This is a genomic window from Shewanella sp. MMG014 (genome assembly GCF_018100775.1).
Lineage (GTDB): Bacteria > Pseudomonadota > Gammaproteobacteria > Enterobacterales > Shewanellaceae > Shewanella > Shewanella japonica.
Genome location: NZ_JAGJDZ010000004.1, coordinates 173,015 through 288,357 on the forward strand (window position 1 = coordinate 173,015; position 115,343 = coordinate 288,357).

The 115,343-nt window shown below is 40.9% G+C and carries 93 protein-coding genes and 2 tRNA genes (2 of these 95 running past the window's edge); 71 read left to right on the forward strand and 24 right to left on the reverse strand.

What is annotated here, in order from left to right; translation table 11 throughout:
* The 8 genes from J8L86_RS08300 to dinB all read left to right on the forward strand — a co-directional run.
* Positions 1-594: the 3' portion of an NADH:ubiquinone reductase (Na(+)-transporting) subunit D gene (locus tag J8L86_RS08300; protein WP_055023682.1), read on the forward strand. It extends 39 nt beyond the left edge of the window; the window shows 594 of its 633 coding nt (coding positions 40-633); the start codon falls outside the window, past its left edge; it ends in the stop codon at positions 592-594.
* Positions 595-599: 5 nt separating this feature from the next.
* Positions 600-1,208 (forward strand): NADH:ubiquinone reductase (Na(+)-transporting) subunit E, encoded by a 609-nt coding sequence (gene nqrE, locus J8L86_RS08305; protein WP_055023683.1) that lies wholly within the window; start codon positions 600-602, stop codon positions 1,206-1,208.
* Positions 1,209-1,253: 45 nt separating this feature from the next.
* Positions 1,254-2,501: an NADH:ubiquinone reductase (Na(+)-transporting) subunit F gene (gene nqrF, locus J8L86_RS08310; protein WP_055023684.1), complete on the forward strand. Its 1,248-nt coding sequence runs from the start codon at positions 1,254-1,256 to the stop codon at positions 2,499-2,501.
* 136 nt (positions 2,502-2,637) lie between these two features.
* Positions 2,638-3,651, forward strand: a complete 1,014-nt coding sequence (locus J8L86_RS08315) for an FAD:protein FMN transferase (protein WP_211029847.1) — start codon at positions 2,638-2,640, stop codon at positions 3,649-3,651.
* A 58-nt stretch (positions 3,652-3,709) separates the two neighbouring features.
* Entirely contained in the window at positions 3,710-3,931 is a 222-nt protein-coding gene (nqrM, locus tag J8L86_RS08320; protein WP_055023787.1) for a (Na+)-NQR maturation NqrM, read from the forward strand.
* Positions 3,932-4,319: 388 nt separating this feature from the next.
* Complete coding sequence (gene bfr, locus J8L86_RS08325; RefSeq protein WP_055023686.1) at positions 4,320-4,790, forward strand: bacterioferritin; 471 nt, start codon at positions 4,320-4,322, stop codon at positions 4,788-4,790.
* 12 nt (positions 4,791-4,802) lie between these two features.
* Complete coding sequence (gene bfr, locus J8L86_RS08330; RefSeq protein WP_055023687.1) at positions 4,803-5,270, forward strand: bacterioferritin; 468 nt, start codon at positions 4,803-4,805, stop codon at positions 5,268-5,270.
* 312 nt (positions 5,271-5,582) lie between these two features.
* On the forward strand, positions 5,583-6,662 hold the full coding sequence (gene dinB / locus J8L86_RS08335) for a DNA polymerase IV (RefSeq protein ID WP_211029855.1): 1,080 nt from the start codon (positions 5,583-5,585) through the stop codon (positions 6,660-6,662).
* 92 nt (positions 6,663-6,754) lie between these two features.
* Here dinB and J8L86_RS08340 read toward each other — a convergent pair whose 3' ends face one another.
* Positions 6,755-8,215, reverse strand: a complete 1,461-nt coding sequence (locus J8L86_RS08340) for an aminoacyl-histidine dipeptidase (RefSeq protein WP_211029857.1) — start codon at positions 8,213-8,215, stop codon at positions 6,755-6,757.
* 240 nt (positions 8,216-8,455) lie between these two features.
* Between J8L86_RS08340 and J8L86_RS08345 the strand changes: the two genes are divergently transcribed.
* The 4 genes from J8L86_RS08345 (at position 8,456) to J8L86_RS08360 (ending at position 14,763) form a co-directional block, all read left to right on the forward strand.
* Positions 8,456-10,015, forward strand: a complete 1,560-nt coding sequence (locus tag J8L86_RS08345; protein WP_211029859.1) for a leucyl aminopeptidase family protein — start codon at positions 8,456-8,458, stop codon at positions 10,013-10,015.
* A gap of 849 nt (positions 10,016-10,864) precedes the next feature.
* Entirely contained in the window at positions 10,865-12,154 is a 1,290-nt protein-coding gene (locus J8L86_RS08350) for an NCS2 family permease (protein WP_065108664.1), read from the forward strand.
* 214 nt (positions 12,155-12,368) lie between these two features.
* Positions 12,369-13,478 carry a glutamate 5-kinase gene (gene proB / locus J8L86_RS08355; RefSeq protein WP_055023692.1) on the forward strand — a complete coding sequence of 370 codons (1,110 nt, stop codon included), beginning with the start codon at positions 12,369-12,371 and terminating at the stop codon, positions 13,476-13,478.
* A gap of 16 nt (positions 13,479-13,494) precedes the next feature.
* Entirely contained in the window at positions 13,495-14,763 is a 1,269-nt protein-coding gene (locus tag J8L86_RS08360; protein WP_065108773.1) for a glutamate-5-semialdehyde dehydrogenase, read from the forward strand.
* Between the two features lie 104 nt (positions 14,764-14,867).
* On the opposite strand, the gene J8L86_RS08365 is transcribed toward J8L86_RS08360, so the two are convergent.
* Together J8L86_RS08365 and J8L86_RS08370 are read right to left on the reverse strand one after the other, a co-directional pair.
* A complete protein-coding gene (locus J8L86_RS08365) occupies positions 14,868-15,197 on the reverse strand; it encodes a hypothetical protein (protein ID WP_225442089.1) in 330 nt (109 codons plus the stop codon).
* Between the two features lie 133 nt (positions 15,198-15,330).
* Positions 15,331-16,230, reverse strand: a complete 900-nt coding sequence (locus J8L86_RS08370) for a DMT family transporter (protein WP_211029861.1) — start codon at positions 16,228-16,230, stop codon at positions 15,331-15,333.
* Between the two features lie 272 nt (positions 16,231-16,502).
* Here J8L86_RS08370 and dnaK point away from each other — a divergent pair, with 272 nt between their 5' ends.
* The 8 genes from dnaK to greA all read left to right on the forward strand — a co-directional run bounded on the left by dnaK (position 16,503) and on the right by greA (position 27,567).
* Positions 16,503-18,422 carry a molecular chaperone DnaK gene (dnaK, locus tag J8L86_RS08375; protein ID WP_055023695.1) on the forward strand — a complete coding sequence of 640 codons (1,920 nt, stop codon included), beginning with the start codon at positions 16,503-16,505 and terminating at the stop codon, positions 18,420-18,422.
* Positions 18,423-18,509: 87 nt separating this feature from the next.
* A complete protein-coding gene (gene dnaJ / locus J8L86_RS08380; protein ID WP_055023696.1) occupies positions 18,510-19,640 on the forward strand; it encodes a molecular chaperone DnaJ in 1,131 nt (376 codons plus the stop codon).
* 214 nt (positions 19,641-19,854) lie between these two features.
* A complete protein-coding gene (locus tag J8L86_RS08385) occupies positions 19,855-20,646 on the forward strand; it encodes a M48 family metallopeptidase (protein WP_065108662.1) in 792 nt (263 codons plus the stop codon).
* A gap of 107 nt (positions 20,647-20,753) precedes the next feature.
* Positions 20,754-21,368, forward strand: coding sequence for an FKBP-type peptidyl-prolyl cis-trans isomerase (locus tag J8L86_RS08390; RefSeq protein ID WP_055023698.1), 615 nt, complete (start codon positions 20,754-20,756; stop codon positions 21,366-21,368).
* A gap of 52 nt (positions 21,369-21,420) precedes the next feature.
* Positions 21,421-22,233, forward strand: coding sequence for a 4-hydroxy-tetrahydrodipicolinate reductase (dapB, locus tag J8L86_RS08395; RefSeq protein ID WP_211029863.1), 813 nt, complete (start codon positions 21,421-21,423; stop codon positions 22,231-22,233).
* 181 nt (positions 22,234-22,414) lie between these two features.
* Positions 22,415-23,572 (forward strand): glutamine-hydrolyzing carbamoyl-phosphate synthase small subunit, encoded by a 1,158-nt coding sequence (carA, locus tag J8L86_RS08400; protein WP_119968453.1) that lies wholly within the window; start codon positions 22,415-22,417, stop codon positions 23,570-23,572.
* Positions 23,573-23,599: 27 nt separating this feature from the next.
* On the forward strand, positions 23,600-26,824 hold the full coding sequence (gene carB, locus J8L86_RS08405; RefSeq protein WP_211029872.1) for a carbamoyl-phosphate synthase large subunit: 3,225 nt from the start codon (positions 23,600-23,602) through the stop codon (positions 26,822-26,824).
* A gap of 266 nt (positions 26,825-27,090) precedes the next feature.
* On the forward strand, positions 27,091-27,567 hold the full coding sequence (greA, locus tag J8L86_RS08410; protein WP_055023702.1) for a transcription elongation factor GreA: 477 nt from the start codon (positions 27,091-27,093) through the stop codon (positions 27,565-27,567).
* A 152-nt stretch (positions 27,568-27,719) separates the two neighbouring features.
* Here the strand turns inward: greA and yhbY are convergent, their stop codons facing one another.
* On the reverse strand, positions 27,720-28,019 hold the full coding sequence (gene yhbY, locus J8L86_RS08415) for a ribosome assembly RNA-binding protein YhbY (protein ID WP_055023703.1): 300 nt from the start codon (positions 28,017-28,019) through the stop codon (positions 27,720-27,722).
* 90 nt (positions 28,020-28,109) lie between these two features.
* Between yhbY and rlmE the strand changes: the two genes are divergently transcribed.
* The 14 genes from rlmE to rpsO all read left to right on the forward strand — a co-directional run bounded on the left by rlmE (position 28,110) and on the right by rpsO (position 41,373).
* Positions 28,110-28,739: a 23S rRNA (uridine(2552)-2'-O)-methyltransferase RlmE gene (gene rlmE, locus J8L86_RS08420; RefSeq protein WP_055023704.1), complete on the forward strand. Its 630-nt coding sequence runs from the start codon at positions 28,110-28,112 to the stop codon at positions 28,737-28,739.
* A 45-nt stretch (positions 28,740-28,784) separates the two neighbouring features.
* Positions 28,785-30,737: an ATP-dependent zinc metalloprotease FtsH gene (gene ftsH / locus J8L86_RS08425; RefSeq protein WP_082972234.1), complete on the forward strand. Its 1,953-nt coding sequence runs from the start codon at positions 28,785-28,787 to the stop codon at positions 30,735-30,737.
* A 114-nt stretch (positions 30,738-30,851) separates the two neighbouring features.
* The gene (folP, locus tag J8L86_RS08430) at positions 30,852-31,691 is read left to right on the forward strand and encodes a dihydropteroate synthase (protein WP_065108659.1); all 840 of its coding nucleotides are present in this window, start codon (positions 30,852-30,854) and stop codon (positions 31,689-31,691) included.
* A 64-nt stretch (positions 31,692-31,755) separates the two neighbouring features.
* Complete coding sequence (gene glmM, locus J8L86_RS08435; RefSeq protein WP_211029874.1) at positions 31,756-33,096, forward strand: phosphoglucosamine mutase; 1,341 nt, start codon at positions 31,756-31,758, stop codon at positions 33,094-33,096.
* A 175-nt stretch (positions 33,097-33,271) separates the two neighbouring features.
* Positions 33,272-34,054 (forward strand): triose-phosphate isomerase, encoded by a 783-nt coding sequence (gene tpiA / locus J8L86_RS08440; RefSeq protein ID WP_055023708.1) that lies wholly within the window; start codon positions 33,272-33,274, stop codon positions 34,052-34,054.
* 4 nt (positions 34,055-34,058) lie between these two features.
* Entirely contained in the window at positions 34,059-34,391 is a 333-nt protein-coding gene (gene secG, locus J8L86_RS08445; protein WP_055023709.1) for a preprotein translocase subunit SecG, read from the forward strand.
* Between the two features lie 68 nt (positions 34,392-34,459).
* A tRNA-Leu gene (locus tag J8L86_RS08450) sits at positions 34,460-34,545 on the forward strand.
* 81 nt (positions 34,546-34,626) lie between these two features.
* Positions 34,627-34,703, forward strand: a tRNA-Met gene (locus J8L86_RS08455).
* Positions 34,704-34,865: 162 nt separating this feature from the next.
* Complete coding sequence (gene rimP, locus J8L86_RS08460) at positions 34,866-35,321, forward strand: ribosome maturation factor RimP (RefSeq protein WP_055023710.1); 456 nt, start codon at positions 34,866-34,868, stop codon at positions 35,319-35,321.
* A 29-nt stretch (positions 35,322-35,350) separates the two neighbouring features.
* A complete protein-coding gene (gene nusA, locus J8L86_RS08465) occupies positions 35,351-36,850 on the forward strand; it encodes a transcription termination factor NusA (protein ID WP_055023711.1) in 1,500 nt (499 codons plus the stop codon).
* 25 nt (positions 36,851-36,875) lie between these two features.
* On the forward strand, positions 36,876-39,524 hold the full coding sequence (infB, locus tag J8L86_RS08470; RefSeq protein WP_055023712.1) for a translation initiation factor IF-2: 2,649 nt from the start codon (positions 36,876-36,878) through the stop codon (positions 39,522-39,524).
* A gap of 61 nt (positions 39,525-39,585) precedes the next feature.
* Positions 39,586-40,026, forward strand: a complete 441-nt coding sequence (gene rbfA / locus J8L86_RS08475; RefSeq protein WP_065108657.1) for a 30S ribosome-binding factor RbfA — start codon at positions 39,586-39,588, stop codon at positions 40,024-40,026.
* A complete protein-coding gene (gene truB / locus J8L86_RS08480; RefSeq protein WP_065108656.1) occupies positions 40,026-40,970 on the forward strand; it encodes a tRNA pseudouridine(55) synthase TruB in 945 nt (314 codons plus the stop codon). Before rbfA ends, truB begins: the two co-directional genes overlap by 1 nt.
* 133 nt (positions 40,971-41,103) lie before the next feature.
* Positions 41,104-41,373 carry a 30S ribosomal protein S15 gene (rpsO, locus tag J8L86_RS08485; protein WP_055023715.1) on the forward strand — a complete coding sequence of 90 codons (270 nt, stop codon included), beginning with the start codon at positions 41,104-41,106 and terminating at the stop codon, positions 41,371-41,373.
* Between the two features lie 143 nt (positions 41,374-41,516).
* On the opposite strand, the gene J8L86_RS08490 is transcribed toward rpsO, so the two are convergent.
* A complete protein-coding gene (locus tag J8L86_RS08490; RefSeq protein ID WP_055023716.1) occupies positions 41,517-43,553 on the reverse strand; it encodes an EAL domain-containing protein in 2,037 nt (678 codons plus the stop codon).
* Between the two features lie 377 nt (positions 43,554-43,930).
* On the opposite strand from J8L86_RS08490, the gene pnp reads away from it, so the two are divergent.
* The 10 genes from pnp (at position 43,931) to deoD (ending at position 57,463) form a co-directional block, all read left to right on the forward strand.
* Positions 43,931-46,033 carry a polyribonucleotide nucleotidyltransferase gene (gene pnp, locus J8L86_RS08495; protein WP_055023717.1) on the forward strand — a complete coding sequence of 701 codons (2,103 nt, stop codon included), beginning with the start codon at positions 43,931-43,933 and terminating at the stop codon, positions 46,031-46,033.
* A gap of 276 nt (positions 46,034-46,309) precedes the next feature.
* Entirely contained in the window at positions 46,310-47,221 is a 912-nt protein-coding gene (gene nlpI / locus J8L86_RS08500; protein ID WP_065108655.1) for a lipoprotein NlpI, read from the forward strand.
* Between the two features lie 249 nt (positions 47,222-47,470).
* Complete coding sequence (gene prfC / locus J8L86_RS08505) at positions 47,471-49,054, forward strand: peptide chain release factor 3 (RefSeq protein ID WP_055023719.1); 1,584 nt, start codon at positions 47,471-47,473, stop codon at positions 49,052-49,054.
* Between the two features lie 278 nt (positions 49,055-49,332).
* Positions 49,333-50,097: a TatD family hydrolase gene (locus J8L86_RS08510; RefSeq protein ID WP_211029876.1), complete on the forward strand. Its 765-nt coding sequence runs from the start codon at positions 49,333-49,335 to the stop codon at positions 50,095-50,097.
* A 178-nt stretch (positions 50,098-50,275) separates the two neighbouring features.
* Positions 50,276-51,538 carry a NupC/NupG family nucleoside CNT transporter gene (locus tag J8L86_RS08515; protein WP_065108653.1) on the forward strand — a complete coding sequence of 421 codons (1,263 nt, stop codon included), beginning with the start codon at positions 50,276-50,278 and terminating at the stop codon, positions 51,536-51,538.
* A gap of 364 nt (positions 51,539-51,902) precedes the next feature.
* Positions 51,903-52,733, forward strand: a complete 831-nt coding sequence (locus J8L86_RS08520; protein WP_055023722.1) for an outer membrane protein OmpK — start codon at positions 51,903-51,905, stop codon at positions 52,731-52,733.
* 418 nt (positions 52,734-53,151) lie between these two features.
* Complete coding sequence (gene deoC, locus J8L86_RS08525) at positions 53,152-53,925, forward strand: deoxyribose-phosphate aldolase (protein ID WP_055023723.1); 774 nt, start codon at positions 53,152-53,154, stop codon at positions 53,923-53,925.
* Between the two features lie 144 nt (positions 53,926-54,069).
* Positions 54,070-55,401 carry a thymidine phosphorylase gene (deoA, locus tag J8L86_RS08530; protein WP_211029878.1) on the forward strand — a complete coding sequence of 444 codons (1,332 nt, stop codon included), beginning with the start codon at positions 54,070-54,072 and terminating at the stop codon, positions 55,399-55,401.
* A gap of 11 nt (positions 55,402-55,412) precedes the next feature.
* Positions 55,413-56,627, forward strand: a complete 1,215-nt coding sequence (locus tag J8L86_RS08535) for a phosphopentomutase (RefSeq protein WP_065108651.1) — start codon at positions 55,413-55,415, stop codon at positions 56,625-56,627.
* 125 nt (positions 56,628-56,752) lie between these two features.
* A complete protein-coding gene (deoD, locus tag J8L86_RS08540) occupies positions 56,753-57,463 on the forward strand; it encodes a purine-nucleoside phosphorylase (RefSeq protein WP_055023726.1) in 711 nt (236 codons plus the stop codon).
* An 85-nt stretch (positions 57,464-57,548) separates the two neighbouring features.
* On the opposite strand, the gene J8L86_RS08545 is transcribed toward deoD, so the two are convergent.
* A complete protein-coding gene (locus J8L86_RS08545; protein ID WP_082972232.1) occupies positions 57,549-58,490 on the reverse strand; it encodes an AhpA/YtjB family protein in 942 nt (313 codons plus the stop codon).
* Between the two features lie 87 nt (positions 58,491-58,577).
* Between J8L86_RS08545 and serB the strand changes: the two genes are divergently transcribed.
* Positions 58,578-59,564, forward strand: coding sequence for a phosphoserine phosphatase SerB (gene serB, locus J8L86_RS08550; RefSeq protein ID WP_065108650.1), 987 nt, complete (start codon positions 58,578-58,580; stop codon positions 59,562-59,564).
* A gap of 226 nt (positions 59,565-59,790) precedes the next feature.
* Positions 59,791-60,684 carry an alpha/beta hydrolase gene (locus tag J8L86_RS08555; protein WP_211029880.1) on the forward strand — a complete coding sequence of 298 codons (894 nt, stop codon included), beginning with the start codon at positions 59,791-59,793 and terminating at the stop codon, positions 60,682-60,684.
* 66 nt (positions 60,685-60,750) lie between these two features.
* Here J8L86_RS08555 and J8L86_RS08560 read toward each other — a convergent pair whose 3' ends face one another.
* On the reverse strand, positions 60,751-63,150 hold the full coding sequence (locus tag J8L86_RS08560) for a PilZ domain-containing protein (RefSeq protein WP_211029899.1): 2,400 nt from the start codon (positions 63,148-63,150) through the stop codon (positions 60,751-60,753).
* A 206-nt stretch (positions 63,151-63,356) separates the two neighbouring features.
* On the opposite strand from J8L86_RS08560, the gene radA reads away from it, so the two are divergent.
* Positions 63,357-64,730: a DNA repair protein RadA gene (gene radA / locus J8L86_RS08565; RefSeq protein ID WP_065108647.1), complete on the forward strand. Its 1,374-nt coding sequence runs from the start codon at positions 63,357-63,359 to the stop codon at positions 64,728-64,730.
* Between the two features lie 166 nt (positions 64,731-64,896).
* Positions 64,897-65,748, forward strand: a complete 852-nt coding sequence (locus tag J8L86_RS08570; protein WP_211029901.1) for a transporter substrate-binding domain-containing protein — start codon at positions 64,897-64,899, stop codon at positions 65,746-65,748.
* Positions 65,749-65,836: 88 nt separating this feature from the next.
* On the opposite strand, the gene J8L86_RS08575 is transcribed toward J8L86_RS08570, so the two are convergent.
* Both J8L86_RS08575 and J8L86_RS08580 read right to left on the reverse strand, forming a co-directional pair.
* The gene (locus tag J8L86_RS08575) at positions 65,837-66,199 is read right to left on the reverse strand and encodes a PilZ domain-containing protein (protein WP_055023732.1); all 363 of its coding nucleotides are present in this window, start codon (positions 66,197-66,199) and stop codon (positions 65,837-65,839) included.
* Positions 66,200-66,424: 225 nt separating this feature from the next.
* Positions 66,425-67,783, reverse strand: a complete 1,359-nt coding sequence (locus J8L86_RS08580) for a YjiH family protein (protein WP_065108645.1) — start codon at positions 67,781-67,783, stop codon at positions 66,425-66,427.
* A gap of 419 nt (positions 67,784-68,202) precedes the next feature.
* Here J8L86_RS08580 and J8L86_RS08585 point away from each other — a divergent pair, with 419 nt between their 5' ends.
* The gene (locus J8L86_RS08585; RefSeq protein WP_065108644.1) at positions 68,203-68,913 is read left to right on the forward strand and encodes a hypothetical protein; all 711 of its coding nucleotides are present in this window, start codon (positions 68,203-68,205) and stop codon (positions 68,911-68,913) included.
* 6 nt (positions 68,914-68,919) lie between these two features.
* Here the strand turns inward: J8L86_RS08585 and J8L86_RS08590 are convergent, their stop codons facing one another.
* Together J8L86_RS08590 and J8L86_RS08595 are read right to left on the reverse strand one after the other, a co-directional pair.
* The gene (locus tag J8L86_RS08590) at positions 68,920-69,810 is read right to left on the reverse strand and encodes a U32 family peptidase (protein WP_211029903.1); all 891 of its coding nucleotides are present in this window, start codon (positions 69,808-69,810) and stop codon (positions 68,920-68,922) included.
* A gap of 10 nt (positions 69,811-69,820) precedes the next feature.
* Complete coding sequence (locus J8L86_RS08595; RefSeq protein ID WP_065108642.1) at positions 69,821-70,822, reverse strand: peptidase U32 family protein; 1,002 nt, start codon at positions 70,820-70,822, stop codon at positions 69,821-69,823.
* Between the two features lie 136 nt (positions 70,823-70,958).
* Between J8L86_RS08595 and J8L86_RS08600 the strand changes: the two genes are divergently transcribed.
* Positions 70,959-71,480 carry an SCP2 sterol-binding domain-containing protein gene (locus J8L86_RS08600; RefSeq protein WP_080916381.1) on the forward strand — a complete coding sequence of 174 codons (522 nt, stop codon included), beginning with the start codon at positions 70,959-70,961 and terminating at the stop codon, positions 71,478-71,480.
* Between the two features lie 136 nt (positions 71,481-71,616).
* Here the strand turns inward: J8L86_RS08600 and J8L86_RS08605 are convergent, their stop codons facing one another.
* A complete protein-coding gene (locus J8L86_RS08605) occupies positions 71,617-71,868 on the reverse strand; it encodes a YfhL family 4Fe-4S dicluster ferredoxin (protein ID WP_065108640.1) in 252 nt (83 codons plus the stop codon).
* A gap of 6 nt (positions 71,869-71,874) precedes the next feature.
* Positions 71,875-73,272 carry a tRNA 5-hydroxyuridine modification protein YegQ gene (gene yegQ / locus J8L86_RS08610; protein ID WP_065108639.1) on the reverse strand — a complete coding sequence of 466 codons (1,398 nt, stop codon included), beginning with the start codon at positions 73,270-73,272 and terminating at the stop codon, positions 71,875-71,877.
* A gap of 230 nt (positions 73,273-73,502) precedes the next feature.
* On the opposite strand from yegQ, the gene J8L86_RS08615 reads away from it, so the two are divergent.
* Positions 73,503-74,345, forward strand: a complete 843-nt coding sequence (locus J8L86_RS08615) for an HDOD domain-containing protein (protein ID WP_055023744.1) — start codon at positions 73,503-73,505, stop codon at positions 74,343-74,345.
* A gap of 81 nt (positions 74,346-74,426) precedes the next feature.
* Positions 74,427-75,947 carry a bifunctional diguanylate cyclase/phosphodiesterase gene (locus tag J8L86_RS08620; RefSeq protein WP_211029905.1) on the forward strand — a complete coding sequence of 507 codons (1,521 nt, stop codon included), beginning with the start codon at positions 74,427-74,429 and terminating at the stop codon, positions 75,945-75,947.
* A 14-nt stretch (positions 75,948-75,961) separates the two neighbouring features.
* On the opposite strand, the gene J8L86_RS08625 is transcribed toward J8L86_RS08620, so the two are convergent.
* From J8L86_RS08625 to ettA, 7 genes are all read right to left on the reverse strand, one after another.
* Complete coding sequence (locus J8L86_RS08625) at positions 75,962-76,396, reverse strand: thioesterase family protein (protein ID WP_119968470.1); 435 nt, start codon at positions 76,394-76,396, stop codon at positions 75,962-75,964.
* A 170-nt stretch (positions 76,397-76,566) separates the two neighbouring features.
* On the reverse strand, positions 76,567-80,349 hold the full coding sequence (locus J8L86_RS08630; protein WP_211029907.1) for an EAL domain-containing protein: 3,783 nt from the start codon (positions 80,347-80,349) through the stop codon (positions 76,567-76,569).
* A 252-nt stretch (positions 80,350-80,601) separates the two neighbouring features.
* A complete protein-coding gene (locus J8L86_RS08635) occupies positions 80,602-81,075 on the reverse strand; it encodes an NYN domain-containing protein (RefSeq protein WP_144430148.1) in 474 nt (157 codons plus the stop codon).
* Between the two features lie 80 nt (positions 81,076-81,155).
* Positions 81,156-84,266: a multidrug efflux RND transporter permease subunit gene (locus J8L86_RS08640; RefSeq protein ID WP_211029909.1), complete on the reverse strand. Its 3,111-nt coding sequence runs from the start codon at positions 84,264-84,266 to the stop codon at positions 81,156-81,158.
* Positions 84,266-85,387, reverse strand: coding sequence for an efflux RND transporter periplasmic adaptor subunit (locus J8L86_RS08645; RefSeq protein ID WP_055023750.1), 1,122 nt, complete (start codon positions 85,385-85,387; stop codon positions 84,266-84,268). Before J8L86_RS08645 ends, J8L86_RS08640 begins: the two co-directional genes overlap by 1 nt.
* A 293-nt stretch (positions 85,388-85,680) precedes the next feature.
* A complete protein-coding gene (locus tag J8L86_RS08650; RefSeq protein WP_065108634.1) occupies positions 85,681-86,853 on the reverse strand; it encodes a hypothetical protein in 1,173 nt (390 codons plus the stop codon).
* 579 nt (positions 86,854-87,432) lie between these two features.
* Positions 87,433-89,100, reverse strand: coding sequence for an energy-dependent translational throttle protein EttA (gene ettA / locus J8L86_RS08655; protein ID WP_065108633.1), 1,668 nt, complete (start codon positions 89,098-89,100; stop codon positions 87,433-87,435).
* A 188-nt stretch (positions 89,101-89,288) separates the two neighbouring features.
* Between ettA and glyA the strand changes: the two genes are divergently transcribed.
* The 9 genes from glyA to J8L86_RS08700 all read left to right on the forward strand — a co-directional run bounded on the left by glyA (position 89,289) and on the right by J8L86_RS08700 (position 96,853).
* The gene (glyA, locus tag J8L86_RS08660) at positions 89,289-90,545 is read left to right on the forward strand and encodes a serine hydroxymethyltransferase (protein WP_055023752.1); all 1,257 of its coding nucleotides are present in this window, start codon (positions 89,289-89,291) and stop codon (positions 90,543-90,545) included.
* A 176-nt stretch (positions 90,546-90,721) separates the two neighbouring features.
* Positions 90,722-91,171 carry a transcriptional regulator NrdR gene (nrdR, locus tag J8L86_RS08665; RefSeq protein ID WP_055023753.1) on the forward strand — a complete coding sequence of 150 codons (450 nt, stop codon included), beginning with the start codon at positions 90,722-90,724 and terminating at the stop codon, positions 91,169-91,171.
* A gap of 70 nt (positions 91,172-91,241) precedes the next feature.
* Entirely contained in the window at positions 91,242-92,381 is a 1,140-nt protein-coding gene (gene ribD, locus J8L86_RS08670; protein ID WP_065108632.1) for a bifunctional diaminohydroxyphosphoribosylaminopyrimidine deaminase/5-amino-6-(5-phosphoribosylamino)uracil reductase RibD, read from the forward strand.
* Positions 92,382-92,466: 85 nt separating this feature from the next.
* Positions 92,467-93,123, forward strand: coding sequence for a riboflavin synthase (locus tag J8L86_RS08675; RefSeq protein WP_065108631.1), 657 nt, complete (start codon positions 92,467-92,469; stop codon positions 93,121-93,123).
* 69 nt (positions 93,124-93,192) lie between these two features.
* A complete protein-coding gene (gene ribBA, locus J8L86_RS08680) occupies positions 93,193-94,296 on the forward strand; it encodes a bifunctional 3,4-dihydroxy-2-butanone-4-phosphate synthase/GTP cyclohydrolase II (protein ID WP_211029910.1) in 1,104 nt (367 codons plus the stop codon).
* A gap of 121 nt (positions 94,297-94,417) precedes the next feature.
* Positions 94,418-94,897 (forward strand): 6,7-dimethyl-8-ribityllumazine synthase, encoded by a 480-nt coding sequence (gene ribE, locus J8L86_RS08685; protein ID WP_055023789.1) that lies wholly within the window; start codon positions 94,418-94,420, stop codon positions 94,895-94,897.
* A gap of 14 nt (positions 94,898-94,911) precedes the next feature.
* A complete protein-coding gene (gene nusB / locus J8L86_RS08690; RefSeq protein ID WP_055023757.1) occupies positions 94,912-95,316 on the forward strand; it encodes a transcription antitermination factor NusB in 405 nt (134 codons plus the stop codon).
* Between the two features lie 89 nt (positions 95,317-95,405).
* The gene (gene thiL, locus J8L86_RS08695) at positions 95,406-96,362 is read left to right on the forward strand and encodes a thiamine-phosphate kinase (RefSeq protein ID WP_211029912.1); all 957 of its coding nucleotides are present in this window, start codon (positions 95,406-95,408) and stop codon (positions 96,360-96,362) included.
* A complete protein-coding gene (locus J8L86_RS08700) occupies positions 96,362-96,853 on the forward strand; it encodes a phosphatidylglycerophosphatase A (protein ID WP_065108629.1) in 492 nt (163 codons plus the stop codon). Before thiL ends, J8L86_RS08700 begins: the two co-directional genes overlap by 1 nt.
* A gap of 77 nt (positions 96,854-96,930) precedes the next feature.
* Here the strand turns inward: J8L86_RS08700 and recN are convergent, their stop codons facing one another.
* From recN to barA, 4 genes are all read right to left on the reverse strand, one after another.
* The gene (gene recN / locus J8L86_RS08705; protein ID WP_065108628.1) at positions 96,931-98,589 is read right to left on the reverse strand and encodes a DNA repair protein RecN; all 1,659 of its coding nucleotides are present in this window, start codon (positions 98,587-98,589) and stop codon (positions 96,931-96,933) included.
* Positions 98,590-98,729: 140 nt separating this feature from the next.
* Positions 98,730-99,695, reverse strand: coding sequence for an AEC family transporter (locus J8L86_RS08710; RefSeq protein ID WP_065108627.1), 966 nt, complete (start codon positions 99,693-99,695; stop codon positions 98,730-98,732).
* A gap of 183 nt (positions 99,696-99,878) precedes the next feature.
* Positions 99,879-100,490 carry a YjaG family protein gene (locus tag J8L86_RS08715; protein ID WP_065108626.1) on the reverse strand — a complete coding sequence of 204 codons (612 nt, stop codon included), beginning with the start codon at positions 100,488-100,490 and terminating at the stop codon, positions 99,879-99,881.
* Positions 100,480-103,311 carry a two-component sensor histidine kinase BarA gene (barA, locus tag J8L86_RS08720; protein ID WP_065108625.1) on the reverse strand — a complete coding sequence of 944 codons (2,832 nt, stop codon included), beginning with the start codon at positions 103,309-103,311 and terminating at the stop codon, positions 100,480-100,482. Before barA ends, J8L86_RS08715 begins: the two co-directional genes overlap by 11 nt.
* Before the next feature lie 101 nt (positions 103,312-103,412).
* Here barA and rlmD point away from each other — a divergent pair, with 101 nt between their 5' ends.
* The 10 genes from rlmD to surE all read left to right on the forward strand — a co-directional run.
* Positions 103,413-104,786, forward strand: coding sequence for a 23S rRNA (uracil(1939)-C(5))-methyltransferase RlmD (gene rlmD, locus J8L86_RS08725; protein ID WP_211029914.1), 1,374 nt, complete (start codon positions 103,413-103,415; stop codon positions 104,784-104,786).
* 335 nt (positions 104,787-105,121) lie between these two features.
* The gene (gene relA / locus J8L86_RS08730; RefSeq protein WP_055023765.1) at positions 105,122-107,329 is read left to right on the forward strand and encodes a GTP diphosphokinase; all 2,208 of its coding nucleotides are present in this window, start codon (positions 105,122-105,124) and stop codon (positions 107,327-107,329) included.
* A gap of 127 nt (positions 107,330-107,456) precedes the next feature.
* A complete protein-coding gene (mazG, locus tag J8L86_RS08735; protein WP_211029916.1) occupies positions 107,457-108,365 on the forward strand; it encodes a nucleoside triphosphate pyrophosphohydrolase in 909 nt (302 codons plus the stop codon).
* 568 nt (positions 108,366-108,933) lie between these two features.
* On the forward strand, positions 108,934-110,571 hold the full coding sequence (locus tag J8L86_RS08740) for a CTP synthase (RefSeq protein ID WP_055023767.1): 1,638 nt from the start codon (positions 108,934-108,936) through the stop codon (positions 110,569-110,571).
* A 232-nt stretch (positions 110,572-110,803) separates the two neighbouring features.
* Positions 110,804-112,105, forward strand: coding sequence for a phosphopyruvate hydratase (gene eno / locus J8L86_RS08745; protein WP_055023768.1), 1,302 nt, complete (start codon positions 110,804-110,806; stop codon positions 112,103-112,105).
* A gap of 102 nt (positions 112,106-112,207) precedes the next feature.
* Positions 112,208-112,510, forward strand: coding sequence for a cell division protein FtsB (gene ftsB, locus J8L86_RS08750; RefSeq protein ID WP_055023769.1), 303 nt, complete (start codon positions 112,208-112,210; stop codon positions 112,508-112,510).
* A 4-nt stretch (positions 112,511-112,514) separates the two neighbouring features.
* Complete coding sequence (ispD, locus tag J8L86_RS08755; RefSeq protein ID WP_065108772.1) at positions 112,515-113,237, forward strand: 2-C-methyl-D-erythritol 4-phosphate cytidylyltransferase; 723 nt, start codon at positions 112,515-112,517, stop codon at positions 113,235-113,237.
* A 45-nt stretch (positions 113,238-113,282) separates the two neighbouring features.
* Positions 113,283-113,762, forward strand: coding sequence for a 2-C-methyl-D-erythritol 2,4-cyclodiphosphate synthase (gene ispF, locus J8L86_RS08760; protein WP_055023771.1), 480 nt, complete (start codon positions 113,283-113,285; stop codon positions 113,760-113,762).
* A 61-nt stretch (positions 113,763-113,823) separates the two neighbouring features.
* Complete coding sequence (locus tag J8L86_RS08765) at positions 113,824-114,984, forward strand: tRNA pseudouridine(13) synthase TruD (RefSeq protein ID WP_211029918.1); 1,161 nt, start codon at positions 113,824-113,826, stop codon at positions 114,982-114,984.
* Positions 114,981-115,343, forward strand: partial view of a 5'/3'-nucleotidase SurE gene (gene surE, locus J8L86_RS08770; RefSeq protein ID WP_055023773.1) — the beginning only. Its footprint extends 387 nt past the window's final position; only the first 363 of its 750 coding nucleotides appear in the window; its start codon is at positions 114,981-114,983; its stop codon lies off the right edge, out of view. Before J8L86_RS08765 ends, surE begins: the two co-directional genes overlap by 4 nt.

Below are 115,343 nucleotides of genomic sequence, written 5' to 3' on the forward strand. Positions count from 1 at the left end.
CCTATCATTAATAACAACCCAATTGCTCTGCAAATTCTGGGTGTATGTAGTGCGCTAGCTGTTACCGCGAAAATGGAAACCGCTATTGTAATGACATTAGCGTTAACTGCAGTGACCGCATTTTCGAATTTATTTATTTCGATTTTACGTAATCACATTCCAAGCAGTGTTCGTATTATTGTGCAAATGACGATTATTGCTTCGTTAGTAATCGTGGTTGACCAAGTATTGCAAGCTTACGCCTATGACGTAGCTAAGCAGTTATCAGTATTCGTTGGTTTGATTATCACTAACTGTATTGTAATGGGTCGTGCAGAAGCTTATGCGATGAAAACGCCACCTTTAATGAGCTTTATGGACGGTATCGGTAACGGCTTAGGCTACGGTGCAATCCTATTATCAGTTGGCTTCTTCCGTGAGCTATTTGGTAACGGTTCTTTATTTGGTGTTGAAATCCTAAGCAAGGTCTCTGACGGTGGCTGGTACCAACCAAATGGTTTGTTACTTCTTCCTCCTAGTGCGTTCTTCTTGATCGGTATGTTGATCTGGATTATCCGTACTTACAAGCCAGAGCAAGTAGAAGCGAAAGGGTAAGCGCAATGGAACATTATATTAGTCTGTTAATTCGTTCAATATTCATTGAGAACATGGCATTAGCCTTCTTCTTGGGTATGTGTACCTTCTTGGCTGTGTCTAAGAAAGTCACAACTGCGATGGGACTTGGTGTAGCAGTAATTGTGGTTCTTGCCATTGCTGTACCAGTTAACCAAATCATCTATCAAGGTTTATTAGCACCCGGCGCACTCGCTTGGGCAGGTGTACCTGATGCAGATTTGAGCTTCTTGAAGTTCATTACTTTCATCGGTGTTATCGCTGCACTCGTACAAATTCTGGAAATGGCGTTAGATAAGTACTTTCCTCCTTTGTATAACGCGTTAGGTATTTTCTTACCATTGATTACCGTTAACTGTGCGATTTTTGGTGCAGTATCATTCATGGTTGAGCGTGACTACAACCTAGGTGAGAGCTTGGTATTCGGTATCGGCTCAGGTATTGGTTGGGCATTAGCAATCGTATTGTTAGCCGGTCTTCGTGAGAAAATGAAGTATTCTGATGTGCCAAATGGCCTACGTGGTTTAGGGATTACCTTCATCACTTCTGGTTTAATGGCGCTAGGTTTCATGTCGTTCTCAGGTGTCTCTCTTTAAGAGAGACCTTACGACGTATTACTTTGAACCTTAAAGGATAAGTTAATGGATATTCTTAACGCTACTCCAATAGATGTATATCTAGGTGTGAGTATGTTTACTGCAATCGTTTTGATCTTAGTATTAGTGATCCTATTCGCTAAATCTAAGCTGGTTGCAAGCGGTGATATCACTATCTCAATCAATGATGATAGCGACAAAGCAATTAAAACAGGTGCGGGAAGCAAGTTACTTGGCGCATTAGCTGATAACGGTATTTTCGTATCAAGTGCCTGTGGTGGCGGTGGCTCTTGTGGTCAGTGTCGTGTGAATGTGAAATCAGGTGGTGGTGATATTTTACCGACCGAGCTTGATCACATCAGTAAAGGTGAAGCTCGTCAGGGTTGTCGTTTAGCCTGTCAGGTTAACGTTAAAACTGACATGGATATCGAACTTGATGAAGAAATCTTCGGCATCAAGAAGTGGGAATGTGAAGTTATCTCTAACGATAACAAAGCAACCTTCATTAAAGAGCTTAAGCTACAGATTCCTGATGGCGAATCAGTGCCTTTCCGCGCTGGTGGTTACATCCAAATTGAAGCGCCAGCTCACCATGTTAAATATGCAGATTTTGATGTACCTGCAGAATATCGTGGCGACTGGGAGCACTTTGGCTTCTTCAACCTTGAATCTAAAGTTGATGAAGAAACTATTCGTGCATACTCAATGGCTAACTACCCAGAAGAGTTTGGAATCATTATGTTGAACGTGCGTATTGCTACGCCGCCTCCACGTAACCTAACTCTACCTTGTGGTAAAATGTCTTCGTACATTTGGAGCCTGAAAGAAGGTGATAAAGTCACTATTTCTGGTCCATTTGGTGAGTTCTTCGCAAAAGAAACTGATGCTGAAATGGTGTTTGTTGGTGGTGGTGCTGGTATGGCGCCAATGCGCTCACACATCTTCGATCAACTTAAGCGTCTTAACTCTAAGCGTAAGATGAGCTTCTGGTACGGTGCACGTTCTAAGCGTGAAATGTTCTACGTAGAAGACTTTGATGGCCTAGCTGCAGCAAATGAAAACTTCGAATGGCATGTTGCGTTATCTGATCCGCAAGAAGAAGATAACTGGGACGGATACACGGGTTTCATTCACAACGTATTGTATGAAAACTACCTACGTGACCATGATGCGCCAGAAGATTGTGAGTTCTACATGTGTGGACCTCCAATGATGAATGCTGCTGTTATCGGTATGCTTAAAGACTTAGGTGTTGAAGATGAAAACATCTTACTCGATGACTTTGGTGGCTAATGTGCTAATCGCAAATGATTAGATATAATCCTAAAAGACATTGAACGTCATAAATTGCAGCTTGCTGACACGGAGGTCATCTTCGTTAAGTAAGCTGCATTTTTTTATGTTAGATAACCCTAATTTGAAGTTTGAGATGATTAATATTTCTTTTAAAGCACTGCTTGTATCTTTGGTTGTATTACTTCTAACTGCTTGTGGAAGTGAAGACGATATTGTGTCGTTATCGGGCAATACTATGGGAACGACTTACCACATCAAAGTGGTGAGAAATGATCGCTTACCGACCACCCAACTATTGCAAGCGGAAATCGACATTGCGCTTGAGTTAGTGAATGACCAGATGTCAACTTATCGACCTAAGTCAGAATTGTCTCGTTTCAATAAGCTGTCAGTAAACCAAAGCATCACTGTTTCGGAAGATACCATAAAGGTATTTAAAGAAGGGGTACGATTATACAATGTGACAGGTGGTGCGTTAGATATCACATTAGGCCCACTGGTTAATCTTTGGGGGTTTGGGCCAGACAAGCGCCCTACTGAAATACCAAGCCAAGAAACCATTGATATCGTTAAAGCAAAGGCTGATATTCATGGGTTTACCATTAATGGACTAAAGATCACTAAAACTAACCCCGACTTGTATGTGGATTTGTCTTCACTTGCTAAGGGTTATGGCGTAGATAAAATAGCTAACTTACTTAATAAGTATCAGGTAGCGGGTTACTTAGTTGAAATTGGTGGTGAGATCAGTGTTAAAGGTGTGAAGGATGATGGTTCGCCTTGGCGTATTGCAGTTGAAAAGCCAACGACTGAGGGTGGCGTCATCCAGCAGGTCGTAGAACCTGGCAATATGGCTTTAGCTACATCAGGTGATTACCGTATTTATTATGAAGAAGAGGGTGAGCGATTCTCGCACCTCATCGACCCTAGAACGGGTTACCCAATTAAACACAAGTTAGCTTCAGTCACAGTATTACATCCTAGTAGTATGACTGCTGATGCGTATGCTACGGCAATGATGGTACTGGGTACCGAAGCGTCGTTGGCACTTGCTCATGAGCAGAACTTACCAGTTATGTTGATTGAGAAAGATGACGACTATTACGAAGTCTTTTATAGTGAAGCTTACGGGCCTTATATTCAGTAAGTGGCGATTAAGCTTTATTGGCAATACAATGATAAAGAAGTATAAGTGAGAAATTATGATGAGTACCTTTATAGCGGCCTTTGTCGTGTTGTTATTATTTTTCCTATTAATGTCTGTTGGCTACATTATTAAGCGTAAAGCTGTAGAAGGCAGTTGCGGTGGTCTTGGTGTTCTTGGCATCGAAAAAGCTTGTGACTGCGATGATCCGTGTGATAAAAGAAAACGTCGAATGGCGGAATCTGAGCGTGAAGCTAAGCTAAATCAGAACCGTATTATTTAATCTTTATCTCATCGCGATACTCAAAGCGACTTAGCGGATCTAGGTTAATTAAATAGCCCAATGAGGTTTATCTCATTGGGCTTTTTTATGTCTGAAATAGTTTGTCATCTCATTCGATACAAAATTTACAAAAATCTTTTTAGGTAACATTTTACGATTATTCTGTTATCAAGCGCATGTAGCGTTTTTGTATTTTAACCTATAACCGTGATTCCATTGAAGTTAACGGTATTTAAACTGAAGTGAAACTAGTTAATAACCTAAGTTGTAATGATAATGATTATCACTAATCAAGTGTATGATTTTAAAGGGTATTTGTAATTAATGAACGTATGTACTATCCTGTTGGAAATTGATCCAGATCAATCTTGAATTAAAGGACAGAATTATGAAAGGCCACCCTAAAGTAATTAGTCAGCTGAATAAAGTGCTGACGTGTGAGTTAACTGCCATTAACCAGTATTTCCTACATGCACGCATGTTCAAACATTGGGGTTTAGAAAACCTGAATGAAAAAGAATACAAGAAATCGATTCAAGATATGAAGCATGCCGACAAGCTAATTGAGCGTGTGTTATTTCTGGAAGGATTACCCAATTTACAGCAACTCGATAAGTTACGTATTGGTGAGCATTGTGAAGAGATGCTTGATTGTGACGAGCAAGCGTTAACCGAGCAGCTTGTCGTACTGAAAGAAACCATCAAGTTGTGTGAAGCAGAGCGTGACTATGTGAGTCGTGATCTACTTGAAGATTTACTCGAAGATGAAGAAGAACATCTTGATTGGATTGAGTCTCAAAAAGAACTCATCAATCAAACAGGTATTCAAAATTACCTTCAATCACAAATTAAAGATTAATAGGAATTTAACATGAAAGGTCATCCAGAAGTTATTGCAGCGCTAAACGCACTATTAACCGGTGAATTGTCGGCGATGGATCAATATTTTGTTCATGCTCATATGTATGAAGATTGGGGATTTGATGAGTTATACACTCGTATTCTTCATGAATCAGACGATGAAAAAGCGCATGCTGCCAAGTTAGTACAACGTATTTTATTCTTAGAAGGTACTCCAGACGTTGCGAGCCGTGAAGCACTCAACATCGGTAAAGATGTTGAAGAGATGCTGAAAAATGATTTGAACTACGAGTATGCCGTTGCTGATCATTTACGTGAAGTCATTGCACTTTGTGAAGAAAAAGAAGATTTCCAAACTCGTGAAATCTTAGAAGTATTATTAGATGATACTGAATCAGATCATATGTACTGGTTAGAAAAACAAATTCGATTGATTGATCGTGTTGGATTACAGAACTATTTACAGACGAAAATGTAAAAAGTCACTGGTATTAACAAGCCCAACAATGTTGGGCTTTTTTGTTTTTGTACTAAGTTACTTGGTGAAAAAGTCACTATAAAAGGGCTTAGATAAATAATGTGTAACAGACACCTCCGTAACTAAATCACCATGTTAACTCGCAAACGCTTGTTGAAATAGCTAAATTCGCTTCATTGATAAGCAGATTTGATTCAAATATCAGCGTTACTAGTGTTATTCCTTGGTACTGTTTATTTATACAGTGATTTTATCCATCTGCTATGATAAATTAATTAATCAGTTAATGAGCTAGAAAGAGCTTGCTTGAAAATGGTCCGTAAAATTATTCATATCGACATGGATTGTTATTTTGCAGCGGTGGAGATGAGAGATTTTCCAGAATTGCGTGACAAACCCTTAGCTGTGGGGGGCAGAAGCGATCGCAGGGGCGTGATCAGCACATGTAATTATGAAGCTCGCCAGTTTGGTGTGCGCTCTGCTATGTCGAGTTATCAGGCGTTAAAATTATGCCCTGATCTCACTTTAGTGCCAGGTCGAATGGATGTCTATAAATCAATTTCCGTACAAATTAGAGCTATCTTTCATCGCTATACCGATTTAGTTGAGCCTTTATCTTTAGACGAAGCCTATCTAGATGTCACGGACTGTCATGCTCACAAGGGCAGTGCCACTTTAATTGCTAAGGCGATTCGTCAAGAAATACTCGATGAAACCGGGTTAACAGCATCAGCAGGTGTTGCGCCCATTAAGTTTCTTGCCAAAATTGCTTCAGATTTAAATAAGCCCAATGGGCAGTATGTTATCCCTCCTGAAGATATAAACGCCTTCGTAAAGCCATTAACGCTGAACAAAATTCCTGGCGTGGGTAAAGTGACCTCGGCAAAGCTAGCCGCCCTTGGTCTAACAACCTGTGAAGACGTGCAACATTACCCAAGTGATAAACTGATTGCAGCATTTGGTAAATTTGGTCGAGTTCTGATTGAACGTGCGCAAGGTATCGATAATCGGACAATCAGCCCCAATCGAGTCAGGAAATCGGTCGGAGTTGAAACCACACTAGCACAAGATATCTTTACGCTTGAGCAGTGCAATAATGTCATGCCGCAATTAATTCAAGAGCTCATTGCTCGAGTTCACCGCAGTGCAAAGGATAGGCAAATTCATAAGCAAGTGGTTAAGCTTAAGTTTAATGATTTTAAACAGACTACGATTGAACACCGTAGTGATGAAATATCATTGAACCTGTTTCATGAATTATTAAGCCAAGCTTTAGCGCGAGCAAATGGCAGGGGGATTCGTCTAGTCGGCGTGTCGGTCGGATTAGCTGATATTGAAATTGACACCAAGGATAAACAGTCAAACACTGAACAACTTGATTTAAACTTTTAAGCTGATGCGTATTTTACTGACTACTCGCTTCGCTTAAATGAAAAAGGCTGCCTTTCTCAAGAGAATGGCAGCCTTTTTGACGTTTTTACGAGTTAGTCTTTTGCTGGAATACGTTCAAGTACTGCAAGCAGTAACTCCCAGTATTGTCCAACGGTTGTGATATTAACCATCTCATCAGGACTATGTGGGAAGCGAATTGTAGGACCAATAGATACCATATCCATAGTCGGGTAGGGTTCTTTAAACAGACCACATTCAAGACCTGCGTGGATCACCATGATCGTAGGGTCTTTTTTATAAATGTCGTTATAAGTGTCACGAACTATCGCCATTACAGGTGAGTTATTATCAGGTTTCCAGCCAGGGTATGCGCCTGAAAGCTCGATACTTGCGCCTGATAAGTTAGCTAATGCTGTTAACTGAGTTTCGATTTCTTCACGACCGGAGTTTATTAATGACCGGATAAGGCATAGGACTTCTACAGACTCATTTTCAGTGTTGATAACACCGACATTCAGTGATGTTTCTGTTACGCCTTCAACTTCATCACTCATGCGCATAACGCCATTCGGGCAAGCATGAAGTAAGTCAATTAAGGTATTCTGCGCTTCTTCACCGATGACCTTTTCTGGTGTCTCGATTGATTCAAGTGTCAGTAACATGTCAGGATCGGCAATCGATAGCTCTGTACGTACTAAGGCTTCAAACTCAGTAATCGCTTGTTCAAGTTTTACTTGGTTTTCACTAGGTAACATAAAGCTGATATTCGCTTCACGAGGAATCGCATTACGTAATGAACCACCAGTAAAGTTGACTAATTCAAGTGCTAAATCGTCCGCATAAATGAATAGGAATCGTGCTAATAATTTATTCGCATTACCACGACCTAAATGAATGTTCACACCAGAGTGACCACCTTTAAGTCCCGACAAGGTTAATTTGAAGCTGGCATTGGTTTGCTCAGGGGCTTGCCACGACATCGGCACGCTTATTTGTGCATCAACACCGCCAGCGCAACCCATATAAATTTCGCCTTCCTGTTCAGAATCGGTATTAATTAAAATATCAGCATCAAGCATGCCTGCTTCGAGTCCAAAAGCGCCGGTCATGCCAGCTTCTTCATCAATAGTTAACAAGACTTCTAATGGGCCGTGTTTAATGTCATCAGCACCTAACACTGCAAGAGCTGATGCCATACCGATACCATTATCAGAGCCCAATGTGGTGCCGTTAGCTTTTACCCATTCACCATCGACATAGGCTTCAATAGGGTCTTTTTCAAAATCATGAACTTTGTCTGCATTCTTTTGCGGCACCATATCAATATGGGCTTGAAGTACCACGACTTTTCTATTTTCCATGCCTGGGTAGGCTGGTTTTTTGATGATAAGGTTACCGACCTTATCTTCAATAACGCTAAGATTTTTTGATTTTGCCCACTGTTGAATGTGTGCACTTAAAGCATGTTCAAACTTTGATGGATGCGGGATAGAACAAATTTGTTCGAACCATTGCCATAGTGGCTGAGGGTATAATTGATTAATCGCTGTCACGGAGACTCCCTTATAGTTATGAGGTGGGAATAGATGAACCACAGTTTACCATAATGATTTGTACAGACAGTGATCTGGATGATTTGATTGTTCGAAACCTGACTAAAATCTGTAAATAAATATTAACCATTTTACAGAGTAAAAATATGTACTTTGCTCACTTATAGCCGCTATTATCAATGGATATAAAGCGCACTAAATTTCTCATACCTTACATAATAAAAATCAAAAGGAAGGCTCATGTTGCAAGCAAATGTTGTCGATGTAAAAAATGAAGATGCGATATTTGAAGGACAAGGCTGGGATGCCGTCATTGTTATCACCACTGACTTAGATGACATCAAGCAAGATGAAATTAAATTGTTAGCCAGTCACGGCAAACAAATTGATAACCGTATTGGCCAAAGTGCCACTTTATTATTTGCTCCGGGGTTAGCGGGTGGAAGGTTAATCATTTCCCCTGTAAGCGCAGCGTCTAATGAATACAGTGATGTTAGCGTGTTTGCTAAAGCGGCTAGAGAAGGACTTGCTATTGCAAAAAGTGCAGGCGCAGTTAAACCGTTATTAGTGGTTAATCAACAAAACCAAAGCCGCTACCAATATGCTCAACAAGTGTCAGCTTTAGCTTGTGGTCAAGAGTTATGGCAATCACTAGAGTTAAGAGAGGCGATTCAAGCTGAAGGGCAATCTATACAAGCATCAGTCACTGAAATTGGCTTGTTAACCAGTCAGTCTGAAGGTCATTCATTTAGTGATCTAATCAATGCTGTTGAAGCCGGTAAAATTTTAACTCGAGATCTGTGTGGTACAGAGCCTGAAAGAATGGCCGCCCCAGCTTTTGCTGATTATTGTGTTGATGCATTCACAGGATCTGGTTTATCTGTATCTGTAATAGAAGAGCAAGAAGAGCTTGAACGTGATTACCCATTACTTTGTGCGGTTGGACGGGCTTCTTTCTCGGTGCAAAGGCATCAACCACGCGTTGTCAAAGTTGAGTATGTGGGTGAAGGTACTATCGAAAAAACCTTATTCTTTGCTGGTAAAGGGGTGATCTACGATACCGGTGGTGCTGACATTAAAGTCGCAGGTGGTATGGCTGGCATGAGCCGAGATAAAGGTGGCGCTGCTGTAGTCGCAGGTTTAATGAAAACATTATCTATTCTAAAACCAAAAGGGCTGCGAGTCGTGGCCGAATTAGGGTTAGTCAGAAACAGTATTGGCAGTAATGCATTTGTCCCTGATGAAATTATTAAAAGTCATGCAGGCGTCAGAGTTCGCATTGGTAATACCGATGCAGAAGGGCGCCTAGTGTTGGCTGATTTATTGTCACATTTACGAATAAAAGCGACGACTGCAGTCAACCCTCAATTATTTTCTGTGGCAACATTAACTGGGCACGTAGTACGTTGTTACGGCGGTTATACGGCTGTTGTAGAAAATGCTGTAGCAAAAAAAGTGGGCATTAGCCAAGACTTAGAGCAAATATCAGCCTTATGGGGTGAATCATTTGAGGTTTCAAGGTTGCGAAGTGATGACTTTAATAAAGTGAATAATATTTCTGGAGAAGGCGAATTATTATCATCCAATAATGGCCCATCAGCCATTACTGCTCGAGGACATCAATACCCTGCAGCCTTCTTAATCAATGCTGCAGGCCTTGATAATCATGGGTTGAATTCGTCACAACCTATGCCGTTCGCTCATATTGATATCGCAGGTAGTGCAACAGAAGGACACCCTTTATACGGCAAACCGACAGGTGAACCTTTGGTAACTTTATTACAGAATGCAATAAAATAAGTATCTAGTTGTATTATTTTTGTTCAAGCACAATATGTAGTGGCTTTGTCACTTAGGTGACAAAGCTTAATATTTATAAAATGACTAAAAACTGTAATAAATTTCCTTTTTTAAGGTTTTTTTTAAATAAATAAAATAATACTTGTAATTAAATTACACTTTGGTATTATTGTTCTCGTTGAAGAGCAACGGTGCTTTTCAATTCTAGTTAATCCAGGATGGATAAAGTCTCCAAGGAATCGAGTGATAAGTTGTCTCAACGGATTGAGAAAAGTAAGTTCCAAGGAACCGAGCCCAGCAAGACTAGGTTTTAAACAACTTTATTTGGAGTATTTACTATGTCTTATACAGGCAATCAATATATTTATTGGCAAAACACTTGGTTAAGTTCTAATGCTTTAGCTGGTGGTTTATATGCCATGACCTTCAAGGGCTAACCCATCCTTGATTGTAAGTTTGACCCGTATCAACCCTTTTTTCTGTCGTCTTTTAGGCGAATTTAGACAAACGATAAATTAGTTCTCTATTGCTAATTTATATTGAAGTTTTATCACTTAATTGTGATGCAGTTTTCCTCTCCCCATACTGGAAAACTTTTAACTTGTCAGCCTGCTCTTTGAGCAGGCTTTTTTTTTTGCCTGCCTAACACCTCTTACTTCAAATCAAACGATTAAATTGTCTTTCTTACAAATATGAGTGTTTATAGTGTGAACATGGCTATACGCCATATAAATACCTATAATCGCGTTCATTAAAGTGTCATATTTTGATGTGCTTTCAGTCCGTTATTTGACCTTTAGCCCAATTAAATCACGCTTATTAACTCCCTTTTTTAAGGATTTACGTTTCATGTTAGAGAAACTGTTCAAGCTAAAAGAAAATCAATCTAGTTTAAAACAAGAAGTTATCGCAGGTATAACCACCTTTTTGACAATGGCTTACATTATTTTTGTCAATCCAATGATGTTAGCTGATGCAGGCATGGATCAAGGTGCTGTTTTTGTTGCGACTTGTTTAGCCGCTGCAATTGGTTGTCTTATTATGGGGTTGGTCGCTAATTATCCTATTGCTTTAGCTCCTGGAATGGGATTAAACGCCTTTTTCACTTATACCGTTGTAGGGGAAATGGGTTACAGCTGGGAAACAGCACTCGGTGCTGTGTTCATGTCTGGTATTTGTTTCTTAGTATTGTCGCTGGTAAAAATTCGAGAGTGGATTGTTAATAGTATTCCGATGAGTTTACGGCTTGGTATTGCCGCAGGTATTGGTCTTTTTTTAGCTTTTATTGGCTTAAAAGCAGCGGGAATAGTCGTGGCGAGCCCAGCGACCTTAGTTACCATGGGAGATATTACGTCGTTTCCGGCTGTGATGGCGGCACTTGGTTTTTTCCTCATTATTGCAATGGTACAGCGTGGACTTAAAGCATCGGTTATTTTGAGTATTTTCATTGTTACCATTCTTGGTTTGATTTTTGGTGATGTCACTTATGGCGGCATTGTGTCTATGCCGCCTTCAGTTGCGCCGACATTCATGAAAATGGACCTGTCTAGCGTACTGGAAATCAGTATGATTTCGGTGATTTTTGCGTTCCTATTTGTCGATTTATTTGATACATCAGGTACGCTGGTTGCCGTTGCTCAGCGTGGTGGCTTTTTAGATGAGCAAGGCCGCCTTCCAAGAGTCAAGCGTGCATTAAGTGCTGACAGTTTGGCGACAGTGGCTGGTGCGACTTTAGGTACATCAACAACAACCAGTTATATTGAAAGTACAGCTGGGGTGAGCGCTGGTGGAAGAACCGGCTTAACCGCGGTTGTCGTTGGTCTTTTGTTTATTCTTTCTTTGTTTTTTGCCCCGTTAGCAGGGATGGTTCCGGCTTATGCGACTAGTGGTGCATTATTTTATGTTGCCATTTTAATGATGTCTGGTTTAGTCAATGTGGAATGGGAAGACCTTACAGAAGCAGCACCAGTGGTGATAGTGTGCTTACTAATGCCATTGACGTTTTCTATCGCTAATGCGATAGGTTTTGGCTTTATCTCATATGCCGTCATTAAGGTATTAACGGGCCGCTTTAAAGATCTTAACTTAGGGATTTTATTCATTGCATTATTGTTTTTAGTTAAATTCATTTATGGCTAAAATGGTATGTAGCAGTCGTTATCGCGTGTAAAGCAATAATCGAAGGCTTTGTTATGTTTATATTAAGGGTTATGCAATGCATAGCCCTTTTTTGTGCGTCATCTAAAATTTAACAGTGAATATATTTATCCCTAGTAATGGATAGCTGTTATTTTCTGTATTTATTAGGTATAAAAATCTTTCATTAAACAATTTTTGTTGGGATAAGGTACAAATGGGTTACCAGCGGATCGTAATCAAGTTAGGCACCAGTGTGCTCACATCAGGTAGCAGAAGCCTTGATAAAGCGCATATGGTTGAATTGGCTAGACAAATGGCTTTGTTAATGCGCTCAGGCGTTGAAGTCGTATTATGTACTTCAGGCGCAATAGCTGCCGGACGTGAACATCTGCAATACCCCGTACTTCCCGATACGATGCCCAATAAGCAATTGTTAGCAGCCGTAGGGCAAAGCCAGCTGATTTTAGCTTGGTCTGAATTGTTCAGCATATACGGTCTGCATGTCGGACAGTTATTACTGACTCGTGCAGACTTGCGAGATAGAGAGCGGTACCTTAACGCTAGAGATACGCTCAACGCCTTGCTAGATAATAATATTATTCCAATCATTAATGAAAATGATGCGGTTGCGACTAACGAAATTAAAGTTGGCGATAACGATAATTTATCCGCTCGCGCAGCACTACTTTGTGACGCAGATTTATTAGTGTTATTAACGGATCAAAAGGGTTTATTTGATGCTGACCCTCGAACCAACCCAGATGCCAAGCTTATCTCGTCGGTAAAAAATATTGATGCTGATTTACGCTCGCTCGCTGGCGGGGCAGTTTCAGGGTTGGGCACGGGAGGAATGGCGACAAAGCTCGAAGCGGCTGACATTGCTAGACGTGCAGGCATTGAGGTCGTTATAGCTTCTGGGCATCATCTCAATGTCATCACAAAAGTGGCCAATAAAGAACCCGTAGGGACACATTTTAGTGCTATTGATAATCCACTGGAAAGTCGCAAACAATGGATTTTAGCAGGTCCTGCTTCAGAAGGGCGCTTAGTGTTAGATTCTGGCGCATCAGTTGCCGTCACACAAAACGGTAGAAGTTTATTATCAAAAGGCATTATAAAAGTAGAAGGCAAATTTGAGCGTGGTGCGCCGATAATGTTAGTCGATGAAAAAGGTAAGGTACTCGCAAAAGGGATGAGCCGATATTGTGCAAATGCTTTAGCTTTAATCGCAGGTAAACACTCAAACGAGATAGAAAGTTTACTCGGTTATAACTATGGCGTGGCCGTGGTACATCGTAATGACATGGTATTACTAGATGAATAATTTACAGGATGAAAAAATGTCGAATCAGCAATATTTGCAAACATTAGGTCAGCAAGCTAAAACTGCAAGTTTTCAACTAGCTAATCTATCAAGCCAACAAAAATCAGCACTACTATATTGCATCAGCGAGCAACTGACATTGAATACCGATGCGATATTATCTGCCAATGCTAAAGATGTCGCAGCAGCTAAGCAGAATGGGCTAACTGATGCGATGATTGATCGTTTATTACTTGATAAACCAAGATTGGCAGGCATTATCGCGGATATTGATAATGTTATTAATCTAGCAGATCCTGTTGGTAGTGAGTCGGCAAGTCAATTGTTAGATAATGGCTTACGCCTTACCCAACGCCGAGTGCCTTTAGGTGTCGTTGGGGTTATTTATGAAGCACGTCCCAATGTGACAGTAGATATTGCAGTATTAGCACTTAAAACGGGTAATGCCGTTATCTTGCGTGGCGGTAAAGAAACGCTCACCTCAAACCAAGTGTTAAGCGATGTCATTCGCCAAGCCTTGCGAATTCAAGGTTTGCCAGAAGATGCTGTGCAGCTGATTAATTCAACCGATCGTGAACTCGTTACTGGCTTACTGACATTAGATCAATATGTAGACATGATTATTCCTCGTGGAGGTCAAACTTTGCAGCGCTTATGTGCTGAAAAAGCCAGTATTCCTGTCATTTTAGGTGGGATTGGTATTTGTCATTTATACCTGGATAAAATGGCCGATCTCAGTCGCAGTGCAGAAGTGATCATTAACGCTAAAGTACAACGCCCTACAGTATGTAATGCGCTAGATACTTTGTTGATTCATGAAGCGATTGCTGCAGAATACTTACCTAGATTATTTGAAGAAATGGCCGCATTAGGGGTGAGTTTTTATACCTGTGATAAAACCAAAGCCTTAGTTGATAACCCTGCTTTTGAGCTACATTCAGCAACTGATGAGAGCTATTCTACAGAGTGGTTATCCTTGACCTTAGGTGTCAAAGTCGTCAGTAATATTGATGATGCTATTGAGCATATTAGAATGCATTCAAGCGGACACTCAGAAGCCATTTTATCTGATGATATTCATGCAACGACCCATTTTTTGAATGAAGTTGATTCTGCTGCTGTGTATGTCAATGCCAGTACTAGGTTCACCGATGGCTCTCAATTTGGCTTAGGAGCTGAAGTTGCCGTTAGTACACAAAAGTTACATGCCCGTGGACCAATGGCGTTGGATGCATTAACGACCTATAAATGGCTTGCAACTGGCGATTACACAGCAAGAAAATGATTTGGGGTTTCGACTTCGTTTTTATACAAAAAGCACTTCGGTGCTTTTTTGTTTTAGCAATGTGGAAAAGCTAATGGCTTGAATGCTGAAAGTAACTGCTAGATCTACATATTATAAATAAGGTGGCTGGGCATAGGAGGGATAGAGAGCCTTAAATAAGTCGCATAACCCCAAACGCACAAGCTGGCTAAAGTCATAAAGATGGCAACGATGCGAGTTGCTTGAACATATTCTTTTAGCAATGGAAAGTATTTGTCTTGAGTCTTATTTGTAAAATACACCGCAGGGAATACAAAAACACATAGGTACATTGCTGGAAATTGTGTCGAAATATCGCCATTTAACAGTTCGTAGAATATGATTAATGCAGTGACCACTAAACTGCTAAGCCTTATTTTTCGCTCAATCGTATCGCTTAAATTCCAACGTGGCATTCCCATTGCCCAGTTCTCCATGTAGTTGAATATTTGTACAATATATTAGTAGCAAGTAATGATGAAGCAATCAACTATCAATAAGAGGATGTACCAGTTGAACGTAAGCTTAATCGAGCTTATCGCTGTTTTATTACGGGTTATTAGCTTTTAGTAATCGAGGTAATAATTTTTGCAGCATTAAGCCCGTCAAAATAAAACACAAGCCAATGTAGGTGCTAATAGTTATGTGCTCTTTTAAGATAACAGCAATAAGGCCAACAGATAATACAGGCGTTAAAAAAACTAAGGTGGTAATGTTGGCCGTTTTCTGTGTTGTTTTAAGTGCCATTAGCCACAACACGAAAGTTAACCCCATCTCGAACAAACCAACATACATGCCAGCCCCTAGAGCTTGCCAACTGATGGATTCAATAGGTTGGTGTAACATCATTGCCACAGTGACAAATGGCAAACCAATTAAGAAACTGAGCAACAGGCTAACGATTGCATCACCATCATCTTTAGTATTAATAACCCAGTAAAGGCACCAAATCACTGTGCTACTTAATACAAAGGCTATCCCTGTAGGGCTTTCGAAATTAAATTCACGGATATTGCCGCCTGTGGCAATAACATACACTCCAGCATAAGCGATGATTGCCGCAACAGAATCTATCTTAGTGAGCTTATGACCTAATAAAGGCACAGCTAATATCGGTAATAAAATTGCCCAAGTATAGTTGAGTGACAACGCTTGTTGCGCTGGTAGAAGATCATAAGCTTCAAATAACACATAGTAATAAAGAAAAGGGTTTAACAGTCCCGAAAACAAATAAAATAACGGCCGACGTTTCAATTGCTTTGAGATTAAAGTGAGTTTTCCTTGAAAGGTGACAATAATCCCAAGAGCAAGTATTGATGTTATCACGGCAACAAATACTAGTTGCAATGGGGTGAAGTAGCCTAATGCAATTTTGAATGCTGTGGCGACGGTTGACCAAAGTAACACAGCCAGCAGGCCATATAGGTATGCGAGAGTAGTATTTGACACGGCCTTTCCTGTGAAATGATGAGGTTGCTATCGGTTAATGCGAGGATTGTATGCAATATGCAAAAGTGGTGCACGGTTTATTTATCGATCCTTAATATATTTTTAATAAAAATTTCGATCTTCCCCCTTGTAATTCAGATCGCTGTCCCAATATATGCATTAAGGCTGATATGAGAGGCTAAAAATTTAGGACTTGAAATTAATAATCCTGACCCCATATCAACAACCATAAGCAAATTAGTAACACTAAAATTTATATTTCGGAGATCCTCATGGGCAAAATTATTGGTATTGACTTAGGCACAACAAACTCTTGTGTAGCTGTCCTTGATGGCGACAAAGCTCGCGTAATTGAGAATGCTGAAGGCGAACGTACTACTTCTTCTATCATCGCATACACTGAAGATGAAACATTGGTAGGTTCACCAGCTAAACGTCAAGCGGTTACCAACCCAACTAACACTTTCTTCGCGATTAAGCGTTTAATCGGTCGTCGTTTTAAAGATGACGAAGTTCAACGTGACGTAGACATCATGCCTTTCAAAATCATTGGTACTGACAATGGTGATGCATGGGTTGAAGCACACGGTAAGAAAATGGCTCCACCACAAGTTTCTGCTGAAATCTTGAAAAAGATGAAAAAGACTGCAGAAGACTTTTTAGGTGAAGAAGTAACAGAAGCAGTTATTACTGTTCCTGCATACTTTAACGATTCACAACGTCAAGCAACTAAAGATGCTGGTCGTATTGCTGGTCTTGATGTTAAACGTATCATCAACGAACCAACTGCTGCTGCACTTGCTTACGGTATCGATAAGAAACAAGGCGACAACGTTGTTGCTGTATACGATTTAGGTGGTGGTACTTTCGATATCTCTATCATTGAAATCGATAGTAACGACGGTGACCAAACGTTCGAAGTACTTGCTACTAACGGTGACACTCACTTAGGTGGTGAAGATTTCGATAACCGTTTAATTAACTACTTAGCTGATGAGTTCAAAAAAGAACAAGGTCTAGATTTACGTAATGACCCATTAGCAATGCAACGTGTTAAAGAAGCGGCTGAAAAAGCGAAAATTGAACTTTCAAGCACAACTCAAACTGAAGTTAACCTGCCATACATCACTGCTGATGCAACAGGTCCTAAGCATTTAGTTGTTAAAGTGACTCGCGCTAAATTAGAGTCTTTAGTTGAAGATCTAATTCAACGTTCTTTAGAGCCGTTAAAAGTTGCGTTAGCCGATGCAGACTTATCAGTATCTGACATCAATGAAGTTATCTTAGTTGGTGGTCAAACACGTATGCCTAAAGTACAGGCTGCAGTAACTGATTTCTTCGGTAAAGAGCCACGTAAAGACGTTAACCCTGATGAAGCTGTTGCTGTAGGTGCGGCAATTCAAGCAGGTGTTCTTTCTGGTGATGTGAAAGATGTATTGTTACTTGACGTAACACCACTTTCATTCGGTATCGAAACTATGGGTAGTGTAATGACTCGTCTAATCGAGAAAAACACCACTATCCCAACAAAAGCATCGCAAACGTTCTCAACTGCTGATGACAACCAAGCTGCTGTGACTATTCACGTATTGCAAGGTGAGCGTAAGCAAGCGAGCTACAACAAATCTTTAGGTCAATTTAACCTTGAAGGTATTGAGCCAGCTCCACGTGGTCAGCCACAAATTGAAGTTGTATTTGATATCGATGCAGATGGTATCTTGAATGTATCTGCAACGGATAAGAAAACGGGCAAAGCGCAAAACATCACCATCAAGGCAAACTCTGGTTTATCTGATGAAGAAGTAGAGCAAATGGTTCGTGATGCTGAAGCGCATGCTGATGAAGATGCTAAATTCGAAGAGCTAGTTCAAGCACGTAACCAAGCTGATGGTATGGTTCACGCTACGAAGAAGCAAATCGAAGAAGCGGGTGACGCATTACCAAGCGAAGACAAAGAGAAAATTGAAGCTGCAATGGCTGAAGTTGATACCGCAACTAAAGGTAACGACAAAGAAGCAATTGATAAAGCGACACAAGCATTAATGGAAGCATCTGCTAAGTTAATGGAAATTGCTCAAGCAAATGCACAAGCACAACAAGGTGAAGCGCCAGCACAAGATGCTCAAGAAGCTAAGCCTGAAGATGACGTTGTTGATGCTGAGTTTGAAGAAGTAAAAGACGACAAAAAGTAAGCTAAATTTTTAGTTAACTTTCAGGCGGGCGTTGGGAGAAATCTCTAACGCCCGTTCGTACAATACCTGCTTGAGAAAACTGAGATTATGTCAAAGCGAGATTATTACGAAGTTCTTGGTATCGGTCGTGATGCCAGTGAACGAGAAATCAAAAAAGCCTATAAACGTTTGGCGATGAAGTTTCATCCAGACCGTAACCCTGGCGATCAAGAAGCTGAAGCAAGCTTTAAAGAAGTAAAAGAAGCTTACGAAATTCTCACCGATGCCAATAAAAAAGCGGCTTATGATCAATTTGGTCATGCTGGTGTAGATCCTAACCGTGGCGGCGGCCATGGTGGTGCAGGCGATTTCGGTGATATCTTCGGTGACGTGTTTGGCGATATCTTTGGCGGCGGACGTCGTGGCGGTGGTCAGCGTCAAGCTGCTCGAGGTAGTGACTTACGTTACAACCTTGAACTTTCGCTTGAAGAAGCGGTTCGTGGCCTTACAAAAGAATTACGCATTCCTACGTTAGCATCTTGTGATAGCTGTGACGGTAGCGGTGCTAATAAAGGTTCTTCAGCAACGACTTGTGGCACGTGTCATGGTCAAGGCCAAGTACAAATGCGTCAAGGTTTCTTTGCTGTTCAGCAAGCCTGTCCAACTTGTCATGGTCGCGGTAAGATCATTAAAGACCCATGTAAGAAATGTCATGGTGAAGGTCGTGTTGAAAAGAGCAAAACATTATCAGTTAAGATCCCTGCTGGTGTTGATACTGGTGACCGTATTCGTTTATCTGGTGAAGGTGAAGCGGGTGAGTTTGGTGCACCTCCTGGAGATTTATATGTTCAGGTTAGTGTACGTGACCATGCAATCTTCACTCGAGATGGTAATAATCTTTATTGTGAAGTGCCAATCTCATTCAGTAAAGCTGCATTAGGTGGCGAAATCGAAGTTCCGACCTTAGATGGCAAAGTGAACCTTAAGATCCCTACAGAAACTCAAACGGGCCGAATGTTCCGTATGCGTGGTAAAGGGGTTAAGTCTGTACGTAGTCATGCCGTTGGCGATTTGCTGTGTAAGGTGGTAATGGAAACGCCTGTTAACTTAAATGAGAAACAAAAAGAATTACTTCGCGAATTTGAATCGACCTTAACAGGCGAGTCAAAGAAGCATAGCCCAAAGGCTGAAGGATTCTTTGATGGTGTTAAGAAGTTCTTTCACGATTTAAATAGCTAATTGTGATTAACTGAACTCACTCATTGAGTATCAAAAAACTGCTTACTTCGGTAAGCAGTTTTTTTTTGATTTTCGAACAGCGCTTCCTATCTTTGTTGGCTTAGATGAAAAGAGGCAGCAATAGAACCGTGCATTTAAACCGCGCTTTGGTTTAAAATAATGCATATAAATACAGAGTTATCTCACCAATAAGAATTATTTTAAAGGATGTAAAATGAACAAGTTAGTGCCGCTGTTATTTATTTCGCTGTTGATGTCAGCGTGTGCCACCCATAAATCTCCCACTGGTCGTAGTCAAATGTTGTTATTTGATAAAAATAAAATGAGCCAGATGGGTGAACAATCTTTTGCTGCCATGAAAAAATCTGAAAAAATTAGTCAAGATAAGCAAAAAACGGCATATGTAAATTGCGTTGCCAATAGAATAACAGCGGTACTACCTGACCAAACCCAGCAATGGGAAGTGGTGCTTTTTGACTCAAAGCAGGTAAATGCTTTTGCTTTACCTGGTGGATACATTGGTGTTTATACCGGATTACTTGAGGTCGCTGCGGACCAAGATCAGTTAGCAACTGTCGTTGGCCACGAAGTTGCACATGTTCTTGCTCGACACGGTAATGAGCAAGTCTCTCGCTCACAGATGACTAACACGGGTATTCAACTTGCTGACGTTGCTTTAGGTGCTGGTGGTGTCGCGAATAAAGATTTGTATATGGCAGGACTGGGGTTAGGGGCACAAGTTGGCATTTTATTGCCGTTTGGACGAGATCAAGAAAGTGAAGCTGATGAGCTGGGCTTAGAGTTAATGGCTAAAGCGGGTTTTAATCCAGCAATGAGTGTCACTTTATGGCAAAACATGGCCAAAGCGGGTGGTGAACAAGGGCCTGAATTGTTTTCAACTCACCCGTCACACTCTACACGAATAGCTGATTTACAAGCACTTCAAGACAAAGTATCCCCGTTATATCTGGCTGCAAAAAAACAGTCATTGCCCCAATGTAAATAAGGCTTATGAAAAATAGTCAATATCACCGCAGATTAGCCTACATCAGGTGGTAAAGTGTGCTAAACTGCCCCGCAAATTTTAACTGATGAATTGAGAGTAAATAAGTTATGTCAGAGTTCAACACAATGGAACAGCAAGCAAGTTATGGTGTAGGTCGTCAAATGGGTGAGCAACTTGCAGCTAACTCTTTCGAAGGTATCGATATCCCTGCTGTACAAGCTGGTCTAGCGGATGCGTTTGAAGGTAAAGAAAGCGCTGTTGCAATGGAAGACTTACAAGTGGCTTTCACTGAAATCAGCCGTCGTTTACAAGCTGCTCAAGAAGAAGCTGCTGCAGCTGCTTCTGCAGAAGGCGAAAACTTCCTAGCTGAAAATGCTAAACGTGACGAAGTTACTGTGACTGACTCAGGTCTTCAGTACGAAGTGATCACACAAGGTGAAGGTGAGAAGCCAACACTTGATTCTACTATTCGTGCACATTACCACGGTACTTTCATCAACGGTGACGTTTTCGATAGCTCTGTTACTCGTGGTGAGCCAGCTGAATTCCCAGTGTCTGGTGTTATCGCAGGTTGGACTGAAGCATTACAACTAATGCCAGTTGGTACTAAGCTTAAATTATTCGTTCCACAACACTTAGCTTACGGCGAACGTGGTGCTGGTGCTTCAATCCCGCCATTCTCGGCGTTGGTATTCGAAGTTGAATTATTAGCAATCGTTTAATGATAAACGCCTAAGTTAATCTTAGGCGTTTTTGTATCACTGGGAGAAAGACATGACTGCAAAAGTAAGAGTCGCTGTTGTTGGTGCCAGTGGCCGTATGGGTCGCACATTGATTGAAGCTGCTAAGCAACATGAAATGATTTATTTAGGTGCCGCAGTTGAGCGTAAAGGCTCTACACTTATTGGTGTAGATGCTGGTGAACTCGCTGGCGTTGGTACTATGAATGTCGCGATTACAGATTCATTAGACATTGCATCAGAACACTTTGATGTATTAATTGATTTTACCTCGCCAGAATCGTCTCTTGTTCACCTTGAGTGGTGTTCAAAGAATAATAAAGCGATTGTGATTGGCACAACAGGCTTTAATCATGCTCAAAAAGAAATGATTAACGCCTTTGCCGAGCAAACTCCTGTTGTTTTTGCCCCTAATATGTCTGTTGGTGTGAATTTAACCCTAAAATTATTAGAGTTAACCGCTAAAGTAATGGGTGATTACACTGATATCGAGATAACCGAAGGTCATCATCGATTTAAAAAAGATGCTCCTTCAGGTACGGCATTAAAAATGGGTGAGGTAATAGCCGACACTCTAGGTCGTGATCTTGAAGAATGTGCTGTTTATGGTCGTGAAGGTATGACCGGAGAGCGTGATAGGAATACGATTGGCTTTGCTACTATTCGTGCCGGCGATATCGTTGGTGACCACACAGTGATGTTTGCTGATATTGGCGAACGAGTAGAAATAACCCATAAAGCGACCAGTCGAATGACATTTGCTAATGGTGCAATGCGTGCAGCCTATTGGTTATCCGATCAGGATTCAGGCTTGTATGACATGCAGCAAGTATTAGGTCTCAATTAATATTTAAAAAAACCACCGTTGGTGGTTTTTTTTTGGAAATTATTTTTCCCAAAATAAAATAACTAAGCATAGACGCTTTAACTTAATTCATATAAAATCGCTGGAATTTGCCAAAATTTTGTAAATTGGTGGATTTGTAAAAATTAAATACAAATAATTTCAGTGGCTTGGCTCTTATTTTTTGGAGGTCGCGTTGACACAGTCTGCCTTACTCGTACTCGAAGATGGAACCGTTTTCTCTGGCACAGCAATTGGTGCCGATGGACTCACTGTTGGTGAAGTAGTATTCAATACTTCAATGACAGGCTATCAAGAGATTCTAACGGATCCGTCATATTCTCGCCAGATCGTAACTTTAACTTACCCTCATATTGGTAATACCGGCACAAATGATGAAGATACTGAATCTGATTCAGTTCATGCTTGTGGTCTTATCATCCGAGATTTACCTCTATTAGCCAGCAACTTCCGTAACCAACAATCATTAAGTGATTACTTAAAGTCAAATAATGTTGTCGGCATCGCGGATATCGATACCCGTAAATTAACCCGTATTTTACGTGAAAAGGGTGCGCAAGCCGGTTGTATTATGGTTGGCGATATCGATGAAGCTAAAGCATTAGCTGCAGCAAAGGCATTCCCTGGTTTAAAAGGCATGGACTTAGCCAAAGAAGTGACGACTGAGTCTACTTATCAATGGCGTAAAGCTAGCTGGCGTTTAGTTGGCGGTTTACCTGATGAGACACCAGCATCAGAACTTAAATATAAAGTTGTTGCTTTCGATTACGGTATTAAGCGTAACATTTTACGTATGTTAGTTGACCGTGGTTGTGATGTGACTGTGGTACCTGCTCAAACTTCTGCTGCAGAAGTATTAGCAATGAATCCAGATGGTATTTTCCTGTCAAACGGTCCTGGTGACCCAGAACCATGCGATTATGCGATTACAGCCATTCAAGAAATTCTAAAAACTGACATTCCAGTGTTTGGTATTTGTTTAGGCCACCAGTTACTTGCATTAGCATCTGGGGCTAAAACATTAAAAATGAAGTTTGGTCATCATGGTGCCAACCATCCTGTCAGCAATATCGAAAAAGGTAATGTGATGATCACCAGCCAAAACCATGGTTTTGCTGCTGATGAAGCGACGTTACCAGCGAATATTAAAGTGACACATAAGTCATTATTTGATGGGTCATTACAAGGTATTCACCTGACTGATAAACCTGCGTTTAGTTTCCAAGGGCATCCAGAAGCGAGCCCTGGACCGACGGATGCATCACCTTTGTTTGATCATTTCATTGAATTGATTGAGCAATTTCGTCAAAACACTAAATAGTTAGGTCACTCGGAGAAGATAGAAGCAATGCCAAAACGTACTGATATTAAAAGCATTCTAATCCTAGGCGCAGGTCCAATCGTCATTGGCCAAGCGTGTGAATTTGACTATTCGGGTGCGCAAGCGTGTAAAGCGCTGCGTGAAGAAGGCTATCGAGTTATTCTAGTTAACTCAAACCCTGCAACCATCATGACCGATCCTGAGATGGCCGATGCAACATATATCGAGCCTATTCATTGGGAAGTGGTACGTAATATTATCGCTAAAGAAAAGCCTGATGCGATTTTACCTACTATGGGTGGTCAGACTGCGCTTAACTGTGCACTTCAGCTTGAAGCTGAGGGTGTGCTAAAAGAGTTTAATGTCGAGATGATTGGTGCGACAGCTGATGCAATTGATAAAGCTGAAGACCGTAGTCGTTTTGACACCGCAATGAAAGCCATTGGACTTGAATGTCCACGTGCCGGTATTGCCCATTCAATGGAAGAAGCTTACGGCGTTTTAGACCAAGTTGGCTTCCCTTGTATTATCCGTCCGTCATTCACTATGGGTGGCAGTGGCGGTGGTATCGCTTATAACAAAGAAGAGTTTGAAGACATTTGTTCGCAAGGTCTTGAGCTTTCTCCTACCAGTGAATTATTGATCGATGAATCATTAATTGGCTGGAAAGAATACGAAATGGAAGTGGTTCGTGATCGCAACGATAACTGTATTATCGTGTGTTCTATTGAAAACTTCGATGCGATGGGGGTGCATACTGGTGACTCAATTACCGTTGCTCCAGCACAAACACTGACTGATAAAGAATACCAGTTAATGCGTAATGCTTCTTTAGCAGTACTGCGTGAAATTGGTGTAGAAACAGGTGGTTCTAACGTTCAGTTTGGTATTTGTCCAAACACTGGTCGTATGGTTATCATCGAAATGAACCCACGCGTTTCTCGCTCTTCTGCATTAGCATCTAAAGCAACGGGTTTCCCAATTGCGAAAGTGGCCGCTAAATTAGCAGTAGGCTTCACTTTAGATGAGTTGATGAATGATATTACAGGTGGTCGAACTCCTGCATCATTTGAACCTGCTATCGATTATGTTGTAACTAAAGTTCCTCGCTTTAACTTTGAAAAATTTGCTGGTGCGAATGACCGTCTTACAACGCAAATGAAGTCTGTTGGTGAAGTGATGGCTATTGGCCGTACATTCCAAGAGTCTTTGCAAAAAGCACTGCGTGGTCTAGAAGTTAGTCGCACAGGCTTTGACCCAATTGTTGATATTGCGTTACCTGAAAGCATGCAGCAAATCCGTCATGAGCTTAAAGAACCAGGTGCTGACCGTATTTGGTATATTGCGGATGCATTCCGTGCAGGTTTAAGTCGTGATGAAGTGTTCAAGCTAACGAATGTTGATCACTGGTTCTTAGTTCAGATTGAAGACTTAATTGCGCAAGAAGCGAAAGTTGCTGAAGTGGGCATGTCAGGTCTTGATCAAGCATTCTTACTGAAACTAAAACGTAAAGGTTTCTCTGATGCTCGACTAGCGCAAATCTTAGGTGTTAGCGAAACAGAAGTGCGTAAGATTCGTGACCGCTTTGATATGCACCCTGTATATAAGCGTGTTGATACCTGTGCTGCAGAATTTGCAACAGACACTGCTTACATGTACTCAACATACGAAGAAGAATGTGAAGCTGCGCCATCAAATCGTGATAAAATCATGATTCTTGGTGGCGGCCCTAACCGTATTGGTCAAGGCATTGAGTTTGATTATTGTTGTGTTCACGCAGCCTTAGCCTTACGTGACGATGGTTACGAAACCATTATGGTTAACTGTAACCCAGAAACGGTTTCTACGGATTATGACACGTCAGACCGCTTATACTTTGAGCCAGTAACCTTTGAAGATGTGCTTGAAATTGTTCGCATTGAAAAGCCAAAAGGCGTTATCGTTCAATATGGTGGTCAAACACCTCTAAAATTAGCACGTGCTCTTGAAGCTGCAGGGGTACCGATTATTGGTACAAGTCCTGATGCAATCGACCGTGCTGAAGACAGAGAGCGTTTTCAGCAAGCAATTCAACGCTTAGAAATGAAGCAACCTGAAAATGACACTGTAACAACAGTTGAAGGTGCGGTTATTTCTGCTGAGCGTATCGGTTACCCATTAGTTGTTCGTCCATCTTATGTACTTGGTGGCCGCGCAATGGAAATCGTGTATGACGAGCAAGACTTACGTCGCTATTTCAATGAAGCAGTGAGCGTATCTAACTCATCTCCAGTATTGCTAGATAGATTCCTTGATAATGCAATCGAGATTGATATCGATGCGGTATGTGATGGCGAGCTTGTTGTCGTGGGCTCTATCATGGAGCACATTGAGCAAGCGGGTGTTCACTCAGGTGACTCTGGTTGTTCTTTACCTCCTTACAGTTTAAGTGAAGATGTTCAGAACCGTATGCGTGAGCAAGTTGCTAAATTAGCAATGGAGCTAGGCGTTATTGGTTTGATGAACGTGCAATTTGCTGTTAAAGACGATGAGATCTACATGATTGAGGTTAACCCTCGTGCTGCTCGTACAGTTCCATTTGTCTCTAAAGCAACGGGTGTACCATTAGCGAAAATCGCTGCACGTGTGATGGCTGGTCAATCTTTAGCTGAGCAAAACTTTACTAAAGAAGTGATTCCACCGTACTTCTCTGTAAAAGAAGTGGTATTACCGTTTAACAAGTTCCCTGGTGTAGACCCAATGCTTGGCCCTGAGATGCGCTCAACGGGTGAAGTTATGGGTGTAGGTGAAACTTTTGCTGAAGCGTATGCAAAAGCACAACTAGGTGCGACAGCTGAAGTACCAAAATCAGGTCGAGCATTATTATCTGTACGTAACAGTGATAAAGAGCGTGTTGCCGAGCTTGCTGCTAAGTTAATTGAACTTGGCTACCAAATCGATGCTACACATGGTACTGCCGTGATTCTTGGCGAAGCAGGAATTAACCCTCGCTTAGTTAACAAGGTACATGAAGGACGTCCTCATATTCTTGACCGTATTAAGAATGATGAGTACACCTACATTGTTAACACGACTGAAGGTCGTCAAGCAATTGAGGATTCTCGTCAAATTAGACGTGGTGCACTTCGCTACAAAGTGAATTACACGACAACGCTTAATGCTGCTTTTGCTACTTGTTTAGCACATTCAGCAGATGACAGAAATAATGTGAATTCGGTACAAGAATTACATGAGCGAATCGCTAAAAATTAATTTTATTTAATTTATTGATGATTTGATTAAAAAGGCTGCATTCGTGCAGTCTTTTTTATTACTATTTTTTGACAGTCAGTAGTAAGTAATCTCAAGTTTATGTAAGCTTAAGGCATCATCATTAGATGCATCCTCAACGCAAGACACCGCATCATTTAGACTTATTGTTATAAAGATCGTGCGCTATGCGAATTAATCGAGATTTAACTGTGTTGGTTTTGTACCAGCACGGGGTGCTTTTGTTTTTAAAGGAGACATAAGACATTATGAATACCGTCCCTATGACGATTATCGGAGCTGAGCAGCTGCGTAAAGAATTAGACGAATTAAAATTTGAACGCCGCCCACAGATCACTTCTGCTATTGCAGAAGCACGTGAATTGGGTGATTTAAAAGAAAATGCTGAATACCATGCTGCACGTGAAGAGCAGGGAATTTGTGAAGCGCGTATTCGTGATATTGAAGGCAAGCTGTCAAATGCCCAAATCATCGATGTGACCACGATGCAAAATACTGGTCGTGTTATTTTTGGTACAACAGTCACCATTTTAAATATTGATACTGATGCAGAGTCAACCTACCGCATCGTAGGTGATGATGAAGCGAATATTAAAGAGAATTTAATTTCAGTAAATTCGCCAATTGCCCGTGGACTGATTGGTAAGAGTGTCGATGATGAAGTGGCTATTACAACGCCAGGTGGCACAGCTGAATATGAAATTACGGCTGTTGAGTACATCTAAGCCAGAATTAATATCAATATTAATTACGACTTAAGATTGATATTTTATAGTAATAAAAAAACCACTGATTAACAGTGGTTTTTTTAGGTCAAAATGAACATTTGAATCGTATTAATGCAATATGAACATTTAAACCGAGTTGTTTGACGAAATTACTTTGCTTTTGGAATGGCAACTTTCATTTCAGCAGACTGACGGAAAATAACTAAGGTGTGTCCGATAAGCTGTATTTTGGTTGATTGAGTTTCGCGAATAATCGCGTCAACGACAGCATTTTTAAGCTCTCTATCAGAAGAGCCTACTTTCACTTTTATTAGTTCATGATGAGTGAGTGCACTATCAATTTCAGCCAGCACACCTTCGGTCAAACCATTAGCACCCAGCAGCACCACTGGCTTAAGATTATGCGCTAAGCCTTTTAAATGCTGTTTTTGTTTGGTTGTTAAGTTCATTTGTACCAACTTTTTGAATGTTACTGTTGAAAAACGGCTATTCTACCCTTATATAAGCTTTATGTAACTCCAAATCGTTACGGAATTTAAATGGCAACGAAAAAACGTTCGGCAAGTTCAAGCCGATGGATGCAAGAACATTTTGACGATCATTACGTTAAACTGTCACAAAAGCGAGGCTTACGCTCTCGAGCTGCATTCAAGTTGGAAGAAATCCAACAGAAAGATAAATTGATTAAACCAGGCATGACAGTGGTTGATTTAGGTGCAGCCCCTGGTGGCTGGTCACAGATTGCTGTTAAATTGGTTGGAGAAAAAGGCAAGCTTGTTGCCTGTGATATTTTACCAATGGATCCAATTGTGGGAGTTGACTTTTTACAAGGTGATTTCCGTGAAGAGAAAGTGCTTGATGCTTTACTTGACCGTGTTGGTGAGGATAAAGTGGATGTAGTGCTTTCTGATATGGCGCCTAATATGAGTGGTTCAGACGGTGTGGACCAACCTAGGGCGATGTATCTTGTTGAATTAGCATTAGATATGTGTCATCAAGTATTGGCATCTAATGGTAGTTTTGCAGTTAAAGTCTTTCAGGGGGAGGGCTTTGATGAATATATGAAAGCAGTTCGACAAGCTTTCACTACAGTTAAAACACGAAAACCAGATTCATCGCGACCACGTTCACGTGAAGTGTATATAGTGGCGACTGGTTACAAGTTATAGTAGTCTAACGATTAATTATCGTGGGTCTTTAAGAGGTCTAGAAATTTGAGTGACATGGCAAAAAATTTAATTCTCTGGGTTGTCATCGCCGTTGTGCTGATGTCAGTTTTTCAGGGTTACTCCCCCTCTTCTTCGTCATCGCAGAAGATGGATTATTCCGTATTCTTAGATAGTGTCCGTAATGGCAATATCAATTCGGTTGAAATTAAGAGTGATCAACGAACTATTGAAGGGATCAAGCGTTCTGGAGAGAAGTTCACCACTATTATGCCAATGTATGACCAAGATTTAATTAATGATCTTGATCGTAAAGGGATTTCAATGAAAGGGCAGGAAGCTGAAGAGTCTAGTTTCTTAACCCAAATTTTCATTTCTTGGTTCCCAATGCTGCTATTGATCGGTGTATGGATATTCTTCATGCGTCAAATGCAAGGCGGTGGTGGTAAAGGCGCAATGTCATTTGGTAAAAGTAAAGCCAAATTGATGAGCGAAGACCAAATTAAAACGACTTTTGGTGACGTTGCAGGTTGTGACGAAGCTAAAGAAGACGTGAAAGAATTGGTTGATTACTTAAAAGAACCGACACGTTTCCAAAAGTTAGGTGGGCGTATTCCGACGGGTGTGTTACTTGTGGGCCCTCCGGGTACAGGTAAAACCCTACTTGCTAAAGCCATTGCTGGTGAAGCTAAAGTACCGTTCTTTACTATTTCTGGTTCTGACTTCGTTGAAATGTTTGTGGGTGTTGGTGCATCTCGTGTACGTGACATGTTTGAGCAAGCGAAAAAGTCAGCACCTTGTATTATCTTTATCGATGAAATCGATGCCGTAGGTCGTCAACGTGGCGCTGGTGTGGGTGGTGGTCACGATGAACGTGAGCAAACATTGAACCAAATGTTGGTCGAAATGGATGGTTTTGAGGGTAACGAAGGTATCATTGTTATCGCTGCAACTAACCGTCCAGATGTTCTTGATGCTGCTTTATTGCGTCCGGGTCGTTTTGACCGTCAAGTGGTTGTAGGTTTGCCAGATGTCCGTGGTCGTGAGCAAATTCTTAAAGTTCATATGCGTAAAGTACCTCTAGCTGATGGTGTTAAAGCCAGTGTTATCGCTCGTGGTACACCAGGTTTCTCTGGTGCTGATCTCGCTAACCTTGTTAACGAAGCTGCACTTTTCGCAGCACGTGGTAATCGCCGCGTCGTTGGTATGGAAGAGTTTGAAAGCGCAAAAGACAAAATCATGATGGGTGCAGAGCGCCGCACTATGGTGATGTCGGAAGAAGAAAAAGAAATGACGGCTTATCATGAAGCTGGTCATGCGATAGTTGGGTGTTTAGTACCAGAGCATGATCCGGTTCATAAAGTCACGATTATCCCTCGTGGCCGTGCATTAGGTGTAACATTCTTCTTGCCTGAAGCGGATGCTATCAGCCAAAGTCGTCGTAAACTTGAGAGTCAAATCTCGGTAGCTTATGGCGGCCGTCTAGCTGAAGAGCTCATTTATGGTGGTGAGAAAGTATCGACAGGTGCATCTCAAGATATTAAATATGCTACATCGATTGCCCGCAACATGGTGACACAGTGGGGCTTCTCTGAGAAGTTAGGGCCTGTTCTGTATGCGGAAGATGAAGGCGAAGTGTTCTTAGGACGCAGCATGGCGAAATCTAAGAATATGTCTGATGAAACTGCTGGCATGATTGATCAGGAAGTGAAGCACCTTATTGATACTAACTATGAGCGTGCACATACATTCCTGACTGAAAATATGGATATCCTTCATTCAATGAAGGATGCATTAATGAAGTATGAAACCATTGATGCTGAACAAATTGATGATCTTATGAATCGACGTGATGTTCGCCAGCCTGCGGATTGGCAAGCGGATGATTCAATGGATGACCAAGATAAAGGCACTCCGGTTAATACCGATTCACTAGCCGAAGAGTCAACAGAAGATAAGCCTGATGTTGAACCTAAAACAGATGAATCTACAGCAAAATAACTAGCTGTATTTTGAAATAAAAAACCCCGAAAGGGGTTTTTTTATATTTATTGTACTAGTGTCATAATTAAGTCATATTGCTAGTGTGGCACTTTTTAATGTAAGTGAGGTTGTGTGTTTGAGTTGAAGTCTGGCGATAAAACATTATCGTTATCTAGCCCTGTCGTTATGGCAATTATCAATGTTACCCCTGATTCTTTTTCTGATGGTGGTCAGTTTTCTACGTTCGAAAATGCCTGTAAACAGGTTGATAAAGTCATCGAAGAAGGTGCGACCATCTTGGATATTGGTGGTGAATCAACTAGGCCCGGTGCAACTGATGTATCAGTTGAAGAAGAATTGGCTCGTGTGATCCCTGTGATTGAGTATGCGGCTAAACATCCTGATATTTGGATTTCAATCGATACGAGTAAACCAGAGGTGATGGAGAAAGCGGTCGCTGCAGGCGCGCATATTATTAACGATGTACGCGCTTTACAAGCTCCTGGCGCTGTCGCGATGGCGACTAGCTTGGATGTGCCTGTATGCTTAATGCATATGCAAGGTAAGCCTGAAACAATGCAAGATAACCCAAGTTATGACAATGTCATTCAACAAGTTGTCGATTTTTTATCATTACGCATTGATTATTGTGTTGCAGCAGGTATGCCTCGCGAAAATATTATCATTGACCCGGGTTTCGGTTTTGGTAAAACTTTAGCGCACAATTATGAGCTATTGGCAAAATTACCTGAACTTCATAGCATGCACCTACCTGTACTTATCGGCCTTTCTAGAAAGAGCATGATTGGTGATTTACTCCAGCGAAATGTAGATGAACGACTCGCTGGTAGTCTTGCAGGAGCAATGATTGCGGCGCAGCAAGGCGCGCAAATTTTACGAGTACATGATGTAAAAGAAACCGTCGATGCGTTAACGGTTATGTCAGCAACCATGGCGAGTTTACATCAATAAAGTTTATATAACCTGTTAGTTTAGCTGATTGAGTTAGTGTGAATTCACTTAATGTGAGGTACTAATGCAACAACGTAATCTATTTGGCACGGATGGAATTAGGGGAAAAGTTGGCGCAGGCTTCATGACCCCTGAATTAGCGTTAAAATTAGGTTGGGCTGCAGGCAGAGTGCTTTCACGCAGTGGGACAAAGAAAATTATTATTGGTAAGGATACCCGCATTTCCGGGTATCTTTTCGAATCAGCATTAGAAGCTGGTTTGTCTGCTGCAGGACTTAATGTTCTGCTCGTTGGCCCAATGCCTACCCCCGCAATTGCTTACCTTACTAGAACGTTTAGAGCTGAAGCGGGAATCGTTATCAGCGCTTCACATAATCCATATTATGATAATGGCATTAAATTCTTCTCTGCTGACGGCAGTAAGTTAGATGACAAAATAGAATTGGAAATTGAGCATGAGCTGACTAAGCCTATGCAATGTGTTGAGTCACACCTACTCGGTAAGGCGGCTCGAATTGATGATGCCGCCGGTCGATATATTGAATACTGCAAAGGTCACTTTCCGGCAAATCTGACTTTAAATGGACTCACTTTAGTCGTCGACTGTGCTCATGGTGCTACCTATCATATTGCACCTAATGTATTTAAAGAGTTAGGTGCCAACGTGATTACCATTGGTGATAAACCTAATGGATTAAATATTAATGATAAAGTTGGAGCAACTTCCATGGCGGCTATTTGTGAAGCCGTTATCAATCACAATGCAGATGTGGGAATAGCACTCGACGGTGATGGTGACCGTATCATGATGGTCGATCATCAAGGTAATATTATTGATGGTGACCAAATATTGTATATTCTTGCTCGAGATGCGATCAAACAAGGTGAATTTCAAGGCGGAGTTGTGGGGACCTTGATGTCAAACCTGGGATTGGAAGTCGCATTGAATGAGTTAGATGTACCGTTTGTTCGTTCAAATGTTGGTGACCGATATGTCATGGAGCTTATGCGCAAAAATAACTGGCGTATCGGCGGTGAAAATTCAGGTCATATTCTTAATTTAGATCATGGTACGACTGGTGATGGTATCGTTGCTGGGATATTAGTATTAGCAGCCATGCAATGTGCCAACAGCAAGCTTGCTGCATTAGTTGCCCCTCTAGAAATGTACCCGCAAGTATTAATTAATGTCCGCTATCACGTCGACAAAAAGCCATTAGAATCAAAACTTGTGCGATCTGTTCAGACAAAAATTGAAAAGCTATTGGGTCAAAATGGGCGAGTACTTATTAGAGAGTCAGGCACAGAACCCTTGATAAGGGTGATGGTCGAAGGTAAAAATGATGTTCAAGTCACGGCTTTTGCAAACGAAATTGCCGATGTAGTCAAAAGCGTGGGTTTGTGACAAAGTTCGGTATACAATCATTTAGCGTTTTTATTTATTATTAACTTATTTAATATCTTAGCTCAGCGAATAAAAAAACATCATTCCGTCAAGTTATGATAAATATTCCTGAGTTAGCTATTGTAAGTTGTTTGGCGGTTCGTTATCATTCACGCCGCTTTCAAAGGAGACAGTAATGGCACTCAGACGTCCTATGGTAGCTGGCAACTGGAAAATGAATGGCAGTGCAGCGTTAGCTCAAGAGTTATTCAGCAAGTTTGCTACAAAGCTCCAAAATGATTCTGCTGAAGTAGTTTTATGTCCACCTTCAATTTATCTTGAAAGTGTTAGACAACTACTTGAAGCAAATAAGCAAACCTTAGATGGTGCGCTTGTAAGAATGGGCGCACAAAACCTAAGTCAACATGACTTCGGTGCCTATACTGGTGAAATTTCCGGTAAAATGCTAAAAGATTCAGGATGTCGATATGTGATTATCGGCCATTCCGAACGTCGTAGAATGTACGGCGAAACAAGTAATATCGTTGCAGAGAAATTCGCTGCAGCACAAAAACATGGTCTAACGCCGATTCTTTGTGTTGGTGAATCAGGTCCAGCTCGTGAAGCAAGACGAACTTTTGAAGTCATTGCTGAAGAGTTAGACATTGTTATCGAAAAGAATGGCACCATGGCTTTTGATAATGCCATTATCGCTTATGAGCCTTTATGGGCTGTAGGCACTGGTAAAAGTGCAACTCCAGAGCAAGCGCAAGAAGTTCACGCGTTTATTCGTAATCGACTCTCTGAAGTGTCTCCATTTATTGGAGAGAATATTCGCATTTTATATGGCGGTAGTGTTACCCCATCGAATGCTGCTGATATATTTGCCCAACCAGACGTAGATGGTGGATTGATTGGCGGAGCTAGCTTAAACTCTAGCGAGTTTTTAAGTTTATGTTCCATAGCGATGAGCGCATAATATTATGTATGAAGTTTTAATTGTTGTTTACTTGGTTGTTGCGATTGGTCTAGTAGGACTGATTTTAATTCAACAAGGTAAAGGCGCAGATATGGGTTCTTCTTTTGGTGCTGGTGCATCAGGAACTCTATTTGGCTCAAATGGTTCAGGTAACTTCCTGACCCGTAGCACCGCTGTTTTAGCGATTGGTTTTTTCGCATTAAGCCTTATTTTAGGTAACTTAAGTGCAAACCACTCTAAAAAAGATGATGCTTGGAATGATTTAGGTTCTGCAGTAGAGCAAGTTGAACAAGCTCCTACTCAGGCTGAAACCTCAGAATCAGAAATTCCTGACTAAATTATTGCCTCCAATTGGCAAAAAACTAGTAGTGATTGCTTTAGCTAACTAGTGTAAAAAGTTTGAATGCGGATGTGGCGGAATTGGTAGACGCGCCATCTTGAGGGGGTGGTGAGCTATGCTCGTGTGGGTTCAAGTCCCACCATCCGCACCAAAATTTAATTAATCAGCCTCAAGTTAACACTGATTAATTATTGCAAGCAAAGACGTAAGTTAATATAATTGCGCAAGTTGACGCGGGGTGGAGCAGTTTGGTAGCTCGTCGGGCTCATAACCCGAAGGTCGTCGGTTCAAATCCGGCCCCCGCAACCAGCTTATTATTTATTTCTTATTTCTAAGGATAAATAATTAAAAGGTTCTATATTTAAGACCTCGTTATTACGGGGTTTTTTGTTATATGGAGCTTAGTAACTCCGTGATTTTACGGACTTTCTTGGGGCTATTTGCCCTTTTTTTCGTTTTTGGGGGTCATTTTTGGCAACATTAGAAACTAAACTGACAGAAATGCTGACAGTACCTGTTGAAGCGTTAGGTTTTCAACTTTGGGGTATTGAGTTTGTCCATGCAGGGCGTCATTCAATATTACGTGTATTTATTGATGGTGAAAACGGTATCAATATTGAAGATTGTGCTGAAGCCAGCCGCCAAGTTAGTGCTGTTCTAGATGTTGAAGACCCAATTTCGACAGAATACACACTAGAAGTTTCATCGCCAGGTGTAGATAGACCACTATTTACGGCTGAGCAATACGCTGCTTATATCGGCGAAGATGCAAAAGTACAGTTAACGATGCCTGTTGCAGGTAGTCGTAATTTAAAAGGTGCTATTACGGCAATTGAAGGGCAAATGCTGACAATTACCGTTGATGGTGAAGATTTGATTGTGGCTTTAGATAATGTGCGTAAAGGCAACATTATTGCGAAGTTTTGATAGTTTCAAGGTGAACGAGGCAAGACATAATGAATAAAGAGATTCTGCTAGTCGCAGAGGCGGTATCCAATGAAAAAGCCGTCCCACGCGAGAAAATATTCGAAGCGCTAGAAATTGCTCTAGCCACAGCAACTAAGAAAAAATACGAAGGCGAAATTGAAGTTCGCGTTGCTATTGACCGTAAAACGGGCCACTACGACACTTTCCGTCGTTGGATGGTTGTTGATGATCAAGGCGAAGCTTTAGAAAACCCTTATAGTGAAATTACACTTGAAGCTGCACGTTTTGAAAATCCTGAAATTCAACCGGGTGAGTTCATCGAAGATGAAATCGATTCAGTTGTTTTTGACCGTATTACAACGCAAACAGCGAAGCAAGTTATTGTACAAAAAGTACGTGAAGCTGAACGCGCGCAAATCGTAGAGCAGTTCATCGAAAGAGAAGGTGAAATTGTTACTGGTGTTGTCAAGAAAAGCACCCGCGAAAGTGTCGTTGTTGATTTAGGTAATAACGCAGACGGTGTGATTTATAAAGAAGACATCATCAGTCGTGAATCTTTCCGCCCTGGTGACCGTGTTCGTGCATTACTTTATGCCGTTCGCCCAGAAGCTCGTGGCGCGCAACTATTTTTAACCCGTAGTAAGCCTGAGATGATCATCGAGCTATTCAGAGTAGAAGTACCTGAAATTTTAGATGAAATGATTGAAATCATGGGCGCAGCACGTGATCCAGGCGCTCGCGCTAAGATTGCTGTGAAAACTAACGATAAGCGTATCGACCCAATCGGTGCTTGTGTTGGTATGCGTGGTGCACGTGTTCAAGCTGTATCAAATGAATTAAGCGGTGAACGTGTTGATATCGTTATGTGGGATGACAATCCAGCACAATACGTGATCAATGCAATGGCACCTGCTGATGTTGCTTCAATCATTGTTGATGAAGACAACCACTCAATGGATATTGCTGTTGAAGCAGATAGTTTGGCACAAGCAATTGGCCGTAACGGTCAAAATGTTCGTTTAGCTACTCAACTAACTGGTTGGGAACTTAACGTGATGACCGTTGAGGAGTTAAACGCCAAGCACCAAGCTGAAAGCGCTAAAGTGATTAGCTTGTTTGTTGAAACATTAGACGTTGACGAAGATTTTGCAACCGTTCTTGCTGAAGAAGGTTTCACTTCTTTAGAAGAAATTGCATACGTACCAGAAGCAGAACTGTTAGAAGTTGACGGTTTTGATGAAGATATTGTTGCTGCCTTGCGCGAACGTGCCAAAGCAGCGATTTCGACTCGAGCATTAGCAACGGAGGAAGCACTTGATGGTGCAGAACCGGCTGCTGATTTATTAGCGTTAGATGGTTTAGAAAAGCATTTAGCATATGTTCTTGCAAGTAAAGGTGTGTCGACCTTAGAAGACTTAGCAGAACAAGGTATTGACGATTTAATCGATATTGAAGAATTGACAGAAGAAAAAGCAGGTGAGCTCATCATGGCTGCCCGTAATATCTGTTGGTTTGGCGAAGAAGCATAAGTCGATCAACAGGGGGATTTAATTGATGGCAGATACAAGTATAGATAAATTGGCCACAGAAGTGGGCAAGAATGTAGACAGACTGATTGAACAGTTTGCCGAAGCGGGAATTAAGAAGACTAAAACTGACAGCGTGTCTGAAACAGAAAAGCAAACGTTGTTAGATCACTTAAAGAAGCAGCATGGTGGTGAAAATGCGCCGCAAAAAATGACTTTGCAACGCAAAACTGTGTCTACTTTAAGCGTGAATGCCGGTGGTGGCCAATCTAAAGACGTTAAAGTTGAAGTGCGTAAGAAACGTACTTTCGTTAAACGTGATGAAAGTGAATTAGCCGCAGAAGCAGAAAAACAAGCACAACAGCAAAAAGAAGCAGAAGCGGCGGCTAAAGCTGCAGCAGAAGCTAAAGCTGCTGAAGACAAAGCTAAGGCTGAAGCAAAAGCTAAAGCCGATGCAGAAGCTAAGGCAAAAAAAGAAGCCGAAGCTAAAGCAAAAGCAGAAGCAAAACCTGCTAAAGCTGATGATGCTGAAACTGCTGCAGCTAAAGCTGAAGCTGAGCGTATTAAAGCTGCTCAAGAAGAAGCGTTAACTAAAAAGCAAAAAGAAGAAGCTGCACAAGCTGCTGAAACTGCACGTAAACTTGCTGAAGAAAACTCTAAGCGTTGGGCTGAAGAAGAGCGTCAACGTATAGAAGCTGAGAAAAACAGCGACCATCACATCACAACATCTAAAGCTGCTCGTGCTGCTGAAGATAGCTCTGATGCTGCAGAAGAAAAACGTGGTCGTCGTTCTCGTAACAAGAATGCGAACAAGAAACGTGGTGGCAAAGGCGGTCGTGATAACCGTTCAAGAGGCGCTCGTAACCAAAGTACTGCTCCTGAATCAATGGCGCACGGCTTTAACAAGCCTGTCGCAGTAGTTAAAGGCGATATTCGTATTGGTGAAACCGTTTCTGTTGCTGAACTTGCGCAGCGTATGTCTGTTAAAGCAACTGAAATCATCAAGCAAATGATGAAAATGGGTTCAATGGTTACGATTAACCAAATCCTTGACCAAGAAACAGCACAAATGGTTGCTGAAGAAATGGGTCACAAAGTTGTACTACTACGTGAAAACGAATTAGAGCATCAAGTACTTGGTGATCGTGACGAAGAGAACGTTGTTTTAGAAACACGTGCTCCAGTTGTGACCATCATGGGCCACGTTGACCATGGTAAAACATCATTACTTGATTATATTCGTCGTGCAAAAGTTGCCGATGGTGAAGCCGGTGGTATTACGCAGCATATTGGTGCTTACCACGTTGAAACTGACAACGGCATGATCACTTTCTTAGATACTCCAGGTCACGCAGCGTTCACTTCTATGCGTGCTCGTGGTGCTAAAGCAACAGATATCGTTGTATTGGTCGTTGCTGCTGATGATGGCGCTATGCCTCAGACAATTGAAGCAATCCAACATGCTAAAGCCGGTAACGTGCCGTTAATTATCGCGGTTAACAAAATGGATAAGCCAGAAGCTGATCCAGAACGTGTTAAGAGTGAATTAGCGCAGCATGGTGTAATGTCTGAAGATTGGGGCGGCGAGCATATGTTCGTCAACGTTTCAGCTAAAGCAGGTACAGGTATCGATGAGCTACTTGAAGGCATTCTTTTACAAGCTGAAGTTCTAGAGCTTCAAGCTGTTCGTGAAGGTATGGCTGCAGGTGTGGTTATCGAATCTAAATTGGATAAAGGTCGTGGCCCAGTTGCTACTGTTCTTGTTCAAGAAGGTACGTTACGCCAAGGTGATATCGTTCTTTGTGGTCTTGAGTACGGTAAAATCCGTGCGATGAAAGATGAAAACGGTAAGAGCATTACTGAAGCAGGTCCATCAATCCCTGTTGAGATTTTAGGTCTTTCAGGTGTGCCATCAGCGGGTGATGAAGCGACAGTAGTTCGTGATGAACGTAAAGCTCGTGAAGTTGCACTTTACCGTCAAGGTAAATTCCGTGATGTTAAACTTGCGCGTCAGCAGAAGTCTAAACTTGAGAACATGTTTGCGAACATGACTGAAGGCGAAGTACAAGAGCTAAACATCGTACTTAAAGCAGACGTTCAAGGTTCACTTGAAGCAATTTGTGATTCATTAACTAAACTGTCTACTGACGAAGTTAAAGTTAGCATTATTGCTCGTGGTGTTGGTGCATTAACAGAAACTGATGCAACACTTGCAGCAGCTTCAAACGCTATCATGGTTGGTTTCAACGTTCGTGCTGATGCACAAGCGCGTAAGACAATTGAAGCTGAAAGCGTTGATTTACGCTACTACAGCGTTATCTATGACCTAATTGATGAAGTTAAAGCGGCAATGACCGGCATGTTAGCGCCTGAGTTCAAGCAGCAAATCATCGGTCTAGCTGAAGTACGTGACGTATTTAAGTCGCCTAAGATTGGTGCAATTGCGGGTTGTATGGTTACTGAAGGTACCATCAAACGTAGCGCTCCTATTCGTGTACTACGTGAAAACGTGGTTATCTACGAAGGTGAACTAGAATCATTACGTCGCTTTAAAGATGATGTAAACGATGTCCGTAATGGCATGGAATGTGGTATCGGTGTGAAGAACTACAATGACGTCAAAGTTGGCGATCAGATTGAGGTCTTCGAGACGGTCGAAGTGGCCAGAACGCTGTAACACAGAAAGGGCGGCGTAAGCCGCCTTTTTTATTTATATAAAGCTATAAGGTATTAATGTTATGGCAAAAGAATTTAGTCGTACACGCCGTATTGCACAGCAACTCCAGCAAGAGTTAGCGATGATTTTACAGCGCGACATGAAAGATCCACGTATCGGCTTCGTGACAGTAAACGATGTTGATGTCTCTCGTGATTTAAGCTTTGCGAAAGTTTTTGTGACTTTCTTCGAAGAAGATCAAGAGTTGGTTGATCAAAAAATTGAAGCACTGACAGCGGCTGCGCCTTATGTCAGAACATTAGTTGCAAGTCGAATGAAACTGCGTGTTATGCCTGAGCTGCGTTTTGTATACGATAGTTCGTTAGTTGAAGGCATGCGCATGTCTAACTTAGTGAGCCAAGTGATTACACAAGACAAAGCTAAGCAAGACAAAGCAAGACAAGATGAGTTTGGCTCTGACGATGTTGATGCATCAGAAGATAAAACTGAGGATAAAGATTAATGGCTCGTCGTCGCAAAGGTCGTTTTATTAATGGCATCGTACTTTTAGATAAAGGTACTGGCATCAGTTCTAACCATGCTTTGCAACGTGTCAAACGTATTTATAACGCCAATAAAGCAGGCCATACTGGTGCTTTAGACCCTTTAGCCACAGGTATGCTCCCCGTTTGCTTAGGCGAAGCAACCAAGTTCTCTCAACACCTTTTAGATGCGGACAAGCGTTATTTGGTGACAGCTAAATTAGGTGAAAGAACAGACACCAGTGATTCTGATGGTGAAGTTGTTCAGATCCGACCGGTTAAGTTTGAGCAAAAGCTGTTAGAGGATTCTTTAGAGCATTTTCGCGGTGACACCATGCAAGTGCCTTCAATGTTCTCTGCACTAAAGTATCAAGGGCAGCCTTTATACAAGTATGCTCGTGAAGGCATAGAGGTTCCTCGAGAAGCCCGTCCTATTACCGTATTTGAGTTGCTATTTGTTAGCCTAGAAGGCGATGACTTAACACTTGATATTCATTGCTCAAAAGGCACCTACATTCGTACCATCATTGATGATTTAGGTGAAATGTTAGGTTGTGGCGCACATGTCACTATGCTGAGACGAACCCAAGTTGCAGGCTATCCATATGAGAAAATGGTGACGCTTGAGCAGTTAACTGAAATAGCTGAACACGTCGATAAAGAAGATGAGTCTTCTTTTAGCGTGTTAGATGATTTGTTGTTGCCGATGGACACTGCTGTAGCAAACTTCACTGAAGTTAATTTACCGGACGCTTGTGAGCAATTTATTATGCAAGGTCAGCCTGTTCAGGCTGCAGGCTTAAAAGCAGGTGAATTGGTCAGAATGACGTTAGGTGAGCAGCGTCGCTTTATCGGAATTGGTACCATGAATGATGATGGTTTGCTGGCTCCTAAGCGTCTAGTTGTTGATCACAGTGCAGAATAATCATTAATTACTAGCTTTTATCGGCTGTTAAGTGTTTTTTATTGCGATAGTGACTGAATATAGTTAGAATGTCGCCCCCTCTGGCTGAGTTAGTGATTGGCTAGAGTTAATTTAATTTTTTCTGGAGATAAATATGTCACTAAGTAATGAACAAAAAGCAGCTATCGTAGCTGAATACAGCCGTGGTGAAAACGACACTGGTTCAACTGAAGTACAAGTTGCTTTATTGACTGCACAGATTAACCATCTGCAAGGTCACTTCAAAGAGCACATCCATGATCACCATTCACGTCGTGGTCTATTACGTATGGTTAGCGCACGTCGTAAACTTACTGCTTACTTAAAGCGTAAAGACGTAGCTCGTTATACTGCTCTTATCCAGAAGTTAGGTTTACGTCGTTAATAACGATGTTTAATTTGATTGTGTTTACATAGTCAAATTCTAACCGTAAAAAAGGAGGCTTAAGCCTCCTTTTTTATTATGTCCAATTAAGTCATACATCATCGCATGGCTTTACGTCTTTTTTAAAAGCAAGTCGCTGGCATTTAAACCTGTTCTAACGGCATACTCATTTCAGTAAAATATTGCGCTTCAAACTCGTCTAGCGGTAAGGGCTTACTGAAAAAGAAGCCTTGGCCAATTTGGCAATTATGCTGCTGAAGCCAAGTGAGTTGTTCTTGGTTCTCAATACCTTCTGCAACAATATCTAAATTCAGTTGCTGACCTAACATCAAAATGGTCGAAGCAATTGATGCATCATGGGGTAAATCAGATACAAACCCTCGGTCAATCTTCATCGTTGTAATAGGCAGATGTCTTAAGTATGACAATGATGAATACCCTGTACCAAAATCATCAACCGCTATACCAAAACCTGCACTTTTTAGCTGCTCTAGTTTAGCAATTGCTTGATCGACATCATTCATCAAAGAGGTCTCAGTTATCTCAATTTCTAAGAGTTCAGGACGAATTTGATATCTTAGCGCTAATTGCTTTATGTCAGAAACCAAACTGGCATCAGCGAACTGCTGCGATGCCACATTCACTGCAATTGGAATGGCATAATTGTATTTCTTTTCCCATTCACGAATGACCTTACAGCTTTGCTCGATAACCCAGCGGCCTATAGGAATGATTATCCCCGTTTCTTCTGCGATAGGTATGAAAGACATCGGCGGCACGAGTTCGCCATTCTTTTGCCAACGGATAAGTGCTTCACACCCCATAATTCGATTCGTTTTTAGATCAAGTTTTGGTTGGAAGTATAATAAGAATTCATTGTGCTTAAGTGCGTCATGTAGTGAGGCTTCTGTTTTGAGCCTCACAGCGGCATTCTCGGTCATTTGTTGCTTAAAGAAAGCCCATTGATTAGAACCTGCAGCTTTAGCACTGTACATAGCGATATCAGCGTGTCGAATAAGATCCTCTGCGCCAGGGCCATCTTCAGGATAAATAGAGATACCGATTGATGCCGCAGGATGAATGGCGTGCTCGTTAAGTTGTACGGGGGCATTAAGTTGCTTTTGCAGTTTATCGACGAAGTCAGCTGCTTGATCTGGTGTTTCTATATCATCAGCGACAATAACAAACTCATCGCCACCTAATCTTGCTACGCTGCCTCTGTCACCTACAACGGTTTCTAAAATCCTCGCGACACGTGCCAGGAATTGATCCCCAATAGCATGACCCAATGAATCATTCACGTTTTTAAAGCGGTCTAAATCGATAAAGAGTAGTGCAAAGTGCCTTTTGTGAACCCGTGCTCGTTGAATGGTTACATCCAAAGTTTCGAGCAATAAGGTGCGATTAGGCAAACTGGTTAATGGATCCCGAGTTGCCATTTTTCTGAGTTTATTTTGAGTCTGACTAAACTGTAATAAAATCTGGTTGAACTTTGAGGTCACTAGCCCAAGCTCATCATCTTTGTGAGCCTTAGCCATAGGCAGTAAGTTTTCATCGGGTAAATCTGGGTCAATTTTATCAATTGCTTCACTAATTTGGGCAATGGGTTGAGTCAAAAAGCGGTGGAAAACGATAGTTAATACTAAGGTGAGTAATAAAGCGCGTGCTAACGTTGCAATAAAGCCGAGTTGTAACTGATTAAATAGGTTATTGGTCATCTCTTGTGTGTTGTAAAAGATGGTAAGCGTTCCAATCAGTTGCTGTTTTTTATTGCCTTCAAAATAAAAAGGGCGATATAGCGGTCGTGAAATCTCATTTAAGTCTTTAAATAAAAAGTGGCTTAAATTGTCGTAGTTTTCAGAGAATTGTTTTGGTTGATTACTGGCTGTTACGAAAAGGCTACCATCATCTAAGGTAATGACTGCAGAGCTAATATTATCAATTTTGATAATACCCTCTAAGGTTTGTTCGGTTTGTTTATCATCTAGTGCCCAAACTGCATTAGAGGCAGTTTGTTCTACTGAATTAAGTAACTCTTCTTGAGAAGCGGTAAGCTGCTGTTTGGTTGTGACGACAACTAAAGCTATCTCGACAACAAAAATGGCAATCGCAAAAAACAAAGCAGTAAATACAACTAAGTTAGTTTGCTTCCATGTCAGAGATTTAAACCTTGGTGTCATTCAAACGATTCCATTTGTTTTTATTACAGTTTCAGAGAGCAGATATCGATTAGATAGTAAATCTGCTGTGCCTAATCACTTATTAATTTATATCGCTTTCGCATCATCTCACTTTAGACAAAATCAGATTAAATGTCATTAATTATAGCGATAACCTTACTCAACAAGAGAGGTGCTTCAAGCAGTTAAGCAATTTTGAGCGGCTTTGTCATCCTGCTGTCATCAAATGCAAGTATTTACAATGGCTGTTATCGGCTTCATTTTCGGTAAATTTAATTATTTTTTAGCGGTATATTGCGATGCGCTTTAACTATTGTAAAAAATTGCAGTATACTTATGCGCGTAATTTAAAGGTCAATAATTAAGGAATGGGTCACGTGAATCCAATTGTAAAGAGTTTTGAGTATGGTCAACATACCGTCACCTTAGAAACAGGTGTTATTGCACGTCAAGCAGATGCTGCAGTTTTAGCGAGCATGGGCGATACAACAGTATTAGTAACTGTTGTTGGTAAAAAAGTAGCGGATCCAAGCCGTGACTTCTTCCCATTAACAGTTAACTACCAAGAAAAAACCTACGCAGCAGGTAAAATCCCTGGTGGTTTCTTCAAGCGTGAAGGTCGTCCTTCTGAAGATGAAACACTGATTGCTCGTTTAATCGACCGTCCAATTCGTCCTTTATTTCCGAACGGTTTTAAAAACGAAGTTCAAGTAATCATTACGGTAGTTTCAGTTGATCCACAAATTGAACCAGATATGGTTGCAATGATTGGTACTTCAGCTGCGCTTTCTATTTCAGGTATCCCATTTAATGGCCCAATCGGCGCAGCACGCGTTGGTTACATTGATGGCGAATATCTATTAAACCCAACAGTTGATCAAGTTGCTGAAAGTGATCTTGATTTAGTTGTTGCTGGTACTGAATCAGCTGTATTGATGGTTGAATCAGAAGCAAAATCATTAGCTGAAGAAATCATGTTAGGTGCGGTGACTTACGGTCATGACCAGCAGCAAGTTGTTGTTCAAGCTATTGCAGAATTCAAAGCTGAAGCGGGTAAACCTACTTGGGATTGGACAGCTCCAGTACAAGATCAAGATTTAGTAGCTCAAATTAAAGAGTTAGCTGAAGAAGGCATGACTGCGGCTTACCAAATCGAAGTTAAGCAAGACCGTTACGCGCAAGTTGGCGTAGTTAAAGCGGCTGCTAAAGAAGCATTGATTGCTCAAAATCCTGATGTTGATACTCGTGAAGTTGACAACTTATTAGGTAGTCTTGAAAAAGACGTAGTTCGTGGTCGTATTATTAGTGGCAAGCCACGTATCGACGGTCGTGAACCAGATATGATCCGCGCATTGAACGTATTAGCGGGTGTACTTCCACGTACACACGGTAGTTCTTTATTTACCCGTGGTGAAACTCAAGCATTAGTAACTTGTACTTTAGGTACTGAACGTGATGCTCAAAAAATTGACAGCATCATGGGCGAGCGTACTAATCGCTTTATGCTTCATTACAACTTCCCTCCATACTCTGTTGGTGAAACAGGTATGGTAGGTTCGCCTAAGCGTCGTGAAATTGGTCACGGTAAATTAGCTTGGCGTGGTATCAATGCTGTTATGCCTTCTGCTGAAGAATTCCCATACAGTGTTCGTGTTGTATCTGAAATCACAGAATCAAACGGTTCAAGCTCTATGGCTTCTGTTTGTGGTACTTCATTAGCGTTAATGGATGCGGGTGTACCTATCAAGACTTCTGTTGCTGGTATCGCAATGGGTCTAGTAAAAGAAGGCGACGACTTTGTTGTTCTTTCTGATATCTTAGGTGATGAAGATCACTTAGGTGACATGGACTTTAAAGTAGCGGGTACTCGTGACGGTATTACTGCGCTGCAGATGGATATCAAGATTGAAGGTATCACTAAAGAGATCATGGACATCGCACTGCAACAAGCATACGGCGCACGTGTTCATATTCTTAACGTTATGGACCAAGCAATTGGTGGCGCACGTGAAGATATCTCTGATCACGCTCCACGTATCACGACTATCAAGATTAATCCTGAGAAGATCCGTGACGTTATCGGTAAAGGTGGTGCAACTATCCGTGCACTTACTGAAGAAACAGGCACAACAATTGAACTTGATGACAACGGTACTGTGAAGATTGCATCTTCAAACGGTGAAGCAACGAAAGAAGCTATTCGTCGTATCGAAGAAATCACTGCTGAAGTTGAAGTGGGTCGCATCTATAAAGGTAAGGTAATCCGTATCGTTGATTTCGGTGCATTCGTTAACATCCTACCAGGTAAAGACGGCTTAGTTCACATCTCACAAATCAGTGAAGAGCGTGTTGCTAACGTTTCTGACCATCTTGAAATGAATCAAGAAGTTGACGTTAAAGTGATGGAAGTTGACCGTCAAGGTCGTGTAAGACTTTCTATCAAAGAAGCGAACGCTAAAGAAGAAGCTGCTGCAGAATAATATCTGACACCAAGCGTTAATTAAAAGGAGATCTTCGGGTCTCCTTTTTTGTGCCTATAATTTGTCGACAAACGCTTAGTGTAGACGTTATGGATATTGAATGAATACGTTGAGCAAGTCATGTAAATTATCAATTTCAACCGTAGCTTATTCACTCTAAAGCTGGCTATATCATCAGTTATGCTGGTAAATGAAATTTTATTGGTATCTGCATAGCCCTTATGGAGATTGGTTGATATGATGCAAAGTAATTATAGAACCTGATAAGGTATTTAAATGGAACAGAAATTACGTACCACAGTTGTCGCATTATGTGTGGGTGCCAGTTTGTTATTGTCAGGTTGTGCCTCTTTATCTGGTAGTGCCGATAGTGCAGCGAATGGCAAAATCATGGTTGCGCCAAATGTCCCAGACTACAAACTTGAAGTAACCTTAGCCAAATTAAATGAAATTCTTGGTACGATGGAACTAACGCCTGAACAACGAGCGCGTTTTCATTATGATCGTGGCGTAATATATGACAGCGTTGGTTTACGTTTACTTGCAAGAATAGATTTTCATCAAGCCATTAAACTGCAACCTAATTTAGCCGACGCTTATAACTTCTTAGGGATTTATTACACCCAAGAGGGGGAGTTTGAAAGTGCTTATGAGTCATTTGATGGCGTACTTGAGTTATCACCTGAATACGATTATGCCTATTTGAACCGTGGTATTGCTTTGTATTACGGCGAGCGTTATGAATTAGCCGCTCAAGACATGAAAGACTTTTTACGAAAGGATCCTTCTGATGGCTACCGTGCTTTGTGGTTATATCTAGTCGACTCACCAAGAGATGCTGAGTCTGCACAGCTAGCATTAGCGGAAAATCGTCAGTCATTGAATGATCAGGCTTGGTCGTCAGTGTTAGTTGACTACTACTTAGGTAAAATGACTAAAGAGCAGGTTTTTGAGGCTGCTAAGGTCAATTTAAACCAGCCTAAAGAATATTCTGAGCGCTTATGTGAAGCCTATTTTTACATTGCCAAAAAAGCAGTAGAGCAACAAGATTACCAACTTGCTATTGATTACTATCGATTGAGTTTGGCAACTAATATTTATGATTTTGTAGAGCATCGCTATGCAAGAATCGAACTTGCTCAAGCGCAGCAGCAATTAATTGAACAAGAATCGGCTCAAACAAACTAATTGAGTGAATATCTAAAAGGCCGATAATGTTATTATCGGCCTTTTTCTTTTTACCCCTCAGGGCAAAGATTTATTAGCTCAGATTTTCTAGTTCAAATTCTGCAGTTAAGCTAGGCTAGTTCAACCTTCACTGACATTGTCAATCAGCTTTTGGTTTTGACTCACCAATACTCAAGACTTTACCTAGCCAACTATCCTCGGAAACGCTATAATTTGCGCCATTTTATTTATGCTAGGGCAAAGTAACTCATGTCAGCTCACACAGTCGAGGTCGATAAACGTCGTACCTTCGCGATTATTTCGCATCCCGATGCCGGTAAAACGACTATCACCGAGAAAGTTCTTTTATTCGGACAAGCTATCCAAACTGCAGGTACAGTAAAAGGTCGTGGTTCAAAGCAGCACGCAAAGTCTGACTGGATGGAAATGGAAAAAGATCGTGGTATTTCTATCACGACGTCTGTGATGCAGTTTCCTTATAGTGATTGCTTAGTCAATCTTCTTGATACACCTGGTCATGAAGACTTTTCGGAAGATACCTATCGTACCTTAACAGCAGTTGATTCATGTTTAATGGTCATTGACTCAGCTAAAGGTGTCGAAGATAGAACACGTAAACTGATGGAAGTTACTCGACTTCGTGACACGCCGATTGTCACTTTCATGAACAAATGTGACCGTGATATTCGCGATCCTATGGAAGTGATGGACGAAGTAGAAAATGAGCTGAAAATTGCCTGTGCTCCAATTACTTGGCCAATTGGTTGTGGTAAATCCTTTAAAGGTGTTTACCATATTCTGCGTGATGAAACTGTGCTTTATCAATCTGGTCAAGGTCATACGATTCAAGAAGTCCGTATCGTTAAAGGGCTTGAAAATCCAGATTTAGATGAAGCCGTTGGTAGTGAGCTGGCTGAGCAATTACGTGAAGAGTTAGAGCTGGTTATTGGTGCTTCACATGAGTTTGAACTTGAGCCTTTTTTGAAAGGTGAACTTTCACCGGTCTTTTTTGGTACTGCATTAGGTAACTTTGGTGTTGATCATGTACTTGATGGTCTAACAGAGTGGGCTCCTAAGCCACAACCTCGTGCAACGGAGATGGGCGATATCCATGCTGAAAATGAAAAGTTCAGCGGCTTTGTATTTAAAATTCAAGCTAACATGGACCCTAAACATCGTGACCGTGTTGCGTTTATGCGTATTGTTTCTGGTAAATATCAGAAAGGCATGAAAATGCACCATGTTCGTGCCGGAAAAGATGTGCGCATTTCTGATGCGTTAACCTTTGTTGCGGGTGACCGTGAGCAAGTAGAAGAAGCATACCCTGGTGATATTATCGGGTTACATAACCACGGTACTATTCAAATTGGTGATACCTTCTCACAAGGTGAGAAGCTTAAGTTTACGGGTATTCCTAACTTCGCACCTGAAATGTTCCGCCGTATTCGCTTAAAAGATCCGCTGAAGCAAAAGCAATTGCTTAAAGGTTTAGTGCAGCTAGCTGAAGAAGGCGCTGTGCAGGTATTTAGACCGCTTGATACCAATGACCTTATTGTTGGCGCTGTTGGTGTGCTGCAGTTTGAAGTGGTTGTAGGCCGTCTTAAGAGCGAGTACAACGTAGAAGCGATTTATGAAGGCATTAGTGTGTCGACAGCCCGTTGGGTTTATTGTAAAGACGAGCGTAAGTTAGAAGAGTTCCGCCGTAAGTGCAGTGCAAACTTAGCACTAGATGGTGGCGATAACTTAACGTATATCGCACCTACTATGGTAAATCTGAACTTATCAATGGAACGCTACCCAGATGTTGAGTTTGCCAAAACACGAGAAAATTAATCCATAAACTCTAAAGAGTCGGTATTGATGAATATTAAAGGCGGATTTTCCGCCTTTTTTTATGCCCAAAAAGACCAAATAAATCGGTTTGTATAAACGGAATAATCAGTATATTTTGGAGCAAGAAATTCTTATCAGCATCGACTATTCCATTATTTGTGTGCGATAAGCTTTTAGCATTCAGTATCCTTTAAGCCGTTTTTGGTAGGTTAAACTTAACACCGACGATTAATAATAACCTGATGTATCAATGATTTTAGTCAAAGGGAGAGATATACATGATTGATTCTCATGCACATTTAGATCTTGCTGACTTTGATCATGACAGGGCTGAATTATTTAATGCTATGGCATTAAAAGGAATAAACTCGGCTTTAATCCCTGCGATTAGTGAACAGCATTGGGAAAATCAATTAGCGATAGCACAGCAATATCATTGCTATTTTGCTTTGGGTATTCACCCTTGGTATGTTCCCGAAGACGTTAACGCATCACTCGTATCACTGGAGAATATGCTCGCCAAATATGCGGCAAATGACAGACTTGTAGCCGTTGGTGAGTGCGGATTAGATAAGCTAAAACCAGACTTTGATAGACAGCAACAGCTATTATCTGGACAATTAAAAATTGCAATTAATATGGAGTATCCAGTGATTCTTCATGGAGTCAAATGTCACCAAGAGTTATTGTCATTATTAAACCGATTCCCTAATCCCAAAGGGGGCGTTATTCATGGTTTTTACGGTGCGCCAGAGTTGGCAAGTCGATATATTGAACTAGGTTATAAATTGGGTATTGGTGGCTTATTACTCAACCCAAAAGCCAAAAAGTTAAGAAAAACGATCACTGAATTGGATATTAAACATTTCATAATTGAAACAGACTCGCCTAGCATGACCCCCTATAATGCAACCGAAAAACGAAATACTCCGCTTATTTTGCCAAATGTGGCCTCTGAGATCGCAAATTTACAGAAAAAAACAACTGTTTTTATATTAGAACGATTGAATAAAAACTTCTCCCAACTGTTTGAGCTGTCGTAATTTTTTTTTAAACATGGTTATTAATAAATATTAATGTTTCATAAGATCCTGAAATTAAACTCTAAAAGTATGATCTAATCCACGATTTTCATCTGCTCCTCAGTTATAATCATTAACGGAAAATAGGTGAGTTAACAACAATTATACAAATCGTTAACATAAATAAGGGTGATGATTAATGGATATACTAATGAGTCTAGTTGGGGTGGTTACCATACTAGCAATCGGTTATGCACTATCAAACAACAGAAAAGCTATTAATGTTCGTACTGTTGGTGGCGCTTTAGCAATTCAAGCATTCTTTGCTGGTTTTGTTTTATACGTTCCAGTTGGTAAAGACATTTTAAAAGGTGTTTCTGACGCAGTATCTAGCGTAATTGGTTACGCTCAAAATGGTATTAACTTCTTATTTGGCGACTTAGCCCAATTTAAAGTTGGTTTCATCTTCGCGGTAAACGTACTTCCGGTTATCGTATTCTTCTCTTCTTTAATTGCAGTTCTTTACTACTTGGGCATCATGCAGTGGATCATCCGTATTATCGGTGGTGGTTTACAAAAAGCATTAGGCACTAGCCGTACAGAGTCTATGTCTGCAACGGCTAACATCTTCGTTGGTCAAACTGAAGCTCCTTTAGTTGTACGTCCTTTCATCGCGACAATGACTAACTCTGAATTATTCGCAATCATGGTTGGTGGTTTAGCATCAATCGCGGGTTCAGTATTAGCTGGTTACGCGCAAATGGGTGTACCGATTGAGTACTTAGTTGCAGCATCATTCATGGCTGCTCCAGGTGGTCTTATGATGGCTAAGCTAATGCATCCTGAAACTGAAGAAGCTAAAAACGAAATGTCAGATCTTCCAGAAGATCCTGACAAGCCTGCAAACGTGTTAGACGCGGCTGCTGCAGGTGCTTCATCTGGTATGCACTTAGCACTTAACGTTGGTGCAATGTTGATTGCTTTCGTTGGTTTGATTGCAATGATCAACGGTATCATCGGTGGTGTAACAGGTTGGTTCGGTCTTGAAGGCATTACTTTAGAGCTAATCTTAGGTTACATCTTCATGCCATTAGCATTCTTAATCGGTGTACCTTGGAACGAAGCATTAGTTGCTGGTTCTTTCATCGGTCAAAAGATTGTTGTTAACGAATTCGTAGCATACCTTAACTTTGCTCCTTACTTACTAGATGCATCAGCTGAAGGTTACCAAGTAGTAGCAGAAACAGGCATGATGATGACTGACAGAACCAAAGCGATTATCTCATTCGCATTATGTGGTTTTGCTAACTTATCTTCTATTGCAATTCTATTAGGTGGTTTAGGTGCAATGGCTCCTAGCCGTCGCCATGACTTAGCTAGACTAGGTATCCGTGCTGTTATTGCCGGTTCTTTAGCTAACTTAATGAGTGCGACTCTAGCTGGTTTATTCTTAGCGATTTAATTGTCTAAGACGACCTTGAGTTGAGTAAATGAAGGCTGTTGTTACCTCGGTAATAGCAGCTTTTTTTTAGGTTTTTTTACCTAAGTTAATTGAAGTTTAATCTCGCTAGCCCATTGGCTGGCATATGACTTGCTTTGTTAAATCACCAGTTTTTTATATTACTTTACTCAAAAAATACAGTTTATTAGTCATAAATGTTCTAAGTTGTTAGTAGAAAGTAGAGATATTGTTCACATTTTGGGATTAAGTATTCGTATTTTTGCCAAATAATATTGAGCTTTTATCCAATCTATGTACAATGCAAACGTTTATAAAAATCGCCACCCACGAAGGTGGTAAAATAAATATATCAATGGGGTTGATAATGAAAAACGTTAAAACTTTAGCTTTAGCTGCTACAACTATCGCTGCTATGTCTGCACCTGCAATGGCTGCTGACCGTGGTGAAGATATCCGTTCTGGTGATTACAGCTGGATGCAGTTCAATGCAATGTACGCATTTGACGAATTACCAAGTGCTGGCGAAAGTGGCCACGATTACTTAGAAATGGAATTTGGCGGCCGCGCTGGTGTTGTTGATTTATACGGTTACGTAGACGTATTCAACTTATTCACTCAAGATTCTGGTGACAAAGGCTACGGTGAAAGCCGTATGTTCATGAAGTTTGCACCTCGTTTCTCTTTAGATGCAATTACTGGTCTTGACCTTTCAGTTGGTCCTATCCAAGAAGTGTACTTCTCTACTCTATTCAACTGGGGTGGTGGAGCAATTGGTGAAGACGTAAACTCTTCTTTCTGGGGTTTAGGTGCTGACGTTATGGTTCCATGGTTAGGTAAAACTGGCATGAACTTATACGCTCACTACGACATGAATGGTAAAGATTGGAATGGTTACCAGTTCTCTGCTAACTGGTTCAAGCCTGTTCATAACTTCGATAACGGTACTTTCGTAGCGTTCCAAGGTTATGTTGATTACCAATTTGGTGCTGATGATGAGTACGGCGATGAGTTCGTTCCAATGTCTAGCAATGGTGGTGCAGCATACTTCGGTCTACACTGGCATTCAGATAACTACGCACTTGGTTACGGCCTAAAAGGCTACAAAGATGTATACCTTCTTGAAGATGGTGCTGGTATTGTTGGTCTAGAAACAACTGGTTGGGCTCACTACCTAACAGCTACTTACAAGTTCTAATCTAATTTGTAAGCTTTGGAGCCACATTATGTGGCTCCAAATTTATTGCAAAATATGTTAGTATTTACTTAAGTACATACAAAAATTTGTTAGAATGTATTTAGATAAATATTAAAGTCCAAACAATTTAAAATAGTGAACTAATATACTAGTGGTTCGGTATCAAATGTTTGGATTGATTTGCGCGCTAAAAGGGAATTTTCGCGGAATGGATGAAACAATTATTCTTTGTTTCACCTCTTCCGGTCTTCAAGGATTCAAGTCGTGGTACTCGTTATCAGATTGAATACTTAGTTCAGTAACTTATCAATTAATTTACTGGCAATGCTCGAAGGCCCGGCCTCTACATCAATCAACTGCCAGCTTTATGCATTGCCAAAACAAGATTTTTATTAGGTTTTTGTTTCGGAGAGCAAACATGAGTGATTTAAAAAAAGCAGCACAACTTGGTATCTCATTAATGGATTTAACCACATTAAATGACGATGATACTGATCAAAAAGTCATTGATTTATGCCACAAAGCGAATACTGCTGCTGGCCATACTGCTGCCATTTGTATTTATCCGCGTTTTATTCCAATTGCTCGTAAAACATTGAATGAGTTAGATTGCGAAGATATCAAAATCGCTACCGTAACGAACTTCCCACACGGTAATGATGATATTGCTATTGCAGTATTAGAAACTCGTGCTGCTGTTGCTTATGGCGCAGACGAAGTTGATGTGGTTTTCCCATACCGTTCATTAATGGCTGGTAACGAGTCTTTAGGTTTTGAGCTCGTTAAAGCATGTAAAGAAGCGTGTGGTGATGAAGCGATCTTAAAAGTGATTATCGAATCAGGCGAGCTTAAAGATCCTGCGTTAATCCGTAAAGCTTCTGAGTTATCGATTGATGCTGGTGCCGACTTCATTAAAACTTCAACGGGTAAAGTTCCTGTTAATGCGACATTGGAAGCAGCAGAAATTATGCTGACAGTTATCAGTGAGAAAAACCGTAATGTTGGCTTTAAGCCTGCAGGTGGTGTGCGCGATGCTGCACAAACAGCTGAGTTCTTAGGCGTGGCAGAGCGTATTTTAGGTGCAGAGTGGATTTCTCCAGCTAGCTTCCGTTTTGGTGCATCAAGCTTATTAACTAGCTTACTTCACACTCTAGATCTTGCTGATGCTCCTCAAGGTAAACAAGGATACTAAGCAGGTCGATTTGCTTAGTTAGACGTCTTAACGGTTTTAATTGATAGCACCAAGTAACATTGCATTATTTATTTGGTGCCATCTTGTTAAGGTGAAACTCTTGATTTTAAGTATGAATAAAAGGGTTTCATTGGAGGAAATGTTATGTTTCTCGCTCAAGAAATTATTCGTAAAAAACGTAATGGTGAAGCACTTAGTTCTGCTGAAATTCAATTCTTTGTAGACGGTATTACCCAAAATACTGTTTCTGAAGGACAAATTGCTGCATTCGGCATGGCAGTTTATTTTCAAGATATGAACATGGATGAACGTATTGCACTGACCACAGGCATGCGTGACTCTGGCACAGTACTTAATTGGGATTCGTTATCGCTAAACGGACCGATTATTGATAAGCACAGTACTGGCGGAGTCGGTGATGTTATCAGTCTGATGCTTGGCCCTATGGCTGCGGCTTGCGGCGGTTATGTGCCAATGATTTCCGGTCGTGGTTTAGGCCATACTGGTGGTACTCTCGATAAGTTTGATGCAATTCCTGGTTATCAAACCGAACCTTCAAGTGAACTCTTCCGTAAAGTAGTGAAAGAAGCTGGTGTCGCCATCATTGGCCAAACAGGTGATTTAGTCCCAGCTGATAAGCGCTTTTATTCTATTCGAGACAATACAGCGACAGTCGAGTCTATTTCTTTGATTACTGCTTCTATTCTTTCAAAGAAACTCGCTGCGGGCCTTGATGCACTAGCGATGGATGTCAAAGTCGGTAGTGGTGCGTTTATGCCAACTTACGAAGCATCCGAAGAGTTAGCTCGAAGTATTACTGCTGTTGCTAATGGCGCGGGGACTAAAACCACTGCATTACTCACTGACATGAACCAAGTACTAGCCTCATGTGCAGGTAATGCTGTCGAAGTTCGTGAAGCGATTAATTTCCTCACTGGTAAATATCGTAATCCGCGTCTATATGAAGTGACTATGGGCTTATGTGCGGAAATGCTAGTGTTAGGTGGCATTGCCCAAAATGATGCTGAAGCTCGTACTAAACTTAATGCTGTACTTGATAATGGGAAAGCCGCTGAGATTTTTGGCCGTATGGTGTCAGGTCTTGGTGGTCCGGCTGACTTCATTGAGTCATTCGATAACTATTTACCTCATGCATCGATTATCCGTCCTGTTTTTGCCAGCCAACAAGGCTTTGCGCACAGCATGGATACTCGAGAGCTCGGCTTAGCTGTTGTTACTTTAGGTGGCGGACGCAGAAAGCCAGGTGATAAATTAGATTACAGTGTCGGATTAACCGATGTCTGTGCTTTAGGTGATGAGATTACTCAAGATAAACCTATTGCTATGATACATGCTCAATCAGAAGCGGCATTTGAAGAAGCTTCTGCCGCGGTACAACAAGCGATACATATTAAAGATTCGGCGCCAGAAAAAACGCCTGAAATTTATCGCTATATCCGCGCATCGGATTTATAAGGAGCTCAAATATGAAACGTACATTTATTATGATGCTGGATTCATTTGGTGTTGGTGCTGCAACTGATGCTGATAAATTTGGCGATGTCGGTTCAGACACCTTTGGCCATATTGCAAAAGCATGTGCAGAAGGTAAAGCAGATATTGGCCGTCAAGGTCCACTAAAATTACCTAACTTAGCAAAGTTGGGCTTAGGCCATGCAGGTTTCGAAAGTACAGGTAAATTTGCTGATGGCTTCGGTGATAACGTTGAGCTCATCGGCGCTTATGGCCATGCAGACGAACTAAGTTCAGGTAAAGATACGCCGAGCGGTCATTGGGAAATGGCAGGTGTACCGGTTCTTTATGAGTGGGGCTATTTTTCTGATTTAGAAAACTCATTCCCACAAGAATTGACTGATAAAATCTTGGCTCGTGCAGGTTTAACTGAGTTTTTAGGTAATTGTCATGCATCAGGTACTACCATTCTTGAACAGCTTGGTGAAGAGCATATGCGCTCCGGTAAGCCTATTTTCTATACTTCAGCTGACTCGGTATTTCAAATTGCCTGTCATGAAGAAACGTTCGGTTTAGAGAACCTATACCGTTTATGTGAAATTACTCGTGAAGAGCTTGAGCCTTATAATATTGGCCGAGTGATCGCCCGCCCATTTGTTGGTACTGGTCCTGATGATTTTGCACGTACAGGTAATCGTCGCGACTACGCTGTTGAGCCACCTTCAAAAACCGTGCTAGATAAATTAGCTGCTGCAGGTGGTGAAGTGGTTAGCGTTGGTAAGATTGCAGACATTTACGCTCATTGCGGTATTACTCAAAAAGTGAAAGCGACAGGCCTTGAGGCGCTATTTGATGCGACACTTGAGCAAGTTAAACAAGCGGGTGATAACACCATAGTGTTTACCAACTTCGTTGATTTTGACTCTCACTATGGTCATCGCCGTGATATCGCGGGTTATGCCAAAGCGTTAGAGTATTTTGACCAACGTTTACCTGAATTATTAGCACTGTTAAATCCAGAAGATTTAATCGTGTTCACAGCCGATCATGGTTGTGACCCAAGCTGGCAGGGAACAGATCATACTCGTGAACGTGTGCCTGTATTAGCTATGGGGGCAGGTTTAGCTGCTGGCTCACTCGGTCGTCGTAACAGTTTTGCTGATATTGGTCAGTCAATTGCTAGTTACTTTGAACTTGAGCCGATGGAATATGGTAAATCTTTCATTTAACAATAAAAGATTATTATCTTCTAACGCTATTTTGTTAATAAATATAGTAGAATCGCACTGAGTAATTAAGGGGATGACTTAATTACTCATATTAAAGATTTAATATAAAAATATAGGGGTTTTTCATGGCTACACCACATATTAATGCTGTTGAAGGTGCTTTTGGCGAAACAGTTTTATTTCCAGGCGATCCATTACGTGCAAAATACATTGCTGAAACGTTCTTAGAAAATGTTGAGCAAGTGACTGACGTTCGTAACATGTTCGGTTTTACTGGTACTTATAAAGGGACTCGTATCTCTGTTATGGGTTCAGGTATGGGTATTCCTTCATGTTCAATTTATGCTCACGAGCTAATCAAAGAATACGGTGTTAAAAACCTTATTCGTGTTGGTACTTGTGGTGCAATCAGCACAGACGTTAAAGTTCGTGACGTGATTATTGGTATGGGTGCATGTACTGATTCACAAGCTAACCGTCTTCGTTTTAAAGGCCAAGACTTCGCAGCTATCGCGGACTACGGATTAATGAATGCTGTTATTGAATCAGCTAAAACACACGGTACTAAAATCCGTGTTGGTAATGTTTTCTCTGCAGATTTATTCTACACTCCAGATCCTTCAATGTTCGATACAATGGAAAAAATGGGTGTATTAGGTGTCGAAATGGAAGCTGCCGGTCTTTACGGTGTTGCACACGAATTAGGCGCTAAAGCGTTATGTGTTGTTACTGTTTCTGACCACATCAGAACCGGTGAAAAAACATCATCAGATGAGCGTCAAACTACGTTCAACGATATGATTGTGATGACATTAGATGCTGCTATCACACTTTAATTTATTTTAAAGTTTGATAAAAAGGGATAACAGTGATGTTATCCCTTTTTTGTTGTTTAAAAGAGTTAAGATAAAGCCAAATAGCTTACTTTGGCTCGGCTTTATCTTTCTGCTCTTCTCTTGATTTAGCCGCGCTAGATGAGTTAGACGCTTTCGGTGATTTAGAGGCTTTAGGCGATTTAGAGGCTTGCGCTTTGGCACCTTTATTTTTCGTATCAGTAATCGTTTGGCTACCTTGATTCATATCTGTTAACTCTTGATATTCAATTTCGGCCAATTCAGTATCACTGAGTTCTGCATGTTCATCTGAGGGGATGTGGTCTTTTAGAACTTCTCTGCTATCCATACCATCATCCATGTCATCATCTATACCATCGACAGAGTCACTTTGATTAAGCTGTAATAAATGACTGTTCTTTCTTCCTTGTTTAGCTCGGGTTTTACGTCGGTCAAAGTCAGCTCGTTTAAATGACAGGGCGCGAGAGAGAAGCAAGCCTATAATTCCAGCCACAATTAACATGGTTTGTTGTAGCTTCATATTTTCTTGATACAAGGTTTTGATTTCGTCGAAGAATATTCGCAAGTTTACCCGTACTTCAATGTAGCCTAGGTTGTTGTCCCCTTGGAGTACATTTTCAATCATTGGCGGATAAGGCGAGAGTAACTCTTTAAGTTCTTCATCATCGGCATCAAATGCTTCTTCGCTGACCGATTGAGCGAAAGCAAGCCTAACGCCTTGAGCATCATAAATGTGGACGGACATGACTTTAGGGTCATCAATGAGGGCATTTGCAAGCCACTGTAGCTGTTCATCATTTTGTAAAAACATCGCTGGCGCCGCACCATTTGCCGCTTGTTGGGCCAATAGTCTTGCCATAATCTGCGTTTGCGAATTGAGCAATTGTTGCCCGTTGTTGAGGCTAGATTTCCATAAATGAGTTAGCCCAATTAACAAGATTATCGCAATTACGATTTGAATTAATCTGCTGATTTTTTGACTTTTCTTAAGACCTTTAACAAAAATCACTTTAATCCTTGGTGTTTTTTCTATTTAATTAATACTAATCGAAATATTTAATTGTAGATAGTCGCAATCATTGAGGAAATGCAGTCGATGGAAAGTCAGAAAAACTCTAATGCTCTAACCTGGTTATTTTCAGGGGAAGATGGCTCTTTTTCTCATGGTGATTTTAGCTTAACTCGCTACTTTGAAGACGAATTTCTCAATAATATCCAAGTTAAACAACCGCATCGGTTTCGGGTCATTTTTGATGAGGTAGATTTTGATGCTGTGTCTTCGTGGTTGAATCATCTTAATCAGGATTGTTCGGTGGCTGTGTTAATGCGCCATAACGAGCTGAAAGGGTTTGAGATCGCTTCATCCTCTCGGTTAGCGCAATTAATTGAATGCTTTCCTATTGACAGTAATGCCGAGCTATTTGAAGTCACACAAGCATTGCCGAGTATATTTAAACCGGGCTTATTGGTGATGGATATGGACTCGACTGCGATTCAAATTGAGTGTATTGATGAATTGGCCGCGATGGCTGGAGTTGGTGAAGCTGTTTCAGAAGTCACAGAAAGAGCAATGCAAGGTGAACTTGATTTTGAAGAAAGTCTTCGTCTTCGAGTAAGCAAGCTTGCAGGGGCGAGTGACAGTATTATTAATCAGCTTTGTCAGGATTTACCGCTAATGCCTGGACTTGAGTCTATTGTGGCTGAATTAAAGCCTAATGACTGGAAGCTAGTGCTAGCATCAGGTGGATTTACGCCGTTTGTTGGCCACTTAAAAGACTTACTGGGGTTAGATGCTGCCTATGCTAATGAGTTAGTCATCGAAGATGGAAAGCTAATAGGAGAGGTGACTGGTGAGGTTGTCGATGCGCAATTTAAAGCCGATGTGATAGATAAAAGCGCTGCTAAATGGCAAATAGCTGCAGGTCAACGAGTGGCTATTGGTGATGGAGCCAATGATATTCCAATGGTTAAGGCGGCAGATTATGGTATTGCGTTCCATGCTAAACCTAAGTTATTAGCAGCATCAAATGCGAGTATACAGCGATTAGATTTGCGCTGTTTAGTATTCCACCTTCAAGGTTAACTCGCCACTAGGGTAGCCTGCTTAGCTGGAGGTTAACCAGGTGAGGTAGTTAATTTTAAAACCGCATTACTGTTAAGCAGTAATGCGGTTTTTGTTGGCGTATAGAAAGCACTGAACCGTCGCTTATATTATTGATTAGATTTTTTACTCTAATTAACTTGAAGTTAACATTTAAGCTGTTTAACCTAGGTATATTCCTTTCTGCTGATAAAACTTACCAATACCAATGAAGCAAGAATCTCACTTTCTGCCATATCGTGATGGCAAGTTACACCTTCGACATATCAAGCCCTCTATGCCAATTACTTCACGAGAACCTATACTGATGCTTCACGGCGCGATGTCGAACGGACGGGTTTTTTATAGTCCATCAGGGCGAGGTCTTGCCTGTTATTTGGCAGAGCAGGGCTATGATGTTTATGTACTTGATACTGCAGGAAGAGGCTTGAGTGAGCCTAGAATTAATGCTGCATATTCTCTGGGACAAACAGAGGTGATTTTGGAGCAAATCCCTTTAGCTCATCAATTTATCCTATCCCAATCTGGCGCGGGTAAAGTGCATTGGTGCGCTCATTCATGGGGGGGCGTATTAATGGCGAGCTGTTATATACGGTTTGAGTCATTACGCCCTGAGGTTGCCTCATTTGTGACTTTTGGTACCAAGCGAACCATTAAAGTTAAATCATTAAGAAAAACGATGATGGTGGATGTATTTTGGAACAGACTTGCTCCATTAATGACGCAATATCAAGGTTACTTAGCGGCAGATAAATACCGCATAGGGATGGATAATGAAAGCAGGCAATCATTATTACAGACGATTGACTGGGTAGGTGGTGATTGGGTAGACGCTGAAGATCACTTCGATTATTCCGAAGCGGTTAAAGGTATCAGCTGGCCGAAAACCTGGTTTATCGCTGCTCAAAAAGATTACGTACTAGGAAACCCTAGAGACGTAAAAGACATGATGCTTGAGTGTGGTTTAGAAAACGCTGATTATACACTCTTGTCAAAACGAAAAGGTTTTAAGCGTGACTATACTCATGGAGGAATGCTGACTGATAAAGTGGCTGTTTTGGATCACTTTCCATTAGTGAGTGATTGGTATAATCGATTTTAAACAAAATAGTAAAAGCGCCTATAAACTCATAACGTTATTATGCTTGTGATAGGCGGGTTTTGACGGTTAATCTTCTAGTAAATGCAGCTCTGGAAACCTGACTTCGACTTCTGCTGTAATATCTAACAGTTCACCACTACCAATAATTCGCCACAAACGTTCCTCTAAGGCTTTAGCTCTATGGCTGGCATGGATAGTAATGTATTCCATTTCACGGCGAATATAGCTCATATCGGGTTTTTCTGTTGCGCCCAAATAAATCCTCAATGCCATAAACTTGCCTACAGCTTGTGCATGACTAATAAATTTTATTTGTGCACTGCGATGGCTAAAATCACTGACAAACTGTGATTGAATGTTAATTGCTCCTCGACCTTGCCTTGATATCTGCAGAAAAACCTCAAAGTACTGCATGCCGTCTATGGGCTTCATTGATCTGACAGGATCAATAATGAGCTGTTTAAACTCGGTTTCATTAAACAATGGCGTGAGGTTGAAGCTGAGTGGTGTAGTTGAGCCCGCTGCAAATAAATGACTAATATCGTCGGTTTTGGTGCCAATTCCAATGCAGGCTAATTGAGCTGATTTTTTCGTTTTTTCAACAAAGTAAGGCACACTGACTAATTGTCGAAGCAATAAGTTTTTCATCCCATCAGCCAGTTCTTTTAGCTCGCCCTCATCTTCTGAAAGCTGCTCAAATTTATCTCGGTTATGGTTGATTAGTTTATTGAGAAACTCTACTCCTTGGTGAGGTTCATGACCGATTAATGCAGATAAATGTAAAGTTTGCTGTTTTTTATTACCTTGAGTACGGGCACGAATAAGTCGATATGGCAGTTGGCTTAATTGCATTTTTCCAGCGATTTCCTGCAATTTAGGAAAACTCAATATGACATCTGTAGCACTGCTAAACTGAGTATCATCCTCTAAGGTAAACTGGATACCACGTGATGAGATATCATGGGAAATACCTCGAGACTTCTTACCATTATGCTCAATTTCTATAATGGTTTTAAAGGCAAAGCGTGCTTCTCGTCTACGCTCGCTGAAAGGCATTGATAATCTTTTTATCGTATTTTTAGTCAGTTTCTTTTGATTAAAGATTTTAAGTTGATTGACGTTATCGCCTTCATTAAACCAAGCTCGATAGTTTGGTCTAATATCTTCATTTGTTAAGTCTATAAGCTGTAATGTATAGGCAAAACGAGCCAGTTGTTGCTCTGTTAACGCTGAGTATTGCTGTTCATCACCAGGCAATGTCGAGGTTTTATAATTAAGCTTATGATCTACCTTTTGTTGGCATACTTTAAAAATTCGCCAGCTGGATTTAGAGGCCCCAAAACCGAAAAACAGCTGCATAGCCTGATGCTTTTTTAGTTCATGTAAGGTGGCTGAAAAATACTGAGTAATGCCTTTATTACTATGGGTAAAACAAAAGAATAGACTGTGATCTGCTTTATCAGGCGACTTGATTAAGTTAACTAATCGATTATTGGTGAGGAAGTTAGGTAATTGGTTAACTTCGTTTTCGTCAATAAAATACTGCAATATAGGCTGGTTGCCACGACTGAGTAACTGATGACTGATAAATGGCTTCCCATTTTCAACAGACAGATACAGCGGCATGTGTGACAACATAGGTAAATAGTGACGCTCAAACCCTAAGCCGGTGGCATTGACGATGACATCATTGACATCAACTTTGTAGCGAAACTTGTAACCGCGAATGAGCTGACTGAGTAGTTTGTCTAATTCTTTGCTATCACCAAGACGTTTAAGGCGCATGATGGCGCTGTCATCTTTATTTTGTATATCAACAATTTGATAATCTACACCATGTTGTAAATCTTCGAAAAAGAACTCTTCATTAAGCTCAAGTAGTTTTACTCTGAGTGGTTTATCTTGGTCAAAGCGATGTTTGGCGGGTAAACGAACTCTAGCGCCACCCACGGACAAATCTAAACTGGCACCTAAGACTTCGCCGCCGCCATCTTGTGATGCAGAAATACGAATGGAATAATTCATTCTCTCTTCGCTGCGACTGAAGTAACTCCCTAATACAACACCAGGGACGATGAGTTCAGATAACTCTTCAGTGGGTTCTTGTTCTGTTTTGCGAAGGCTTTCTTTGCGAACTTTGTGTTGGCTCAGGACATGCTCGTATACGCCAACAGTATATTTATTACGGTATAGTCCAAGAGCTTGAACAAGGGAAAGTTTAGCGGGCTCATCAAGAAAATGACGCTGTTTAGCAACGGTCACTTCTTCACATTGAAGTTCAGATTTATCTCGTAAATCAATAATTCGGGTGCAACTGGCTGAAAGGCGGTTGAGCTCCATTTTAACTAAAAAGCGAGTAGAGTTAGACTCATCGATGGTGAGTTTTTCAAAGACCTCTTTGAAGTCGGGCTCCATTAATAGTGGCTTGAGTTGTTCTATTAGCTGACTATGGTCTTCTATGCTCATTAGCTCTTTTCAGTTTAGATACGAGATATAGGTGATAAATATAAGCCTGACTGTTAATCTTATCGGCCTAAAGTAAGCTTACTTTATATAAATTTAAATTATGTGCCTGTTAAAGCAAGTAAGATAATCATTAAAATATATTATAAATGAATTGATAATTCATTCATTATCAAATTGGTTAACTCTAAACGAAATGACATTGAAGCATGGCAAAAAATAAAACAGCGTTTGTATGTAATGAATGTGGGCAAGATTTTCCACGATGGCAAGGGCAATGTAGTGCATGTCAGGAGTGGAATACGATTTCTGAAGTGCGTATTGCAGCAGTTAAATCTACAGCAAACTCAGTGGCGGGTTACGCAGGCTCTGTTGGTGGAGGTTCAAAGAAGCTCGGTGAAGTTGAAGAGTTTGAAGCCGAGAAAAAATTAACGGGTATTGGTGAATTAGATCGAGTGTTATGTGGGGGGCTCACGACCGGCTCTGTCAATATTATTTCAGGCGATCCAGGCGCGGGTAAGACCACATTATTGTCAGATCTGATTGCAAGAATGTCTCAAAGTATGCCATCACTCTATTGTACTGCTGAAGAGTCGTTATCCCAATTTAAGAACCGAGTTAATCGGTTGAAGCTTAATTATAACGAAGATAACTTGTATTTAATGGCTGAAACCAGTGTCGAAGCGATTATTGCAGAACTTGAAGCCAAAAAAGTTAAATTTGCTGTGATTGATTCGATACAAGCTGTTGTGTCAGAAGCGGCGAATGGCAGTCCAGGTTCGCCTTCACAGGTTAAAAGCAGTGCCCAAGCCTTAACACAGTATTGTAAGCAAAATAATGTGACCATGTTTTTAGTGGCTCACGTCAATAAAAATAATGAAACAGCTGGGCCGCAAACACTGATTCACATTGTAGATTGTTTGACTCATATTGAATGTAATGATGGTCAAATCAGAACCCTACGTGCGAATAAAAACCGATTCGGTGATGTTGATACCGTGGGTATTTTCAAAATGACCGAACGTGGCATGATAAGTGTTGATAATCCGAGTGAAATCTTCTTATCTGGGTCTACAACCAATTCCCCTGGGGCTGCCATTACCTGTATTCGAAAGGGAAATCGCAACCTTTTACTTGAGATTCAATGCCTAACAACTGAAACAGAAGGCGAATTTCCTCAGCGAGTCTGTGTCGGTTTAAATATGAACCGAATTAAAATGCTCACTGGCGTATTACGTAAACACACTAAAACCAAAATTTATCACGATACTTATTTTAATTTAGTCGGTGGGTTAAAAATTGATGAGTCAGAAACCTGTATTGATTTAGCACTGGTGACAGCACTCTTAAGTAGCTTGAATGATTTTGTGGTACCAAGAACCACATGCATTATGGGCGAACTCAGTTTAAACGGTGATGTTAGGCCAATCGACAGCGGTGTACCGCGTGTTAAAGAGGCGGTACAACATGGCTTTACAGAGGTGTTTATTCCGCATCGTAATTATCATAAATCGATGGAAGGTTTAGGCGCTAAAATTCATCCGATTAAAACCATTCATGAATTACTTGAGTTAATTAATTAGTTGGTTTTATCGCTTACGCTATTGTCAGCATGAGTTGACAATAGCGTTGAACGGTTTAATCGGAAAAAGCTAGAAAGTTTAAAATTAACAAAGGTATAATCTTTCTTTATTTGTAACGTTAAGCCTCATTCACTCAATCTCATCACATTTAAAATGGAATATAGCAGTGTTTATTCGATTTAAAGTCAGTTTATTATTGTGGTGTGTCTTCTCAACAAGTCTGTTCGCTAAAGAGTCCACTCCTCAAGTTTTGCGCTTATATCAAAATGAGTTTCACTTTCAGTACCATATCGAATTATTAAAAATGGCATTGGATAAAACGGCTGCTGAATACCCTGAAGCTAGAGTACAGTTTACCGAGCAAGTTACCCCTGGTCGCGGTTTAAAGATGCTGGAGCAAGGCGAAGTCAATGTCGCTTTTCTTGCTTCAAGTAAGCAACGTGAAAAGATGTTTATTCCCATAAAAGTCCCATTGTTGCAAGGCTTATTAGGGTATCGGTTACTGTATATTCATCAAGATAATCAAGATAAATTTAAGCAAGTTAACAGTGCAAATCAGCTAAGTCATTCATTTGTTGCTGGCTTTGGCTCACATTGGGCTGATTTAGACGTTTTACGCCATAACGAGTTGCCAACGCAGGAAGTTGGCACCGCGAAAAGTTTGTATCGTATGTTACAAGCGAAGCGTTTCGATTACTTCCCAAGAGGGGTGAGCGAGATTTGGGCTGAAAAGAAAAGGCTAGGCCCTGATTTGCCCGATCTCATTATCGAACCTAACTTAGCACTTGTTTATCATTTGCCTATGTATGTGTTTGTGAATAAACAGAATCCAGAGTTGGCGGAGCGGATTGAGAAGGGCTTACAAAGAGCCATTGTAGACTTATCGTTTCAGGAGTTATTTTTAAAATATTATAGTGACGCTATTTTAAAGGCGAAATTACCCCAGCGAACAATTATTCATTTAGAAAACCAAGATTATCTTAGCGAAAAACCTATCGATTCAAGCTGGTGGCTATAACTGACATTGAGTCACAGCTAGATTAAGCATCGATAAGTTGATTCTTGATAACTTGATGCATTGGGTGTCTACCTACACATAGGGATGCTTAATCTAGATGCAGTAACTGTGCTAATTCTCTGTGCAATAACTCAGCATCACCAATGTTCAACTCTATGATTCTTTTTAAATGGCTAATGCTATCAAGGTCAATGTGCTGACACTCTAGCCCAAGTTGTTGGCTTTTATGATGCACGAGTACAGTATCCATATTCAGGACGATATCAGATTCAGGCAGTAAAAAGCTTAAGCCAATTTTTTGTCCTAACGTGAGGGATAAGGCTTCTGGCTCTGATACTAATGCGCCATTAATACTGAGATCTAATATATTGGTACGATAGGTTTTATCGTTAAAACTGAGGGTGGCTGTCGCGGCAAACAATGTGCGAGTGTATTGTCTTCTTTCATCCATAAAATGTTACCTAGATTGTCACTCGATTTAAATTGAATAGGGAAGGAAGGGTTAATTTCACCATTCAAATAACCACTTAAGAATACGCTATCTGTATTTGATTGCCAATATAAGTCAGTTGTTATAAGAACCAACCTGATTAAAAATAACGCATTAAAAAAGGAGCATTCAGCTCCTTTTTAATGTTGAGTAAAATAAATTACTCAATGAGTTTACTGATTTACACTAGATGAGTAAATGAGCACAAAGTGCAATGACAGGCAGTGTAACGAGTGTACGTAGAATGAATACTACAAATAACTCAAAGAAGTTAACTGGAATTTTGCTACCAATTAATAACGCACCGACTTCACTCATGTAGATTAATTGTGTGACTGACAAAGCCGCAATCACAAAACGCGTTAAATCAGATTCAATAGAGCTTGCTAAAATAGATGGCAAGAACATATCAGCAAAGCCGACTACGATTGTGGTTGATGCGACATCAGCTTCCGGAATTTGCAGTAGTTCTAACAGTGGAATAAACGGCATACCTAAGTATTCAAAAATAGGTGTGTTTTCTGCAAGTATAAGGGCAATAGTACCAATGGCCATTACTACTGGGATAATACCGAACACCATATCCACGACATTTTTTACGCCTTCACGCAGTACATGTTTAACGCCGCCAGCACGAGATGCTTTATTGATTGCTTGCTCAAATCCCCACGACATAACCCCATGACCTTTAGGGATCATTTCATCATCAGGATGACGAGGTGTGTTATCTATGTATAAATCTTTTTTCCATGACAGTGGGGGTAACTTAGGAACCACTACAGCAGCGACAAAACCTGCTAAACATACTGTTAAATAAAACGGTACAAAAAGGTGTTCAAGTTTGACTTGAGAGATAACGACTAAGCTAAAGGTAATCGAAACAGCAGAAAAGGTTGTACCGATGACAGCGGCTTCACGCTCAGTATATAGGCGTGTTTCATATTGTTTGTTGGTCATTAAAATGCCGACACTACCATCACCTAGCCATGATGCCATACAGTCGATTGCACTTCTGCCAGGTAAGTTAAAGATAGGACGCATTAATTTAGTCAGCATGGTTCCGAAAAACTCGAGCAAACCAAAATTTAATAATAACGGCAGCAACATACCTGCGAAAATGAACACAGAAAATAATACAGGTAGCAAGTCATTAAGGACTAATGCACCAGTATCTGCAGAATAGATAACTTCGGAGCCAATCTCTAAATAAGTTAATACAATGAATATTGCACCTAAAATACGAACAACTAACCAAAAAGGTGACACATTGAGAAGGGTATTAAGAAAAGGCTTTTCTAACACCAACTTAGGCTTAAGTAATTTACTGATTACCGAAATGATAGCCATAAACACGACAATACAAGTTACCAATAAAGGCAATACGTCGGCAAAATGGCTTTGCACTGCTTTGGAAACAATAGCAATTGGAATCGTAATGGCGCCGTTATAACTGATAGGCGTCATGAATAATAACAAGCCTAGCAGTGACGGTATGACAAAGGTCAATATTGTCTTAATGTTGTATTTTTGTTTTTCTTGAGTCACTTTTTATATGCCTTTGCAACTGGCCAAATAAGCTTGGCTGATTGTGTCTAACCGTCCAGTGGGAAAAATGCTGAATGTCCATTCAGAAGTAATAAAGCGAGGCAAGGGTACCTGCTTATCTAGTCTATGTAAAACTATTCACTTTGGCGAATAGTTATTGAGTTATTTTGCTTATCTATATTCTATAGGGTTTGGCAATAAATGCACGTAATAATTTGTTTGTAATCATAATGTTAGTTGGTTGTTGTTGTGTGTTTTGGTCTTTGTTATTACAATTATTAAGGTGCTTTGTTCGATTGTACATAGCAGAGTACTGTTGTCGTCATATGAATGAGTTACTAAACATTAGATGTGCATAGCGGTTTTATCAATGTAGATTCAGTATGATAAAGCAAACCATATAAGGAAATTTGACTGTTGTGATATTAAGTAAACGAGAAAAAATCGCCAGATTAGCTTACCTGTTTGGTTTGCTAGGGTTGCTTGGCCTTTTTCTTGGTATTAGTTTATCGGTATTGATGGAATATATTCAATTTGGCGATCAATACAGTTTACTGCAATTTTCTATCAGTGAACTCGGCACCTACAATCGTTCTTCTAGTGCGTTATGGATCAACGGAGGGCTGTTTTTTGGTAGTTTAAGCCTGACAATGAGTTGTTTATTTGGCTTACAGTTAAGTCGACGTATTTCCAGCGGACTCTTTTGGTTTTCACTCATCGTGACGTTTATTGCTTTAGCTGCAACGGGCTTATTTCCGCTTAATGTGTTTCATTTACACATCAAAGCTGTGTCTATCTACATTTACTTTGGTTTATTAGCTGCGACTTTTTGCTTTATAGAGTGTGCTATTGAGCGAAGGATTCGCTTGTTCTTACCACTGGTGTTGAGCTTTGTTATTGTGCTCATTCATGGCAGCATTTTAGCTCATGAATGTTGGCGAGAGAGCTTAGGCTTAAACCCGATTTCAGATGGTGAATTATTTCAGGCGATAGTGTCCCAATCGCCGAAACCTGATATTTGGTGGCTATCCATTTTATTCTGGTGCAGCATTGTCACTATGTGGTTATGGATATTGAGTATATGTCGCTGGTACTTCTTGCCCCTGCAACAGGGGCAATTAAGCAAGTAAACTACACTACACTTGTTGTAATCCTGCTTGACCAAACCAATAGCCATTACAGGCATTAACGTTCGAAGATGTGGTCTTATTGTCTGCTTCACCGCTGTGGTTTTTAAGGTGGCTAATTAAGCTCACTAATTCATCGGCTTGCTTAATATCGTGAATATCATTGGGTGAGACCCTAAAGAAATTAACGCCCATTGCTATCATATCGGCTATTTCAGAGGTTAAGTCCAAATGAGCTGCTGATTGAGTTTGAATTCCGTTTAGACGTAATAGACTTTGCTGCTCTTGAGTTTGCGCCAAAATGCCTTTCGGATGCTGGCGGCATATTGTCTCGCAGTTATCTTTACTTAACCCGAAATGTTTAGCGGTAAAACAACGAGCAGAATGCGCCAATGGAATATACCCATATCCAGTCACTTCAACTTCAAACCCAGGCCTATTAGGATGATTTAATACTGTATCTAACCAAGCTTTAGACAGTTCAAATGGCATAACAAAACGACTCATTCCCATTTTATGCAGTATATCTAAGCTGGCTCGGTTGTAGTTGTTGATTGATGGGCCACAGATAAATGGCAAGTTTGCTTGTTGTGCGATTTGAATCGCAGCCATGTCATTTGCTTCGATGCTGAACTCACCATTATCGACATACTTTTTTAACTCGGTCAGCTCCGACTGAGCTTCAATTAATGCCATGGTAGATAAAATGACATTTTTTCCGTGAGCGTTAAGCATGGTTGCCAGTTCAATGTAATCATTGAATTTGAGTAATCTTCTGCGACTGCAGACGGTTTCACCAAGGTAAATGGTATCTATGCGACTTTGAGCGGCTTGCTGGTAAAAGTCATCTACTGCGGTTTTTTCCCAACAATAATTAATTGGTGCGAGTGAAATTTTCATGAATTCTTACCTACTGCCATTGACGCTCGTAGGCGCCTAATGTGGTGACCTGTCCTTCTGATACCTTTGCTAATGTTTCATTCCATCTTGCAAGTTCAGTAAATGCATTTGGGTTGGCCAAATAACTGTCTATTGCTTCACGCCAAACACGGGTGACTTGTTCAACATAAGCTGGACTGCGTTGTCTGCCTTCAATTTTAAGAGAACAAATACCTGCGTTAGCAAGTTGAGGCAATAAACTGAGTGTATTCAAGCTTGTTGGTGACTCGAGTAAGTAGTCGGCTTGGGATTCATTTTCAGCAATGTAGCGCCCTTTACAAACAACAGGGTAACCTAACTGTTGGTCGATATTAGAAGTGTCAATGAGTACTTCATTTAAACGTGTTAAACATTGATTACCGTCTTCTTGCCATCTAACGTGTTTTGCTGGCGAGCAAGAACCACCGGTATTGGGTGACTGACCTGTAACATAAGATGATAGGTGGCATCGTCCTTCTGCCATAATGCAAAGGCTACCAAAGGCGAACACTTCCAAGTCAACAGAGCTATTTTTAGCAAGATCTTTGACTTGCTTCATCGACAATACCCGAGGTAATACCGCTCGCTCGATATTAAATGCCTGTTGGTAGAACTCTAGTGCAGCAAGGTTCGTTGCACTAGCTTGAACGGATAAATGAAGCGGTAAATGAGGGTACCGACGGCTTGCATAGTCGAGCAGCGAAATATCTGCAGTGATTAAAGCATCCATTTGAAGCTGGGCTGCCAGATCAATGGCCTGATACCAGCGTGACTCTTCACCTGGTTTTGGGTAAGTATTCAAGGTTAAAAATACTTTTCTGCCTTGACTATGGGCAAGCTTCGTTGCTTGTTTCATTTGCTCAGGTGTAAAGTTTAACCCTGCAAATGAACGTGCATTTGTATCATCTTTTAATCCGAGGTAAACCGCATCTGCACCTGCTCTAAAAGCGGCTTTTAATGAGGCTAAATTTCCTGCTGGGCACAAGAGTTCCATATTCTCTCTCTCAAACTGTCGTAGAAAGGGAGTGTAAAGTTGAATGACGTCACATGATTTGATTTGAAACAGGTTTCAATTGATAAAATGTGAGTAAACTAGCTTAATTATTAGAGTAAGCAGTGTAGGAGTAAGGATGTCTTTTCGATTCACCAATAGCGTGGCTAAAAATGTACTAGGGTTAGCCCCGAAAGTGGCAACGCAATCTTTAGCCGTTGTACCTGAAAAAGCCAAAATGAATGTGTTGGCTAAATTGCTGTCTTTGACATTGTCTGAACAAATAAAATTTGGTGAGTTAGACTTTTTACAATCTAAATGGGTTGCTATATCGGTTATGGATATTGGCTTGCACTTTGAAATCAGTTTCAATGACGAATTGTTGCTTAGACCATTAACTCAAGCAGATGTGACTTTTACGGCTAATGTTCCTGAGTTACTGTTAGTTGCGGCAGGAAAAGAAGATCCCGATACCTTATTCTTTCAACGTAAGTTAAAAATTGAAGGGGATACTGAGTTAGGCTTAGAAGTGAAAAATTTACTACTCGGTATTGAGCTAGAATCTCTGCCTAAACCCGCTAGATTAACCATAGAGAAGCTGGCGTTAACACTACAAACTCTTCAAGGCTACTCATCTGAGCAGCCCCAAGCGTCAGCTTAATGTCTGTAGGCAACTTATTGCCATTGTTAAGCACTATCTGAGCAGAGCATTAAAATTCTATTAATAAAAAGGCGCCTTAGGCGCCTTTTTTTGTGTATCTCAGTTTTCACCGAGGGATTAAGCTTGTGCTTGTGGGTTATACCTTTCCTGTGATGACTTGGTATTTATATTTAAGCTCTTCAGGTGTTTCAGCATGTTCAGGATCGGGATCAATACAATCGATAGGACATACAGAGACACAAGTCGGCTTATCATAGTGGCCAACACATTCTGTACACAGTGCTGGGTCTATTTCATAAATCTCTTCGCCCATGGTAATCGCTTCATTAGGGCACTCAGGCTCACACATGTCGCAGTTAATGCAGCTATCATCGATTAATAATGCCATAACAGGTTACTCAGCTTTTTCTGCAGCTTGATGAGGATTACGAGTATCTTGGCCTTGCGGTAAGTTACGCATCAAGATGGCTTTATCTAGCTCAACGCTTTCAGGAACGGCTAAAAATACAAAGTGCCCCGAACCTAAACCAGCTTCAACTGATTCACCTTTACGATTGACTAGCTCTGAAATCGTCAGGGTAAAGTTTCCTTGTGGCGTCATGACTTCAACACTATCACCGACAGAGAACTTATTTTTAACATCGACTTCTGCAGCGCCGCTATCATTGCGAACGCCAGTGAACTCACCAACAAACTGTTGAGTGTCACTGATTGAATAACCGTAATCGTAGTTTTGATATTCATCATGAACATGGCGACGTAAGAAACCTTCGGTGTAACCACGATGTGCTAACCCTTCAAGGTTGTGCATTAATGTACGATCAAAGTCTTTACCTGCAACCGCATCTTCAATAGCTTGACGGTACAATTGAGCTGTACGTGCGACATAATAAAATGACTTAGTACGGCCTTCAATTTTAAGAGAGTCTACGCCCATTTTTGTTAAACGTTCGACGTGTTGAATCGCACGTAGATCTTTAGAATTCATGATGTAAGTGCCATGCTCATCTTCATAAGCGGGCATATATTCACCTGGACGCCCAGGTTCTTGTAATAGAACAACTTCATCTGAAGGTTGACCAGCACCTAATGTCGGTGTCTCAATTTGCACACCGTTTGCATCGACGATACCTTGTGGGTTAACGGCGATGATATCACCAGTGTCTGTTTGCTTGGCTTCATGTACATCATATTTCCAGCGACAAGCATTAGTGCATGTGCCTTGGTTTGGATCGCGTTTATTGATATAGCCTGATAATAAACAACGTCCAGAGTAAGCCATACATAACGCGCCGTGGACAAACACTTCTAACTCAATATCTGGACATTGTTGACGAATCTCTTCAATTTCATCTAATGATAATTCACGAGATAAGATGACTCGTTTAATCCCCTGTTGCTGCCAGAACTTAACGGATGCCCAGTTAATCGCATTGGCTTGTACAGACAAATGTACTGTTTGATCTGGGAATGCCTCACGCACCATCATAATAAGACCAGGATCTGACATGATCACAGCATCAGGCTTCATATCAATGACAGGTGCCATATCACGTATGTAAGTTTTTAATTTTGCATTGTGCGGTGCAATGTTACTGACGACATACAACTTTTTATTTAGCGCATGGGCTTCTTTGATGCCCATCGCCAGATTTTCCATTTTGAAGTCATTATTTCTAACCCGTAAGCTATAGCGAGGTTGGCCTGCATAAACAGCATCTGCACCGTATGCAAAGGCATAGCGCATATTCTTTAACGTTCCTGCTGGAGACAATAGCTCTGGTCTAAACATAATCACTCTCAATTTGATGGAAATTCGCACACAGCGCGGGGGCGGCATTTTACTTAAGTATGGTCGCTGAATGCAAATAATTCATCTGTGATTGTGCTGCTTGTCTAATTTAATGTTTGCTAATTAATTGACATGCTTTATAAAGATTAGTGCTTTTTCTTTATTCTATTAAATGACATAGCTGATATAATCGAAACAAAGCAACAACAATAAAATTACAGGCGGGATCTATGACAACTGAACACCAATTATTGGTAGGGCTATTAAAGAAGCTAAAAGACGATGCTTTAGTGCTTCCGACACTGCCTGAAGTCGCCATGCGGGTGCAGGAAGTTGTTGCGCAACCAGACTCAAGTCTTAAACAAGTTGGCGACATTATTGGCCAAGATGCCGCAATTTCGGCGCGTATTATTAAGGTGGCAAACAGTGCTTTATATAGCCGAGGTAATAAAGCTGAAAATATCAGTGCTGCTGTCAATCGTATTGGACTAATACAAATAAAAGCGATTGTTACCTCTGTCGCATTAGAGCAATTATTTATCTCAACCAATGAGATGGTTTGGGAGGTGATGGATGAAGTGTGGCAAACTTCTATTGAGGTCACCGCATCAGCTGGTGCTATGTTGGCTATTTACAATAAACGTCACCCGAGTAAGAAATTAGACCCTGAAACATTAACATTGGCAGGCTTAGTCCATAATATTGGTGCTCTACCTGTGTTATCTGAGGCAGAAACAAAGCCTGATGCCTTTACAAGCATTGAACAGTTACGTGGTTTAGTCCGTAAAATGCAAGGACCAATTGGTCGTGCTATTTTAAAGACTTGGGACTTTGCGCCTGAAGTGATGGAAGTGGTTGAACGCTGGGCTGATCTTCATTATATGCCTGAGTCGGTGACCTATTTAGACTTTATTCGCTCAGCAGCTTATTATACTGGCGAGTTAAGAGCAGGGCCTGAATTGGAACAACGTCTAGATATTTTTGCAACTCGCGGCTTACCTGTAACACCGGAAGATCTAGAGAGTGACGAGTTTTTAGATGTGTATCATTCTATTAAGCAAAGTTACCAATAACAGCTGAGAATATAGCCGCCAAGCAGACATGAATGAGCTTGGTTATGGAATTAACCCCAATTGAATAAGGAGCGATAAGTTGTGTTAAGTATTGAAATTATAATTGTATTGTTTATCGCCCTTATTTTGTTATTGGGTATTGTATTAGGCGGTTACTTCCAACAAGGCAAATTCATCGCAGAGCTGACTCAAACCTTAGAGTCGAATAATGCAATCCAGTCCCCACTTAACTTTAAACATACTCCAAGAGCATTCAAACCTCTGGTTAGAAACCTCAATTTATTCCAGCAAAACAACCCTATAACGCTTGAGCGAGATAAGCTGACAGGGTTATCTAATCGAGTTGGATTCAAGCGTAAAATGTTTGCCAAGATGCCTGCGACTGAGGGGATGCTCGTGCTGGTGGACATTCAGCAGTTTCGCTTTGTAAATGATCTCTTTGGATTTATTTTTGGTGACCAGTTATTAAAAGCTTTTGCATTACGAATTAAGGGGCTAAACAATCCGCCACAATTCGTTTCAAGAATGAACGGTAATGAGTTTTTACTTTTCTACCCTAAAGCTATTTCAGTTAACGAGTTATCTAATATAAAGCAGCATCTACAAAAGCCATTCGACATCGAGCAAACTCCAATCAGCATTAAAGTACAATTAGGGGTACTTGAGCTGCATGACCATCATGCGGATGTGAGTTTAATGCTACGTCGATTAGACTTAGCACTTAAAAAAGCCAAGCTCAGCCGAAACGATATCGCATTTTATAATCAAGATGATGACAAAGCTCAATATCGTGAATTGACAATCATTAATAGCTTACCTAAAAGTCTGAAGCAAAACCAACTCCATATGGTGTATCAACCTAAGTTGGATATCAGCTCGGGTAAGTGTTCACAAGTTGAAGCGTTAATTCGATGGGAGCATGATGGCTTAGGTATTATACCGCCAACAGAGTTTATTCCTTTAGCTGAACATACTGGCATGATTGACTTAATCAGTAAGTGGGCTCTTGAACAAGTGTTACAGCAACAGGTTAAGTGGTTACAGCAAGGCATCAATATCAAAGTGGCAGTTAACTTATCCACTAAAGATCTTGAAAATCAGCATTTGCCAATTGATATCAGTAATTTGCTTATGCAGTACAAAGTGCCTGCTGAGAACTTAATGATTGAAATCACTGAAAGTGTATTGATGTTAGATTTAGCACGGACCATCGAAACACTAAAAGAAATTCGCGAGTTAGGAGTTAAAATTGCTATTGATGATTTCGGTACAGGGCATTCATCTTTAGCTTACTTACGCCACCTTCCCATTGATGAAGTTAAAATTGATAAAGCCTTTTTGGACGACTTTAATTGCGATTTACAAGCTAATAAGATTGTGAAAACTAGCATCGAACTGGCTAAGAGTCTTGGTTTTGATGTTACGGTCGAAGGGGTTGAAACCAAAGATGTATTTGATACCTTAATTGAGTTCGGAACTGATACCATTCAGGGGGAGTATTTTAGTAAGCCTCTTGTCGCAACAGATTTTGAGCTACGATACACGCAGCTCATTGAACAACCTTTCTTATTCCTACCAAGCTCAGATAACGTTAAACATTAAAGTGATTAACGCGCTTAAGACTGATTAAATTGTTGTTGTAACTGGCTAATCAAGTTGAGTGGCATAGGGGCCATCTGACGTTGCTGATTCATGCAGACCATCTCAATTGTGGCTGTCACAGCAGGCTTTTTAGCATTAGGACGCCAAATCTCTTGTTGCCAAACAGTACGGTACTTACTTTCAAAGTAATAACGCGTTCTAACATCAACGATATCAGCAAATTCAACCCCATCGTGACACAGCATATCTGTACGATATACCGCGAAGCCTAGCTGTTGCTGTTGCCACAATAAGTTCAGTACGTCTGCGCCAATCACATGCTCTCTCGCTCGTTCAAAATACTTTAAAAAGTTGGGGTGATATACCACGCCTGAAAAGTCTGTATCTTCATAGTAAATTTGTACAGGAAAGTGAAAAGTTGGGCTATATTCAATCGTTTTCTGAGTCATCTTGATGCTACTAAGTCATTTTATGAGGGCATTGTTACTTATTCTTAGACGTTACAACAGTGTTTTTCGGTTTGCTATGGCGATTCATTGACTGCTCAGACCAGAGTTTGGCTAATCCCCTTTAATATCTCGACAGAGGTTACTCAGTTCAAACCGTTGAAAATGCATATTTAGCCAACTTTGTTTTGCATAAATTTAGGCAGTAATACCGTTTCACCTGTTAGCATCTTATAAGCACTTTGGGTATTTACCGCTGGGCTGAAAATGTAACCTTGACCTGTATGACACTGGTACTGAATGAGTTTAATTAATTGCATTTCAGTTTCAATCCCTTCTGCGACAATTTGCATTTTTAGGTCATTACCTAAATTAATAATGTTTTTTAAGACCGCTTTTGCGGCTTCATTATCTAAAAAGCTATCGATAAAACCTTTGTCGATTTTTAAGGTATTTAATGGGAATCGGGTGAGGTAATTTAAGGATGAATACCCCTTACCAAAGTCATCTAAACTGAGTCTGATTTTTAAATCATGTAATTGGCTTAGCACCTTTTTAGCGGTTTCTACATTCTCAATCAAAAGTGATTCGGTAATTTCCAGTTCCAGCTTCTCTGCAGGGAAACCGGTTTCCACTAATATGGCTTCGATTTTTTCGCTAATATCTGGCTGAGATAACTGCACAGGGGAGATATTGACCGACACACTTCCTTTGAGCAAGCCTTCTTGGTGCCATTGATTTGCCGTGATACAAGCCTGTTTAATAACCCAATAACCAATTTCAATGATTTGACCATTACTTTCAGCTTCTGGAATAAACTTATCGGGTGGTATCAAACCTTTTTCGGGGTGGAACCAGCGCAGCAATGCTTCAAATGAACGGATATTACCTGTTTTAAGGCAAATTTTAGGCTGATAATACAACTCAAACTCATCATTGGTTAATGCATGTTGAAGCTGCTGTTTAATTGAAATTTTTTCTTGTAAGGCGACTGACAGTGCTTCATTAAAAAAGTAGGCGCTATTACGTCCTGCTTGTTTAGCAGCATACATCGCGGTATCGGCATGTTTTAGTAACGTCTTCGCATCCAGACCATCTTCAGGGTAGCAAGCAACCCCAATACTGGCAGAGCTCTTAATCCAATGTTCCTGTATTTGATAGCCTGTGTTAATTGCTAATCTTAGGCGTTCAATGATATTCACTAGCTGTGAAAGCTCGCCCGGATTTCGAAGAATAATTGCAAACTCATCACCGCCTAAGCGGGCTAATAGGTCATCACTTTTGAGGTTTGATGATAGGCGTTTGCTCACTTGAATAATCAGCTCATCACCTATGTCGTGTCCCATAGAGTCATTGACTTCCTTGAAGTAATCAAGGTCGATAAAAGCCACCGCAGCATGCTGATGTTTTTGATTCACAGTGGCTTCAAGTACAGTATTAAAACGGAATCGATTTGATAAGCCTGTTAACGTGTCGAAATTAGCTCGGTTTTTCAACTCTGTGACTTTTTGATAACGGGTTAACAAAAATAAAAAGGTCAATAACGCACACACAAGTACCAAACTAATGATGGCGAAATACCACCAGGGTTTTTTAATGCTGAATGAAAGCTCTGCAATTAACGGACTCCAAATACCATCGCTATTACTGCCTTGCACGACAAAACGATAATCACCTGCATGAAGGTTGGTATAGGTTGCTGTGGAAATGTTTTGCGAGTATATCCAGCGTTCATCAAAGCCATGCAGTTTATATCGATATTGGTTTTTTTGCGGCGCATTAAAATCCAGTGCAGCGAATGAAAATTGCACCATATTTTGTTCATAGTCTAAGGTCAATGCATCAATACTATGGTTACTGTTTAAGTGGATGTATTCTTCATTGGCAATTAATGCCGATGTTATATGAACCTGTGGGGAAAATTGGTTACTTTTAATTGCTCGTGTATCAATTTTAAAGGCACCGTTGTTTGTACCTATATACAACTCATCTTTTTGAAATGCGATGGCAGCATCTGAAAAAGAGCTATCTTTGTGATTGATAGCACTAGGAAATTTAGTGATTTTTTGAGTTTCGATGTGCATCTTGGCGAATTTAGATTGTGTCGTGATCCACAAATGCCCTTGACCATCGCCAGTGACACCTTTAAGAGTATTCGAAGCTAAACCATCTTCTTTAGTAATATATTCAAGTTGTAAATCGTCACTCCAGAAGTCACTCACTTCAATTTTGACCAGGCCTAGACCTTGGCTTGCGACCCAAACAGTATTGTTCTCATCTTGATATATTTTAACGGTACGAATATTTTGCGCTTCACTACCTAAAGGAAGGTGTTTGACTTCGTAGGTTTGTGTATTGACTCGGTATATAGCATTGGTTGTCGCTAGCCATAGCTCGCCATTATGGAGAAGCTGCTTATCAAAGGTGAAGTTTCCACCCGCGGCATAAGAATTATCATTGTGATGCAGCAGCTGCTTTAGTATCCCTTTGTCAGGGTTAAATAAAATGAGCCCTACATCAAGGTAGCCTGTGATCCATGCGTTGCCATGATTATCAGGCAGTGCTAAATAAAATTCGCTTTCAGGCAAACCATGAGGGTTATCTTTAGCATTACTGAAGTGGCGTAAACGTTCTGTATCAATATCATATACTGTCAAACCATCTGCTTGGGAAATCCACATGGTATTGGCGTCATCGATTGTTGCACTATAAATCATCGAAGGGGTTAACTCAGAAATAGGCTGCAAAGAGATTAAATCTTTATTTAACCTTAATTTATCTATACCTTTTGTCGTGCTTATCCAAGTATTGTTATCTTTATCAAAATCGAACCAATAGACCATATTTCCGGATAATTCAGAGCTAATCGGTTTTGGTCTGTATAAACGTGTTCCTTGTTTAAAATTAGAATACAACGATGCGCCATTACCAGTACCAAACCAAACCCCACCAGACTGATCAACCATTACAATCGGGACATAATCACTTGGCATCGAATTAGGATTAAATGCTTCATGAGTCAGGTGTGAAAAGCTCATGGTGTCTAATGTAATGCGGCTAGCGCCTTTACCGTGTGTTACCCATAGCGTGTTGTCGTCTTTAAAGGTGAAGCTTTGAATGTGATTGGATGGGAGCTGCTGATTACTCGGGTTATCCTTATTGAAATGGATATTGTTGATGCTGCGAGTTTCTAAGTTGAGTTTGAATAATCCATTTCGATAGCTACCGAGCCATATTTCGCCATTCTTGGCTTTTTTGGCGCCATAGAACATGACCGGGTCTAGTTGCTTTGCAAGTTCGCCTTCAAACTTCACTATTTCGAGTTGATCCGATTGGGTGTTGAGTGTGGCTAAGCCGTAGTCAGTGACGGCCCAAATAGTGCCATTGTGATCGCTAAAAACTCCGCTGACTGAGGTTTCGTATGCTTGATTTTCATCAAATAATGAGTAGGCAGTGAACTGTTTGTTTTGCGGGTTATATTGGGTTAGTCCTGAACCGGTGCCAAACCATAGTAAGCCATTTTCTTGTTCATAAATTTCTATGATCCAACTCGAACCTAAACTGGACTGGGTGGAAATCATGTTATGAATGATGATTTCATTGTCTTGGGTTAACTGGTTTAAGCCATCTTCGGTAGCTATCCAAATATTGCCACTACGATCTTCATGGATTTTGGTGATGTAGTTGTTGGATATGTGGGTCTTGTCAGATTCAGAGAACTGAAAATTGGTAAAGTTAACCCCATCATAGCGACTGGCTCCAGTATCGGTACCAAACCAAATAAATCCATCACGTTGTTGATACAGCGTGGTAATGCTAGAGGACGGCAGGCCATCACTAATCGTAAGGGTTTCCAGCTGAAATTGCTCAGCCTGAGCGTTTTGGGGTGACAGAGAAACAGCAAAAAAAATAGCCACAATAGAGAATAAAAGCAGATGTTTTAACGCTGATAACATTTAAAGCCCTTATTTTATGTGGTTATTATATCGTTACGCATTTTAACCAATTTTGTAAACGTATGTAATGCGGTAAAACAATACTTCTTGTGTGACTTTGTATCGGCAATCGTTACGTTTCTTGAGGAAATAGTTTGTTGAAATGTATTATTGCTCGAATTAGCAGCGGATTGTAAAGACTTTGCCCTGCTTAGACTGTTCTTTGTGCTACATAAGTGCGTTTAAGCAGGTTTGGTTGGAGGAGTGTTAGAGCTAAATTAAAAGCTGCTTATCGATAGGGGTATGATGGGAAATCACATCTAATAAAGATTTAGCGGTTAACTCTGTCACACTAATGACTTCGGTTTTACAGTTAAACTTTTGCGCTACTTTTGCCATCAGTAAGTCAAAGTCACCGTCACCAGAAAGCAAAATGACTTTATCTACTTGCTCGGCATAGTCTAAAACATCGATGGTAATGCCGACATCCCAGTCACCTTTGGCGCTGCCATCACTTCTTTGAATATAAGGTTTGAGTTTAACTTCAAAACCAATATGTTTAAGTGCATCTTGAAACTTAACTTGGCCATCGTCCGCCGGAGCGATGGCATAGGCAATGGCATATTCAATTTGAGTTGTATAATTGAGGTTTTGGAATAAGGCTCGATAGTTAAATGAACGCCCAAAGGCTTGTTTACATGTGTAATAGATGTTCTGCACATCAACAAATACGGCAACTTTTTCCATGTGACACCTATTATCCATTTTAATTAATTTAACTTGTTCAAGCAGGGTTTAGCCAAGGTAGGCTAAACCCTTAGAGCTAACTATGATTTGCTGGCTCTTGCTTTTTGTTGCTCAATAGCCAAATTAAGTTGTTGCTCCACAAAGCCAGGCGACTTTGTTGCCCCTGATATGAGTCGATACATCGCTGGGATGACTAAGAGTGTCACTAGAGTAGCAAATGCCATCCCAAAGAACACTACCGTACCGACAGCGATGCGACTTTCTGAACCTGCACCTGTCGATAATATTAATGGGATTGCTCCAATTAAAGTGGTGAAGGCCGTCATGAGAATCGGTCTTAAACGTCTGGCTGAGGCATCGATAATTGCTTGTTCTAGAGAGAGTCCTTTATCACGCAACTGATTAGCAAACTCAACAATTAAAATGCCGTTTTTGGTGACCATACCAATTAGCATGATCATGCCAATTTGGCTATAAATGTTGAGCCCTTGGCCGGTGAAATACAGTCCAAGGAATCCGCCGAATATACCCATGGGTACAGTAAACATAACGACCAACGGATTGATAAAGCTTTCAAACTGAGCAGCAAGTACTAAGTATGCGACTAATAACGCAAGACCAAACACGATGAAAACGCTGCTTTGGTTTTCCTTAAAATCTTTTGACTCACCTGTATATGAAATGGTGATATCGCTTGGCAGCATTTCAATGGCTTTCGCATCGAGAAAATCTAATGCTTCACCTAAGGTATATCCTTCGCCTAAATTGGCTTTTAAGCTGATGGACTTTTGTTTATTCAGATGGCTAAGTTTTTGCGCTGAAGCCACTTCATCAATTCGGGTGATGGTATCTAAGGTGATAAGGTCGCCCTTTGAAGTGCGCATATATATCTGACTTAAATCGGCGACACTGTTAAAGCTGTTTTCATCGCCTCGTAGGTATACATCATACTCTTCGCCACGCTCAATAAAGGTGGTTTCGCTGCGACCGCCAAGCATGATTTCTAAGGTGTCTGAAACTTCAGTGACACTCACGCCAAGTTCTGCTGCACGCTCACGATCGACACTAACTAATAGTTCTGGGGTTGTTTCAGCATAATCAAGATCAGCCCCTTCTAATATCGGGCTTAAATCCGCTTCTTGTTGTAGTTTTTGCGCCCAATCAAACAACTCTTCATAATCGGAGCCACCTAATACAAACTGTACTGGCTCACTTGATTTACCTCTAAAGCCTGGCAACATTGGGCGTACCATGACGTCAGGGATACCTTCTAGTGCTTTTGCGACTATCCCTAACGCTTGCTGGGCATTAATATTTCTGTCTTGCCATTCTTCCAGCTGAATAATAACAAAACCAGTCTGATCGCCAGCCCGGCCGCCAAATGCCGGAGCTTGAATACTAAATGATTTTATAACGCCATCACCTAGCATAGGTAATAGTCGCTGCTCAACGATTTCCATATTGGCAGACATGCGATTGTAGCTAGTGCCTTCGGCGCCTTTAATGAAGGCAAAAATAACGCCTCGGTCTTCTTGAGGGGCTAATTGAGCAGGTACTTGATTTAACAACCAGCCACTACCAGCCACGCACGCAACAATAACCAATGGTGCAGCTATACGGAATTGCACAGCTTTACTCACGACACGGCGGTATTGTGTTTCTAGTGCATCAAATAACCCGTCTACCCATAAGTTAAAACGGTTAGGTTTTACATTGGCTTTTAGCAATTTACTACCGAGTACAGGGGTAAGCGTTAATGCAATAAGCGATGAAAATAACACCGACATTGCTAGCATTACCGAGAACTCAGTAAACAGTAATCCAACCATGCCTTCCATAAATGAAATGGGTAAAAACACCATAACTAATACTGCAGTAGTGGCGACAACAGCAAAGCCAACCTCGCGAGCTCCTTTGTAGGCAGCAAGTAAAGGAGGTTCACCTTTTTCAATGTGATGGAAAATATTTTCAACGACCACAATAGCGTCATCAACAACCAGTCCGATGGCTAGGATCAGCGCCATCAATGTGAGAAGGTTAATTGAAAAACCGAATGAGTTAGCCGCAATAAATGCCGCAATTAACGAGACAGGCACAGTCACCGCAGGAATTAACGTCGCACGGACTTGGCCGATAAAAATATACAGCACCAATATCACTAATACTGCAGTGATAATTAAGGTGTTATAGACCTCATCGATTGAGCGAGAAATGAAAATGGTAGAGTCATAATCGACCACGAGCGCCGTACCATCAGGTAAGAAGTCTTGGATTCTATCGACTTCTTGATGAACCCATTTCGCGACATCTAATGGGTTCGCATCAGATTGGGCGACAATGCCTAAAGAAAGGTTAGCAACGCCATCACTTTTAAAGGTTGAGTTCTCGTTCTCTGCACCGATAAATACATCCGCGACATCTTTTAGGTAAACAGGTGTGCCATCGTCGGCAGTACGAACGACTAAGTAGTCAAAGTCCTCTGGGTGGTTATAGAGTCTTGCTGTACGAACCGTCATGACCGTAGTGTCGTTACGAACTTCGCCGCCTGGCGTTTCAACGTTTTCAGTCTTTAGTGCTGATACGATGTCGTTGGCTGACACATTACGTCCTGCCATGAGTTCAGGTTTTAATTGAACGTACATGACTTTGTAAAGTCCGCCCGTGATGGAAATTGAGCTGACTCCTGTGATTAAGTTAAAACGATCTTCTAATACTCGTTGGGAGTAATCGGTGAGCTGAGTTCGGTCCATCGTTGATGAACTCAGGTTGACATAAATAGACGGCTCGCCTGAGCCATTGTCTTTAGATACTACAGGATCGTCAGCTTCATCTGGAAGGCGGCGCTGAGCTCTCGCTACAGCATCACGCACATCACTCACGCCTTCTGTTAAATCCCAGCCAAGTAAAAATGTGACTGTAATGCGGGACATACCATTACGAGTGACAGATTCAATTTCATCAACACCACTAATACCCGTTAACTCATCTTCAATCGTGGTGGTAATTTGGCTTTCCATAATAGTGGCTGAAGCGCCACTATAGGTGGTCATTACCGTGACTACCGGATTTTCAACATCCGGCATTTCTCGAATCGACAGTTTTGACAGTGAGACTAGGCCAAATACACCCAATAATAAGCTGAGTACAATAGCGACAACAGGACGCTTGACTGAAACATCAGAAAGCCACATTAGCTTTTCTCCTGCTGGTTACTTTCTTCTGCTGTGTTTTCATTGGCTAGGCGCTCAGCTGTATTTTGCTGTTCAAGCACATCCACTAATACCCCATCACGCATGTTAACTAATCCTTGAACTACAACATGGTCACCAATATTTAAGCCGTCAGAAATTAACACTTCGTTGTCAATACGAGCGCCCAATGTTACTTCTGTGCGTTTTGCTATGTTGTCTTCGTTGATGATATACACAAAACGCTTTGTGCCAGAGTATTCAATTGCTTGGACTGGAATGACAGGTTCAGAAACTGCAGGGAAGTTAAGTACTGCAGCCATCATCATACCTGGCTTTAAACGGTTTTCGGGGTTATCAAACTGTACTCTCACCCGTAAGTTTAAAGTGTCTTGATTGATGCGAGAGTCGATGGCAATGATTTTGCCTGTAAATACTTGTTCAGGCCAAGCACGACTTTGTGCACTAACGGCCATGCCATTTGAAAGTAACGATAAGTAATGCTCAGGTACTTGTAGATCAAGTCTCATGCTAGATAGATCGTCAAAAGCAAGCAATTCAGTACCAACCGAAATCATCTTACCAACACTAAAATCAATTAATCCTGCTGAGCCTGAAAATGGAGCTTTAAGTGTGTGATAGTTTAGATCGGCTTGAGCGGAGGCAAGGCGAGCTTGAGCCATATCGACATTAGCGCGTTGGGCATCAATTTCAGTTTGGGTAATGGCATTACTTTTGATTAGCTTTAAAAACTCTTTCAATTTTCTTTGTTCATCAGCAAGGTAGGCTGCAGCCTCGGCTGTTGCGGCTTTAGCTTTCGCATTATCGAGCTGAACAATAGTTTGACCCGCTTTAATGTCTTGATCTGGTTTAATGAGAATATCACTGATTTGGCCAGCAACCTGTGAGGAAATAAACACGGACTGTTCAGCATCTAATTTGCCAATCAATGATAACGATTGCGATAACTCATGTTGATCAACAATGCCTGTTACCACAGGAATAGTTCTTTGCGGTTTATTGTTGCTATCGGGTTTAGATTTACTGGCCTGGCTAATACCACTAAATGAAAAAGCGGCGGCCATAACGCCACAAACAATAATAAGGAATGCTAATTTTTTCATTGATGAACTCTAAAAATGCCTATGCTGATGTGAGTCTATTTTAATAAAAAAAGCAGCATATAAGGGTAAAGGAATGTAAAGCGTAGCAGATAAGACTGTAACAAAACATGCTGATAACATTAGTGTTTAGTTATTGGATCTGAGTTGTGAACTCATGTCTAAGTTGGTATCAATTTTTTAACAGTTACCAGAGGGAAGATACAGTAAAGCAGGTTGATTCTTTAAATTGGTATGCTAGAAAACAAAAAAACCACTTAGTCATACTAAGTGGTTTTTTATTCTAATATGAGACGCTACAGTTTTGCTGAAGGTGTTCCATTAAAGCTTTCGTTTTGCTCTGTAGTCGATGCTTCAATTCCCATGAAATATTCATAGCTCTTGTTTGATAGGCTCATTTGAGGCTTATCTTTAGCTGCGACATTCGCTTGTTTAGGCTTCATTTTCATGGTTTGTTTTTTGGTTTTTTCGGTCTGTGGCAATGTCACTAAGTCATTATTACGAGATGTTTCGTTAAAGTTATAGTTGAAAACACCATTGCCTTGAATGAACTCAACACTCGACTTATCTTTCGTTTGATAAGAAGCCAAAATACCGTGTTGACCTAATGGCACTTCATGAAAAATCTCACGGCCAGTCCCAACTTTAACACCATCGACAAACCAATCAGCGGCGACATTACTAACTAATGTAATCATGGCTGATTTAAGGCCTAGTTCTTCATTAATCAGTGAGTCAATTTTACTGTTATATGAAGGTTTGAATGCCATCTTAATTTTATAGTTTAAGTTGCCTGACATATTCATACTGGCGTCGATGACGTCATATGAAAGTAAAACACTGCGCTCATTCAAAAAAGGATCAGTTTTGATTGTATTAGTCACAATGTAGCTTTCTGAATCTTTCAAACAATCGTTAATTGACTGAAATTTACTACATAAGGTTGAACCATCTAAATCAACTGATTGAACCGTGTCAGCTTTTGAAACATCAGCAATAACGCGCTTGGTGATTTCACTTTTAAGTGCGGCTAGTTGCTCATCTTTGTTTGTGCGAGTTTCATTAATGACATCATATTCTGCCATTATCGATTTGTATTCTCTCTTAAGCGATTTACCGTCGATATCATACTTGGTTTCAAGTTGATCTATTTTAAGGACAAGATTTTCTAAATCACGGTAAAAAGAACTTAGGTTAGCGCGTGACAAGATTTTAGCTGGTAACTTAGAAACCAAATGTTCATATTCAGTTTGCTTGCTTTTAATCTCGACACTTAAGGCGTGGAAATCTGATTCTTTCTTTTTGTGCGTTGACAATTTATCGTTGGCAGAAATGAGTAAATCATCAATATTATACTTTTGCTCAATTTCTTGTAGTTTTTGGGTTTCGCTACTCGAAATAATCTCTAAACCAAATGAGCTGCTGGCATAAAAACATAATAAAATAAAAGTAATTCGACTATATCTCACTGATTCCTCCATTTTTGTGTAATTGTTCGTGCATAGCCTTGTGCTACTGCAACTGGTCAACAGTAAAATAATCCGTCAATAATTTTATAGTACTTAAGTTAATTTGTCTTTACAAATAGATTGTGGTTTTTTGACGCTTTTTTACAACAAGCCAACAGTAGGGCGGTTTGACTGATATATTGTTACCTTATTATACCTGATGTTGCTTTATCCTCTTGTGCTTAAGTTATTGTTAATGTTCTTTAAAGAACCAAGTTTTTGTTGGCTGTGTTAGTTATATTGTTAACGCGAGTGAATAAGCTCAACAGAGTAAGTTAACCATGAGGCATTTAGAAATTTAACAAATTGCAGGTTTTCAGACAGTCGTCATTTTTATGACTGCCTTTATGGGTAAGTGGTTATTTTAGCGATTAGTGAAAGTAATGGCGGGTAAACATAAAAAAGTCCTATTTAAAGTGAAAACTCGAATTAACGAATTTCACCATCAATAGGACTTTTATAATGGCAATACAATCAACTGACTAAGGCTATTATTAAGTGATTAATTTTAGTCAGAATCAGATAATGATAATCCTGCGACTATTTAGCAATACGCTTGTACTTTAAACGATGTGGCTCAATGGCTTCAGTACCAAGGTGTTCTTTCAACCAGGCCGTGTATTCAGTGTAGTTTCCTTCATAGAAGTTAACTTGGCCTTCATCACGATAATCTAAAATGTGAGTGGCGATTCTGTCTAAGAACCAACGGTCATGAGAAATAACCATGGCACAACCAGGGAACTCTAATAACGCCTCTTCTAGCGCACGCAGTGTTTCAACATCTAAGTCATTGGTTGGTTCATCGAGTAGGAGTACGTTACCACCTGCTTGTAGCAGTTTGGCTAAATGAACACGGTTACGTTCACCACCAGATAAGGTACCAATGATTTTTTGCTGATCGCCACCACGGAAGTTAAAGCGCCCAACGTAAGCACGACTTGGGATCTCTGTGTTGTTGATACGCATGATATCTTGTCCATCTGAGATTTCCTGCCAGACGGTATTCTTGTCGTTCATTGAATCACGGAATTGCTCAACCGAAGCAATTTGTACTGATTCACCCACTTCGATGCTGCCGCTATCAGGTTGTTCAGCGCCTGAAATCATTTTAAATAATGTTGATTTACCCGCACCGTTTGCACCGATAATACCGACAATCGCACCTTTAGGAATTGAGAAACTTAAGTCATCAATCAACACTCGATCGCCATAAGACTTAGTTAAGTTATTAACCTCAATTACTTTGTCACCTAAACGAGGCCCTGGTGGAATGAACAATTCATTAGTTTCGTTACGCTTTTGATAGTCGTTGGTGTTCAATTCTTCAAAGCGAGCCATACGGGCTTTGCCTTTAGATTGACGACCTTTACTGCCTTGGCGTACCCATTCTAATTCTTTTTGAATGGTTTTTTGGCGGGCGCTTTCAGTTGCAGACTCTTGTTGTAGACGTGCATCTTTTTGCTCAAGCCAAGATGAGTAGTTACCTTCCCAAGGAATACCTTCACCACGGTCAAGTTCTAAAATCCAACCCGCAGCATTATCCAAGAAATATCTATCATGGGTAATCGCAACTACGGTGCCAGTATAATCTTGTAAGAAACGTTCAAGCCACGCGACAGATTCAGCATCCAAGTGGTTAGTTGGTTCGTCAAGTAACAACATGTCTGGCTTTTCAAGTAGTAAGCGACAAATTGCGACACGGCGACGTTCACCACCTGATAGCACTTCGATTTTTTCATCCCAATCAGGTAAGCGTAATGCGTTAGCTGCTCGGTCTAAAATTACATCTAGGTTATGAGCATCTTGAGACTGAATAATTGCTTCAAGTTCACCTTGCTCTTTTGCTAATGCATCAAAGTCGGCGTCAGGTTCAGCATAAAGTGCGTAAACTTCATCCAGACGAGTCAGCGCATTCTTAGCCTCACTGACCGCTTCTTCAATTGCTTCACGTACTGTTTGTGATTCATCAAGCTTAGGTTCTTGTGGCAGGTAACCAATTTTTAGGTCCTGCATCGGACGTGCTTCACCTTCGATTTCGGTATCTAAACCTGCCATGATTTTTAGCAAAGTTGATTTACCAGAACCATTTAATCCAAGTACACCAATTTTGGCGCCAGGGAAAAAACTAAGTGAAATATCTTTGAGGATTTGTTTTTTAGGCGGAACAATCTTTCCTACCCGCAGCATACTATAGACAAATTGAGCCATTTTTAAGGTTCTTTAGTGACCAATGATGATGATAATTCTACTTTATTTTTTGTTTAACTCAAATTTTGGATTAATCAAATTAAAGATAATTTCCAATGAAATTCATGTTCTAAATGCTGGGATTGTGACGCAGAGCAGAGTAGAATACCGCGCAACCCTATATATAAGAACTGCTGTTGGAGACACCAATGCTAAAGAAAGCTATGAATATCGCGGATTACGATCCACAACTGTTTCAAGCCATTGAAGATGAGACTCGTCGCCAAGAAGAGCACATTGAATTAATCGCATCTGAAAATTATACCAGCCCACGTGTTCTTGAAGCACAAGGTTCTCAGTTAACCAATAAATACGCAGAAGGTTACCCTGGTAAGCGTTATTATGGTGGTTGTGAGCATGTTGATATTGCTGAAGAATTAGCTATTTCACGTGCTAAAGAGTTGTTCGGCGCAACATACGCTAACGTTCAGCCGCATTCTGGTTCTCAGGCAAACTCAGCTGTTTTCATGGCGCTTTTACAAGGTGGTGACACCGTTTTAGGTATGAGCCTGGCACACGGTGGTCACTTGACTCACGGGTCTCATGTGAGCTTTTCAGGCAAATTATACAATGCGGTTCAGTACGGTATCGATGAAACGACTGGCAAAATCGATTATGCAGAAGTTGAGCGTTTAGCTGTTGAACATAAGCCTAAAATGATTATTGCTGGTTTCTCTGCATACTCAGGTATCATCGATTGGGGTAAATTCCGTGAAATCGCTGACAAAGTAGGTGCTTACTTATTTGTTGATATGGCCCACGTTGCAGGTCTTGTTGCTGCTGGTATCTATCCGAACCCGTTACCACATGCACACGTAGTAACAACGACGACACACAAAACACTTGCTGGTCCTCGTGGTGGATTAATTTTATCAGCATCAAACGATGAAGATATCTATAAAAAATTAAACTCAGCAGTATTCCCTGGCGGCCAAGGTGGTCCATTAATGCACGTTATTGCAGCTAAAGCCGTTGCATTTAAAGAAGCATTAGATCCAGAGTTTACGACTTACCAAGAGCAAGTTGTTGCCAACGCTAAAGTGATGGCTAAAACCTTTATCGAACGTGGCTATGATGTGGTATCTGGCGGCACTGATAACCACTTATTCCTGCTTGATTTAATCAGCAAAGATATGACTGGTAAAGATGCTGATGCTGCCTTAGGCAAAGCTAACATCACAGTGAACAAAAACTCGGTGCCAAATGATCCACGTTCACCGTTTGTGACTTCAGGTTTACGTATTGGTTCTCCTGCAATTACACGCCGTGGTTTTACTGAAACTGAATCAGTTGAGTTAACCAACTGGATGTGTGATGTACTTGACGATATTAATAATGAAGCCACGATTGAGCGTGTGAAGAATCAAGTGCTTGAATTATGTGCTAAGTTCCCTGTTTACGGTTAATACCTTTCAAGTATTCTGAAACAGGAACGTGATTGAGTAAGACTGGCTTTATTCAATTTATCTTGGCAGGATAATCTTATCGATAAGGTTAACCTTATAAAGTAAATAGGATAAACTTTAATGGCTGTAAGTACCGAGTACTTACAGCCATTTTCTTTTTAATTTCAGGAGCGAATATGCATTGCCCATTTTGTAGCGCGACAGATACTAAAGTGATTGACTCTCGACTTGTGGCTGATGGCCACCAAGTACGTCGTCGCCGGGAATGTACCGAGTGCCATGAACGCTTTACGACCTTTGAAGGTGCTGAGCTGGTGATGCCTAGAGTGATCAAACAAGATGGCACTCGTCAGCCATTTGATGAAGAGAAACTTCGTGGCGGTATGCTTAGAGCAGTTGAAAAACGCCCTGTTTCTATGGATCAAATTGAGCAAGCATTAACAAAAATAAAATCCACGCTTCGTGCGACAGGCGAACGAGAAATTGACTCTGCTATGATCGGTAACTTAATGATGGAGCAGTTAATGGTGCTTGATAAAGTTGCCTATATTCGCTTTGCTTCTGTTTACCGTGCATTTGAAGATGTGTCTCAATTTGGTGAAGCAATCGCTAAGTTACAAAAGTAGCCGCATTATCATTACTTGCCGCTAGCAAAATATTGCTTTTTATCGTTTTGGTGCAATCAAGAAGGTTTTTATGTCTCAGTGGTCTATCCTTGATATTTCAATGATGAGTCTGGCAATTTCATTAGCAGAAAAAGGACGTTATACAACTCGGCCTAATCCAAACGTAGGCTGTGTGATTGCCGTTGGCGAGCAGATTATTGGTCAAGGTTATCATATTAAAGCGGGTGGCCCGCACGCTGAAATTCACGCTTTAAATGCAGTACAAACCAATCAGCAGCAAGATAAATTAAGCCAAGCCACTGCCTATGTCACCCTTGAGCCTTGCAGTCATTACGGCCGAACTCCTCCTTGTGCATTAGCGTTAATAAATGCGGGGATAAAAAGGGTTGTTATTGCTGAGGTTGATGCCAACCCGCAAGTGGCAGGTAATGGTATTCGAATGCTACAAGAAGCGGGAATTGAGGTTGAAGTCGGATTATTAACCGAGCAAGCCAAACAACTTAATCTTGGGTTTACTAAGCGAATGCTCACAGGCTTGCCACTTGTTACCATTAAGCTTGCTGCCAGTATTGATGGAAAAACGGCATTGTCTAATGGGGTGTCTAAATGGATTACAGGACCTGAAGCCCGAGCGGATGTACAAAAGTTACGTGCTCGACAATGCGCCATTATTACTGGTGTAGAAACGGTACTTGCTGACAACCCATCTATGAATGTCCGTTATGAAGAATTAGGCAGTGTAAAAGAGCATTTAGCAGCAAATGAAATTAAACAACCATTAAGGGTTATTCTAGATAGTAAAGCTAGGCTAACAAATGACTTTGCACTGTTTGAAATAGCGTCTCCTATACTGTTGGTTTCATGTGTGGAATACCCCGCAGAAGTGAGAGAAAGATTTAACAATCATGTTAGTTGTATCACTATTGGTGCAAATGATGATGGACGCGTTGATTTACATGCGTTATTTACTTATTTAGGTAAGCAATGCAATACGGTTCTCGTAGAGGCTGGAGCAACATTAGCGGGTAGCGTCATCAAACAAGGCTTAGGTGATGAATTGTATTTATATCAAGCGATGAAGTTACTGGGTAGCCAAGGTCGTAATTTAGTCCAGCTTGATGATTACCAAGCCATGTCAGATATCCCTAAAATACAACTTAACGATACGCGTCGAGTCGGTGCAGATCTAAGAATGATATTTGCTCTATAAGCAACAAGATTTTTTGCCATTATTTAAACGGTATAGGCAACGAACACTGTTAAATAATATTGAATAAGATAACAAGTGAGTATTTATGTTTACCGGCATTATTGAAGCCCTAGGCACATTAAGAAAAATTGATCGCAAAGGCGATGATATTCGTTTAAATGTAGCTAGTGGTAGTTTGGATTTATCTGATGTCAAACTAGGAGATAGTATTGCAACCAATGGTGTGTGTTTAACGGTTGTACAATGTCTACCTGATGGTTATGTTGCAGATATTTCAGCTGAAACTGTCGCATTAACTGGTTTTGCTGATTATAAAGTCGGACAAAAGGTTAACCTTGAAAAAGCGGTGATGCCAACGACGCGTTTAGGCGGCCATATGGTAAGCGGGCATGTTGATGGTATTGCAAGGGTTGAGCAACGAAATGTGCGCGGAAAAGCCATCGAGTTTTGGTTACTCGCACCTGAAGACTTATCTCGATATATCGCTCATAAAGGCTCAATAACCATTGACGGAGTTAGCTTAACAGTTAACGAAATTGATGGGCATCGTTTTAGGTTAACGATTGTGCCACATACAGCCGAAGAAACGACCTTGTTGGCTTTGCAAGCCGGCAGTAAGGTCAACATCGAAGTGGATTTAATTGCACGTTATTTAGAGCGCTTGATGAACGCTGAAAAAGCCACAAAATCCGAAGGCGGCATCACTATGGAAATGCTAGCCAACGCCGGATTTATGCGATAGAAAATAGAATACCCGAATATATTTAGCCTATGTTGCTGATATAGAAAAACTAAACATAAAGGTCTTAACATGGCACTACACAGTATAGAAGAGATCATCGAAGATATTCGTCAGGGTAAAATGGTTATCTTGATGGACGATGAAGATAGAGAGAATGAAGGCGATCTTATCATGGCGGCCGAAAAGGTGACGCCAGAGGCAATTAACTTTATGGCGACCTATGGTCGTGGATTGATTTGCCAAACAATGACTAAAGAGCGCTGTATGCAGTTAAATTTACCTTTAATGGTAACTAATAATAATGCACAGTTCTCGACAAACTTTACTGTATCAATTGAAGCTGCAACAGGTGTAACAACAGGCATTTCAGCTCATGATCGTGCTGTTACAGTTCAGGCGGCTGTTGCAAAAGATGCTAAAGCCGCTGATTTAGTTCAGCCTGGGCATATTTTCCCATTAATGGCACAAGATGGCGGCGTATTAACGCGTGCTGGACACACTGAAGCTGGTTGCGATTTAGCTCGATTAGCAGGTTTGGAGCCTTCAGGTGTGATCGTTGAGATTTTAAATGATGACGGCACGATGGCACGTTGTCCTGATTTAGAAGTGTTTAGTGAAAAACACGGTATTAAAATGGGGACAATTGCTGATTTAATTGAGTACCGTAATACCAAAGAAACCACTGTTGTGCGTGAAGCAGAATGTAAACTACCCACACGCTTTGGTGAGTTTACTATGGTGACATTTAGAGACACCATCGATAATCAATTGCACTATGCATTGGTAAAAGGTGAAGTGAAAGCTGATTGTTTAGTGCGTGTGCACTTGCAAAATACATTTAACGATTTGCTTCACTCTGAGCGAGATCAAAAACGTAGCTGGCCACTAGAAAAAGCGATGGAACGCATCGCTAATGAAGGTGGTGTTTTAGTATTATTAGGCCATGAAGAGCATTCAAGTGAGATGCTAGCCAAAGTAAAAGCGTTTGAAGCAGAAGACAAAGGTCAAGCACCAACTGCGGCGAAATGGGTCGGCACCTCACGTAAAGTGGGCATCGGTTCGCAAATACTATCAAGTCTTGGTGTCAGCAGCATGAGGCTATTGAGTTCGCCGAAACATTATCATTCGTTATCGGGCTTCGGTTTAGAAGTGACTGATTACATTGCAGAATAATTCACTAATTTAGTGAAGTTAACATTTATCATTAATTGCACAGGACTCAGGGCATTTTGCTGTGGTATTATACCGCCACTTTTGCCCAGAGCTGGGTGCTTTAGCTAATTTAGGTAAGATAATGAACGTAGTTCAAGGTAATATCGAAGCAAAAAATGCCAAAGTGGCGATCGTTGTATCGCGTTTCAATAGTTTCTTAGTTGAGAGTCTGCTTGATGGCGCAATAGATACACTAAAACGTTTTGGTCAGGTTGAAGATGACAACATTACTGTTGTTCGTGTTCCTGGCGCTGTTGAATTACCACTGGCTGCACGACGTGTTGCTGCTTGTGGGAAATTTGACGGTATCATTGCACTTGGTGCTGTGATTCGTGGTGGTACTCCGCATTTTGATTTAGTTGCAGGCGAGTGTAACAAGGGTCTAGCTCAAGTTGCTTTAGAGTTTGATATTCCTGTTTCATTTGGCGTGTTAACCACAGATACCATTGAGCAAGCAATTGAGCGCTCTGGTACTAAAGCAGGTAACAAAGGTACTGAAGCTGCCCTTGGCCTACTTGAAATGGTTAATGTTCTGCAAGAATTAGAACAACAGTTGGTATAGTAGTAGGAAAAGTAATGAAGCCTTCAGAGCGCCGTAAGGCACGCCGTTTAGCTGTTCAAGCTATCTATTCGTGGCAGTTAAGCCAAAATAACGTTGCTGACGTTGAACACGAATTTTTAACTGAGCAAAACATTAACGGTGTTGATGTAGCTTATTTTCGTGAGTTGCTATCAGGTGTAGCAACAAAAGCGACTCAACTTGATGCGCTTTTAAAGCCACATTTAGATCGTGATATTGAAGACGTATCGCCAGTTGAGAAAGCCATTGTGCGCTTAGCTGCGTATGAACTCACTTATCGTAAAGATGTGCCATTTAAAGTGGCTATCAACGAAGGTATCGAATTAGCGAAAGCCTTTGGTGCCGATGACAGTCATAAGTTTGTCAATGGTATGCTAGATAAGCTTGTTACTCGTAAGTAATAAATAAAACGGTATCTTCGGATACCGTTTTTGTATGGCTTACCGATTTCTATAACAGTAGGTGGGCGGGCAACCGTACCAATTTTATCGTGAAAGAATTCCAACTTATTGAACAATTTTTCCGTGATAAAGGTCAGAAACGTCGTGATGTTCATCTCGGCATTGGTGATGACTGTGCATTAGTACAACCAGCTGAAAACAAATCTATTGCAATTTCTTGTGACACCCTCGTAGAAAATATTCACTTCCTACCTTCAATGCCTGCGCATGAGTTAGGCTATAAATCAGTGGCAGTAAACTTATCTGATTTAGCTGCGATGGGAGCCGATCCCGCTTGGATGACCCTGGCGTTAACCTTGCCTGATGTTGATAACGACTGGTTACAGCAGTTTAGTGAAGGGTTGTTTGAAGCTGCGGAATACTACAGTGTGAGCTTGATTGGTGGTGATACTACTCGTGGCCCACGCAGTATCAATATCACGATTCATGGTCAAGTTCCTACCGGTAAAGCCTTAACTCGTGGTGGTGCAAAAATCGGTGACTGGATTTATGTCACTGGTACCTTAGGTGATTCCGCATTAGGCTTGGATATTTTGCTAGGTAAGCAAGATGTTGACCCTCAGTTTAAAGAGTTTTTGATTAATCGCCATTATCATCCAACGCCAAGGATCTTGGCTGGACAAGCCCTGCGTTCATTAGCAACCAGTGCAATTGATTTATCTGATGGCCTTAACTCCGATATTGTTCATATATTAAAAGCTTCAAACGTTGGAGCCGTCGTTGATGTCAATGAATTACCGGTATCGACTTCATTGGTTGGCTCAGTGGGGCCAGAGCAAGCAATCAATTATGCTTTGACTGGGGGCGAAGATTACGAGCTTCTTTTCACTGTACCTGAAGCACAACGGGGCGCTTTAGATACAGCCTTAATTCACGCAGGTGTTAAATTTGTCAAAATTGGACAAATATGCGCGGGTGATAAATTAAGGTTGGTATCCAATGGCGAACCATTTGAGCTAGACCTAAAAAGTTTTGAGCACTTTTAATGAATCTATTATCAAACGATCCAGCGGTAAAAAAATTATCACTTAAAAATCCAGTGCATTTTTTAGCACTTGGGTTTGGCAGTGGGTTAGCAGCTAAAGCCCCCGGCACTTTCGGTACATTAGCAGCCGTGCCATTAGTTTACTTAATGGGGCACCTTAGCTTAACCGCATTTATTATTATCACTGTGTTAAGTACGCTTATTGGCTTTTATATATGTGATAAAGCAGCCAAAGACATGGGAGTCCATGATCATGGCGCCATTGTCTGGGATGAGGTTGCCGGCTTAATGATTACCATGATAGCTGCCCCAGCGGGCTTAATATGGTTAGTCATTGGTTTTGCACTATTCCGTTTTTTTGATATTTTGAAACCTTGGCCTATTCGTTGGCTAGATGCCAAAGTTCATGGCGGCTTTGGTATTATGATTGACGATGTTTTAGCAGGCTTTTTTGCATTAATCTGTTTGCAGCTTATCTATTACTTCGTATAAGTCTTGATTGAACAATCACTAAAAAGCCCACCAATTGGTGGGCTTTTTAGTGATTAGTGAGCACTTTACTATCTTAGCTATTGAAGTAGTTCTCGAGCGTTAGCAAGTGTGTTTTCTGTAATAACATCACCAGCTAATAACCTAGCTAATTCACTGATCCTTTGCTCTTTATCAAGGGGTTTCATTTGCGTTTCAGTGCCACCACTTTTACTAAACTTGTTCACCAGCATATGTTGGTGACCATTACCTGCTACTTGAGGTAAATGGGTCACACAGATAACTTGAGTAGATTCCCCTAAACTGCGCAGCATACGTCCAACAACGGCCGCAGTTGGCCCAGAAATACCGACATCGACTTCATCAAATATGAGTGTCGGGGTGGCAACTTTTTTCGCAGTAATAACTTGAATACCTAAACCAATACGTGATAACTCACCACCAGAAGCGACTTTTGCAATCGGTTGAAGGGGTTGTCCTGGGTTAGTGGTCACTTGAAATTCAACTTGATCGCTACCAGTAACAGATTGAATGTCTGGGTTAAAATTGACTTCTATAGAAAACTTACCCTTGGGCATATTCAATTCATGAATCGAGCGAGTGACAAGTTTATTAAGCTCTTTTGCATAGCGAAGGCGGCTTTGGCTGAGTTTTTGAGCGCTTTTAATATAAGCTTGTTTACTGTCGTCAACTTGCTGTTGAATCTCATCTAGTCGGGTTGCATCGTTATTTAGCTCTTTTAATTCTATGGCTAATGCTTGATGGTGTTCAGCTAAATGTTCTGTTTGAACATGATGCTTTCTCGCCAGTTGCATGGCCTTGGAAATACGTTGTTCCAAAAATGCAAAATGCTCGGGATCTAGCTCTATTTTGCTTAAATAGTCTTGAACTTCACTGGTACTTTCTTGTACCTGAATTAAGGCTTCATTGAGCATGTTTGCAACACTTTGCAATGCTGGATCAAATGATTGTAATTGATCGGCAAAACCTATCACCCGATTTAATGAGGACTCGATATTGTGCTCATCATCCTCGCTAAGCAATTGAAGCGTTAATTGACAATTTTCAATTAAATCACTGCCGTTAGCCAAGCGTTTGTGTTCTTGCTCTATTTGCTCAAATTCACCAGGCTTTAAAGCAAATTCGTCCAGTTCTTCGACTTGGTATTGTAGAAGTTGTTTGCGGGCAATACGCTCTTGTTGGTTTAACTGTAATTGTTTTAATTCATTTTCAATGAGCTTACAGCGTTGATAGCTTTTACTCACATTGTCGATAAGGATACTGTGGTTGGCATAGCTATCGAGTAAGGTAAGTTGATGCTCACTTTTAAGCATGGCATGGTGAGCGTGCTGCCCATGAATTCCGACAAATAATTGTCCTAGTGCTTTAAGTTGAGTGAGTGGGACAGGGTTACCATTAATGTAGGCTCTAGAGCGACCGTCGGCGCTAATCGTTCGACGTAAAATACATTCTTCATCGACATCAAGATCATTATCTTCAAGCCAGCGTTTAGCATACGGCACATCTTCAAGCGAAAACCGTGCAGAAACTTCAGCTTTGTTTGCCCCAGGGCGAACGGTATTGGCATCGGCTCTATTGCCTAAGCATAGGCCTAGCGCATCGATAGCGATAGATTTACCGGCACCAGTTTCACCTGTGATGCTGGTCATTCCGGCTTTAAAGTCAAGTTCAAGAAAACGTACAATCGCAAAATTATTAATGCTTAATTGGCAAAGCATAATCAATCCCTGTGTAAAGAAACACCAAACCACTGTATTTATAAACAGTCTACACTGTTTTTATATACAGTAAAGTGCTGGTTGCTAATTTTTTTGAGTTGTATTTATGCGGAAGTTATTAGCAGCAAGAAGTTTAGTATTTAGTTGAGCTGTTCAAGTAATTGTTCAATCAGGGGAAGGCTAATAAAGGTGGCAAGGGTACTAATCAAGATGCATTTAGCGCTCGACAGCCCATAGGTTTGATAACGCTGTGCGAGTAAGTAAACACTTGCTGCAGTTGGTAATGCAGCTAAGATGACCCCCATGATAAGTAACTCGTTATCGACATTAAAATAGCGTAGTAAACCATAAGCAATCAATGGCTGAATCACGAGTTTAAGTATATTTAATATGCCCATTTCGATTGCAAGATGGTGAGGTGGCGTTTCAGGCTCTGTACCTCCATGCATTGCTTTAGCGAGAACCATACCAATCGCAAACAGCGCACATGGGCTTGAGGTATTGCCAATTAACCTCATCATCATGCTGATGCTATCAGGAATTGGGATATACAAAGCTGATGCCATGACCCCTAAAGTGCAACCAATAACAATGGGATTACTAATTAACGCATTCAACATAATAAGCACAGGGTGTCGTTTTTGCTTTTTATTGATGGCAAGTTCCATATTGACCATTGCAAAGGCAAACATAATGACAGATAACAAACTCGCAATTGCAGCAGCTGTGATTGCGTGATTGTTATCTGGATAAAGCATCATCATTAGTGGAATACCAATAAATGCGGTATTACCAAAGCTGGTATTTAACCCTCTGATAGCGGCTAGTGCCGGTTGTTTTTTATCTGCGATAGATGAAATGAGCACCGTAATGAAATAGGTCACAACCATTGCAATACCAAAGGCCGCAATAAAGCCCCATTGCATGATCTCATGTATATCGGTTTCGGCTAACGCAATGAATAAAATAGCGGGGAACGCCACGTAATAGACGTATTCGTTTAATGTAAAGTCGGTATCATGAGGAAGCACTTTTAGTTTTTGAACAATAAAGCCTAGCAACATGATGCCAAAGACAGCAATAAGGGGAGTTAAAATGTTGGCCATCATCTTCTCCTTATGTGTGTCTATTGGAAGTCAATGACATTGTTGATTTGACAGTCATTGGGTTGGCGAATAAGTTAATGATGCAAGTGCAACTCTGAGCGCACTAACAAGTGTGCTCAAAGTTTTTCTATAGGCTGAATGCCCATAAATCTTGCCAATAAATATTGCTAACAAAAAACTCAGTTACTGAACACTGATCCCAATATTAGAAACACCAGCGTCGACTATTTCTTTACGTAACTCTTTAACGAATTCAGCTGATAATTTAGGGTTAGCTTCAATAATATCCAGTAACATTCCTTGTAGTTCTTTTTCTTCCTGCATCACAGGATGTGCGAAAACAAACTCTTCTACGACTTCTTCGTTTAATTCATCTTGAAGTTCATCAACACTGATAGCTTCAATGTAGTTGGCTACTGTACTTGAAGATAATTTACTGATGTTGGTAATGTCTTCTTCAATTTTACCCTGAATACCGCCAAGTAAGGTGGTTAACGCGACAGCTGCATCCATTGCTGGGTAAACTCCGTATGCTTCAAAGTTACTTGGCTCAGGGGTGTTGTCTTCTAAGCGTTGTAAATGAATGTCATAGTTAAATTTAAGTTTTTTATCGTATTGAGATTGCCACAATAGCTCTAAGACAGTGCTGAGTGTTTTTGGCTCGCCAAATTCGCAAACTTCAGAAAATAACTGATAATTTGGCAACATGCGTTGGCAAAGTGCGGTAGCAAATAATTGCTTTTGAGGTAAAGACAACGCTTTTAAACGTTTAAAAAAACCGGGTTTATGACTCATTGGGTACATCCGCTGATAACTGTGATATCACTTGATTTGCTGCTGATTCTACCTTAGTTAACTCATCAAGTAACTCAAGTATTTCTGGTTCAAGATCTTCAATGCTGGTTTTGTGCTTTAGCGCAGACTCAATTTCTTGGCAAAGCTTCTGAGTGTTAGGTACGCCACAGTAACAACTTGCCCCATGAAGTTTATGCACGGTCTGTAACATGAGTTCGCTATTGACGGTTTTAAGGGCTGTTTCAATGTTAACAACGTTATCAGGTAATGAATCAACTAACATCTGCAGCATTTCGAGGGCTAAATCAGGTTTTTGATTCGTTTGAGCAAGGCATAATTCCCAATTTAGAGTGTGCATATCAAAATGGGTAAACTTAGGTTTATTGATCCAGCGATCAATAACTCCTTTAAGGGCTGCCTCATCAATCGGCTTAGGCAGATAACCGTCCATGCCGCTACCTAAAATTAATTCTCGCTCTTCTGCAATTGCGTGGGCAGTGACGGCAATGATTGGCGTATTGCGGTTTTGTGACTCTTGACGAATCAACTTGGTTGCTGTGATACCATCAGTGCCCGGCATTTGAATATCCATAAAGATGACATCGAATACTTGTTGTTTAGCATACTTAATCGCATCATCACCGTTATTCACCGATACCACATTCACCACGAGCTCTTTCAGTAAGGTATCAATTAATTTAAGGTTCGCTAAGTTGTCATCAACGGCCAGAACATTAAGGTTTTTACGTTCATAAACTGTTTCAGGCAATGTTTCAGTTAATAACGCTGTTTGCGTTGGTGGGTGTATCAACTGATTCGCTAAATCATAGTCACTGACCGGCATACTCATCAGTATATCCGTATTAGGTCTTAATCCTTGGTTTAAGATTTCTTGTTGCTCGATACCGTCATGCAATAACACCAAGCAAGCTGTCTTTTCACGAGCAAGTTTTAAGAAGCTGAGTAATTGCTCATTATCTTTAAAGCCATGGCAGCCTAAAAGAATATAATCGTAGTGCACTTTACTTGAAGACAATGTGGTTTCTAAATGTGGTAGTTGTCCCACAGACGTTAAATGCATTCCCCAAGCTTCAAAGCGGCGATTAAAGGTATCACGAGTGAGCTCTCGTGATTCAAACAGTAATAGTGTTTTATCCCGCAAAGACTCTAAGTGTAATACTTCACCGATATGGAATTGACTTAGCTCAAGCGGCAGCATAAACCAGAATGTCGACCCTTTATTAGGCGTAGAAGTAAAACCGATTTGCCCGCCCATTTGATTGATTAAGCGTTTGGTAATCACTAAGCCTAATCCTGTACCGCCAAAGCGTCGAGATATAGACGAATCAGCTTGCCCGAAAGCTTGGAATAAATATTCTTGTTGGCCTTCATCGATACCGATACCTGTATCAATCACTTCGCAGCGCAAAGTAATGTTTTCATCTCGCTGGCCAACTAAATGCATTTTTAAAATCACACTGCCTTCATCGGTAAATTTAATCGCATTACCAATTAAATTTGTCATGATTTGACCTACGCGCATTGCATCGCCACTGACACTTTCTGGCACGTTGTCATCAATATCGACAACTAATTCAATGCTTTTTTCATGGGCGCTACCAGCCACGATACTGATGGTGTCGGCAATGGTTTCTCTCAAAGCAAAAGGCATTTTTTCAAGAACCATTTTACCTGCTTCGAGTTTAGAGAAATCAAGAATGTCATTAATGATGCCGAGTAAGTTACTGGCACTTCTTTCAATGGTTTTGATGTAATCAAGCTGGCTAGAGTGCAGGGGCGTTTTAATCAGTTGTCGAGAAAAACCAATGACACCGTTAAGCGGAGTACGTAACTCGTGAGACATGTTTGCTAAAAACTCAGATTTTATTCTGCTAGCTTCAAGCGCCCGTTTTTTAGCTAAGTCCAACTCAACGTTTTGAATCTCAATTTGCTCTAAGGTTTCACGCAGATCAGAAGTCGCTTGGTCAATATTTTGCTGCATTTCATCGTGATATTCAGACAAGGAGCTTGCCATGGCATTAATGCCACGCTTCAGTAAATCTAGCTCACCGATAAGTTGTCCTTCAAGGCGAGTATCGAGCTTTCCTTCACGGATTTTTGCGACGACCCGAACCATTTCTGTAATTGGGTAGTTCACATGCTTTACTAATCGAAAGGTGAAAAATAGATTTAACTGCACCCCGATTAATACAATAACAAAAGCCGCTATCGCTGCCCGATGTTGTTCTAATAATGCATTTTCTTTGTTTAATAATATTGAAATGTAGCCCAGTATTTGCTGACCTTCCGCATTATTGATAACGCTAGTTCCTGTCGGAGCAGGAGAGGCTGTTGCAATATAGTTATTGGTTTTGGGCGCAATACCGGTATGGGATAAAATAGGCACACGAATGACCATAGTATCGTCTATGGTTTCATATTGGCTGGCGATTAAATTTCTCAGCGCTAGTGGATATCGCATACTTTCGAAATCTTTATGGTAGTGCGAGGTGACAAACAGTTGGTTGTCGCTATCAAAAATGGCGATAGAGTGAATCAAAGAGGAGTTGTTTAATTGCGATGCAGCTAATAAGCGTTTAGTAGCTTCTCTGTCTTCGGTGACAAGACCAAATTCACTTGCAATAGCCAATGGTTCGACAATACTACGGCCTTGGGCGATTAAGGTTTCTTCAAGTTCATAAAAACGGTTTATGGTGAAGTAACTTCCAAGTAGAATACCCACCATCACGGTAGGCGCTAACGCAAGTACAAGCACCCACGAACGGAGGCTGTATTTGGTCATGTTGTTAGCATTATTCATCGTGAAGTAATTATTCCTAAAGACTTTTATCAAATATGTTGTCTAGATTGCCAGAAATAGAGCACTCTTGACCAGTTTTTTATTCCATACCAGAGGCCAAAATGGCGCAATTTTTTAAAGCAAAACCGAACAAAACGAAGCAGTTATCAGCTAAGTTGAGTTTAACGGTAACACAACTCGATCACCTTGGCGCTGGTATAGCGCAGCATAATGGTAAGGTCGTGTTTATACCTGGTGCGCTCCCTGGTGAAAAAGTGACGGTTCAGCTAACAGAACAAAAGAAAAAATACGCTAAAGCGAAATTAATCGGTATTGACGAAAAAACACCAAATCGTGCCAAAGCAAAATGTCCACATTATCAACAGTGTGGCGGTTGTGATTTACAACACTTAAGCATAGATGCACAACGTCAACATAAACAAGCTGCCTTAACTAATTTAATGAGCAAACTGGCAGTGGATGTCGAGGACGGTATTCTTACTGAGCCTGTCGTCAGTGAAGATTGGCATTATCGCCGAAGAGCGAGGCTCGCTACGCTGTTTAATAAGAAATCAAAAATGCTCGAATTAGGCTTCCGTGCTGCCAATAGCAATAATATTGTGCAAATAAAACAATGTGATGTATTAGCGAAGTCATTATCAAATTTAATTACACCGTTTACCGCATTACTTAATCAACTTTATGCTAAGACATCGTTAGGGCATGTGGAGTTAACTGAAGCAGAAAATGGCGTGTTTGCGGTATTGCGCATCACTAAAGCTTTGAAAGAAAGTGATAGTCAGTTACTCATCGAGTTTGCCAAAGCGCAAAAAATTCACTTGCTAACTCAAGATAATGAAGGTCAATTACAGTCTCTGTTTGTGGCAGATGAGTCTCAAGCCGATGTTATTACTGAGAATCATATTAGATTACCTTTTTATCGGTTAGCTGAAGGCCAAGTTCAATGCCAGTTCAGTCCTGGTAATTTTGTGCAAGTGAATGCGGATATTAATCAAAAGATGGTTACTCAAGCTATTGAGTGGTTAGCACCTAAAGAAAATGAACGAATTTTAGATTTGTTTTGTGGGGTAGGTAATTTTAGTTTGCCATTGGCGTTACAAGCCGCAGATGTGGTTGGGGTTGAAGGCGTGCCTGAAATGGTGGCTCAAGCCAATCAAAATGCGAAAGAAAACCAATTAAACAATATTCACTTTTACCATGCCGATTTAAGTGCAGATTTATCTGAGGCAAGCTGGTTAGGACAAATTGATAAATTACTTCTCGATCCGGCTCGTGCCGGTGCATATGAAAGCTTGCAATGGTTGTCTAAAATGAAACCTGCAAAAGTGGTCTATGTATCCTGTAACCCAGCAAGTTTAGCGCGCGATAGTCAGGTGTTAATTGAGCAAGGTTATCAATTGAGTAAATTGACTATGTTAGATATGTTTCCACAAACGCATCATATTGAAGCGATGGCATTATTTGAAACTCGCTAAGCTGAACCAGCCAAAGCAAGTCGGTTCATTTTTTGGTTATTGGCTAAAGGTTTTTGGGGAATGTTGCTCACGTAACACTAAATTCATTCTAGATGATTTATTATTGATATTACGTGTCGCCAATACCCAGAACAACTCACTTTTGGCCAAACAATAAGCTGAAATTTGAATTTTACGTAAGAATTTGTAAATTGAGTAATATTAATTTGACATAAAATACTCAACCCTCAAGATGACTATTTTTATCTGTGCAGGGCGAAATGCACTGCGTTAGTTTTGTTGATATTGCTTGTTTCATTGTAAGGGTAAAATAAGTACCGAAAAGGAAGTTTACTATGGTCTCAGTCCGAGAAGCACATTTCAATTCATCAGATTTTAATATCGATGAATGGGTAAAGCGTTATATAGAAAACGCCGAAGAAGCCCAAATGTTGCTGGAACTTATTCAACAGCTCGATGCTTTGCCAACCGCAACGCCAGATGTTCATCGTGGGTTACTTGACCGAGCACGAGAGATGGTCGAGATTCTTGCTCCTTTAAACATGGACATCGAAACCCTGCAGGCCTCACTGCTTTTTATCGTTCATGATGAAGGCATATTATCCATTGAGGATATCGAAGAAAAATTTGGTGCAAGTTTAAGTAAACTTGTGGCGAGTGTTGTCACCATGGAAGCCATTGGTGCACTAAAAGTCAGCCAAGATTCTCGTGCAGCCGAACCGCAAATTGATAATATTCGTAAAATGCTATTGGCTATGGTCGAAGATGTTCGTGCTGTAGTAATAAAACTTGCTGAGCGGTTACGTTTACTTCGTGAAGTCAAAAATGGAGATGAAGAAACTCGGGTTTTGATTGCGCGTGAAGTTGCTGATATATATGCCCCTCTTGCCAACCGATTAGGTATCGGCCAACTCAAATGGGAACTAGAAGACATCTCTTTTAGGTACCTGCACCCAGTTGTTTATAAAGATATTGCTAAGCAATTAGATGGTAAACGTGTCGATCGAGAAGTGTTTGTCGATAAGTTTGTTACTCAGCTGCAAGAGCGATTAGATAAAGATAATATTCGCGCTAAAGTCTACGGTCGTCCAAAGCATATTTACAGTATTTGGCGAAAAATGAAGGGTAAAGATCTTACCTTTGATGAGCTATTTGATGTACGAGCGGTGCGAATTGTCACTGACCGCTTGCAAGACTGTTATGGTGCTTTAGGGGTTGTGCATACCTTGTGGCACCATATTCCGCGAGAGTTCGATGATTATGTCGCAAACCCTAAACCTAATGGCTACCAATCTATTCACACTGTGGTCGTGGGCCCAGAAGGCAAGACCGTTGAAATACAAATCCGCACAGAAACCATGCATCAAGATGCAGAGCTCGGTGTAGCAGCTCACTGGAAGTACAAAGAAGGTACTGCTGGTGGTAAACAAAGTGGTTATGAAGAAAAAATTAACTGGCTACGTAAGATTTTATTGTGGCAAGAGGATGTGGCTGAAACTGGCAACCTTGTCGAAGAAGTGCGCAGTCAGGTTTTCGAAGACCGAGCATATGTATTTACCCCCAATGGTGAGGTAGTCGATTTACCGCTAGGTTCCACGGTACTGGATTTTGCTTACTACATTCACTCCCATGTCGGTCACAAATGTATTGGCGCTAAAGTGGATGGGCGTATTGTGCCGTTTACATACCAAGTTGAGACCGGTGAACGAATTGAAATCATCACCTCAAAACACCCTAACCCGAAACGCGATTGGCTTAACCCTAACTTAGGCTACATTAAGTCATCTCGTTCACGCTCTAAAATTCAGCACTGGTTTAAACAACAAGACCGCGACAAAAACATGGTTGCAGGTAAAGAATTACTAGAGGCTGAACTGGCAAGAGTGTCGCTGAAACTTAAAGATGCTCAAGTTGCGGTTGAGCGTTTTAACATGAACTCTATGGATGACATGTTAGCGGCGATAGGTGGGGGGGATTTACGTTTAAACCAAGTGGTCAACTTTGTTGAAACTAGCTTGCGTAAAGAGCCGAGTACAGAACAAGAAATTGTCGAAGAAATCATTAAACGCTCCCATACAAAGCCTGCTCGCAAAGGCAAAGGCCAGGTCGAAGTTAATGGGGTAGGTAATTTATTAAGCCACATTGCAAGTTGCTGTAAACCTGTTCCTGGAGATGAAATATTTGGTTATATCACCATGGGGCGCGGCGTATCGGTACATCGTAGTGATTGCTCACAAGTTAAAGAGTTAATGCGTGCTCACCCTGAGCGCAGCGTTGAGGTCGTATGGGGCGAGAACTATTCAGGTGGTTATCGCATTAAAGTCCAAGTGAGCGCTCACGATAGAAGCGGCTTGTTAAGAGACGTCACAACGGTGCTTGCGGCTGAAAAGTCCAATGTGATGGCGATGAGCTCAACATCGGATGAAAAAAATCAAACTGCTGCAGTCGACCTTGAATTAGAACTGTATAACTTAGATGGCTTATCAAGAATATTAGTTAAGCTTGGTCAGATAGAGGGTGTGATTGAAGCAAGACGGTTATAATCATTCGACTAGTTGAAAGTGATACGTTTTAATTAAGGTGGTAAATCAACTGGTTTACCACCTTTTTCTTTCATAGTTTTAGTTTACTGTTTGTCCCATTTTTATAACGCGCAAAAGAGTATTTACCATGTCACAAACTCCAGATACTGCTGAATTAGATGCCCTGCTAGTAAGCCAGCCACAAAACATTATTCAACCATTGTTAAACATAATGGAAAAACTGCGAGATCCTGAAACGGGATGCCCATGGGATAAACAACAGACATTTGCGAGCATAGTGCCGTTTACGCTTGAAGAGGCTTATGAAGTCGCTGATGCCATTGAGCAAGCCGACTTAACATCATTACCAGATGAGCTAGGCGACTTGTTATTCCAAGTGGTGTTTTACTGTCAATTAGGAAAAGAGCAGGGCTTATTTGATTTTGCCACCGTAGTAGATAAAATTTGCGATAAATTAACTCGCCGACACCCGCATGTATTTCATCAACAAAGCGCTCTAAAGCTAAGTTCAACTAACAGTGTGCCAACTAACAATGAAACGGCAATAGACAGCGCCGAAAAAGTCAAACAGTCCTGGGAGGCGATTAAACAAACAGAGCGTGAACAAAAACAGCAGTTTTCTCTACTTGATGATATTCCAGTATCACTTCCAGCGTTAAATCGCGCGATTAAAATTCAAAAACGAGTTGCAAAAGTCGGCTTTGATTGGCCTGATTTAGCCCCTGTTGTCGCTAAAGTCCATGAAGAAATCGACGAAGTCATGGAAGAGGCGAAACATTTACAAGCTGAGCCAGAAATCTACCAAGCTAAAGTGGTTGATGAAATGGGGGATTTACTTTTTGCTGTAGCCAATATGGCGAGGCATCTAGGTGTTAATCCTGAATCTGCACTGCGACAAGCGAATCAAAAATTTGAGCGTCGATTTAGAGGTGTTGAAAGTTTAGCTGAAAAAAGTACAAAACCCATGAGTGAGCACACACTCGAAGAGCTAGACGCATATTGGGATACCGTTAAGCAAACCGAGCGAAGCAAATAATTACAGACTTGAATTAGAGCAAGTTGTTTATAGAGATTGAACTAAACAGCTCTGAACTAAACAACGATGAACTTAACAACGATGAGCCCATTATCTAGCATTAATTAAGTCAAAAGTTGAAAGATAGCGCCAGTCATTATTCATTAAGGTATCAGTCCCAAAGGCATCAGTCGTTAAAATACTGGGCGTTAAGCAATTAGGCGCTAAGAAACTGGCGGTTATGGCACTTGTGGCTAAGAGACTGGCGGCAAAGGTACTTGTGGAAAAGATATTGGAATAGATTTTGGTCATAAGTATTTGAAATAAAGTGTGGGATTCACAACAGAGGCAGTGAATCATTCTTATCGCCGTGTTTAATCGCACCACTAAGAATAGAATCAATTGGTTAAATTACACTTTGTTGCGGGGATAAATGGGTAACAGGCTCGCTAAAACAGTGAGCATAAGTTTTATATTAATTTAATGAGTTTATTGTTTGTTGTTATCAGGCTAATTTGGTAGAATGTCGCCCCGTCCTAGTGCTTTCTTACAAGCACGTATTTTTCAAACTCACATTCTCAGGTTCAGCATGACTACAAGGTATATCTTCGTTACTGGTGGCGTTGTTTCTTCACTAGGTAAAGGCATTGCAGCAGCGTCGCTCGCAGCAATTTTAGAGGCGCGTGGCCTCAATGTAACCATTATGAAACTGGACCCATACATTAACGTTGATCCAGGTACCATGAGCCCGACCCAGCACGGTGAAGTATTCGTGACTGAAGATGGTGCTGAAACTGACTTAGACTTAGGTCATTACGAGCGTTTTATTCGTACCAAAATGAACCGTCGTAACAACTTCACTACTGGTCGTATTTACGAGCAAGTATTACGTAAAGAGCGTCGTGGTGATTATTTAGGCGCAACCATTCAGGTCATACCGCATATTACTAATGCGATTAAAGAAAAAGTACTTGAAGGTGGTGAAGGCCATGATGTTGCTATCGTAGAGATTGGTGGCACAGTGGGTGATATTGAATCATTGCCTTTCTTAGAGTCTATTCGTCAATTAAGTGCAGAGCTAGGACGTGATCGCACTTTATTTATGCATTTAACCTTAGTGCCTTTCTTAGGTGCTGCAGGTGAGATTAAGACTAAACCTACACAGCACTCTGTTAAAGAGTTGCGTTCAATTGGTATTGCGCCAGATGTGCTTGTATGTCGTGGTGACCGCGCGATCCCTGTGAATGAAAAAGCAAAGATCTCGCTATTCTGTAATGTAGAAGAAAAAGCCGTTATCTCGCTTAAAGATGTAGACAGTATCTACAAAATCCCAGCGTTACTTCGCTCGCAAGGTCTTGATGAACTAGTTATCAAGCGCTTTGGTATTGATTGTAAAGAAGCAGATTTATCTGAGTGGGAAAATGTAATTTACCAAGAAGCTAACCCAACAGGTGAAATCACTATTGGTATGGTGGGTAAATACATTGAATTACCTGATGCTTACAAGTCAGTCAATGAAGCATTAAAACATGCTGGCCTGAAAAATCGTTTAACCGTTAATATCACATACGTAGACTCACAAACTGTTGAAGCAAAAGGTGCTGAAGTTTTAGAAGGCTTAGACGGTATCTTGGTTCCTGGTGGTTTTGGTGAACGTGGTGTTGAAGGCAAAATTTATGCTGCTAAATACGCCCGTGAAAATAACGTACCTTATTTCGGTATCTGTTTAGGTATGCAAGTGGCATTGATTGAGTTTGCTCGTAACGTTGCGAACCTTGAAAATGCGCATTCAACAGAATTTGATTCTTCAACTGACCATCCAGTTATTGGTTTGATCACTGAGTGGATCAATGAAGAAGGTAATATTGAGAAGCGTCATGAAGAGTCAGATCTAGGTGGCACGATGCGTTTAGGCGCTCAGCTTTGTCATTTACTGGAAGGCTCTAAAGCTGCAGCGGCGTATAATTCGAATACGTGTGTTGAACGTCATCGTCATCGTTTTGAAGTGAACAACAACTACGTTGAGCGCTTAGAGAAAGCAGGATTAGTATTCAGTGGTCTTTCATCTGACCGCAAGTTAGTTGAAATGATCGAGCTGCCAAATCACCCTTGGTTTGTTGCGGGTCAATTCCATCCAGAGTTCACCTCGACGCCACGTGATGGCCACCCACTATTTGAAGGGTTTGTAGCTGCCGCTGCTGCCCATCAAAAAGGTGATGCTAGCTAAATAATGAAAGCCATTGATGCCAACATCAATGGCTTTTTTTTATCCATAGACAATCTTGTGCGCTTTGATAGTTGCTGCGCTAACATAATAGGTCTATGCTATGCTGCGAATTGATTTTAAATTACCAAACTGAAAGTGAAATACCAATAGTGATTCATTATTTAGATTAATGTTACTGATTATTGGTATTGATTTTCTATTTTAATTTTATCTTACATATATCGAGGATATTATGGCTAACATTATTAACGTCATTGGTCGCGAAATCATGGATTCGCGTGGTAACCCAACAGTAGAAGCTGAAGTACATCTTGATGATGGCTCTTTTGGTATGGCTGCTGCACCATCAGGTGCATCTACTGGTTCACGTGAAGCATTAGAATTACGTGACGGCGACAAAGCACGTTACTTAGGTAAAGGTGTCTTAAAAGCAGTTGAAGCGGTAAACGGCCCAATTGCAGATGCACTAAAAGGTAAAGATGCATTGGCTCAAGCTGAACTTGACCAAATCATGATTGACTTAGATGGTACTGAAAATAAAGCTAAATTTGGTGCTAACGCTATTTTAGCTGTGTCTTTAGCTGCGGCTAAAGCTGCTGCAGCATCAAAGAAAGTACCTTTATATGTTCATATCGCTGATTTAAACGGTACGCCTGGTGTTTACTCTATGCCACTACCAATGATGAACATCATTAATGGTGGTGAGCATGCTGATAACTCAGTAGATATTCAAGAGTTTATGATTCAGCCTGTTGGCGCTGCTAACTTCCGTGAAGGTTTACGCATGGGTGCTGAAGTATTCCATAGCCTAGCGAAAGTCTTAAAAGCTGACGGTCATTCAACTGCAGTGGGTGATGAAGGTGGTTTTGCACCTAACCTTCCATCTAATGCATCAGCATTAGCTGCAATTAAAGTCGCTGTAGCGAATGCTGGTTACGAGTTAGGTAAAGACATCACACTAGCGATGGACTGTGCCGCATCTGAGTTTTATGACAAAGAAGCAAATATCTATGACCTTAAAGGTGAAGGTAAAAAGTTCACTTCAGAAGAGTTTAACTACTTCTTACAAGATCTAACGAAAGAATACCCAATTGTTTCAATTGAAGATGGTCTTGACGAGTCTGATTGGGACGGTTTTGCACACCAAACTAAATTGTTAGGTGACAAAATCCAATTAGTTGGTGACGATTTATTCGTGACAAATACTAAAATTTTGAAGCGCGGTATCGACAACGGTATTGCTAATTCAATCTTAATCAAATTTAACCAAATTGGTTCGTTAACTGAAACGTTAGCTGCTATCAAAATGGCTAAAGATGCTGGCTTTACTGTCGTTATTTCTCACCGTAGTGGTGAAACAGAAGATGCAACGATTGCAGACTTAGCTGTTGGTACTGCTGCAGGCCAAATTAAAACGGGCTCATTAAGCCGTAGTGATCGTGTGGCTAAGTACAACCAACTCCTTCGTATCGAAGAAGCACTAGGTGAAAAAGCACCTTATAACGGTTTAAAAGAAGTGAAAGGCCAAGCTTAATTTCAAATCTTAGCTAAATCTTAAAAAGGTCACCACTAGGTGGCCTTTTTTGTTGTACTATAGCATTACTATTATTTTTAAATTTCGCCGAAAACCAACTATATGAAACGACTTTTACTATTACTTTTTATCTTAGTAGGCTTGTTGCAGTATCGACTATGGTTAGGCGAGAACAACCTTTCTCAGTATATGAATTTGCAAAAGCAAATTGCCAGCCAACAAGAAAGTAATAATAAACTTATTGCAAGAAACCTCGTGCTTAAAGAAGAGATTATTGATCTTAAAAGTGGCACTGAAGCAATTGAAGAACGTGCTCGCAATGAGCTAGGCATGGTAAAGGAAGGAGAAACTTTCTATCGTGTCGTAGGTAATAACCCTCGTAATAATTCTACCTTTGGTCAGTAAAAAAATGATGAAGTCTGTAACATCAGATGTGATTGCCATTGTGCCGGCAGCTGGCATTGGCGCAAGAATGGGCGCCACTATTCCTAAACAGTATCTATCACTTGGTGAGCAAAGTATTTTAGCCCACACCTTAGATAGCTTAATCGCTCATGATGATATCAGTGAAGTCATTGTTGCTTTGCATCCTGACGATCGATTCTTTGAGACATTGTCTCAGGCTGAACATCCAAAGATAACGACTGTTATCGGCGGAGATGAACGAGCTGATTCTGTGCTCGCCGCTCTTAGCGCTATCTGTAAAAATGATCACAGCACTCAGCTTAAATGGGCATTGGTTCATGATGCAGCAAGACCATGTTTAACCCAAACTGATATCGATAAATTACTGTCTTCTCGAGAGCAATTTCCACAAGGCGCTATTTTGGCTATGCCGGTAAGAGATACCATGAAAAGGTGTGAGTCATCGAGTCAGTCAATTGCAGAAACCGTGTGCCGAGATAATTTATGGCATGCATTGACGCCACAGCTATTCCCAGCAGGGCAGTTGCAACAACATCTATCATCAGCACTTGAGCAAAATATCACGATTACAGATGAAGCCAGTGCAATGGAGTGGGCTGGTGTGAACCCAGGCTTGGTCAACGGTAGAGCTGACAATATTAAAGTGACTCACCCTGATGATCTGCAACTTGCAAAGCTGTTTTTAGCGCATATCAACAGCAAATAAGCTTGATAAACCTATACGCATAAACATTAACGAAAAGTGATAATGATGAATATACGAATTGGACATGGTTTTGACGTACACAAGTTTGGTGGAGATAAACCACTTATTTTAGGCGGTGTCACAGTACCTTATGAGACGGGATTAATTGCTCACTCAGATGGTGATGTTGTGCTGCATGCTGTTTCAGATGCGATTTTAGGCGCTATGGCGCTTGGAGATATTGGTAAGCATTTTCCTGACACCGATGCTGAATTTGCAGGGGCTGATAGCCGTGTTTTATTAAGACATTGCTTTAATCTCGCAAAGCAGAAGCAATTTATTGTTGGCAACCTTGATGTCACTATTATTGCTCAAGCGCCTAAAATGCTACCTCATATTGAAGCCATTCGTCAGTGTATTGCGACTGATTTAGAGACGCATGTTGAGAATATTAATGTTAAAGCGACTACGACTGAAAAGTTAGGTTTTACAGGTCGTAAAGAAGGTATAGCCGTTGAGTCAGTTGTATTAATGACACAAAAATAGTTAAACCATTTTCTTGTAAGTGCCGTTCAACTTACAACCCCAATGAGTTAGAGAAAATATCATGAGTTCGTTACATTACCTTTTTGGTAAGCCTGCATGTAAAGCTGATTTACGTACTGTAAACAGTGATTTTATCGTTAAAGAAATGCTCCCTTTCAGTCCAACAGGTGAAGGTGAGCATCATATGATCCATGTGCGTAAAGAGGGCTTGAATACCAATCAGGTGGCTGAAATCTTGGCTAAATTCGCTAAAGTTCATCAAAAAGAAGTGACGTACGCGGGCCAAAAAGATAAAAACGCCGTTACTGAGCAATGGTTCGGAGTCAGAATTCCGGGAAAAGAAACCCCTGACTGGCAGTCTCTTTCAACAAAAGATAATAATGATGTAAAGGCGAATGAAGCTGACTTAGCGAATAAAGAAAATACCCCTCGCTTAACCATATTATCTAGTCAGCGCCATAGTAAAAAATTGCGTATTGGGGCATTACTTGGAAATCGTTTTGAACTCACCCTGCGCAATGTCAGTGACAAGGTTGAGCTTGAGAAACGTATTCAACAGGTAATGCAAACTGGTGTCCCTAATTATTTTGGGGAACAGCGCTTTGGTCATCAAGGTAAGAATTTGATTTTTGGCCAGCAAATGCTAGCAGGAAAAAAAGTAAAAGATCGAAAAAAGCGCAGTATGTATCTTTCGGCAGTTCGCTCTAATGTGTTTAATCAAGTGGTGTCTTATCGATTAAACCATCATAGTATTGCTCCTCTGACAGGAGATTGCGTCATGCTTGCGGGGAGTAAAAGTTTCTTTGTGACAGATAAATGGGATCCTGAAACATTAGCAAGATTATCAAGTAATGATATTCAGTTATCGGCGCCGTTATGGGGAAGAGGTAGCATACTCCCTCAAGCTGATGCCGCTAATGTTGAGCAAGCTGCGTTAATAGCACTAACAAACGATCTACAAGGGTTAGAGCAAGCTGGGTTAGAGCAAGAAAGACGGCCTATGCTGTTAAAACCGCAAGCATTGAAATATCGTTTTGAGCAAGACACCTTGTTCATAGAGTTCATATTACCTGCAGGTAGCTATGCAACCTCCGTTTTACGAGAGTTATTGGATTATCAAGATGTGCAGGAAGTTGCACGTCAGCAAAGGGTTGCTGAACAACAAATGCAAGCTTCAATGCAAGTAGAAAACCTACAAAAAGCGCAAGAGTCGACAAAGTGATTAATATACTCGTTAGTAATGATGATGGAGTAACGGCTCCAGGTATAAAAGCCCTTGCTGTTGAACTTGCTAAAATCGCGAAGGTAAAAGTGGTCGCTCCTGATCGTAACTGTTCTGCAGCGAGTAATTCTTTGACCTTGACTAACCCATTAAGAATTAATAACTTAGATAATGGGTATATTGCGGTTAATGGCACACCTTCCGATTGTGTTCACTTAGCAATTCGTGAGCTATGTGATAATGAACCCGATATTGTCGTATCTGGCATTAATGCAGGCGCAAACATGGGTGATGACACATTATATTCAGGCACAGTGGCAGCAGCGATGGAAGGGCGCTTTTTAGGACTGCCTGCCATT

Coding starts and splice junctions, on each gene's coding strand:
- nlpI (WP_065108655.1), top strand. CDS start 46,310: ATGGAACAGAAATTACGTACCACAGTTGTCGCATTATGTGTGGGTGCC.
- deoC (WP_055023723.1), top strand. CDS start 53,152: ATGAGTGATTTAAAAAAAGCAGCACAACTTGGTATCTCATTAATGGAT.
- glmM (WP_211029874.1), top strand. CDS start 31,756: ATGCAACAACGTAATCTATTTGGCACGGATGGAATTAGGGGAAAAGTT.
- J8L86_RS08350 (WP_065108664.1), top strand. CDS start 10,865: ATGTTAGAGAAACTGTTCAAGCTAAAAGAAAATCAATCTAGTTTAAAA.
- greA (WP_055023702.1), top strand. CDS start 27,091: ATGAATACCGTCCCTATGACGATTATCGGAGCTGAGCAGCTGCGTAAA.
- J8L86_RS08575 (WP_055023732.1), bottom strand. CDS start 66,199: ATGGATGAAAGAAGACAATACACTCGCACATTGTTTGCCGCGACAGCC.
- rlmE (WP_055023704.1), top strand. CDS start 28,110: ATGGCAACGAAAAAACGTTCGGCAAGTTCAAGCCGATGGATGCAAGAA.
- serB (WP_065108650.1), top strand. CDS start 58,578: ATGGAAAGTCAGAAAAACTCTAATGCTCTAACCTGGTTATTTTCAGGG.
- secG (WP_055023709.1), top strand. CDS start 34,059: ATGTATGAAGTTTTAATTGTTGTTTACTTGGTTGTTGCGATTGGTCTA.
- barA (WP_065108625.1), bottom strand. CDS start 103,311: ATGAATAATGCTAACAACATGACCAAATACAGCCTCCGTTCGTGGGTG.
- J8L86_RS08490 (WP_055023716.1), bottom strand. CDS start 43,553: ATGACACCAAGGTTTAAATCTCTGACATGGAAGCAAACTAACTTAGTT.
- J8L86_RS08635 (WP_144430148.1), bottom strand. CDS start 81,075: ATGGAAAAAGTTGCCGTATTTGTTGATGTGCAGAACATCTATTACACA.
- ribE (WP_055023789.1), top strand. CDS start 94,418: ATGAACGTAGTTCAAGGTAATATCGAAGCAAAAAATGCCAAAGTGGCG.
- relA (WP_055023765.1), top strand. CDS start 105,122: ATGGTCTCAGTCCGAGAAGCACATTTCAATTCATCAGATTTTAATATC.
- carB (WP_211029872.1), top strand. CDS start 23,600: ATGCCAAAACGTACTGATATTAAAAGCATTCTAATCCTAGGCGCAGGT.
- infB (WP_055023712.1), top strand. CDS start 36,876: ATGGCAGATACAAGTATAGATAAATTGGCCACAGAAGTGGGCAAGAAT.
- J8L86_RS08535 (WP_065108651.1), top strand. CDS start 55,413: ATGAAACGTACATTTATTATGATGCTGGATTCATTTGGTGTTGGTGCT.
- radA (WP_065108647.1), top strand. CDS start 63,357: ATGGCAAAAAATAAAACAGCGTTTGTATGTAATGAATGTGGGCAAGAT.
- ispF (WP_055023771.1), top strand. CDS start 113,283: ATGAATATACGAATTGGACATGGTTTTGACGTACACAAGTTTGGTGGA.
- J8L86_RS08700 (WP_065108629.1), top strand. CDS start 96,362: ATGAATCTATTATCAAACGATCCAGCGGTAAAAAAATTATCACTTAAA.
- ftsB (WP_055023769.1), top strand. CDS start 112,208: ATGAAACGACTTTTACTATTACTTTTTATCTTAGTAGGCTTGTTGCAG.
- nrdR (WP_055023753.1), top strand. CDS start 90,722: ATGCATTGCCCATTTTGTAGCGCGACAGATACTAAAGTGATTGACTCT.
- deoA (WP_211029878.1), top strand. CDS start 54,070: ATGTTTCTCGCTCAAGAAATTATTCGTAAAAAACGTAATGGTGAAGCA.
- J8L86_RS08390 (WP_055023698.1), top strand. CDS start 20,754: ATGTCAGAGTTCAACACAATGGAACAGCAAGCAAGTTATGGTGTAGGT.
- mazG (WP_211029916.1), top strand. CDS start 107,457: ATGTCACAAACTCCAGATACTGCTGAATTAGATGCCCTGCTAGTAAGC.
- nqrM (WP_055023787.1), top strand. CDS start 3,710: ATGAGTACCTTTATAGCGGCCTTTGTCGTGTTGTTATTATTTTTCCTA.
- tpiA (WP_055023708.1), top strand. CDS start 33,272: ATGGCACTCAGACGTCCTATGGTAGCTGGCAACTGGAAAATGAATGGC.
- J8L86_RS08555 (WP_211029880.1), top strand. CDS start 59,791: ATGAAGCAAGAATCTCACTTTCTGCCATATCGTGATGGCAAGTTACAC.
- nusA (WP_055023711.1), top strand. CDS start 35,351: ATGAATAAAGAGATTCTGCTAGTCGCAGAGGCGGTATCCAATGAAAAA.
- eno (WP_055023768.1), top strand. CDS start 110,804: ATGGCTAACATTATTAACGTCATTGGTCGCGAAATCATGGATTCGCGT.
- yegQ (WP_065108639.1), bottom strand. CDS start 73,272: ATGTTTAGACCAGAGCTATTGTCTCCAGCAGGAACGTTAAAGAATATG.
- J8L86_RS08560 (WP_211029899.1), bottom strand. CDS start 63,150: ATGAGCATAGAAGACCATAGTCAGCTAATAGAACAACTCAAGCCACTA.
- ispD (WP_065108772.1), top strand. CDS start 112,515: ATGATGAAGTCTGTAACATCAGATGTGATTGCCATTGTGCCGGCAGCT.
- J8L86_RS08365 (WP_225442089.1), bottom strand. CDS start 15,197: ATGCCACGTTGGAATTTAAGCGATACGATTGAGCGAAAAATAAGGCTT.
- J8L86_RS08600 (WP_080916381.1), top strand. CDS start 70,959: ATGTCTTTTCGATTCACCAATAGCGTGGCTAAAAATGTACTAGGGTTA.
- J8L86_RS08520 (WP_055023722.1), top strand. CDS start 51,903: ATGAAAAACGTTAAAACTTTAGCTTTAGCTGCTACAACTATCGCTGCT.
- proB (WP_055023692.1), top strand. CDS start 12,369: ATGGGTTACCAGCGGATCGTAATCAAGTTAGGCACCAGTGTGCTCACA.
- J8L86_RS08645 (WP_055023750.1), bottom strand. CDS start 85,387: ATGAAAAAATTAGCATTCCTTATTATTGTTTGTGGCGTTATGGCCGCC.
- recN (WP_065108628.1), bottom strand. CDS start 98,589: ATGCTTTGCCAATTAAGCATTAATAATTTTGCGATTGTACGTTTTCTT.
- nqrF (WP_055023684.1), top strand. CDS start 1,254: ATGGATATTCTTAACGCTACTCCAATAGATGTATATCTAGGTGTGAGT.
- J8L86_RS08385 (WP_065108662.1), top strand. CDS start 19,855: ATGAACAAGTTAGTGCCGCTGTTATTTATTTCGCTGTTGATGTCAGCG.
- dnaK (WP_055023695.1), top strand. CDS start 16,503: ATGGGCAAAATTATTGGTATTGACTTAGGCACAACAAACTCTTGTGTA.
- J8L86_RS08615 (WP_055023744.1), top strand. CDS start 73,503: ATGACAACTGAACACCAATTATTGGTAGGGCTATTAAAGAAGCTAAAA.
- deoD (WP_055023726.1), top strand. CDS start 56,753: ATGGCTACACCACATATTAATGCTGTTGAAGGTGCTTTTGGCGAAACA.
- truB (WP_065108656.1), top strand. CDS start 40,026: ATGGCTCGTCGTCGCAAAGGTCGTTTTATTAATGGCATCGTACTTTTA.
- J8L86_RS08345 (WP_211029859.1), top strand. CDS start 8,456: ATGTTGCAAGCAAATGTTGTCGATGTAAAAAATGAAGATGCGATATTT.
- J8L86_RS08715 (WP_065108626.1), bottom strand. CDS start 100,490: ATGAGTCATAAACCCGGTTTTTTTAAACGTTTAAAAGCGTTGTCTTTA.
- J8L86_RS08740 (WP_055023767.1), top strand. CDS start 108,934: ATGACTACAAGGTATATCTTCGTTACTGGTGGCGTTGTTTCTTCACTA.
- J8L86_RS08595 (WP_065108642.1), bottom strand. CDS start 70,822: ATGGAACTCTTGTGCCCAGCAGGAAATTTAGCCTCATTAAAAGCCGCT.
- rlmD (WP_211029914.1), top strand. CDS start 103,413: ATGGCGCAATTTTTTAAAGCAAAACCGAACAAAACGAAGCAGTTATCA.
- bfr (WP_055023687.1), top strand. CDS start 4,803: ATGAAAGGTCATCCAGAAGTTATTGCAGCGCTAAACGCACTATTAACC.
- J8L86_RS08710 (WP_065108627.1), bottom strand. CDS start 99,695: ATGGCCAACATTTTAACTCCCCTTATTGCTGTCTTTGGCATCATGTTG.
- dapB (WP_211029863.1), top strand. CDS start 21,421: ATGACTGCAAAAGTAAGAGTCGCTGTTGTTGGTGCCAGTGGCCGTATG.
- J8L86_RS08605 (WP_065108640.1), bottom strand. CDS start 71,868: ATGGCATTATTAATCGATGATAGCTGCATTAACTGCGACATGTGTGAG.
- J8L86_RS08515 (WP_065108653.1), top strand. CDS start 50,276: ATGGATATACTAATGAGTCTAGTTGGGGTGGTTACCATACTAGCAATC.
- ettA (WP_065108633.1), bottom strand. CDS start 89,100: ATGGCTCAATTTGTCTATAGTATGCTGCGGGTAGGAAAGATTGTTCCG.
- dinB (WP_211029855.1), top strand. CDS start 5,583: ATGGTCCGTAAAATTATTCATATCGACATGGATTGTTATTTTGCAGCG.
- J8L86_RS08640 (WP_211029909.1), bottom strand. CDS start 84,266: ATGTGGCTTTCTGATGTTTCAGTCAAGCGTCCTGTTGTCGCTATTGTA.
- prfC (WP_055023719.1), top strand. CDS start 47,471: ATGTCAGCTCACACAGTCGAGGTCGATAAACGTCGTACCTTCGCGATT.
- nusB (WP_055023757.1), top strand. CDS start 94,912: ATGAAGCCTTCAGAGCGCCGTAAGGCACGCCGTTTAGCTGTTCAAGCT.
- ribD (WP_065108632.1), top strand. CDS start 91,242: ATGTCTCAGTGGTCTATCCTTGATATTTCAATGATGAGTCTGGCAATT.
- J8L86_RS08765 (WP_211029918.1), top strand. CDS start 113,824: ATGAGTTCGTTACATTACCTTTTTGGTAAGCCTGCATGTAAAGCTGAT.
- yhbY (WP_055023703.1), bottom strand. CDS start 28,019: ATGAACTTAACAACCAAACAAAAACAGCATTTAAAAGGCTTAGCGCAT.
- J8L86_RS08510 (WP_211029876.1), top strand. CDS start 49,333: ATGATTGATTCTCATGCACATTTAGATCTTGCTGACTTTGATCATGAC.
- rbfA (WP_065108657.1), top strand. CDS start 39,586: ATGGCAAAAGAATTTAGTCGTACACGCCGTATTGCACAGCAACTCCAG.
- J8L86_RS08625 (WP_119968470.1), bottom strand. CDS start 76,396: ATGACTCAGAAAACGATTGAATATAGCCCAACTTTTCACTTTCCTGTA.
- J8L86_RS08315 (WP_211029847.1), top strand. CDS start 2,638: ATGATTAATATTTCTTTTAAAGCACTGCTTGTATCTTTGGTTGTATTA.
- glyA (WP_055023752.1), top strand. CDS start 89,289: ATGCTAAAGAAAGCTATGAATATCGCGGATTACGATCCACAACTGTTT.
- J8L86_RS08590 (WP_211029903.1), bottom strand. CDS start 69,810: ATGAAAATTTCACTCGCACCAATTAATTATTGTTGGGAAAAAACCGCA.
- dnaJ (WP_055023696.1), top strand. CDS start 18,510: ATGTCAAAGCGAGATTATTACGAAGTTCTTGGTATCGGTCGTGATGCC.
- rpsO (WP_055023715.1), top strand. CDS start 41,104: ATGTCACTAAGTAATGAACAAAAAGCAGCTATCGTAGCTGAATACAGC.
- J8L86_RS08675 (WP_065108631.1), top strand. CDS start 92,467: ATGTTTACCGGCATTATTGAAGCCCTAGGCACATTAAGAAAAATTGAT.
- J8L86_RS08630 (WP_211029907.1), bottom strand. CDS start 80,349: ATGTTATCAGCGTTAAAACATCTGCTTTTATTCTCTATTGTGGCTATT.
- bfr (WP_055023686.1), top strand. CDS start 4,320: ATGAAAGGCCACCCTAAAGTAATTAGTCAGCTGAATAAAGTGCTGACG.
- ribBA (WP_211029910.1), top strand. CDS start 93,193: ATGGCACTACACAGTATAGAAGAGATCATCGAAGATATTCGTCAGGGT.
- J8L86_RS08360 (WP_065108773.1), top strand. CDS start 13,495: ATGTCGAATCAGCAATATTTGCAAACATTAGGTCAGCAAGCTAAAACT.
- nqrE (WP_055023683.1), top strand. CDS start 600: ATGGAACATTATATTAGTCTGTTAATTCGTTCAATATTCATTGAGAAC.